We start from the raw sequence: 115,343 nt of genomic DNA on the forward strand, positions 1-115,343 counted from the left end.
ACCGGGATGGACGCACCGCTGGTGTACCAGTTGTCTTGCCAAAGGCATCGCTGGGTAGCCGCTGGTGTACCAGTTGTCTTGCCAAAGGCATCGCTGGGTAGCTATGTGCGGAAGGGATAAGTGCTGAAAGCATCTAAGCATGAAGCCCCCCTCGAGATGAGATTTCCCATCACTTTATGTGAGTAAGATCCCTGAAAGATGATCAGGTAGATAGGTCTGAGGTGGAAGCGTGGCGACACGTGCAGCTGACAGATACTAATCGATCGAGGACTTAACCACAGTAAAAAGCGCAGGCGGCTTGAACAGAGGCGACAGGCATCTGACAGCAAGCAAATGAGGGCGGTATTTGCCCTCGGCTGATTGATGACATATGACCCCGAGCCTCTAGCCGCCGGAGCTGGATTGCAAAATGCAGCGAAACTCGGAATACTTTCTTCTTTCTTCTGAATCTTTATCTAGTTTTGAAAGAACAATGTTCTTTCAATTTCATACAGTCTGGTGACTAAGGCGAAGAGGTCACACCCGTTCCCATGCCGAACACGGAAGTTAAGCTCTTCAGCGCCGATGGTAGTTGGGGGATCTCCCCCTGTGAGAGTAGGACGTCGCCAGGCAAGACAAAGAGTACCCGAAGTGGTGCTCTTTTTTTGTGTTCAAATAATAGGGGGAGATCCCCAAAAATAGACTCTCTTATAACGCAGGAGCGAGGATGGGGAGGAGCAAGAAGGTCGAGGACGAGAGGGAGAGAGCACCGCAGTGGGCAACCGCCCATGAGGATGCGAACGAGCGAAGCGGACGAAGAGATTCGCCGCTCATCGCCGTCCTCGCCTTCAGCGCCGATGGTAGTTGGGTCTCCCCCTGTGAGAGTAGGACGTCGCCAGGCAAGACAAAGAGTACCCGAAGTAGTGCTCTTTTTTTGTATTCCAAAAGAAAAGGAAGAGATCCCTTTTCCTCCGCAAATCCATAAGACGCAGGAGCGAGGATGGGGAGGAGCAAGAAGGTCGAGGACGCGAGGGATTGAACACCGCAGTGGGCAACCGTCCATGAGGATGTGAACGAGCGAAGCGGACGAAGAGATTCGCCGCTCATCGCCGTCCGAGCCTTCAGCGCCGATGGTAGTTGGGTCTCCCCCTGTGAGAGTAGGACGTCGCCAGGCAAATTAAAGAGTACCCAAGGGGTGCTCTTTTTAAAAAAAAAATTTCCCTAATAGATCTTCTCCGGTTACATGAGTGCCCCCTTTTCGGCATAGATATGTAATCACGCTGAGTCTCTGAGTAGTTGAGTGACTTGTTTTGGAATAGATCTTTCTTCACGTTGCCGCTCTGGGTACATGAGTGACTCGTTTTTTGAGTAGATATGTCCTCACGTTGAAACTCTGGATACATGAGTGACTCGTTTTGGTCGTAGATATGTCCTCACGATGCGGCACTGGATACATGAGTGGCCCCTTTTCGGCATAGATATGTCCTCACGTTGCCGCTCTGGGTACATGAGTGACTCGTTTTGGTCGTAGATATGTCCTCACGATGCGGCACTGGATACATGAGTGGCCCCTTTTCGGCATAGATATGTCCTCACGTTGCCGCTCTGGGTACATGAGTGACTTATTTTTGGCATAGATATGTCCTCACATTGCGTCTCTGAGTACATGAGTGACATGTTATCGGAGTAGATATGTCCTCACGTTGCCGCTCTGGGTACATGAGTGACTTGTTTTTGGCATAGATATGTCCTCACATTGCGTCTCTGAGTACATGAGTGACATGTTATCGGAGTAGATATGTCCTCACGTTGCCGCTCTGGATACATGAGTGACTCGTTTTGGTCGTAGATATGTCCTCACATTGCGTCTCTGGATACATAAGTGACTTGTTTTTGCCTTAGATATGTCTTCATGTTAGGCCGCTGGATACATGAGTGCCCCCTTTTCGTAATAAATATATGTCTTCACGTTGTGGAATCCAACGAAAGAGCTAAGGATGGAGAGGAGATGGAATGTCGAGGAAGACAGGGGGGGGGAGCACAGCAGTGGGTGACTGCCCATGAGTATGGGAACGAGCCTAGCAGAAGAAGAGGTCCGCAGCTCATTGGCCAATAATTTGATGAAAAATAAGGGATGACAAATCGCTTTGAAGTTGTCACTGCTTTTTTGATAGTAAAACAGCCGATTCCAGTTGGGAATCGGCTGTCTTCAATTTTACTATTATATATTCTCTTCAAATAATTCTTCAAAGTTAGCTGGTATGGTGTGGCCCATTCCTTCGATAACGATTAATTTACAAGGAACATTGTATTTTTCAAAAATAGGCATTGCTTCCAGGACGTTAGTATAGTAATAATCTTAACACCAGTAATAATTACAAACTTCACCTTTGTTTTTTGATGTGTTTTTATTTTTTCTTCAATAATGTCCAGGTTCGCTAGGGTGGGTACCAGCGCAATTACTGTATCGTAATCTCTAGTCGGTTCAAAATACATTTGAATGGCTGTATCTGCTCCTTGGGAGGCTCCGAATATAATTCTATTTTTGATAACTGATTCAACCTTATCATTGAATTTAACGTCCGAATTCTCAATTTCATTCTTAGCCATATCGTAATCATCCCAATGATAGCAGCCATGACTAAACATTTGAGAAGATTGAATAAAGGAAAATAAATATCTGTCTCTTAGATTGTCAGTAACTATTTGCTGAGAAAAGTCTAAGGCATTTGAATTTTTCCAATGTAAAGCTGTGATGGTAGTTTCAGATTGACTATTTCCTACCGTATGAAGCAGCGAACTTGAGTTTCGTTTATGAAGATTGTATAACTCCTCACTTTTGTGGATGATTTCTGCAAATTCTTCAGAGTCCTGAATTAAGGATAAGTCAGTATCGTTTGTTAATATATTTGGATTCCAGTATAACCCTTTATGCAGTACTTCTTTTAGTTCTTTGAGAGCGTCTTTTTTATTATTTTGGATACAGTAAATACCTGAAAGCCAATGTCCTATTCTGTCCACTTTAGTAGGAAAAATGGTTTTCGCGTCTTCTAAGCTTTTAATTGCGTCTTGATATTTTTCTTCTTTAATTAGATCGATAGCGGATCTTTGTAAAACTCGAAAGTCTAAATATGTATTTTTCATATTCCCACCCCTTTATCTATAGAGTAATTTATATTACGTTCTAATGCAATACCTGTTTTTTCTTTTAAATAAGCAAGGTGTAACGGAAAAACAGGTTAGCGAAGTGCGATTTTTTTTCGAGTGATAAAATAAAGAGGTTATTTCGAAGTAATGAAGAATTCTTAGGGTATTATCAGCTTTTTTTGAAAAGGAGAGAATCTTATGGAGATTAAAGTGGATGATCTAACGGGTGATGCTATCCAGGAGCTGATTATGGACCACCTTCGTAATATGGAAATGCATTCACCGGCAGAAAGCAGGCATGCGTTGGATCTGGAGGGTTTGAGGAAGCCTGAGGTAACTCTTTGGAGTGCGTGGGATGGCGGAGAGTTGGTCGGCTGCGGAGCTCTTAAGGAGTTGGATTCCCGCCACGGAGAGATTAAGTCGATGAAGACCTCTCCTATTCATTTAAGGAAGGGAGTTTCACGTGGGCTTCTGCTATATATAATCGATGAGGCGAAGAAGCGGGGGTATATACGGCTGAGTTTAGAGACGGGTTCCATGATTGCTTTTGAACCTGCAAGGAATCTGTATGAGGGTTTTGGTTTTCACTATTGTGGGCCATTTGGTGATTATATAGAAGACCCGAACAGTTTATTTATGACAAAGGAGTTATGAGGACGTGCTGGCTGGTAAAACTATCTTTTATAAGCCTATTTAAAATTGCTATTCTGCGCAATATATGTTTGACTTTTCTGTCTTTTTAGCATACCTTTAAATTATAATTCACAGTCCGAAATAGTAAGGAATCCCCACTTATCTTCACCGCAGTTTTCCTCTGTATAACTCTTAATTTAAGACTTTGAGTTTGTTATACCGCTCTTTTTTTATCTATCACTTTTAAACTTTTAATATGGAAAGGCGGGAAAGGCATGAATACCCCGACCGATGCAAGTAAGGAAATCCATGCCCTTCTTGCCGCTTTTTATGAAAATACTGATGATGCTGTATTGATTACTCAGTTTGCCTCTGATGGCTCCTGGGATAACGTCTTTATAGGTGCCAATCTGGCTGCTTGTGATCTACTGGGATACGAAATGAAGGATTTATTGAAACTAAATCCTGACCAAACCCTTTTCTCCAATATAAGCAGCATGCTGTTGGACCTTATAAAGAAGCGTCTTATAGAGAAAAAGCGGGCTATGCTGGAAATCGAGCTTTGTATAAAGGATCGAGAATCGGTTGTGGTTGAGGTGAAGTCAGCTTTGGTTGAGGTCAATAGTAAGCAATATGTTCTCCATATAATCCGAAATATCGAGACAAAAAAAGCTGTGCAGGATGAGTGGCTGGCTGAAAGGAACAGAACGATGGAGCTGCTTGATGGGATACAGGCTTACATCATTATCATGGACCGAAGCGGACGCATTATCAGCATGAATACATTTTCTGAGGAGAAGACAGGCTATACGGCGGATGAAGTAAAAGGCAGGGTGATCTGGGAGTTTCTTGTAGATGAGGAGCAGCAGATGTCCTTCAAACGAACCTGCCAGCGAGGCTTGAAGCAGGAGGAGAATCATGAGAGCACCTGGATCTCAAAAAAGGGTAAGAGGCTTTCTGTTCAATGGTCCGTTTCCTTTTTGAAGGAAGGTGAAACCGGAAAAGGGTTTATCATTGGTTCTGGGATTGATATTTCACAGAGGAGGCAATATGAAGAAAATCTGTTGGAGAGTACGCAAAAATATCGCAGCCTAGTAGAAGATAACCCGGATGGCATAGTGGTTTTTTCAGAGGAAAATATGCTGTATTTAAATAAGGAAGCCCAAGAGATTTTAGGCTGCCCTTCTGAAATGGCCAGGAGGGATTCCTTATTCTCGAGAGTGCATCCTTATGACAGGGATAAAGCTCTGGCTTACTACAAAGGCATGATCAGCAAGGAAGATTTTTCACATAACATAATTGATGTTGAGGTCATCAGGCCGGATTCCAGCAGAGTGACGGTGGAAGTGAAGGGGATATCGAGGAAGGTGCAGGGCGAGACGTTCATTCATCTTGTGATTAGAGACGTCAGCCTGCAAAAGAAAGCGGAATCTGACCTGAGGAAGATGAACGGGAGGATGGAAAATATCCTGAGTTCCACAGACGAGATCCTCATTGGATTATGTAAAGAACTGCGGGTGACTTTCGTGAATCATTCTCTGATTAAATTGGTGGGACAGAAAGAGGATCGCTTGGTGGGGATCCCTGGACAGGCCCTGTTCGATCAGCTGTCTGAAACTGGGGGGAATCAGAAGCCAATTCACCTCCTTAAATTGATGAGTGGATCTGATCCGCAGGAAATTTATGTGCTTCAGAACGGAGTAAGAAAATATTTTGAAGTGAAGGTTCTTTCTCTTGGGTTTGATGAAGGTGCATTGGTTACAATGTACGATATTACTGACAGAAAACTGCTTGAGCAGCAGAGGGGAAAATATTATGACGCAATTGCATGCGGCATTACGGTGCAGGATAGCAGCGGCAGGGTGCTTTTTGCCAACCAGAATGCTGAGGAGATTATCGGGCTTCCCAAGGACAAAATCAAGAAGTTAAGCTTGGAAAATCACAAGTGGCTGCTTTTAGATGAGAATGGTGATGAACTCAGCCTCAAAGAGCATCCCTGGAGGAAAGCGGTCAGGACGCAAAAGGAAATCAGAAATTTCATTATGGGCTTTCAACATCCCCAGCATAAAAGCTTGAAGTGGATCCTTGTGAATACGAGGAACGTGCTCATGGAGGAAGAAGATAGGGTTGAAAAGGTGATAGCGACTTTTCAGGACATAACGGCCAAAGTAGAAATGGATAAAATGATTAAAGAGAAGGAAAAACTTGCGCTGGCAGGGCAGCTTGCAGCAGGGGTTGCCCATGAAATCAAAAACCCCCTGACTAGCTCCCTTGGGTTTCTTAAATTAATGCGAGATGCAGACGTAATCAATCATGATTATCTGGACATCGTTTTAGATGAGCTGGAAAGTATCAATCTAGTCACAAGTGAATTCCTGGCTTTGGCTGAGCCAGAAGCAGCTAGAGAAGAAGATATCCTGCTGTTCGAGGATGTCCTCATTCCCCTGGTGTCTTCCTTTAAGCGCCAGCTCAGAGAGTGCGGGGCTGAAATAGATTTCCGCATGACGCCTTCCCGGCAGGAGCTGCGGGGAGTGAAGGAAAAGATCCGCCAGTTGTTCTTGAATATCTTCAGAAACAGCCTGGAAGCTATGCCTGGCGGCGGGACGATAGATGTGTCGGCTATCCGTGAACATAAGCATATAGTGGTACGGATCAAGGATGAGGGAGTAGGGATTCCACCCGAACGATTAAAGCGTCTTGGTGAACCCTTTTATTCCATTAAGGAGAAGGGAACGGGGCTAGGGCTTCTACTTTGCAAGAAGATTGCCCATGAACATAGAGGAACGCTGGTCATTAAAAGTGTTCAGGGCAGAGGAACGATTGTCGAGGTCAGCCTTCCTGTAACTAATAGAAAATAACGTAAGAGGGTGGATTCCACTCTCTTTTTTTATTCGTTTAATGGGGTTCGGCAGGATATTGAGTTGAAGTAGAGGTTTTGCCGATAAAAAGGAAAAAGCGCTGATAAAGTGTCCGTTTTCGCCGATAAATCTGCACTTTCCGCTGATAACCAGTTCGTTTCCGCCGATAAACCCGTTCATACCGCCGATAACCTGCAGTAATTCAATGCCCGTGCAGTCTCCCCTTTTTGCACTTTCATGTAATTTGCGGATTATCTGTTCACAAAAGGGGAAAATTCTAGTAGAGTAGGTAGAAATCCAGGAGCAGCAGGCGGGTTTTCAAGTTTGCGCTGTTCCAATGATCAGAGGAGGAGAACGGATTGCTAGAGAATAGTTATGTCATGGTTGCCATCATTCTGATCATTAATATCGTGTATGTTTCGTTTTTTACGATCCGGATGATTCTCACGCTGAAGGGCTACAGGTATGTTGCCGCGTTTGTCAGTATGTTCGAAGTGGTCATATATGTCGTAGGACTGGGTCTTGTCTTGGATAACCTGAATGAGATCCAAAACCTTGCTGCCTATGCGATTGGTTACGGGCTTGGAGTCATTGTTGGGATGAAAATTGAGGAGAAGCTCGCCCTGGGTTACATCACCGTCAATGTAATAACAGCTGATTATGATAAAGCCCTGCCGGACAGGTTACGGTCAAAGGGGTACGGGGTGACCAATTGGGCCGCCCATGGCCTGGAAGGGGACAGGATGGCCATGCAGATCCTGACTCCTAGAAAGTATGAAATGAAGCTGTATCAGACCATCAAGGAACTGGATCCGAAAGCATTCATCATTGCGTATGAGCCAAAGACAATCCATGGAGGCTTCTGGGTGAAGGCCGTTAGAAAAATCAGAAAGGAAAATTTGCCTGACAATGAGTAAAAATAAAAAGATGTTTGAAGTTGAAGAAAACGAAAGTATTGCTCAATGCCTAGATAGGATGAAACAGGAAGGCTATTCACCTGTAAGACGGATGGAAAAGCCTGTTTTCAACGAAGAGAAGAAGAATGGCAAGGTGGAATATGTCCCTGTCAGACAACAAATAATATTTGAAGGAAGAAAAAACGACTAAAATACGAACATTAATTTTCTGAATTTTATTATCGTTCGATTTTTCGTTGACAGTTACGTTGTGCTGTTGTTATGATGAAAACAACAAGAAAACACCCTCATATAATCTTGGGAATATGGCCCATAAGTATCTACCCGGTTACCGTAAATGACTGGACTATGAGGGAAAGTAGCTGTCTGGTAAACAACCCGGCCATAGGTCTATCCTTTTAGGGGACCGTGCCCAGGCTGTTGGAGCCCGGATTAACTGCTTTCTCTCATGAGAAGCGTTAATCCGGGCTTTTGTGTTTTTTTAAAAGTTCAATATATGAAGTTATTACATTAAAACAAACAGGAAACTTACTTTTTATCACTTAGCATAATTATTACGCTATAAAAGACTGTGGGCTTTATGCTATTTAACCTTTATGCTATTTAATGAGAACGATTGGAGCGGAAATCAACTCCATTTTATAACAGTAACCATGTAACGAAAAGATTGATTGCCATATAAACCAAAATATAAATTCCAGGAGGTAACAAAATGCAGCCAAAAGTAGGAGTTGTCATGGGAAGTACTTCTGATTGGAAAACAATGAAGCAAGCTTGTGATATTCTAGACGAGTATGGCATCATTTACGAAAAAAAAGTTGTCTCTGCTCACAGGACGCCTGACCTGATGTTCGAGTACTCAGAGAGTGCGCGTGAGAGAGGATTGAAAGTGATCATTGCCGGTGCTGGCGGCGCTGCGCATCTTCCAGGTATGATAGCGGCGAAGACGACTCTTCCTGTCATCGGAGTGCCGGTTCAATCGAAGGCGCTTAATGGTCTGGATTCTCTTCTGTCCATCGTTCAGATGCCTGGCGGTGTTCCGGTAGCCACAGTGGCGATCGGCGAAGCGGGGGCGAAGAATGCAGGCCTGCTTGCGGCACAGATTCTTTCCACCCAGGATGAGGAATTAGCCCGCAGCCTGGATGAAAATAGAGAAGCTTTAAGACAAAAAGTGGTGGAGAGCAGTGATGAGCTTGAATAACAAAGTGATCTACCCAGGACAGACGATCGGCATTATCGGCGGGGGACAGCTTGGCAGGATGATGGCTTTGGCAGCAAAGGAAGCGGGTTTTAGAATCGCTGTTTTAGACCCGGGGAGCAATGCTCCTTGCGCACAGGTTGCGGATGAAGTGATCATTGCAGATTTTGAAGATCGTGAAGCGCTTGAAAAACTGGCAGGGATCAGTGATGTGATTACATATGAATTTGAGAATATAGATTATGAAGCACTCAAGGATCTTACGGAAAAAGCGTATGTTCCTCAGGGAGCCGAATTGATCCGGATCACCCAGAACCGGATCGCGGAAAAGGAAGCCCTTGTATACGGAGGGGTGGAAGTTGCTCCTTATGAAATCATCACCAATGAACAGGAAATCGGCGGTAATGCGGAGGAGCTTGGCTACCCGGTTGTCCTGAAGACCGCGAGAGGCGGGTATGACGGGAAGGGTCAGGTCGTCCTCTATGATGAGCAAGATATAGAAAAAGCTGCGGTCCTGCTGGCTAACGGACCTTGTGTTTTGGAAAAGTGGATGTCATTTGAAAAGGAAGTATCTGTAATCGTGACCCGGACACCTTCTGGAAAGCTCAGTGTTTTTCCAGCTGTTGAGAACATCCACAGAGACAATATTCTTCATCAGACGATCGCACCTGCCAGAATAAGCCGCACAGACAATGAGAAGGCTGTAAGTATAGCAAAAAAAGTCGCAGAAACCCTGGATATGGTCGGAACGCTGGCGGTTGAAATGTTTTTAACCGAATCAGGCGGGATTTATGTCAATGAGCTGGCGCCGCGCCCGCATAATTCCGGCCACTTTTCCATCGAGGCTTGCGAGACGTCGCAATTCGCCCAGCATATCAGGGCGATCTGCAACTGGCCATTAAAGCGTACGGATATCATTAAACCAGCGGTCATGGTCAATGTATTGGGAGAGCACCTTGGAGCAGTGGTCGAAAGCATCCCGAATCAGCCGGACTGGAGCATCCATCTCTATGGAAAAGATGAACCGAAGGCGAAGCGCAAAATGGGGCATGTGACCATTCTGACGAGTGATATTGAGGCAGCTTTAAAGGAAGTAAATGAAACAGGCATATGGGACAGTAAAGAGATGATCGGAGGAAAATTATCATGATTGAACGTTATACACGCCCGGAAATGGGAGCGATATGGACAGAGGAGAACCGCTTCCAGGCATGGCTTGAAGTAGAGATTTTGGCGTGTGAGGCATGGGCTGAAATCGGCGACATTCCTAAGGAAGATGTTGCAAAAATCAGGGAGAATGCCGGCTTTGATGTAGAACGGATCAAAGAAATCGAAGAAGAAACGCGCCATGATGTGGTTGCTTTTACAAGAGCGGTTTCTGAAACGCTTGGCGAGGAACGCAAATGGGTTCATTACGGGCTGACTTCGACGGATGTCGTTGATACAGCGCTGTCGTATGTGCTTCGCCAGGCAAATGAGATCATCATGAAGGATTTGGAGAACTTCATCGAAATCCTTAAGAATAAAGCGATCGAGCATAAGGATACCGTAATGATGGGAAGAACACATGGTGTGCATGCGGAACCGACTACGTTTGGCTTAAAGCTTGCCCTTTGGTATGAAGAAATGAAGAGAAATCTGAAGCGTTTTAAAGAAGCGGCTGAGGGTGTGGAATTCGGGAAGATTTCCGGTGCAGTCGGGACTTATGCGAATATTGATCCTTTCGTCGAATCTTATGTGTGCGAAAAGCTCGGATTGACGGCTGCCCCCGTTTCCACGCAAACGCTGCAGCGCGACCGCCACGCCCACTATATGAGTATGATCGCTCTGATTGCGACTTCCATTGAGAAGTTTGCGGTTGAAATCCGCGGTCTTCAAAAAAGTGAAACACGTGAAGTGGAAGAGTTTTTCGCAAAAGGCCAAAAAGGATCTTCTGCCATGCCGCATAAACGCAATCCGATTGGATCGGAGAATATGACAGGAATGGCCCGTGTCATCAGAGGATACATGATGACGGCTTATGAGAATGTACCGCTTTGGCATGAACGCGATATTTCTCACTCTTCAGCGGAACGTGTGATCCTGCCGGATGCGACCATTGCGCTGAACTATATGCTGAACCGTTTTAGCAATATCGTCAAGAACCTGACCGTTTATCCTGAGAATATGCAGCGAAATATGAATGCTTCGCTCGGACTGATTTATTCACAGCGTGTCCTGCTTGCTCTTATCGATAAAGGGATGGCTCGTGAGGAAGCGTATGATACGGTCCAGCCGAAAGCAATGGAAGCATGGGAGAAGCAAGTGCCATTCCGTACGCTTATAGAGGGCGAAGAGAAAATCACCACCAGGCTTTCACCTGCTGAGATTGACGACTGTTTTGATTACCGTCACCACCTGAAGCATGTCGACACGATCTTCGAGCGCTGCGGATTGAAGTAATTTCATAAAAGGAAGAGAGAGGTCTCTTCCTTTTTTTACAAAACATAGACTGAAGATTGCTAATATTTGATTTTGATTTAGTGCTTTAAAGCGTGAAAAGGGACTGTCCCTCTTAGTGCGGTGAAGCGGCAAAGTATTGAAAAGGGGTGCAGGGGATGCAGAAGCAGGGTCTTTTATACGAGGGGAAAGCAAAGAGGATCTACAGTACGGAAAACAACGAAGAGGTTTGGGTGGAATATAAGGATTCGGCGACTGCCTTTAATGGGGAGAAGAAGGCGGAGATCGGCGGCAAAGGGGTCTTGAATAACGAGATTAGCAGTCTGCTGTTTTCAAAGCTGAAAGACAAGGGGATTGGGAGTCATTTTATCAAAAGGATTTCAGAGAATGAACAGCTGGTGAAGCGGGTGGATATTATTCCTCTGGAAGTTGTGGTCAGAAATGTTGCGGCCGGAAGTTTAGCAAGTCGACTTGGATTGAAAGAAGGAACCGCTTTAAGGCACAGTATCGTCGAGTTTTACTATAAAGATGACGAGCTCGGTGATCCGCTGCTGACGGATTCCCATATTGAGCTGCTGGAGCTGGCGAGCCGGGAAGAGGTTGAGTTCCTGAAGATTCAAGCGTTGAAAGTGGATGCGGTGTTAACGGAAATTTTTGAAGAAATTGGTATCAAATTGATCGATTTCAAACTGGAGTTCGGAAAAGACAGTGAGGGGCGGATCGTGCTCGCTGACGAAATCTCGCCTGATACCTGCAGGCTTTGGGACATGGAAACAGACCAGAAGCTTGATAAGGATGTATTCCGCAGGGGATTGGGAAGCTTGACAGAGGTTTATTCTATAATTCTAGAACGATTGGGAGGAAAAGAAGCATGTATAAAGTAAAGGTATTTATCACGTTAAGAGAAAGCGTATTGGATCCACAGGGGAAGGCTGTCCAAAACTCACTTCACAGCATGAATTACAGCGGTGTGGAAGATGTGCGCATCGGTAAATATATGGAACTGACCATCTCTCCTTCTGACAAGAGTGTGGAAGAAACCGTTGAGGAAATGTGCAGCAAGCTGCTGGCCAATCCGGTCATCGAGGATTACCGCTACGAAATTGAGGAGTTGACGGTTCAATGAAGTTTGCTGTAATCGTATTTCCGGGCTCGAACTGTGATATCGATATGTACCATGCCATCAAGGATGAGATCGGTGAAGAAGTCGAATACGTCTGGCATGACGCTGACAATCTGGAAGACTATGATGCTATTCTTCTGCCTGGTGGATTCTCTTATGGAGATTACCTGCGCTGCGGTTCGATTGCCCGTTTTTCCAATGTCATGAGTGAAGTGGTCAAGGCAGCTCAAGCGGGAAAACCTGTTCTTGGGGTCTGCAATGGATTTCAAATTTTGCTGGAAGCAGGCCTGCTGCCGGGAGCGCTTTTACGCAATGACGGCTTGAAGTTCATCTGCCGCACGGTGCCGTTAAAAGTCGAGAACAATGAGACGTTGTTTACAGGAAGCTACGAAAAAGGTGAAGTTCTGCAAGTGCCTGTAGCCCATGGGGAAGGCAATTATTACTGTGATGAAAACACGCTGCAGGAATTGAAAGAGAACAACAGAATCGTATTTTCATATGATGGCGGAAATCCTAATGGAAGCACAGCGGCCATTGCGGGAATCACGAATGCTGCGGGTAATGTCCTTGGAATGATGCCGCACCCTGAAAGAGCGATGGATGATCTGCTGGGAAGCGCGGACGGCCTTAAATTATTTCAATCAATTGTAAAGCACTGGAGGGAAGAACATGCCGTTAATGCTTGAGCCGAATGAAACCAGAATCAAGACTGAGAAAATCTACCGTGAGATGGGACTGACGGATGAAGAGTTCACAATGGTGGAAAACATCCTCGGGAGAACGCCTAACTATACCGAAACAGGGCTCTTCTCTGTTATGTGGTCAGAGCATTGCAGCTACAAAAACTCAAAACCGGTCCTGAAGAAATTCCCTGTGACAGGAGAGAGGGTTCTTCAAGGACCTGGGGAAGGAGCAGGAATTGTCGACATCGGAGACCAGCAAGCAGTTGTTTTCAAGATTGAAAGCCATAACCACCCGTCAGCGATCGAGCCTTATCAGGGCGCGGCAACAGGTGTCGGCGGAATTATTCGAGATGTATTTTCAATGGGTGCGAGGCCTGTCGCATTACTCAACTCTTTACGCTTTGGAGAATTGGATTCTCCTCGTGTTAAGTACCTTTTTGAAGAAGTAGTCGCAGGCATTGCAGGCTACGGAAACTGCATCGGCATCCCGACGGTCGGCGGAGAAGTCCAGTTCGATGCTGCCTATGAAGGAAACCCTCTTGTCAATGCGATGTGTGTCGGGTTAATCAACCATGAGGACATCCAAAAAGGCATCGCCAAGGGAACCGGCAACACTGTGATGTATATAGGTGCGAAAACAGGACGTGACGGTATTCACGGAGCGACATTCGCATCAGAGGAGCTTGGGGAAGAATCCGAAGAAAAGCGCCCGGCAGTCCAGGTCGGGGATCCGTTCATGGAAAAACTTCTATTGGAAGCCTGCCTTGAATTGATCAAGTCGGATGCACTTATCGGAATCCAGGATATGGGCGCAGCAGGGCTTACCAGTTCTTCAGCCGAAATGGCGAGTAAAGCCGGTTCCGGTATTGAAATGAATCTTGATCTTGTGCCTCAGCGTGAAAGAGATATGACGCCTTATGAAATGATGCTCTCTGAATCACAGGAAAGAATGCTGATTGTCGTGGAAAAAGGGCGTGAAGCGGAAATCGAGAGGATCGTTTCCAAGTATGACCTGGATGCAGTGGCCATCGGCCGTGTAACAGAGGACCAGACGCTGAGACTTCTTCACAAAGGCGAAATCGTTGCCGACGTGCCAGTTGATGCTCTCGCTGAAGACGCTCCTGTGTATCATAAGCCTTCGCAGGAACCTGCTTATTTTAAAGAGTTCCAAGAGATGGAGGCGGAAACTCCAGCTGTGATCGATCACCAGGAAACTTTGGTCAAGCTGCTTTCACAGCCGACGATTGCCAGCAAAGAGTGGGTCTATGACCAATACGATCACCAGGTACGCACGAACACGGTTGTAAGCCCGGGATCAGATGCAGCGGTCATCAGGATCAGAGGGACGAAGAAGGCATTGGCGATGACAACGGATTGCAATTCACGTTATCTCTATCTTGATCCGGAAACAGGCGGGAAGATCGCGGTGGCAGAAGCAGCCCGCAATATCGTCTGCTCGGGAGGCGTTCCGCTTGCGATTACGGACTGCCTGAATTTCGGGAACCCGGAGAAACCGGAAATCTTCTGGCAGATCGAGAAAGCGGTTGACGGGATGAGTGAGGCTTGTAACATGCTTTCCACACCTGTCATCGGCGGAAATGTTTCTTTATACAATGAGTCAAAAGGCAAAGCCGTCTATCCAACGCCGGTTGTAGGAATGGTCGGGCTTGTAGAGGACCTTTCCCATATCACGACTCAGGAGTTCAAGGCTGCAGGAGATTTAATATATGTTATCGGCGAGACCGCAAACGAGTTTGGCGGAAGCGAGCTGCAAAAGATGATGTACGGCAAAATCTTTGGTAAGTCGCCGGCCCTTGACTTGGACGTTGAAAAGAGAAGACAAGAGTCCCTATTAAATGCCATCCGCAAAGGATATGCAGCATCGGCTCATGATATCGCTGAAGGCGGACTCTCTGTTGCAATGGCAGAATCGACATTTGGTACTGGTGGACTCGGAGCGACCATCTGCGTCGGAGCGGATTGGACATCAGAATTATTCAGCGAGACTCAGTCCCGCTTCATCGTCTCCGTGAAGAAAGAACACAAAGAAGCGTTTGAAGCAGAAGTGCCTGACGCGAAGATGGCCGGAGAAGTAAATGATTCAGCTTATCTGAAAATCGTTGATCGAGAAGGCAAAGTCGTGCTGTTATCCCCCGTGGAAGAATTGGAATCAGCTTGGAAAGGAGCTATCCCATGCTTGCTGAAATCAAAGGCTTAAATGAAGAGTGCGGTGTGTTTGGCATTTGGGGCAACAGCAATGCTGCCCAAATTGCCTATTATGGACTGCATAGTCTCCAGCATCGCGGCCAGGAAGGTGCAGGAATTGTTGTCTCGGATGGAGAAAAACTTACAGGTGTGAAAGGCGAAGGGCTGGTAACAGAGGTATTCCAGCAGGGAGCGATCGACAACTTGAATGGCAAAGCAGCCATCGGACATGTGAGGTACGCAACAGCAGGAGGCGGAGGATATGAGAATGTCCAGCCTCTCCTTTTCCATTCCGGAAACGGAAGCCTCGCTTTGGCGCATAACGGCAATTTGGTGAATGCCAATGCCTTGAAGCATCAGCTTGAAAGCCAGGGAAGCATTTTTCAAACAAGCTCTGATACAGAAGTGCTCGCTCATTTGATCAAGAGAAGCGGATTCCCCACTTTGAAGGACAGGGTGAAGAATGCTTTGACGATGCTGAAGGGAGCTTACGCCTTTATCATTATGACGGAAACGGAAATGATGGTGGCGCTGGATCCCAATGGGTTAAGGCCTCTGTCTCTTGGGCGCATCGGAGATTCTTACTGTGTGGCATCCGAAACGTGTGCATTCGACATTACAGGGGCAGAATTCGTTCGGGACGTCGAGCCTGGTGAATTATTGATCATCAATGATGAAGGAATTACTTCAGAAAAATTCACGATTTCTTGCAACACGTCTGTTTGTACAATGGAATATGTATATTTTTCAAGGCCGGACAGCAATATCCATGGCATCAATGTTCACAGTGCACGAAAGCGGATGGGCATTCAGCTCGCGAAAGAAGCCCCGATTGAGGCGGATGTTGTCACAGGCGTGCCTGATTCCAGCATTTCCAGCGCCATCGGCTATGCGGAAGCATCAGGCATTCCTTATGAAATGGGCTTGATCAAGAACCGGTATGTCGGCAGGACGTTCATCCAGCCTTCTCAGTCGCTTAGGGAGCAGGGTGTGAAAATGAAGCTTTCCCCAGTAAGAGGTGTTGTGGAAGGAAAACGCGTTGTGATGGTCGATGACTCGATCGTTCGCGGAACGACAAGCCGCAGGATCGTCACGATGCTGAAGGAAGCGGGAGCAACGGAGGTCCATGTGGTCATCAGCTCGCCTCCGATCAAGAATCCATGCTACTACGGAATTGATACCAGCACTCATGAAGAACTGATTGCCAGCACCCGTTCAGTGGAAGAGATCAGGGAAATCATTGGAGCGGATTCGCTCACATTTTTAAGTGCGGAAGGAATGGTGGAAGCAGTCGGCCGGAAGGATTCTTCTGAAAACCGGGGCCACTGTCTTGCCTGCTTCACCGGCAAATATCCGACTGAAATCTATCCGGATACCCTTCATCCTTATGAAAAAGAGCTCGTACGCTAGGAGGAACGGAAATGGCTAATGCATACAAAAATGCTGGTGTCGACATCGATGCCGGTTATGAATCGGTAAACCGGATCAAGAAGCATGTGGAACGGACGAAGCGCAAGGGAATGCTCGGTTCACTTGGGGGCTTTGGCGGGATGTTCGACCTGTCCGAACTTGGATTGAAAAAGCCTGTTTTGGTGTCCGGAACAGATGGTGTAGGGACGAAGCTGAAGCTGGCTTTCATGGCAGACAGGCACGATACAATCGGAATCGACTGCGTGGCGATGTGTGTAAATGATATTATCGTACAAGGCGCCGAGCCCCTCTATTTTCTGGACTATATCGCTTGCGGAAAAGCGGTACCTGAAAAAATCGAAAGCATCGTAAAAGGGATTGCCGATGGCTGTGAAATGGCAGGAGCCGGACTCGTAGGCGGCGAAACGGCAGAAATGCCCGGTTTATATGAAATAGACGAGTATGACATTGCTGGTTTTGCCGTCGGAGCTTGTGAAAAAAGCAGCTTGATCACAGGGGACGAAATTTCTGAAGGAAATATGTTAGTCGGCCTGGCTTCTAGTGGTATACACAGTAATGGATACTCTTTAGTCAGAAAGATCTTTTTCAATGACCATTCATATGAAATGGATACGTATATGCCTCAGTTAGGTTCGACACTGGGCGAGGCGCTGCTCACTCCAACCAAGATTTACGTCAAGCCGGTTTTAGCGGCCATAAAGAAGTTTTCCATCAAGGGGATGTCCCATATCACCGGCGGCGGGTTCATCGAGAACATACCAAGGATGCTGCCTGAAGGCTTGGGGGCCGAAATCAATGCTTCACGCTGGGAGCTTCCAGAGCTGTTTAAAGTGATGGAAGAATTGGGAAGCATTCCTCGTGAGGAAATGTACAATATCTTTAATATGGGGATTGGATTTGTCATGGCTGTCGATGCTTCTGAAGCAGAAGCTGCAGTGGATTCTTTCAAAGAAATCGGGGAAGAGGCTTACCTCATAGGAAAAGTAACTTCCGGCGGTGGAGTCCAGATCATTGAAGGAGAAGGGCAAGAAGATTAAAATGGGAGCAAAGATACTCTATTCAGCTGGATGGCATGCATGGAGGTTCCCATTTTGGCTTTCGCCTTTTATACTAAGCTATAGCAGAAATGGGGACTTAAGATGAAAAGGATAGCAGTATTTGCTTCAGGAAGCGGAACGAACTTTCAATCGATTGTCGACTCGGTACATAGCGGAAGGCTGCAGGCAAAGGTGGAGATCCTTGTCTGCGACCGCCCGGATGCCTTTGTTATAGAAAGGGCAAAAGCGGCAGGGGTCGCGACCTTTGTTTTTAATCCTAAAGAATATAAGTCTAAACCGGATTTCGAAAGAGAGATTGCTGCAGAACTGTTGAACAGGGAAGTTGATTTCCTTGTCCTGGCAGGCTACATGAGGTTGATCGGAAACGTTCTCCTTAAAAGTTTCCCTGGCAGGATCGTCAATATCCATCCATCGCTGCTGCCTTCTTTTCCCGGCAAAGACGCAGTCGGGCAGGCAATTGATGCGGGCGTCAAAGTCACGGGGGTGACCGTCCATTTCGTCGATGAAGGGATGGATACGGGACCCATCATCGCCCAGGAAGTTGTCAGGATATCTCCTTTTGATAACCGGCAGACGCTTCAGCAGAAAATCCAGGATGTGGAGCATCGGCTGTATCCGGAAACATTGACTCATTTATTCATGACATCGATCCACAACGTTTAAGAACGGTACTGCATTACAAGGAGGAATTTCTTTATGAAAAAACGAGCACTGATCAGCGTTTCAGATAAAAGCGGCATTGTCGAATTTGCCAGGAGCCTTCAAGAGCTGGATTATGAACTCATTTCGACTGGCGGGACTAAGAACATCCTGCTGGAAAACGGCATTTCAGTCACCGGCGTTGAAGAAGTGACAGGCTTTCCGGAAATCATGGAAGGCAGAGTGAAAACCCTTCATCCGAAAATCCATGGAGGCCTGCTTGCGAAGAGAGATGTCGAAGGACACCGCAGACAGATGGAAGAACAGGATATCTTCCCGATTGACCTCGTATGTGTTAACCTCTACCCATTTCAGCAAACAATCGCTAAACCGAATGTCTCTGAAGAAGATGCTATTGAAAATATCGATATCGGCGGGCCGACCATGCTTCGCGCGGCTGCCAAGAATCATAAATATGTAACCGTCGTGGTCGATTCCCAGGATTATGATCAGGTCATCAATGAAATCAAGGCAAACGGAGGAGCACCGGAGCTTTTCCGTAAAAAGCTTGCGGCGAAAGTATTCCGCCATACAGCAGCCTATGATGCGTATATCTCCCAGTTCATGACAGATCTTGCAGGGGAAGAAAATCCTGAGGCCTTGACGGTGACATATGAACGGAAACAGACATTGAGATACGGCGAGAACCCCCATCAGAAAGCCGCTTTTTATAAGCAGCCCCTTGGCTCGGAATACTCCGTTGCGATGGCAAGACAGCTGCATGGCAAGGAATTATCGTTTAACAATATCAATGATGCGAATGCGGCCCTTCAGATCATCAAGGAGTTTGATGAACCTGCTGCTGTAGCCGTGAAGCACATGAATCCGTGCGGAGTCGGAACAGGCGAAACGATTGAAACCGCTTTTGCAAAAGCGTATGAAGCTGATTCGACATCCATTTTCGGGGGAATCATTGCCCTGAACCGTGCAGTAGATGAAGAAACAGCGGCACGCCTGCATGAGATTTTCCTAGAGATCATCATTGCACCTGCCTTCACAGACAGAGCAATGGAGATCCTGACAAGCAAAAAAAATATCCGCCTGCTGACGGTTCCTTTCGATACTGCCAGGAAAGTGGAAGACAAATTCGTGTCCATTGAAGGCGGGCTTCTTGTCCAGGAAGACGATACCTTTACACTGGAAGATGCCGATGTAAAAGTCGCAACCAAACGGGAACCGACGGAAGCAGAATGGGACGCTATGAAACTTGGCTGGAAGGTCGTCAAGCACGTGAAATCCAATGCGATCGTCGTGGCCGATAAAGACATGACACTCGGAATCGGAGCCGGCCAGATGAACCGGGTCGGAGCCGCGCAGATTGCCCTTGAGCAGGCAGGAGCGAAGTCCGAAGGTGCCGCAATGGCTTCCGATGCCTTCTTCCCGATGGATGACACCGTGGAAGCAGCCGCAAAAGCGGGCATCACTGCCATTATCCAGCCGGGCGGATCGATCCGTGATGAAGACTCGATCAAAAAAGCGGATGAGTATGGAATCACAATGGTCATGACAGGAGTTCGCCACTTTAAACATTAAGGAATGAAGGATGGGAACCAGTGGTGGCTCCTCTTTAAAAGAATCTTCGAGCGGTGGAATCTGAGTTTCGCCGCCCCTGCTTTATAAGGGGGCCGCTAAGCTCGTCCATTTTAAAATAATTCAAGTGTGTGATGCTGGTTCGCTATTCGTGATTCCTTTCTCATGCGTGAGTCCTGAAATTTGTACGTCACTGAACCGCCGCTTCCGCTTTATAATTCACCGCTCGCCATGTGGAGTCGTGAGCCTGGAGCGGAAATTGATTTTAAACAACAGGTGTCCTCGTGGAAGTCACGAGAGACATTAAAAGGGTGAAAGGGCCCTCCAGGTGTCCCTCGAGGAAGTGACGAGGGACACTAAAAGGAGTAAAAAGCCCTCCAGGTATCCCTCGTGGAAGTCACGAGGGACACTAAAAGGGTGAAAGGGTCCTCCAGGTGTCCCTCGAGAAAGTCACGAGGGACACTAAAAGGAGTAAAAAGTCCTCCAGGTGTCCCTCCAGGAAGTCACGAGGGACACTAAAAGGAGTAAAAAGTCCTCCAGGTGTCCCTCGAGAAAGTCACGAGGGACACTAAAAGGGTGAAAGGGCCCTCCAGGTGTCCCTCGAGGAAGTCACGAGGGACACTAAAAGGAGTAAAAAGCCCTCCAGGTGTCCCTCCAGGAAGTCACGAGAGACACTAAAAGGAGTAAAAAGCCCTCCAGGTGCCCCTCGAGGAAGTCACGAGGGACACTAAAAGGGGAAAAACTTCTCCAGGTGTCCCTCATAGAAGTCATGAGAGACACTAAAAGAAGAATAAAACTTCGTACTTTAGAAGATGATGACTGGAAATAAAGGCTTATACATAAAGGGGTGTCCAAATGAACGTACTTGTTATCGGGCGGGGCGGAAGAGAGCATGCGCTTTGCGATGCCTTGCGAAAAGGTCCCAGCGTGGAAAGAGTATTTTGTGCTCCCGGCAACACCGGGATTGCAGAAATCGTCCAAACAGTCGATATTGCTGAAACAGATTTTGACGGACTGATTTCATTCTCGAAAGAAAACAAGATTGACTTGGCCGTGGTAGGTCCCGAAGTTCCGCTTTTAGAAGGAATAGTCGATGCCTTCAAAAACGAGGGAATCAGGGTTTTTGGTCCTGATAAAAGAGCTGCGGTGATCGAAGGAAGCAAGTCGTTTGCCAAAGAATTGATGAAAAAATACAGAATCCCGACAGCCGCCTACGAAACGTTCACCGATTTTGGGAGCGCTAAAGAGTATGTGTTGAAATCAGGTGCTCCAATTGTCATCAAAGCAGACGGTCTTGCTGCCGGAAAAGGGGTCGTTGTTGCCCAGACAGTGGATGAGGCGCTGGATGCTTTGGAACAGATGCTCCTTCAATCAAAATTTGGGGAGGCATCCGCGAAGGTTGTCATTGAGGAGTTTTTAGAAGGAGAAGAGTTTTCCCTGATGGCCTTTGTGGACGGAGAAAACGTGTATCCAATGGAGGCAGCGCAGGATCATAAGCGAGCTTATGATGGCGATAAAGGCCCAAATACAGGCGGCATGGGTGCTTATTCACCTGTACCGCATATCAGCAGCAGCGTTATTGACGAAGCTGTCCAAACCATATTAATCCCAACGGCTAATGCGATGAAAACTGAAGGCCGGTCATTTAAAGGAATCCTTTATGCCGGGTTGATTTTAACTTCTCAAGGCCCGAAAGTTATTGAATTCAACGCTCGTTTCGGCGATCCCGAAACACAGGTGGTCCTGCCGAGGCTTCGGTCCGATCTTGCCCAGGTGTTTTATAATATCTGCGAAGGCAAAGAAGTCACATTGGAATGGGATGAGTGCAGTGCTGCTGGTGTCGTGCTGGCTGCTGAAGGCTATCCGGAGGCATATAAAAAGTCGGTTCCCATCCACGGATTGGATCTGCTGAATGATGAGACACTTGTATACCATGCGGGAACCTGCCTGGATGAAAATGCCCGATTGGTATCCAATGGCGGAAGGGTTCTGCTGATTGCTGCGAAACAGCCTCAATTAGAGGATGCGCTCAAAAGAGTCTACAGTGAGATTGAAAAACTGGACATTGACGGACTTTTTTACCGTACAGATATCGGCAGAAGGGCTATCGAACGCGCTTCTTCCGCCCTTTCCGAATAAATGCATAAAGAATGGCAATGATGCCGCCAATGACAGAAATCAGCACATAAGCCATATCGGTCACATATTCCAAGAACATCGTGATCACTCCACTTCTATAGATTTGTAAACAACAGGGTGCCCAAAGAGGACACCCTGTTTTATTGTATAAGGGAACTTAATACGTTAAAGCACTGATAGGGACAGTCCCTTTTCGTGCGGTGGAGCACTAAAGCAGATCCCTTATGATGGGTTATACGGCAGGTCTGGCGCATCTGTGTTTCGTTCGTCGCTGTCGATGTCTTGGATTTTTTGGTGGGAATCATTCTCTCCCTTTTTCCCTTTTAACATTGAAGCTATGTTCAGCATGCTTTTTCCTTCTTTTGCTTCGGAATCGCTGTCCATCTGATTTTCAAAAATCGCCGTGATCGGGCAGAAGCGAAGGATTCCTTCTCCCACTTTCATTCCGCCAAGAAGAGCCATCCATAAATAAGAGTCTCTCCAAGGCATTTTCACCAATTTGGCTGTTGCCCAAGATAAAACGGTAAACCCTACCGTTATTCGAATTAAAGCATTCACAATACCTATATTTTGTGTAACCTTCATGACAATTCCTCCTTACAATATATTTACAATTTTTCTGTAAACCTTTAATGCGTTAAAGTCCAAACTATGATAACATTAGTAATTAATACTTTGAGCTAATGCTGAAAGAATTTGTTCATTAGTGATCTCTATCAAGAGGAGTGTTCATAGTTGGTACAACGTTATCGATGGAAAAACAGACAGCTGCGTGAACATATAGATGTTTTAAACGGCGAAGTGCAGCCGACCAAAATTTTAAAAAATGCAGTATACCTGCATTCCGTTTTAAAGAAGTGGGTATCCGCCCATATCTGGATTTATGACGACCGCATCATCTACTGTGGCGATAAACTTCCTGAAAACCTTGAAGGGTGTGAAGTCACGGACTGCAGGGGTTACTTTCTCGTCCCTGGCTACATAGAACCCCATGTTCACCCGTTTCAACTTTATAATCCCCATTCTTTTGCACATTATGCATCCCAGACCGGAACGACGACCTTGATTAATGACAACCTTATGCTGTTTTTATTGATGAATAAAAAGAAAGCGTTTTCTTTTTTGGGGGAGCTGAAGAAACTTCCCTTCTCAATGTTCTGGTGGGCTCGTTTCGATTCTCAGACGGAAATGCAGAGGGAAGAGACAGTATTCTCCCACAGTGAAGTGAAGGCTTGGCTTGGACATCAAGATGTTGTTCAGGGAGGGGAACTGACTTCGTGGCCGAGGCTGCTGGACGGAGATGATATGCTGCTTCATCTTATGCAGGAGGCCAAGAGGCTGAACAAAGTGGTAGAAGGCCATTTGCCTGGAGCTTCTGAGAAAACGCTGGCTAAGCTGGCATTGCTGGGGATAGACGGCGACCATGAAGCCATGACGGGAAAAGATGTATATATGAGGCTTATGCAGGGCCTGGCGGTGACACTGAGAAATTCATCGATCCGGCCGGATTTGGAGAAACTTCTGGAAGAAATAAAGGAATACAATATAGATAACTTTGATGAAATGATGCTTACCACTGACGGATCAACACCTGGTTTTTATGAAAATGGTGTGCTGGATGACCTGATCGCAAAAGCCATTGCCAGCGGAATTCCTGTAATTGATGCCTATCACATGGCCAGCTACAATGTGGCCAGGCATTACCGGATTTCCCACCATCATGGAATGATTGCCGCGGGAAGGGTCGCCAACATCAATTTTCTTGAAAAGAAAGATCAGCCTGCTCCTCTAAGCGTGATGGCGAAGGGGCAATGGGTGAAATCGCTGCAAGGTGAAAAGGAGAATGTCCCGGCACCGGAGTGGGAAAGGTATGGTCTCGCCCCACTTGAAATGGAGTGGGAATTGACTTACGATGACCTGCAGTTTTCCATGCCTTTCGGGATTGAAATGGTCAATGAGGTGATCACAAAGCCTTATTCAGTAAGTATCGATGCTTCCGAAACCTCCCTATCAGAGAATCACGATGAATGCTTCCTGATGCTGGTGGACAAGGAGGGAAAATGGAGGATCAGCACCATGTTGAAGGGCTTTGCCGCCAGTGTGAAAGGCTTCGTTTCATCTTTTTCAAATACAGGCGATATTATCCTGATTGGCAAGGATAAAAGAGATATGATGAATGCTTTTAAAAGGATGAAAGAGATCGGCGGCGGTATTGTCCTGAGCGAAAATGAGGAGATTCTTCATGAAATTCCGCTGAAGGTCGGCGGAATCATGTCAGAAAAAGGCATGGAAGAGTTGATTGATGAGGAGAAGAAAATGAAAGAGCTGTTATTCGCAAGAGGGTACTCTTTCGATGATCCTGTCTATACCCTGCTGTTCCTGCAGTCCACGCATCTCCCTTACATAAGGGTCACTCAGCGCGGGATATATGATGTTATGAAGAAAACGGTACTCTTTCCTACGATAATGCGTTAAAATGTTAAAGTAAGAGATAAAAGACAGGTTTAGGGGTGTAATACTGAGATGTGGAAAAAAACTGCGATAGCGGCAATGGCCGCGTTTCTGCTGACAGCATGCAGTTCAGATAATGAAGCAGCCGATAATAACGATAACATGGCAGACAACAATACAGAACAAACAGATCAAAATCAGGATAAAAGTGATGAAGGGACCGAAGCTCAGTTTCATCACCCGTTGACAGGAGCAGGTTCTGATGAAGAGTCCCAGCAGAGAGCTGTGGCGGTGGTCGTCAATAACCATCCGAAAGCACGCCCGCAGTCCGGCTTGGATCATGCGGATATAGTCTATGAAGTCCTTGCGGAGGGAAATGTGACACGGTTTATCGCACTTTTCCAAAGTGAGCAGCCTGAAACGGTCGGGCCGGTCAGAAGTGCCCGCGACTATTTCATCGAGCTGGCAGAAGGCTATGACAGCTTCTTCGTGGCTCACGGGTACAGCCCTGAAGCGAAAGACTTACTGACGAGCGGTTCTGTCGATAACATCAATGGCATGGAATATGACGGCTCATTATTCAAACGTGCGGATTTCCGAAAAGCGCCGCATAACTCATATATATCATTTGAGAATATAGAAAAAGGTGCTGAGAAAGTAGGAGCCGAAATGGATACTCCGCCGGAACCGCTGAAGTTTATTCAATCAGCAGAAGCTGAAGGAGAAGACGCGGTATCTGTCAAGCTTTCCTACTATGAAAATCCGTCATATTCTCCGGTCTATGAATACGATCAGGCTGAAGGAAAATACACAAGAGTCTCTGATGGTGAAGTGCTTGAGGATTATGATACAGGAAACCCGGTACTGCTGGACAACATCTTTATTGTAGAAGCACCTCATGCAGTCGTCGATGATGCCGGACGCCGGGACATCGACCTGACCTCTGGCGGAAATGCATATCTCCTGCAAAAGGGTAAACTTTTGAAAATAAAATGGGAAAACCAAGATGGAAGAATCGTTCCCGCTGGTGATGCAGGTCTGCTGCCGGGGAAAACATGGATCAATATCATTCCTGACAATCCAGGGCTGGAAGAATTTATCACAGTACAGTAATTGAATAAAGGCTCTTTTCATAAGCTTGTTTCAAAAACAGCGATTTATCCGAAAATAGCCTTCAATAAAAGGAGAAATGAACATGCAGATCAATAAAATCAAAGGTAAAGAATTGGATCAGTTGTTTAATGCGATCTTGTCCCTTCAAGATAAAGATGAGTGCTATCGATTCTTTGACGATCTTGCTACAATCAACGAAATCCAGTCTCTTGCACAGCGCCTGGAAGTAGCGAGAATGCTGGAAGAAGGCAAAACCTATCATAAGATCGAGGCCGAAACCGGCGCCAGCACAGCAACAATTTCCCGTGTGAAGCGCTGCCTCAACTACGGAAACGACGCCTATCATATGGTATTGGAACGTGTCGGCAACCAGAAGGAAGAAGAGTAATAGTATTTAATAATTTAGGAGCGGAACTAGGCTTGAAGTAGAGTCCTTTCCGTGGAAAATAAAAGAGACTGGCACAGAGCAAAAGTGTGCCAGTCTTTTTGTTTTTCTTAGGAATTATAAGCTTATATTCTCCTCGGTCAGTTCAGCGCCCAGCCCCTCGCGGTTAAAAGATGATATCGGTCGGGAGCGGTTGGTTTTTGTGGAGATGTGTATGAAGCTGCGTTGACATCGGTCGGGCCGGGCTGGTTTTTGTGGAGATGTGTATGAAGCAGAGGGAACGTCGGTCRGGAGCGGGTGTTTTTTGTGAAAATGTGTATGAAGCTGCGTTGACATCGGTCGGGAGCAGGCGATTTTTGTGGAGATGTGTATGAAGCAGAGGGAAYGTCGGTCGGGCCGGGCTGGTTTTTGTGAAGATGTGTATGAAGCTGCGTTGACATCGGTCGGGAGCGGTTGGTTTTTGTGGAGATGTGTATGAAGCTGCGTTGACATCGGTCGGGCCGGGCTGGTTTTTGTGAAGATGTGTATGAAGCTGCGTTGACATCGGTCGGGCCGGGCTGGTTTTTGTGGAGATGTGTATGAAGCAGAGGGAACGTCGGTCGGGAGCGGGTGTTTTTTTGTGAAAATGTGTATGAAGCTGCGTTGACATCGGTCGGGCCGGGCTGGTTTTTGTGGAGATGTGTATGAAGCAGCGGGAACGTCGGTCGGGAGCAGGCGATTTTTGTGGAGATGCGTATGAAGTTGGAGCAGGCGATTTTTGTGGAGATGCGTATGAAGCTGAGTTGACATCGGTCGGGCCGGGCTGGTTTTTGTGGAGATGTGTATGAAGCAGAGGGAACGTCGGTCGGGAGCGTGTGTTTTTTTGTGAAAATGTGTATGAAGCTGCGTTGACATCGGTCGGGCCGGGCTGGTTTTTGTGGAGATGTGTATGAAGCAGAGGGAACGTCGGTCAGGAGCGGGCGTTTTTTGTGAAGATGTGTATGAAGTTGAGGAAACGTCGGAAGAGAGGCTGTTCCAAGCATTTAGAAGCTTCTTACAGGAGTAACCATTTGCCTGCTGGAGCTGAGCAAGACGCTTGCGATTTGGGAAAATTCTCCACACCCTCTCTGCACAGCTCCCTCGTTAATTGCAGATAGGAATGGTATAATGTTTTAATGGAAATGAATGAATTGGAGGATGTAAGGATGTACGATGTCAGAGAGTGGCGCCATGTATTTAAGCTCGACCCTGCCAAGGAGATCAGCGACGAAGATTTAGATAGAATCTGTGAATCGGGAACGGATGCGGTAATCATTGGCGGGACCGACGATGTCACCCTTGAAGGGGTTCTGGATCTGATGGCGAGAGTCAGGAGGTACACTGTGCCGTGCGCTCTCGAGGTCAGCAATATGGAATCTCTTACCCCGGGATTCGACTTTTATTTTATCCCGACTGTGTTGAACAGCGATGACCCGATGTGGCTGAAGGGCCTTCATCATCAAGCGGTAAAGGAATACGGGGAAATTATGAACTGGGACGAGATATTCGTAGAAGGATATTGTATCCTGAACAGTGACTGCAAAGCAGCCAAGCTGACAGGCGCCAGCACGGATTTGGCTAAAGAAGATGTGGCAGCCTATGCAATGATGGCAGAAAAAATGTTCCATCTTCCTATCTTTTATCTGGAATACAGCGGCATGTACGGTGATATCGAGTATGTCCGCGAAACAGCGCGGGTGCTTGAAAACACAACCCTGTTTTATGGCGGGGGCATCCAAACGCCGGAGCAGGCGCGGGAAATGGGAGAACACGCAGACGTCATCGTCGTCGGAAATATTATATACGAAGATTTACCCGCAGCATTGAAAACAGTGAAAGCTGTTAAAACAGTATAAATTTATAAAATTTATCCATCTTTGAGAGTTGATCATGATTAATTTTTCAAGAGGGTGCAAAATATTGATTGAAGCAGAAATCAATCAGCAGTTACTGTAATTAATCCTTCATATAAATAGTAGAAATTGATATAATAAGAACAAATGTTCGTTATGGTGGTGGAATAGGAAAATGCAATTTTTAACAGATCGATTACTGAATGGAATGAACCCTCCGCAGGCTGAAGCGGTGAAAGCGACGGAAGGGCCCCTATTGATCATGGCTGGTGCCGGTTCAGGAAAAACCCGCGTCCTGACGCATCGCATCGCCTATTTGATGGTTGAAAAAGGAGTCAATCCTTACAACATCCTGGCGATTACTTTTACAAACAAAGCAGCACGGGAAATGAAGGACAGGATCGGCAAAATCCTTGGAGGAGTGGCGGAAGAAATCTGGATTTCGACCTTTCACTCCATGTGTGTCCGCATCCTGAGACGCGACATCGACCGGATCGGCTTCAACCGGAACTTTACGATCCTTGACTCAACGGATCAGCAGTCCGTCATCAAGTCCATCCTGAAAGATAAGAACATCGACCCGAAAAAATTTGATCCAAGGTCGATCCTTGGTTCGATCTCTTCAGCGAAAAATGAATTGAAAACACCTGAAGATTTTGAAAAGGAAGCAGGCAGCTACTATGATAATGTCGCTTCTGACGTTTACAAAGAATATCAAAAACGTCTCCGGAAAAACCAGGCGCTCGACTTTGACGATCTTATCATGATGACGATTCATTTGTTCGAGCGTGTTCCGGAAGTTCTGGAATATTATCAAAGAAAATTTCAATATATCCATGTGGATGAGTATCAAGATACAAACAGAGCGCAATATATGCTTGTGAAAATGATGGCATCCCGCTTTCAGAATCTCTGCGTAGTCGGTGATTCGGATCAGTCGATTTATCGCTGGCGCGGCGCGGATATCGCAAACATCCTGTCTTTTGAAAAAGACTATCCGAGAGCAAATGTGATTCTGCTTGAACAGAATTATCGTTCGACAAAGACGATTCTGCATGCAGCAAATGATGTCATCCAGAAGAATATGAACCGTAAAGCCAAGAATCTTTGGACTGAAAATGACCAAGGGGAGAAAATCACCTATTACAGAGGGGACAGCGAGCAGTCAGAAGCCCAGTTTGTTGCGGGTAAAATCAAAGAAATGACGGACAGCGGCAAGAGGAAGTTCTCTGAGTTCGCCATCCTGTACCGTACCAATGCACAGTCCCGTGTTATAGAGGAAGTACTTCTGAAATCAAATATCGAGTACAGCATCGTCGGCGGTATCAAGTTCTATGACAGAAAAGAGATCAAGGATATCCTTGCTTACTTAAGGCTGATCGCCAATCCTGATGATGATATCAGTCTGCGCCGGGTCATCAATGTACCGAAACGGGGCATCGGGTCGACATCTCTTGATAAAATCGCTAATTACGCGGCGATGAATGACCTGTCGATGATGCAGGCATTAGAGGAAGCGGACTTTATTGGATTGAGCCCGAAAATCACCAAAGCGGTCATTGAATTCAAGGAACTTTTGAAAGGCTATACCGCAATGCAGGAATACCTTTCTGTCACAGAATTGGTTGAAGAAATCCTTGAAAAATCAGGTTATAGAGAAATGTTGAAAGTGGAGAAATCCATTGAAGCACAGAGCCGTCTGGAGAATATTGATGAGTTCCTGTCTGTTACCAAGAGTTTTGAAGAAAGCAATGATGACAGATCACTGGTTGCTTTCCTTACCGACCTGGCTCTGGTTGCAGACATTGATAAGCTTGACGATGATGAACAGCCCTCTGACGCTGTCATCCTGATGACCCTGCATGCGGCCAAAGGCCTTGAGTTTCCGGTCGTATTCCTGATGGGACTGGAGGAAGGCGTCTTCCCTCACAGCCGGTCGCTTATGGATGAAGAGGAAATGGAAGAAGAGCGCCGCCTTGCCTATGTAGGGATCACAAGGGCAGAAGAGGAATTGTTCATGACCAATGCCCAGATGCGGACGCTGTACGGCCAGACGAAAATGAACCCGGTATCCAGGTTCATTGCGGAAATTCCTGAAGATCTCATCGATAATTTTGAGCCGCAAAAGAAAAGCCCGTTCTCATCTGGTGGTACAGGTGCTGCTTCAGCAAGGCCTCAGCCAAAGAGGAAGCCTGTTACCCGCCCTGTGCCGACTACAACAGGGGGCGAAGCAATTTCCTGGCAGGTGGGCGACAGAGCCGCTCATAAAAAATGGGGCACTGGAACAGTTGTCAGCGTAAAGGGAAGCGGAGATGGCATGGAGCTGGATATCGCATTCCCGAGCCCGACAGGCATCAAGCGCCTCTTAGCTAAATTTGCTCCAGTCGAAAAAGTTTAATTTGTACACGAGAAAGGGCTGTTATTGTGGATATCAAAAGCGCAGAACAAAAAGTTGCAGAACTTCATAATCTCCTGAATCAATATAATTATGAATATCATGTGCTGGACAAGCCGTCGGTGCCGGACGCCGAGTATGACCGTGTCATGAATGAACTGATTGCCATCGAGAACGAATACCCTGAACTGAGGGCACCGGACTCGCCGACTCAGAGGGTGGGCGGCAACACGCTGGAGGCTTTTGAAAAAATAGCCCATAGAACCCCTATGCTCAGTCTGGGGAATGCTTTTAATGAAGAAGATCTGAGGGATTTTGACCGAAAAGTCCGCCAGGCAGCGGGAGATGACTATTCATACGTGTGTGAATTGAAGATCGACGGCCTCGCTGTTTCCCTCCGTTATGAAGACGGCCTCTTCATGCAGGGTGCGACACGGGGAGATGGCACGGTTGGTGAAGACATTACAGCAAACCTTAAAACCATCAAGTCTATCCCCTTGAGAATTTCAGAGCCATTGACGATGGAAGTAAGAGGAGAAGCGTTCATGCCGAAACGTTCTTTCGAAGCATTGAATAAGGCTAAAGAAGAACGAGAAGAAGAACCTTTCGCCAATCCACGCAATGCCGCAGCCGGATCTCTGAGGCAGCTTGATCCGAGGATTGCCGCTTCCCGAAACCTGGATATCTTTCTTTATGCGATTGCAGATGTCGGTGAAACGGGTGTTGTGTCTCACAGCTCCGGCTTGGATCGTTTAGATGAATTCGGCTTCAAAACCAATAAAGAGAGAAGGAAATGCAGTACTATCGATGAAGTTATTGAGTATGTAGAAGGCTGGGTCGAAAGAAGGCCGGATCTTCAGTATGATATCGATGGGATTGTTATCAAGGTAGATTCCCTTGAACTGCAGGAGAGGCTGGGGACCACTGCCAAGAGTCCGCGATGGGCAGTCGCGTACAAATTCCCTGCTGAGGAAGTTGTCACGAGGCTGAAGGATATCGAGTTGAGTGTCGGGAGGACAGGCGTGGTAACACCGACAGCCATCCTGGAACCTGTAAGAGTGGCCGGTACGACGGTTCAGCGGGCATCTTTACACAATGAAGATCTTATCAGGGAAAAGGATATTAAAATCGGCGACTATGTGGTCGTCAAAAAGGCAGGGGACATCATCCCGGAAGTGGTAAATGTCCTTGAGGAACGCCGGACTGGCGAGGAGCAGGATTTCCGTATGCCGGAAGAATGCCCTGAATGCGGGAGCGGTTTGGTCAGGCTGGAGGGAGAAGTTGCCCTTCGATGCATCAACCCTAAATGCCCTGCACAAATCAGGGAAGGGCTGATCCATTTCGTATCCCGGACTGCCATGAACATAGACGGTCTTGGCGAAAAGGTCATCAGCCAGCTGTTTCAAGAGGGATTAATCGAGGATGTAGCTGATATTTACCGGCTGGAAAGAGAACAGCTTCTTCAGCTGGAAAGAATGGGCGAGAAATCGGTCGATAACCTGCTGAATGCCATAGAAGCTTCTAAAACCAACTCTTTGGAAAAACTTCTATTCGGCCTGGGTATCCGCCATGTGGGTGCGAAAGCCGCAAAAACCCTTGCGCAGGAATTTGAAACAATCGACACGCTGATGGATGCCTCGAAGGATGAATTGACGGCCATTAACGAGATTGGCGATAAAATGGCAGATGCTGTTGTCGCTTATTTTGAAAAAGAGGAAGCAATTGAGCTGATCGGTGAGCTGAAAGCGGCGGGCGTGAATACCGAATATAAAGGGCCAAAGCCTGTGAAAGCCGAAGAAATTGATTCCTATTTTGCCGGCAAGACGGTTGTCCTGACAGGAAAGATAGAACAGCTTGGAAGAAATGAAGCGAAACAGAAAATCGAAGAGCTTGGCGGAAAAGTCACAGGGTCGGTCAGCAAGAAAACAGACCTCCTTATTGCCGGGGAAGATGCCGGTTCAAAACTCGCCAAAGCTCAAGAATTAGAGATAGAAATATGGGACGAAGAGAAATTGCTTGAGGAACTTAACCGTTAAAGGTGGAGGAAATGAATGAAAAAGTGGTGGGTGGCAGCCGCAGCCGCTCTTGTTTTGAGCGGCTGTGCTCCCGCGTTTGAAAAACAGGAGCAAGTAGTGGAAGAGGATGCTCAGCAAACGGAAAAGGCGATCATACCGAATTATCAGATTTCAAGTGATTATTTTAAAACACTGCTCCCTTATGAATCGACAGACACAAGGGGGATGGTCGTCAATAACCTGAAATCCCGTTACGATATAGAGGTATTTGAGTCAGGGTTAGTCAGAATGGCGAAAGAAGCTTATTCAACTGACCAATATCTCTTCAAAGAAGGCCAGATATTGGACAAGGAAACAATCCAATCATGGCTGAACAGGAAGTTCACCAGTGAACAATTGAAAGAAAAAGGATTAGAGGAAAAAGATAATGTCGGCCTTAATCCTGTTGAAGATACACCAGGCGAGGGGAAAGACTCCCCGATCTACCTTGCCCACGTGATAGAGCATAATTACTTGGAAAAATTTGAGGAAAATAAAATCCAGCTCTCGGGTGTCGCTGTCGGGCTTGCGCTGAATTCTGTTTCCTATTATCAGGACCAATCGACAGGCGAGACAAGGCAGACAACCATCAGCCATGAAGAAGTCAGGAAGCAAGGGACCGAGATAGCCCAGGAAGTGATCAACAGAATGAGACAAAACCCTGAACTGGATGGAGTTCCGATTATGATTGCCATGTATGAACAATCAAGTAAAGGTTCTGTTACTCCTGGCAGCTATTTCGCTTATGCCAACATTCCAGCGGGAAGTTCGTCGATCAGCGAGTGGATCAATGTGGATGAAGAGCATTATTTCTTTCCGTCTGATGAGGCGGAAGAGTCTTACCCTGAAGACTTGAGCATTTTTAATGAGTTTAAAGAAAAGACAGAAACCTATTTCCCGAATTATGTCGGTGTCGTAGGAAGTGCTTTTTACAAAGACGGATCTATGCAAAAACTGGAGATTGATATTCCGATCCAATTCAATGGAAAAGCTGAAACAATCGGTTTTACTCAGTATGCAGCAGAACTAGCTGCTGAACTTTTTCCAGATGAGATGAATGTAGAGATCGAAATCACTTCCGGAGATGGTGCAGAGGCATTGATCGTCCTCAGCCCGCAGAAGGAACCGTTTGTGCATATCTATGAATAAGTCAAATGAAGGCTGTCCTCTTAAGGGGCGGTCTTTTTTGTTATAATTTTAAACTTCTTGCAGCCTAAAAAGGATTTTTTAAAAATCTCATAACCAAAAAAGTGTTCTTCTGTGTAAACCCCTGCAACCGAAAATCCCGCAAGCGAGCTTTTCTGCAAGCTGCTCAATTATTTGCATAGCTCTAGATAAAGCGGGAAAAATAATGGCGTCACTACTCGCTGGAAACTCAGTAGAAAGTGTATGAAAAATTATTTAGAAATAGTAGTTAGGAAGACTTCTCATGATCAAGGGTGGTCAGAGCAGGAACTAATTTGCAGGTGTTTTTATCTGAAAATGGAGTGGTTTGAGTAAGATCTGCAGAAATGGTGTACTGAAAAATATTAAGCTTCGGGGTCTTGGCTGGGTCTTGCCTGAAGCTAAGTACGGAAAAAATTATTGGAGTAAAAACAGAGGCAGAGAGGAAAATTACCATTACTTTTCGTGTTTGCAATAGGGATTTTTGTACAAATTATGAATTTAATTTTATGAATTTAGCTGAATATATATAATTGTTAAAGCGCTTCCATAGAAACATTTATACAAATATACTGTATATTTAATCAGTTATCGAATTATGTTCAGAATATTAAAAATGATTTAGCGTTTACTTTGTGTTAGGATTATTAATGTTGGAGAGTTATCCCGGGCTCATTGGTCTTATTCATCTCCTCTGCGGGAAGGAGTATGTATGAATAAGTTTACAAGTGTGATGCATAGGGTAAATAAGAGCGTCAAAAGCAAAAAAGCACTACTCATCTTAGAGGTTTAACTTAAAAAAATATCAAGGTATTGAAAGGAGAATGTAGACAACATATGGATACTGCTACTTTAGTCACGTTTATTGTTTATTTAGTTGGTATGTTAGCAATTGGTATTATTTCTTACAGATTAACTAGTAACTTGTCTGATTACGTTTTGGGAGGGCGCAGCTTAGGGCCGGGTGTTGCCGCTCTTAGCGCTGGGGCATCTGATATGAGTTCCTGGCTGCTGCTGGGTCTGCCGGGTGCCGCTTATGCATCAGGTCTTGGATCCATCTGGCTTGCGATTGGCCTGACAATCGGTGCTTACCTTAACTGGAAATTCGTTGCTTCCAGACTTCGCTCTTACACAGAGGTTGCGAACGATTCTATCACAGTTCCCGATTTCTTTGAGAACCGTTTTAAAGACGGATCCCGTATTCTCCGCGTCATTTCAGCATTTGTAATCCTGATTTTCTTTACTTTCTATACTTCGTCAGGTCTTGTCGGCGGAGCGATTTTATTCCAAGAATCATTCGAGATGAGCTATAATACTGCACTTCTTATTGGTGCGATCGTTATCATTTCTTACACATTCCTTGGCGGATTCCTTGCCGTCAGCTGGACTGACTTCATCCAGGGCATCCTGATGTTCCTTGCTTTAGTCGTAGCGCCAATCGTTGCGATCACTGAACTTGGAGGATGGGGAGACACCATGGATCAAGTGACTGCCGTAAATCCGGAAGGCCTTGACTTATTCGCAGGTGCTTCAGCTATCGGTGTCATTTCATTGCTTGCATGGGGGCTTGGCTACTTCGGCCAGCCGCATATCATTACTCGTTTTATGGCATTAAGATCAACAAAAGATGTACCGAAAGCGCGTTTGATCGGTATGAGCTGGATGATCGTTTCTGTAGCTGGTGCAGTATTGGTCGGCCTTGCGGGGATTGCTTACTTTGCGGCTGATCCGCTTATTGCAAACGGAGTCGACAACTCTGAAAAAGTATTCATCCTGTTCACGGATGTACTATTCAACCCTTGGGTATCGGGTATTCTTTTAGCAGCAATCTTGTCTGCGATCATGAGTACAATCGACTCTCAGCTTCTTGTTTCTTCAAGTGCCCTTGCAGAGGATTTCTACAAAGCCATTCTCCGCAAAAATGCTTCTGATCAAGAATTGGTTTGGGTAGGACGTTTCGGAGTTATTCTAATTGCAATTATAGCGGTGCTTCTTGCGCTCGGTGGAAACCCTGCAAATGAGAATGCTTCAAGCATCCTGGATCTTGTAAGTTACGCTTGGGCTGGATTCGGCTCAGCATTTGGACCAGTAATCGTATTAGCTCTATTCTGGAAAGGCATGACACGAAACGGTGCATTGGCAGGTATGATTGTTGGTGCCGTAACAGTTGTTGTATGGCCGATGCTTGAAACTGAACTTTATGAAATGGTTCCTGGTTTCATCCTGGCTACACTCGCTATCATAATCTTCTCCAAGGTTGGACCACAGCCTAGTGAAGAGATTAAAGCAGAATTTGATTCTGCAGTGGCAAATGATATAACAAAATAATATTGAATTTACAATACAGTACCGTCCATCGGATTATCCGATGGACGGTTTTTTGCTGCCTAGGAAATTATAGAGAATAAAGGAAAGCCCGCCTTTTTTCTCTGAGGAACATTTGCCTGTCGGGGCTGAACAAGGTGCTTCCGCTTTTGATACGTCCAGCTCCAGCACCTAGCCCCTCGGGGTCAAATAACCCTCAGAGAATAAAAGGAAAGCCCGCCTTTTTTTCTCTGAGGAACATTTGCCTGTCGGGGCTGAACAAGGTGCTTCTGCTTTTGATACGTCCAGCTCCAGCACCTAGCCCCTCGGGGTCAAATAACCCAAAGCGAATAAAAGGAAAGCCCGCCTTTTTTTCTCTGAGGAACATTTGCCTGTCGGGGCTGAACAAGGTGCTTCCGCTTTTGTTATGTTTTGGGATCGGGGCAAGGGGTATACAAAAATTACTAGAAAGACTAGGAGGAATGGGAATGAAAAAACGTAATATATTTGCAGCTTTTCCGCTGGCGGCCGGTCTTTTCTTGGCAGGGTGTTCTGATGATGGAAACTCAGATAACTTTGAGGAAGTAGAAGAGGAAACAGAACAAGGGGCCGAAGAGCTGGAACAAGAAGCAGAAGAAGGCTTGGATGAAGTGGAAGAAGAGGTAGAAGATATAGAAGAAGATGCAGAGGAAACAGGCAAAGAAATAGAAGGCGGTGCTAATAATGCCGGTGAAGAAATTGAAGAGGCGGTAGAGGAAACAGAAGAAGAAACGAATGAAGAAGAGTAGAAGGATACGACTCGATCATATAGCAGGACCGTTCATCTATAGAACTGATATTCATAATGGAGAATCTTTTCCCTTCAGGTAAAGGTTCTTTTGCGATTTAGGGGATAATGTTTTTTTTCTAATAATAAGGGAATGAGATAAATATAGCAAAAAAAGACTAGGAGGTAATGGAGATGAAAAAACGCAATCTAATAGCAGCAGTTCCAATGGCAGCTGGTCTTTTCTTGGCAGGCTGCGCTCAAGATGATAATGAAGCAGCAGATCTGGAAGAAGTTGAACAGGAAGCGGAAGACAATAGTGTAGACGTAGAAGAAGGTGCCGATAACCTTGAGGAAGAAGCGGAAGATGCAGGAGAGGCAGCTGAAGAAGAGATTGATGATGCCGGGGAAGAAGCAGAAGAAGGAATAGATGAAGCCGGCGATGAAGTTGAGGATGCAGCAGAATCTACAGAAGAAGAACTGGAAGAAGAAGCTGGAGAAGCAATTGATGAAGCAGAGGAAGAATTGGACGAAGATGAATAATAGCTGTTTGAAAATTTGATAATCTTAGCGTCTGTTACCATGCAGGCGCTTTTTTGATGTAGTAAAATCCCAGGGGAGAGTTAAAGCGATGTTATTTTGGCCAGCCCTCTCGAGGTCAAATAACCCTCAGAGAATAAAAGGAAAGAGCGCCTTTTTTTCTCTGAGGAACATTTGCCTGTCGGAGCTGCCCAGGGCGCTTCCGCTTTTGAATCGTCTAGCTTCAGCGCCCAGCTCCTCGGGGTCAAATAACCCTCAGAGAATAAAAGGAAAGAGCGCCTTTTTTTCTCTGAGGAACATTTGCCTGTCGGAGCTGCCCAAGGCGCTTCCGCTTTTGAATCGTCTAGCTTCAGCGCCCAGCTCCTCGGGGTCAAATAACCCTCAGAGAATAAAAGGAAAGAGCGCCTTTTTTTCTCTGAGGAACATTTGCCTGTCGGAGCTGCCCAAGGCGCTTCCGCTTTTGAGTGAATTTATACGTATTAAGCTATGGGGACATGCCGATACTGCTACTGTTAAATGTGCCTTGATGGTGCAATCAGAGAAAAGGACGGAGTCGGCATGAAAAAGGTATTCTTATTTGTATTTCCAGCCGCGGCAATAATGCTTGCACTATTCTATACCTATCCCCCTTCCATCAGTTCCCCGGCTCCATCTTTTGATGATGAAGCCCTCATCGATGAACCCGCTTTTTTTTCAGAAGTGATCGAAGGGGAGAAGAAAGCATTTGCAGAAGAAGAGACTTTTATGGAAAGAGTTGCCTTTCAATATAAAACGCCGGAGATTGAAATACCGCGGAGCGAAATAGATGGTGACAGTTTTGCGATTATCGGAATCGGGGACTCGCTGACTTTAGGAACAGGCAGTGAGCAGCCAGGCGGCTACCTGGACTCTGTGAAAACCTATTATCAGCAGCAAAATGACAAGGTGGTCCTGGTTAATCATAGTGTGTATGGAGCTCAGGCAGACCATTTATTGAAGATGCTGGAAGATCCCAATCTTCAGAGTGATATCGAAAACGCGGATGTCTTATTTATGACTGTCGGCGGCAATGATCTGATCTCTGTGTTTAATCACAATTTCCCTGACTTGAGTATTGGTGATTTTACAAAAGGAGAAGAGAGTTTTAAGTCAGATCTTCGCAAAGTCATGTCAACAATCCGTGTTTTAAATGAAGATGTACCGGTCTATTTTATCGGTATTTTTAATCCTGTCTTTGAATCTTTGGCAGATGTAAAAGAGTTTGATCAGATCATCACCTCCTGGAATGCTTCTACGAAAAACCTTTTGGAAATGTATCCTAATACAACATTTATTTCCATTCAGCATCTTTTTGAGGATGAAACAAATAAGTATTTGGCGGAAGATTTTTTTCATCCCAATGAGGAAGGATATAAAAGAATCGGCAAGGAAATCATTTCGCGGACAGAGGAAATGCTGATGGTACAGAGAAATCCCTTGTGATTGCAATTTTTTTAACGGTAACATATAGTGTAGGGAATCCGAGTATCAATGTGGAGGTGTAAGTAGTGGAAAGATCGAATGTGGATGAATACTTGCAGCAGGGAATGTATGGACAGAAGCAGACGAAACCGGATGAACGGAGGAAGTTCCTCGGTACGATCAGAGAAAGGATCGTGTTTGCTTTGACCCAGCGGCAGGTCAGGAGAAAAGGGACCCTGCCACAGGCTGAATCATTGATGAAAGAGAATGGTGATGCCCATCTGTTTCTCAACGGAAATATGAGTTATACGTATCTGTCCAAATATATTAAGCTCGCTGAAAAATATGGGATCCACTATACCATGGTGACCAACAAGGAGCATAACACAGACATCGGCCTGGTGCTCGCCTATCCGCATGCCATTGATAAAGAAGAAATCTATATCGACGAAAATCAAGAAAGCCAACTGGCTGAGCCACAAGTGAAAATGAAAAAGAAATCATTCTTTGCCAAGTTGTTTCGATGACAGTGTCAATTAAAATAAGCGTGCCGCTTCTATAGCGGCACGCTTTTGTATTTTGTGACAGTCACGCCCCGGAATTTGTCGAATCAGGAGAAAATAGTTTTCTCCTAAAAAGCCATTTGAGGATGATCGGAACCACAAACAGAATGAACAGAATGCGGAACAGATGGTAGCCGGTAATGATGGATAGGTCGGCATGTAACGCCTGTCCCACGATGGCCATTTCTGCCATACCTCCAGGAGCCATGCTGAGGAATGACGTAATGAATGAAATGTGATGCGACGCCATCAATATTGCTCCAAGGCCAAAAGTGAAGGCGACGAGCAGAATCGATGTTGCCACAGTGAGCAAAATGAACTTGGTTAGAGAACCTGAACCCTCGAATTTCATCATTTTACTAAAGTAAATTCCGAGGAAAATCTGGGCGGCGATGATAGCGGCATCAGGCATATGCGGCACAGCGATTCCAGATGCCGATAATAGACCGATTCCGAGGATCGGCCCCAATAAAGTCGGAGTGGGAAGTTTGAGCTTGACCGCAAACAGGGCGGAGACAGCCGCAGCGGCAAAAAAGATCAGCAGCGGGAGGCTTATAGTAAAAGCTGTTGATGCAGGACCCTCCACAAGTCCGTCTTTTGCTCCTTGAAAAACCGGGCTGAACGCCAAGAAGGGAACAATGAAGATCACAGAAAGCAGCCGGACGACCTGGATGATCGTCACGATGGTAACATCAATATCCTCGAGTTCTTCGCCCAGGACCACCATTTGCGACAACCCGCCTGGAATGCAGCCGGTGATGGTGGACTTCAAATTAATTCCCGTCAATTTTGTAATGAAAAGAGCGAGAACACCGCTGAATAACAAAAGAAGAACAGTCAGGAACAGCATCCACGGAAGCTGATGGAAAACTTCAAGTGCTGTATCCCGTGAAAAAGACTGCCCGATCGCATACCCGACGATAATCAAGCCGATATTCCGGAAGATGGGAGGCCAGAACATTTTGAAAGGTGTCAGCTTTTCAGCTGCAAACACCGCTGTCATGGAACCGAGCATCCATGCCAAGGGAATATGAAGCAGACTAAAAACCCATCCCCCGGCAAGGCCGATCAGAAGTGTATAGAAAGATTTTAAAAACATAAGATCCCTTCTTCAACGAGTAGTAATATCGTAATGTTTGTATTGATGTAACCGTGTACTCATGGATTTGCATAAATTTCATCATGCTGTCTACAATTGCGGGCAGCTTTGGCTGTATTTAAAAGTTTGTGATATTAAATCGAATCAACTTTATATTGTTAATGATTTTACAGCCGGAAATCCAGCCTTGATGAGAATAAGCTTACCACATGGATTGTTGAAAGAGAAAACGCTCTGCTTAAGAAGTCGAGCGGCTTTCCTATCGACGAATTCAGACCATCTATCAACGAAAAAGGTGCTGCTATCAACGAAATCAGTCCGTCTATCAACGAAATCGACTCTCCTATCAACGAATCCTGCTTTTCACCAACTTCTATCAACAGGAGGCGGGGCCCTAATGGGTAGCAAAGGTGCTGTTCACAATAAAAAAGCTGCCCTCCGAGTCCATGACTCGCAAGGGCAGTTCCATTTAAAACTGAGTTCAATCAACTACCAGCCATTCTTTCGTAAAGGCTTTTTTCGTAGCGTTAATCTCTGGTTTCAGAACCTATTTCAAATCTAAAAATCTTTCAGGATCGAATTCTTCCCCTTCCGCAACAATGGCGGTCATTCCGGTGTCAGAACCGGATTCGTGGTTCTCGCCAGTATCCCAGAACACGGCAGTCCCTTTTTCAACAGGGATTTTTTCCCCGCCTTCGACCCTTACCCAGCCGCTGCCGTCCGTGACGATGAACAGCTGGGGACACATCGCTTCATGCATCCCGAGAACACTGTTTTGGCTCAGGTACATACAGCCAATCTGGAAAGGTTTTTCTGATTTAACAAGGGGATGAATGACAGCCCCTTTGCTTTGGAAACGGTCAATGATCCTGCCGTCCTGTTGATAGTATGTAAAAATCTTCAATGAAATCACCTCAACCTTCTATTCGCCAAGCCACTCTCATTTCCTTCTATAGTAAGGAGGTTTTCTTATGAATTGCTGCTTTCGGAAAAATCCCAAATGCCGTTTTTTTTTCGCTAAACAGGGGGAGCAGAACTTTTCTTTCACCGCTTGACTAGCGGTCGTTTTCGAAATTTATATCCAATAGCAGCAAAATGGCCGAAAAGAGCTTATATTAATGAAGAAACCCGCCGCCGGCTTATACTTTCCTGAAAAAAAGACCATCATGTTAGAATGGGGTTAGAGACTTTAGTACACTGAAGTACGAAAAGGGACAGTCCCTATTAGCGTATTAACGCGTTAAACCAGAAAGCCCTATCAAAAGAGGTTGAAAAAAACAGCGAAATGACGGGACTTAGTTGCCATTTCGACTGAAATTTTGATATTATCAATAGTATTGCTAGTGTTCGAAATTTTGCGGAGGTGAATAGTATGTCAAGAATCTCAGAAGATCAAGTCAAGCACGTGGCACACCTTGCCCGTCTTGCGATCACAGAAGAAGAAGCCCAAAAATTCACGATTCAACTGGATGCCATCATCGGCTTTGCGGAGCAGTTGAGTGAGCTTAATACAGAGAACGTCGATCCGACAACACATGTGTTGGAGATGAAGAATATTGTGCGTGAAGATAAGCCGGTGAAGGGCTTGCCGCAGGAAGAAGTTTTGAAAAACGCACCAGACCACCAGGATGGACAGGTCCGTGTGCCATCTGTTTTAGAATAGGAGGGAAATTCAATGTCATTATTCGACCATAAATTAAAAGAACTTCATGAATTGATGCAGAAGAAAGAAGTTTCTGTCAGCGATTTAGTGAACGAGTCTTATAAAAGAATCGACGCGGTTGAAGGTAAAGTGAAAGCCTTTTTAACGCTCGATGAAGAAAATGCACGCGCAAAAGCAAAGGAATTGGATAAGAAAATTGGAACGGACGAAGCAAAGGGCTTGCTGTTCGGGATGCCGATCGGTGTTAAAGACAACATCGTGACGAAAGGCCTCCGCACAACCTGTGCAAGTAAAATCCTTGAAAACTTCAATCCGATTTATGATGCGACAGTCGTTCATAAACTTCGTGACGCGGAAACAGTAACAATCGGAAAGCTGAACATGGACGAATTCGCCATGGGCTCTTCTACGGAAAACTCCGGCTTCCAAAAAACCAGCAACCCGTGGAATCTTGATACGGTGCCAGGCGGTTCATCAGGTGGATCAGCGGCTTCCGTTGCAGCAGGAGAAGTACCATTTTCCCTTGGTTCAGATACAGGCGGATCGATCCGCCAGCCGGCAGCCTTTACAGGAACTGTTGGACTAAAGCCTACATATGGACGTGTTTCCCGTTTCGGTCTTGTAGCGTTTGCGTCTTCCCTTGACCAGATCGGCCCGATCACGCGCAATGTTGAAGACAACGCCTACCTTTTACAAGCTATTGCAGGGGTAGATGCGAATGATACAACTTCAGCAGATGTTGAAGTGCCGGACTATGCTGCAGCTCTTACAGGCGATATTAAAGGCTTGAGAATTGCCGTACCGAAAGAATACCTTGGTGAAGGCGTTGGAGAAGAAGCCCGCCAATCGGTCATGGCCGCGTTGAAGCTGCTTGAAAGCATGGGGGCAACAGTGGATGAAGTATCTCTTCCGCACTCTAAATTTGGAGTAGCTACATACTATATCCTTGCTTCATCCGAGGCGTCATCCAACCTGAGCCGTTTTGACGGAATCCGTTACGGCTACCGCACACCAAACGCCGAGAACCTTCTTGATCTTTACAAAAAGACACGCGCAGAAGGTTTCGGTGATGAGGTGAAACGCCGTATCATGCTTGGAACTTTCGCGTTGAGCTCCGGCTATTATGATGCTTATTACAAAAAAGGCCAGCAGGCTCGTACGCTGATTAAAAAAGATTTTGAAGATGTCTTTGAAAACTATGATGTCATCATTGGACCAACAACGCCGACTCCTGCATTTAAAATCGGGGAAAAAATCGATGATCCGCTTACGATGTATGCGAATGATCTTTTAACCATCCCAGTGAATCTTGCAGGCGTTCCGGGAATCTCTGTTCCATGTGGTTTTTCAAAAGACGGGCTTCCACTTGGTCTTCAGATCATCGGAAAGCACTTTGATGAAAGCACTATTTATCGTGTTGCACATGCTTATGAGCAGGCGACAGACTTCCATACACAAAAACCACAATTGTAAGGGGTGAAATCAATGAACTTTGAAACGATTATCGGACTTGAAGTCCATGTTGAGCTAAAAACAGATTCGAAAATGTTTTCTCCTGCCCCGAACCATTTCGGTGCAGAGCCAAACACCAACACAAACGTGATCGATTTAGGTTACCCGGGCGTTCTTCCCGTTGTCAACAAGCGTGCCATCGATTTCGGAATGAAAGCGGCGCTTGCCCTGAACTGTGAAATCGCGTCAGATACCAAGTTCGACCGCAAAAACTATTTCTATCCGGATAACCCGAAAGCTTACCAGATCTCCCAGTTCGATAAGCCAATCGGTGAGAATGGATGGATTGAAATCGAGGTGGACGGCTATAAGAAGCGAATCGGGATCACCCGCCTGCATCTTGAAGAGGATGCTGGAAAACTGAATCACTCTGGCGATGGGTATTCACTCGTTGATTACAACCGCCAAGGGACACCGCTGATTGAAATCGTATCGGAGCCGGATCTTCGTACACCGGCTGAAGCGTATGCTTACTTGGAAAAATTAAAATCAATCATCCAATATACAGGCGTTTCCGATTGTAAAATGGAAGAGGGATCTCTCCGCTGTGATGCCAACATCTCATTGCGCCCGATTGGACAGGAGAAGTTCGGTACAAAGGCCGAGCTGAAGAACCTGAACTCCTTTAACTTCGTGCGCAAAGGTCTTGAGCACGAGCAGATCCGCCAGGAAAAAGTTCTGCTTTCAGGCGGAATCATTGAGCAGGAAACACGCCGTTTCGACGAAGCGACAGGCAAAACGATCCTTATGCGTGTTAAAGAAGGCTCGGATGATTACCGTTACTTCCCTGAGCCGGATCTAGTGCTTCTTCACATTGATGAAGAGTGGAAAGAGCGCGTGCGTGCCGAGATTCCTGAGCTTCCAGATGCCCGCCAAAAACGGTATGTGGAAGACATGGGACTGCCTGCGTATGATGCGATGGTTCTTACACTCACGAAGGAAATGTCCGATTACTTCGAAGCAACAGTCGCTGCTGGAGCCGACATCAAACAGGCATCCAACTGGCTGATGGGTGAAGTATCTGCCTACATGAACGCTGAACAAAAAGAACTGCAGGACCTGCCGATGACACCAGAAGGACTTGCGGGCATGATCAAGCTGATCCAGGACGGAACACTGTCTTCCAAAATGGCGAAGAAAGTCTTCAAGGAGCTTGTTGAAAAAGGTGGAGACCCTTCGCAAATTGTCAAAGAAAAAGGATTAGTCCAAATTTCCGATGAAGGCGAACTTCTGAAAATTGTCTCTTCGACGCTGGATGACAATCCGCAATCCATTGAAGACTTCAAGAACGGAAAAGACCGTGCCCTTGGATTCCTTGTCGGCCAAATCATGAAAAAGACCAAAGGCCAAGCGAACCCGCCAATGGTCAACAAACTATTGATCGAAGAAATGAACAAACGTTAATAAAGCTCTTTTAATGAACCCGACCGGCTGCTTGCCGGCCGGTTTTTTTTATGGGGATTGGGAAGTGGGGGTGCTGGAAAGTGAAATTGATTGATGAGATAGAGTGGGTTTAGTTGGTAATCATTGCTGCCGGTAACGCTCGAACGGATTATAAGAGACACCAGGCATTAAAAATCAGTCCTTAGGTGTCACTCGAGCGAGTCCCGAGAGACACCAGCCGTGGAAAAACAGTCCCCAGGTGTCACTCGAGCGAGTCCTGAGAGACATCAGCCGTGGAAAATCAGCCCCCAGGTGTCACTCGAGCGAGTCCTGAGAGACACCAGCCGTGGAAAATCAGTCCTCTGGTGTCACTCGAGCGAGTCCCGAGAGACACCAGCCGTGGAAAATCAGTCCCCAGGTGTCACTCGAGCGAGTCCTGAGAGACATCAGCCGGAGAAAACCAGCCCCTAGGTGTCACTCGAACAGTACCCGAGAGACAACAACCTGCGAAAACCAGTCCTCAGGTTCCCAGTGGAGCCCCTGACTGCCCAAACTCCCTGACTTAAGGTGAAAAAGGCTATCCAGTACAGCTGTTTGCATTAATTACACTGTCTTCTGTCCCGAAATTTTATAACGTGTGGAATAGTTCGGGGCTGCCCGCGCCTGTGAGCGAAAAAAGGCAGGGAAACTCACCGGCAGTATAGAAGTAGAATAAGTGGCGGGATGTGAAGCAAGAACAGGCAGAATGGCTGTTTACTCCTGCCATTTTGCAAAACGAGGTGAAGCAAGGTGTCGAAGGAAATATACTGTGATTTCTGCCAAAAGCAGATCAAAGTGAGAGATGATCTCATAACTTCAACAATGATGCTAGAGGTGGTCCCATTTCATGAGAAATGCTTTGGAAGCAATATTAAAGGCGCAAGGACGTTATTCCTAAGCAATGAACCCATCAATGGCTTTGCGGGTAATGTCACCGCGGTGATTTCGCTGATCCTGGCGGTGCTTTGGCCTATATTCGCTGAAGGGGTAATGAAATGGGCATTTTTACTGGCGTTAGTCCCAGTTGGATATAGAGTTTATTCTTATGTAAAATTTGAACTCCATCTGGAAAAATAGGAAGGAAATTAGTTGGGGAATAGAGCGAAGATGATGTCGTTCTTAATGGTTTGGGATTTTAGAGTGTCCAGGCCGCATATTTTCCATATAAAAACGCTTGGAAGAAGCTGTTCAACTTTCTTCCGAGCGTTTATGTTTTTTCTACTCGATGAACTGTAAATATTCCAGAGTGTTTCCGGAGGGGTCTTTAAAGCTTATGTATTTACCCGGCGGGCAGTCGGCAGGTTCCGGCATGAGAAGCTCCACTCCCTGATCTCTAAGTTCCTGCGCCGTCTGGTAAATATCCGCTGTCTGAAGTCCGAGGACAATTCCTGAACCTCCTGCAGCTTGCTGCTTCCGCTCTTCCAACACAATCGGCAGTCCTTCATGAACAAGTGAGACAATGGAAGCTCCATACCTTTTGTTCACCTCAAACCCAAGTACATCTCTGTAAAAATCAAGAGCTTCATTCATATCCTTTACATAAATACTGATCACGCAAGCCTGTGCCATCCCCATTCCTCCTCTGAATTCTTTAATGCTTTAAAGTGCGAAGAGGGACAGTCCCTTTTAATGCTTTAAAGCAAATAAAATAAATGATTTCCCTATTCGCCTGGTATTATTATACAGTTTCTGGAGCAGTAACGTAATCTATTTCGAATCCTAAATCCCTGAGCATTTCATGGTCCTTAGTGCTTTCCTGGCCTGCGGTTGTCAGGTAATCGCCGACAAAAATGGAGTTGGCGGCATATAGACCCAGGGGCTGAAGGCTGCGCAGATTAACTTCCCGCCCGCCGGAAATCCGGATTTCTTTAGAAGGGTTGATATAGCGGAACAGGGCCAAAGCTTTCAAGCAATAACGGGGATCAAGCTCATCCGTGCCTTCAAGTGGTGTTCCGTCAATTGCATGCAGGAAATTGACCGGAATCGAATCCGCATCCAGTGCTTTCAGGCTGCGTGCCATATCAATGACATCTTCCTTGGTCTCCTTCATCCCGATGATAACGCCGGAGCAGGGGGAGATGCCCGCTTCTTTTGCAGTGTTTACCGTGGTGACTCTATCGTCATATGTATGAGAAGTGGTAATGCTGTCATGGTGGCCTTTTGAGGTGTTGAGGTTATGGTTGTAGCGGTCAACCCCTGCCTCCTTTAAACGCCTGGCTTGCTCAGGTTTCAGGATCCCAAGGCAGGCACAGATTTTCAAGTCATAGTTTTGTTTGATTTCTTCGACAGCGCTGATGACCGTGTTGACATCGCGGCTGCTCGGTCCTCGTCCGCTCGCTACGATGCAGTATGTGCCGACATTCATTTTATGAGCCTGCTCCGCTCCTTGTAGCAGTGTTTCTTTGTTTACCATTCGATAGGATTCAATTGGGGCATTTGAAATGGAAGACTGTGCACAGTAGCCGCAGTTTTCCTGACATAATCCAGACTTGGCATTCATGATCATATTGAGCTTCACTTTTTTGCCGTAGTAATGCTTGCGTATTTGAAAAGCTCCGTGTAATAAAAGCAGGATTTCGTCATCGGGGCATTCCAAAATGGATAGAGCTTCCGTATCTGTCAGTTCTTCTCCGTTCAGTACACGTCCAGCAAGTTCATTCCAATAGGTCATAGAATTCCGTCTCCTTTTAAAGAATTTAGTTGGCAACATGAAATAACGATTGTTGGATAAAAAAATCCGGAAAAAGTGATTTCCGGATGAGAGTGGTTATGCAGCTTTGTTGGTAAGGGTATTGGTATTCTTGCGGATGGCTGCCAGGAAGCGCGGGGCAACGGCTCCTGCAAAAGCAGATAGAATGATATCTTTCGGCAGCGGAGCAAGCATCCATGCCCAAGCCATTCCGTAAGAGAATCCTTCAGGAGCATCTGCCCAGAAGATGTAAGCGGCGTACATCCAGTTGGTTCCCAGCACGTAGTTCACGGTCATACCGACAAGAGCTGCCGTGATGAACATTTTTTTGCCTGATTTCGCCTCTACCATTTTTCCGACAATGTAGGCTACCAGAATATAAGAAAGAATGAATCCAAAAGTTGGTTTCAATAGAACACCCGGTCCTCCCATGAAACCGGCGAATACCGGGGCACCGACTAGGCCGATCAGCGCGTACACGGTCATGGAGATGGCTCCCAGTCTGCTTCCGAGAATCAATCCGGCCAGAACGCAGAAGAACGTCTGCAGCGTGATGGGAACTCCGCCGATAACCAGCATGGAAGTAAGATTAGCGCCGATAGCCATTAGAGCGGCGAACATGGCAGCCATAGTAATGTCGATAGCTTTGAGTTTCATAGTATGTATCCTCCTATTTGTTTTCTGAAAATAGAATATATTAAAACTGTAATTTGTGTCAACTTATATTATAAAATAAGTTAACATAAATTCAAAGAAGGATTTAGCTCACCTCAGAACGAAATAGAAGAGAGGGAAATTTTATATCAAAAACCAAGAACAAATCATGTGCTTAACAGGAAATCCTCTTTAATAGCACTGTAGAGGCAATAAATTAACAAAACAGGAGTCACAATGAAAATACATATTATTGGTTCGGTCGGCAGCGGCAAATCGACGCTTGGCAGAAGGATGTCCGCAGAAATGGACATTCCTCTCTATGAATTGGACAACGTTGTCTGGCATAGGCATGAAAACGGGGATATCCGAAACAGTCCGGAAGTACGTGACGAGGAATTTACTAGAATCATAAACCAGAAGGACTGGATCATTGAAGGAGTTCATCATACCTGGACCACAAAGGGATTTCAGGAGGCTGACCTCATTATTTACCTGGATACCCCGATCGCCGTGAGGAACTGGCGGATCCTAAAACGTTTCACTGTCCAGAAGCTTGGGTTTCAAAAAGGAAACTACAAGCAGACATGGAGTATGCTTAAAAAGATGTATCAATGGAACTATCATTTTGAGAGGGTCAGCAAACCGGAAATCATGACAATGCTTAACCCCCTTGAAGAAAAAGTTAAAATCATGACAGATACTAACAGCATAAAGGAGATTACTCGATGAAATTTGTATTTGATTTGGATGGAACGATTTGTTTTAAAGGGCAGCCGGTAACAGAACGGATTATGGACGCTCTCGAAAAATTGGAAGATAACGGGCATGAAGTCATTTTTGCATCGGCCAGGCCGATCCGTGATATGCTCCCGGTCCTTCACCCCCGTTTTCATACGAATACGCTGATTGGTGGAAATGGCTCCATGATATACAGGGACGGTGACCTGGTTTTTTCCCAGGCCTTCCCGGAAGCTGACTTGGAACAGATCAAGGAGCTGATAATCAAGTATGAGGCCGCGTATTTAATTGATGGCGACTGGGATTATTGTTATACAGGACCTGCGAATCACCCGATCCTCGGGAATTTGGATCAGGCCAACCTGGCAAACTCTGTGTCGATCGAAAGTCTGTTTACAGTCCTCAAAGTGTTGATCCTGACGGCAAACGATTTTGAAAAAATGGCAGAAGAATTATCAGCGCTGGATGTCACACTGCATACTCACCGGAATGAAAAGGTGATTGATATTTCTCCTCAAAACATTGATAAATGGAGCGCGTTAAAAGCGTTGGGAATCGGGGAGTCAGAATACATAGCGTTTGGCAATGATGCCAACGATATCAGCCTTTTCCAGCATGCAAGCCACACGGTCATGATCGGCCATCATGAAGAGCTGTCCTTGTATGCCGCTGAAACCATTTCACTGCAAGGGGATTATGAGGAAGACATCCTCAGGAAATTGGAGGAGCTCGCGGAGGAGCAGCGTATGAAGGTGGGATAATATGGCATGTGGCAGAGAAGGCTTTAACTTTTTAATAAATCTTATGAAGAAGGTGATCTTTTTTACCGATCGCTTGGTTTTGTTTCAAATAGAAGGTATGGAAAGGCGACTCATTACGTAGAATTGGAGTGTGGTAACGAATGACGGGGGAAGCCCTCATCTTTCTGGTGTTTGCGGTATTGCTGCTGTTTTTCACGCCATTTCTAATCATCAGGGGAATAAGACAGGGTCGTTCATTCACTGACCAGTTCACATCCAATGGAATGTTGATTCTCTTGTTCTTTGCAGCGGTTGGCGAGGTCTTGAAGTCGGTCTGGAACGAGGGAAGAATGGAGCAGTTCAATCAGTTCTTATTTCTCAGTTTTATTCTGATTGGCGCGGTTCCGGCTTTGATTCTGTTCGCTTATCATTTTCCAAGAGAAATGAAAAAATGGAAGGACCCCGGTGAGTATAAGCATCCGCTGGCCTATCGCTTAAGGTATTTTCTTCTGGTTATTTTATTCGCTTTTATGGGGGGCGCCCTTTTTATGCTGTATCAAAGTTACAAGGTTGTTTTCTAGTTTTGTTTCAAATCGCCCTTCTGGATGATTTTTTTTGCTAGGCGAAAATACATGTCAGCTTCTGCCTTGCTTTCCGCCTTTTGCATCAAGACAATGAAATTTTGAAATCGAAGCTTGTCGATTGACGAGACTTTCAGCACAATTTTACGCATGCGGCACCTTCCTCTGTAATGGACAAAATTGCGTCCAAATGTCTATTCAGAAAATTCTGTAAATAATGTATACTATTAGTAAATCAATCCAGAGGGTGGATGAAATGTCCTTAATTGAATTGATACTGTTACCGATGTTAATGGGAGGTATTGGTGGCTTAGGACATATTTTAGTTTTTAAAGGCGGCCGCTTTACATTTCCCCGTATTCTCGTTGATGAAAGTGGAGAGAAGCATTATGTCTTTGGATCCTCAAAAGATATCATTATTGGGGTGTTGGCCGGTTACTTGTCAGTATTGCCTGTTGTGGAAACGGTACCCGTCTGGTATGTGATTTATATCAGTTTATTATCCGGCATTGGCGGAAGTTCGGTGATTACAAGAAAAATCGAGCAAAACCTGGAAAAAACAAAATGGGAATACCTTCAAGAGCTTTCAAATTATCAGCTCGAGACGACCTCTACTATAGGAGGATCTTCAAAACATAATGAGGTGAAACCTGTTGGCGAAGTCCAAGAAAGAGAAGAAAACAACAGTTAAGTTGCCCCCGGAGCAATATTCCAAAGCAGAGAACTATTTGGAAAAAATAAAGGAGGCAGATAGCGTAACCGAGCTGAAGCATTACTATGCTAAATTCAAGAATATCGTTGAGAGCTCCCAGAAATGTTAAATAGCATGAGGCTGTCGCAGAAGCAGCAGTCTCTTTTTTATGCGCGGGTTTCTTTCGCAGATTTATTTATTCCTTGCAAAGTGTATGTATTTAGGTCTTTAATTAATTATATGCCTGTAAGCATATTTTTTTCAAACAATACTTTTACAAAAGTATCAAATTTTAATGAAAAGTCAAAAGAGAATAGGCTGGGAATACTTAGCCCCCAGGTGAAGCTATAAGGAGGATATTATGAATCTTAAACATTGGTTTGAAAAGGGGCAGACGCCTCATGAATATATAGATGGGATGGAAGCTCACAAAGATAACTTGCAAAACATTTATCAAAGCTTTTCCGTGCCCGAAAGTGAAAAAGAAAACTTAAAACAGCTTGCTTCGAAGAATTTGAATGTCATTGTATTGACAGAGGACTGGTGCGGGGACGCAATGGTCAACCTTCCCGTGCTGTTAAGAATTGCGGAAGCAGCCGATATGGATGTGCGTACGCTGAACAGGGATGAAAACCTTGAATTAATGGATCAATACTTGACGAACGGGACATCCCGGGCGATTCCGATTTTCATCTTCGTGGACAGCGATTTCAATGAGCAGGCCGTTTGGGGTCCAAGAGCTCCGGTGGTCCAGCAGCTGGTGGATGAAGAGAAAGCAAAACTTCCTCCGCGTGATCATGAAACCTTCCCAGAAGCACAAAAGGAAATGATCGGCAGGCTGACTGCCCAATATACTGGAAGCGAAGCCATCTGGCACGAAGTCTTCCAAAGTATTAAAACCACCCTCATGAATCAAGTGCAAAAGTAAACAGAAAGGGGACTGTCCTGAATTGGGACAGTCCTCTTTCTTTTGTAAATTGGGCAGCGTTTCTGAATCCAGCTCCAGCGCCTAGCCCCTCGGGGTCAAATAACCCAAAGAGAATAAAAGGGAAGACCGCCTTTTTTTCTCTTTGGAACATTTGCCTGTCGGGGCTGATCAAGGCGCTTGCGCTTTTTTGTGCAATCCAGCTCCAGCGCCTAGCCCCTCGGGGTCAAATAACCCAAAGAGAATAAAAGGGAAGACCGCCTTTTTTTCTCTTTGGAACATTTGCCTGTCGGGGCTGATCAAGGCGCTTGCGCTTTTTTGTGCAATCCAGCTCCAGCGCCTAGCCCCTCGGGGTCAAATAACCCAAAGAGAATAAAAGGGAAGACCGCCTTTTTTTCTCTTTGGAACATTTGCCTGTCCGGGCTGATCAAGGCGCTTGCGCTTTTCGTACTACAGGACTTTAAAGCGGTAAAGCTGGTGTGGAAATGGAACTCTTTCCCTCTTCACGAATTACGGAAATCACGGTATTCTTATAGAGAATACTGTTAGGGGGTAACAGCATGATTCATCAAAAGACAAATGCCATTGTTATTGAAACCCTCGATAAGTTTCCTCATAAAGTCAATATTAAGCTGGGAAAAATCCTTAAAGAACGCGGAATGACACAGGGTGATCTTCACCGTCTTACTGGTCTTCGTGTCGCGACAATCAATGAACTGGTAAACTTTAAAAAGAAATCGTTAACCGTCGCTCATCTGATTTCCATCATGGCGGCCCTTAGAATATGGGACCTCCGGGACTTGATAGAAATTGAGTTTGACGAAGAAGTGGTGAACTACTTCCGCGGGGAACGCCTGCAAATGAAAGACGGCTTAACCTCAGACATGAAAAAGACTTTAGAGACAAACTTCGAGCGTATGAATCAATAACATAATATATTGAAGCGGCTGCTGTGCAGGCCGTTTTTTCTATGTGAAGAAATAAACTGCTGGGGCTGGCACTTCTGCTTTTGTTTTTGCGACTTTCATAGAATCTGATCCACAAGCTGGTGGCCTCCAACCCATCCTCCCTGCAAACTTAAGATAACTGATTCTTCCAAAAATGAAGGAATTCGTCCCAGTCATCCCGAATCCTAAAGCATAGACAATGAATCTCGTAAAAATAAGTGGTAAAATAGCAGGAAAAATACAAGGTTAGGGAAGCAAAGGATTGAACCTCTTCTAAGAAGGGAAACAAGAGCGTGTAACCCCCTTATGGCAATCCGTGAGGAAAATGAGAGAGTGATAATGTGGAAGAAATCAAAAAACAGTATCTTTCGTATTTAAATCTGACACTTGAACGGCCAAGCATCAATTACTTGCAGCGGCTCATCCAGCACCACTTGATCCGCGTACCATATGAGACATTCAGTAAGTTCCATTATTTCAATCACTACGAGGAATTTGTCCCGACCCTGCATCAGTTTGTGCATAACCTGATAAACCGGGGCTGGGGAGGCACCTGTTACACACTGAATATCAACTTTGGCAGGCTGCTCAAAGAAATTGGCTTTGACATCCATTTTGTCAGAGTGAAGCCGGGACACTTAGGACTTATGGCAGTTATAGAAGGCCGGAAGCTCTATGTAGACGTTGGCTATGGGTCACCAATCATGAAACCGGTGGAACTGGAGTCGCGCAGGAAGCATGTACTTCATGGCTTCGGCGAGGAGATTACTTTTACCCAGAAAGATCAGGCGCTGTATGAAATTGACCGAAAATCCAATGGGAAATCATTTGTCAAAAAAGAAATTATCTGGCAGCCCCTTAGTGAAAGGGATCTTGCTGCCGACATAGAAGCCTCTTACCATGATAACGAAGAAAATGTAGTGATGCGGAGAATTACCGCGGTCCGCTTCCATGGTAACACTTGTTATTTCCTCCGCAATGGGACGCTGAAGGCGATGACCTACCGCAATATCAGGGAGTATCAAATGCGGGACATCGACAAGTGGGTGAACACGGTATATGATATCTACCATTTCGATAAAGAATCTATTCAGGAAAGCATTGATTTCCTTGAAAAGCGAAATATAAAAATTTTCACATGAGCTGTCTGAAGGAATTTCCCTTTTGGCAGCTTTTTTGTATGCAGATTAAAACAGGATACAGTTAGGTTCTATCTTGAAAGCTCTTTTCGTAAACTTTGCTGCTAGTTAATCCTAATTCCGAAAAAATAACCATAATAAGAGAGGTGAAAACTGGTAACAGGGAAAAGAAAAGAGCTACTCACCCCCGATAAGAGATAAAACTCTTAGTATCCGGGGGACATCCGGCTTTTGGGATTTTCCGAAAGCAACATTATATGCGAATCTTGAAAGAATCCCCTTGTGCGATTTATTTCGAAAGGCTGTTTTCTTAAAAGGTGTGTCTATTAATTCTTTTTTAGTCACCTCCTCTTATATGTAAGGAGATTGAAGCCGGGAACGGAAATCCCATTACTTTTCAACTGCCACTATCTTTACGCAAGGCTCTTTTCTAAAAGATTGTTGCTTTTGAATGCTATTTATCACCTCCTCATTTTCACGTAGAAGGATTGGAGTGGAAGGCGTGCGACTTCCTGCGGGACTAGCGGGCGTCTAGTTCCAGCGCCTAGCCCCTCTGGGTCAAATAATCTCAAGAGAATAAAAGGAAAGCCCGCCTTTTTTTCTCTTGAGAACATTTGCCTGTCGGGGCTGACCAAGGCGCTTCCACTTTTTATACAGGCGAAGGCGAGGAGGCTCACCGCCCACCCCCGCGGAGTCGCCCGCCAAGAGCGGAAATTCATTACTTTTAAAATCGCCACAATCTTTGCGAAAACAGTCTTACGCAAAGAGGGTTTGAAAAAATTTAAAAAAAGTGAAGGGGAAACAGGGAGTTCGATCGTCTATTAGTATGGAGCGGTCGGAAAGGGGGGAGAGAGTATTGGAGGAAGAGCTGATTGACAAAGTGAGGAACGGAAGCGACCATGCATTACGGCTCCTTATTGAAAGATATAAAGACCAGGTCTTCCGAACGGTCTATGCAGTCCTCAGGAATCAAAAAGATGCGGAAGATGCTTCCCAGGAAGTATTTGTGAAAATCTATACTTCTCTCTCCCAGTACGAGAATCAAGGGTTCAAAACATGGATTACAAGGATTGCGGTGAACCATGCGATTGATTGCAAACGAAAGGCAGCCCGCCGAAATGAAGAAATAACCGGGAGCTCCGTTCAACCGCCTAAAGAAGATATCCTGCTGGAAAGGCTGGATTCAGTGGAAGCCAAGTTCGAGGAAAAACAGCTGCGGCTGCTGGTCAGGCGGAGGATCGGAGAAATGCCGGAGAATTACCGCAGAGTGATTCATGATTACTACATAGAGGAGAAGTCCTATAAAAAGATTGCAGAGGAACAGGAAGTAGAAGTAAAGACGATTGAGACCAAACTCTATCGGGCGAGACTCTGGATGAGAAAGCACTGGAAGGAGGAGGATTTCCAATGAAGCACATACCTTATGAAGATTGGTTGAAATATGTTGAAGATGGACTGAGCGAACCGGTCCGGGAGCAATACGAAGAGCATTTATATTCTTGTGATTATTGCATGGAAATCTATCTAGCGGCACTCCAGTCCAATGAAACTTCCTTGCCTGCTCTCCCGGATGCATTGCGTTTTGCCGATCATGTCATGGCGGATGTTTTGGCCGGAAAACAGGTTGAAACCCCTGCTGCAGGAAAAGAGGAGAAGTTTTATCAGATGGCAGCCTTCCATTATATAGTGGCGGCGGCAATGACTATTTTACTGATGACTACTGGGGTATTTCAGCAGATGATTGGTTTTGCAGAGGAGTTCCAGCGCAGCTCCGGCCCGTCTGTAACTACTGAACTGATGAACAAAACGACCAATTTTATAAATGATGTCGAAAACGAAACCAGGAAGGAGAGAAACGAATGAAAAAAAATCCGCTTATTGCATTTTTGTTAGCGTTTTTCCCGGGAGGCGGCTTGATTTATCTTGGAAAGCTGCTGCGAGGGTTGTTTTATACAGGAAGTGTGTTTGGCGCTGCGGTGGTGACCATCTATCTGGCATTTTCTTATTGGTCTGTGTCAGGAATAGAATTTGTCTTTTTTATAGGAGGATTTCTTCTATATGTAGTGAACTTGATCGATACAGCAATAACGGCTTCCAAGCTTTATAAGCGGACCACGGCAGCAGGTGATGGCGAAAAAGAAGAGAGTACACCTGAATCCGAACGCTTCTTCACGATAATTTTATCGCTTGTGCCTGGGCTCGGCCACTTTCAGCTTGGCCTGATGAACAGAGGAGTGACGCTGCTGGCTGCGTTTCTTGGCTTGGCCGTGATGGTCATTTTCGTCACTGTCCTTTCATCTCGCGGGGAATTCTTAGTGTTCCTCGCTCTCCTGCCTGTTCTATGGGTGTACAGCTTTTTTGACAGCATGCAGCAGCTCGCAAAGAAACAGCGTGGTGAAGAGCTTGTCGACCAGTCGATCCTGGAAGAATTCGAGAATCGAAGGGAAGAGGGGAAAAAGTCTAAATCACTGGCAACCATGCTTTCGATTTTTCCCGGTGCAGGGCATCTGTATCTTGGCTATCAACGCAGAGGCATCCAGTTAATGGCCGCCTTCCTATTTTCTATCTATATTATGGATGTCATGCGCTTGGGCATCTTTCTTTTCCTAGTGCCGATCATCTGGTTTTACAGCTTTTTCGATGGGTTGCAAAAGGCATCGCGATATGGAAAGGAACCGATTGAAGATATTCCGGTCATTTCCTATCTGGTGAATCATCAGAAATGGGTCGGCATCGGCCTGGTCACACTCGGTGTCTACTATTTGCTGACAAATATTGCTTTGCCTGTCCTTCAACCATTTATTTATGAGTATATGAGGGTTGATGCTTACTTCTGGTTTGAACGGTATATACAGACAGCCATTGTCTGTCTAGTCTTAATCGGCGGAGGCATCAAGCTTCTGGCAGGAAGCAAAAAGAAGGGGGAGACGTTACAATGAGGGTATGGCGTGTAGGATCGGTTTCTATGGGTGCGGCATTGGTTTTCTTAGGTATCTTGCTGCTTCTCACTCAGATTTTAAATTGGGATAAGGCTTACGTTATGACAGGGTGGTGGCCTTTCATCCTGATTATCCTTGGCGGGGAAATTCTGTTCTATTTATTTTTTGCCAATCAGGTGAATCCCAAAGTGAAATATGATGTAGTAAGCATTTTGTTTGCTGTGATAATCGGTACTGCGGGAATCAGCTTCAGCCTTCTTCAGGCATCCGGTGTGATCGGGGCGGTGCAAAGCTGGGTGTCAGCTGAAGAAAAGACGCTGGAGATTCCAGTCTTCAATCACCCTCTTACCGATGAAATCAAACGCGTAATAGTGGACACTGGTCCACATGATGTGACGATAGAAGGCGGGATCGGAGACGAGGTCAGCGTTTTTGGAACCTATCGATCTACTACTTATGACGGTAAAGGCAAACTGAACTCTCCAAAAGATTACCTTCAGTATGAAAAGAAGGGCGACAGTCTGTATATTTCCCTAATGGGCCTTCCATCAGAATCCGGTCCATTTGAGAGGTACAGCCAGATGGATGCCACCTTGGTTGTGCCGACGAAGGCGGGGCTTGAGGTTTCAGGGCAGGATACTTCGATTACAATGAAACCCCGCCATTTGCTCAGCAACTGGTCTGTGACGAAGAGTTCCCAGGTGAATGTTTTGTTATCTGAACAAAGTGATATCAACCTGTTGGCAGATAAGGTTACAGACATCAGAGATGATGAGAAGTGGAAAATGGAAGAGAACAAGAATGAAGTGGAAGAGCTTCAAGATGAGGTCATTTACAAAGATGACACAGAAAGCGGTACGTATACCACAGGGAAAGGGACTTACGAACTGCTCATAAGCGACAGCTACAGCCTGGCAGTCCGGCTGGGTAATTAACGCAAGAAAACACCGGGGAAGGCTGCCCTGGTGTTTTCTTTATGAGAATTCTATGGCTGACATAAAAACGTTAATAAATCCATAACGGGCAAGTGCCAGCGATAGACAAATTTCCCCGGAAATAAACAGAATAAATACCGGGAAATGTCTCTATTCGACAATCACTTTAATGCGTTAAAGCACAAAGAGGGACTGTCCCTGCCAGTCCTTAAAGCGTCTCACGGTTTCAGTATCATAAAGATGAATAGTAGTACGCCAAGGGTGGAGGCGAGATAGAAGTAGCCATTCATTTTGTTCAGGTAATTCTGTGCTTCCCCGGGCAGTTCCCCGGTTACCTCAGAGTTTTCGGGAGCATCGAGCCACTTTCTTAAATGGCTGCTGTTGGGGGTTACGAAACCGATGACAATAATTTGAATAAGGACATAAAGAATCAGTGAACCGAGTATCCAGACTTGGGTGAATGCACCGTATTCACCTGCAAAGAAGAGAATAAGACCGGTAATGACGGCAAGAGTCCCGCCGATTTTCGGGAACTTTTCCAGATGGGCGCCAAGCACAAGCGTATGCCGCAGCTGATCGGCGGTTTGTTTTTTCCTCGCTAAAACATGGGCAAAGAAAGTCGGCCCTACTCCCATAATGGCGGAAAGGACATGCAGCAAAACTAGAAACTTCATTGAAAAACCTCCTTAGGAACTATTGGCATATGACATTTTATTCATAAGCGTGAGGAGGTATGTTACAAAAGAATGGGTATTCTTCACTAATAGCTTTTTTTGTAAAAAAGAGGTATGATATTTTCGGTAGATGAGTTAATATGTTGTGGCAAGTAGATAAATGATTGAGGATTGGTTTGTAACATGTCCTCCGGGGTAGTAATATAGGTACCAAATTGGGGTTTGTAAAGCTGTCGCAGGCTTTTGAAATATCAAGATAGGATGATGGGGAAATGAAAAGAGCAAGAATCATTTATAATCCGACTTCGGGACGCGAGCTTTTTAAAAAGCACCTGGCTGAAGTATTAATTAAATTGGAACAGGCCGGATATGAAGCCTCCTGCCATGCAACCATCTGTGAAGGGGATGCAACCGAAGCTGCCCGTACAGCTGTTGAACGCAAGTATGACTTGGTAGTGGCAGCCGGCGGCGATGGAACATTGAATGAAGTGGTCAATGGTCTGGCTGAACAGGATTATCGTCCGCGATTAGGAATTGTTCCAATGGGGACAACCAATGACTTTGCACGCGCTTTAAATATTCCACGAGATATCGGGGCGGCGGTGGATGTCATCATCAAAGGCGACACCATACCAGTAGATATCGGCAGAATGAACAGCAGCCGCTATTTTATCAACATTGCCGGTGGAGGGCGCCTCACCGAACTGACATACGAAGTGCCAAGCAAGCTGAAGACGGTATTGGGCCAGCTGGCGTACTATCTTAAAGGAGTAGAGATGCTTCCTTCCATCAAAGCAACCGATTTAACGATTGAATATGATGGAAAGCTGTTTGAAGGCGAAGCGATGTTATTCCTGATCGGCCTCACCAATTCGGTCGGAGGCTTTGAAAAGCTCGCTCCTGATGCATCCATCAACGACGGAATGTTCTCTTTGCTGATTTTAAAGAAAACGAACCTGGCTGAATTCATCCGGATTGCGAGTCTTGCTGTCAGAGGAGACCATGTCAAAGATCCGAACGTGATCTATACAAAAGCAAACAGAATCAAAGTGTACTCCAAAGACAAAGTCCAGCTGAATATCGATGGAGAATTCGGCGGCCTGCTTCCAGTAGAGTTCGAAAATCTTTATCGCCACCTTGAAGTGTTTGTTCCTCTTGATAAAATCCGTGAACAGGATCGAGCGGACAGAGGCTGAATAGTAGAATGAAGGCCCCTTTTTAGGGGTTTTTTTGTTGGGAATTATAAATCTGCCCGCAGCAGCGCTAACATTATACATATCTCCACGGAGATGGATCGCTCCCCGCCGAAGCGGTCTCAATATTGTACATATCTCGTTGGAAATGGACCTTTCCCGACCGAAGCCGCGCCAACATCGTACATATCTCCCTTTAAATCCACAGCTCCCGACCGAAGCCGCCCAAACATCGTACATATCTCCGTGGAAATCCACAGCTCCCGACCGAAGCCACCCAAACATCGTACATATCTTGCTTGAAATCCGCAGCTCCCGACCGAAGCCGCACCAACATCGTACATATCTCCCTTGAAATCCACAGCTCCCGACCGAAGCAGCCTCAACATCGTACATATCTTGCTTGAAATCCACAGCTCCCGACCGAAGCAGCCTCAACATCGTACATATCTTGCTTGAAATCTGCAGCTCCCGACCGAAGCAGCCCAAACATCGTACATATCTCCGTGGAAATCCACAGCTCCCGACCGAAGCCACCCAAACATCGTACATATCTTGCTTGAAATCCGCAGCTCCCGACCGAAGCCGCCTCAACATCGTACATATCTTGCTTAAAATCCACAGCTCCCGACCGAAGCCGCCTCAACATCGTACATATCTTGCTTGAAATCCGCAGCTCCCGACCGAAGCACGCCCAACATCATACATATCTCAAAGAAAAAACATCCCTACCGGCCGAAGCAGCATGATCAGATAAAGGGCCTCACTTTGACACTTCAAGCACGAAGAGAGACAGTTCCTCTTTGTGCTTGAAGGCTAAGAAGTACCCGTCTTACATTCACCCTAACTCGACAAATTCCTGCCATAAAAACAAAAGTTTCTACAAAATCCTACATACCTGAAAACATCTGGAAAAACCCAGTGAATCCCTATCTCCTTGCTGAAACCCCAAAGTTCACCTTCGAAGACCTATACACTTATTAAAAAAAACCAATACACTCCGTAGTTTACTCTATAAACCTAATGGGAATAGGAGGGTTAGAAAAAGTCAAAGGAGTTGAAGGAATGAATAATATGAACATGTATAACTTTGAGGGATTTTTAGGGAAGATACCCGACTTTCTTCTTGCATTAGTTGTTCTTCTTATCGGGTGGCTTGTTGCCAAAGGTATTGAGAAGGCAGTGTATAAGCTGCTGAACAAGACCGGCATGGATGACAAGCTATTCTCTCACATCCCTAACAAGAAATATTCTTCAGAAAAGATCATCAGTAAAATTGTCTATTGGATTCTGCTTCTGATCGTATTCATTATTGTTCTTAATATCTTGAATTTGAATCTGATAGCTGAACCTTTAGTAAACCTGATGAATTCCATTTTCGGTGCGATTGACAATATCCTGAAAGCGGCCCTGATCCTGCTGGTAGCCTACGCATTGGCTATGCTGGTCAGCATGGGAGTTCGCAAGCTGGGTAAAGCCACGCATTTTGATCATCTGCTTGTGAAGTGGAATATGGCAGACACTGAAAAAGATGCTCATTCAGGAATTGATAAAGCCGCCAAGGTATTGTTCTACCTGGTTCTGTTATTATTCTTGCCTGCAGTTCTTTCAGCATTGAATATTACAGGAGTTTCTGAACCATTTACGGAAATGCTGAACAGCATGCTCGCATTCATTCCAAAACTGCTTGCAGCCGCATTGATTGTCCTGGTCGGATACTTCGTGGCCAAGCTGGTTCGTACGATTGTAACGAACTTCCTGCATTCAATCGGTCTCGAAAGGTTAGGGGAACGCCTTGGATTATCCAAGACGCTTGGCGGAACGTCCCTATCTTCCATTATCGGGAACATTGTTTTCATTCTGATTTTGATTCCAACTGTCATTGCAGCACTTGAAAAGCTTGATATCGAAGGGGTATCAGGACCGGCAATCGAGATGCTCAATGATGTTCTGACTATGCTGCCGAATATTGCTGTAGCAATTGCCTTGATCCTGGTTGGTCTGTGGGCTGGCCGTATGGCTGGCAGATGGACAACGGACTTCCTGAATAAATTGAGCATCAACTCCCTGATGAGGAATATGAAACTTGGAAGCTGGAAGCCTGGTGAATCAGCGAATTCACTTACGATCACAAAGATCCTTGGCTACGTTGTCCATTTCGTAATTGCCCTGCTGTTCATTGTCGAAGCACTTCAAATCGTAGAGCTTGACTTCCTTGTAACGCTTGCAACGGGTGTCTTTGCCTACATTCCAAGCGTCATTGCTGCCATCATCATCTTGGTTGTTGGCCTTTATCTTGGAAACATTGCCAAGAAAGTATTGGTCAGCATCCTAAATGGCAACAGCAAAACGGTACTTGCGACAATTGCCAAATATGCGATCATCATCATGGCGTTCTTTATGGCGCTGGATCAGCTTGGCATTGCACAATCCATCGTCAACTCTGCCTTTATCCTGGTGCTTGGCGGACTTGCTTTAGCATTTGGCCTTGCTTTCGGGCTTGGAGGAAGAGAGTTTGCATCGAACTACCTCAGCAAGATGGAAAACAACCTTTCCGACATTTCAGTCGATAAGGAAAAAGCAAAAAGAAAAGCAGAGGGAAATTCTAAGGATGACTGGACTTCTTCCATGAATGAAGACGGTACCATTGATAACCAGCCGAACCGTCCGGATGATGGATTCCCTAGAGGATAATTCACACTATAAGGCCCAGGTTCATTCCTGGGCCTTGTTTTATGATGGCTCTTTTCGCAAACTTTATTGCTATTTCAGACTAAAAAAATAACCATAATTCCCCGGAATAACCTCATAACCAGGAAAAGAAAAGAGCTGCTCTCTCAGATTTGAGAGAAAACCCTTAGTATATGGGGGAAAATCTGGCTCTTGAGGTTTTTCCGAAAGCAACAATGTATGCGAATACAGCCTTTACGATAGGAGTGAGCATGTTGTTTTAGTTGCGGGATCGCTATATAGGTTTACATTTTTAAAATCAAGCGGGGTTTGTTAATATAGAAATACATGCAGGAAGTTTGCATTCAATGTAATATTATTCATTATTCTTTAAGAAGTACATACGCCTAAAGAGGTTAATTGCGGGAATAATACGGGATGGCAGCAGCAGTAATCCATGAGTATTATTTAGGAAGACTGCATAAAAACCACTACTAATTAATATCCGAAAAGTTAAATAATTAACAATATTATTACAATTTATGTTAAACTATCTGTGTTATTAAAAAAATTATAGGGGTGAATGACATGAAAAAGAGAAAATTATCATTCAGTGCTGTTCTTCTCCTGGCTGCGGCAATGATTTTGGCTGCATGCGGCGGAGGAAGCGGCGGGGGTTCTGATGATGGCGGAGAAGTAGACTTCATCGGAATTGCAACTGGCGGTACTGGTGGTACATATTATCCACTTGGCGGTACTTTCGCGGACATCATTGGCGATGAAACAGATTATGACTCCACTGCGTCTACATCTGGAGCATCTGCAGAAAATATGGCAAGCATCAAATCTGGAGATATCGAGGTTGCCTTCACGCAGACGGACATCGCGTCTTATGCAACAGAAGGAACGGAAATGTTCTCTGATAATAAAGTTGAAAATGCACGCGGTATCGGTACCCTGTATCCTGAAACCATCCAGATTGTTACAACAACGGGATCTGGTATAGAGTCTGTTGAAGACTTAGAAGGCAAAGTAGTATCTGTCGGGGAAGCGGGATCTGGTACATTGCTGAATGCTACACAGATTCTTGAAGTTCACGGCCTTACTCTTGATGATTTAAGTGCCCGTAACCTATCTTTCGATGATTCCACTACTGGTATCCAGGATGGCACGATCGATGCAGCGTTCATCACTTCCGGTACTCCAACCGGAGCTGTTGAAGGCCTTGCAGCCACTCAAGACGTAAATATCATTCCGGTATCTGCCGATAAAGCAGATGAACTGATTGAGAAGTATCCTTACTATGCGAAAGATACAATCAGCGGCGGTACTTACAGCAAGCTGGACAGCGACATTGAAACAGTAGCTGTTCGTGCAATGCTAGTCACAAGCTCTGAGATCTCAGAGGATGTTATCTACGAAGTGACAAAAGCCATTTTCGAAAACACAGACAGAATCAGCCATGCTAAAGGTGAGCTGATCAGCGCTGAAAATGCGCTTGAAGGTATGGGGATTGATCTTCATCCTGGAGCTGCAAAATACTTTGAAGAAAAAGGTATTTCCCAAGACTAAATAAACTTTCTTCAGGCAAGATGGAATAGGCCGATCTGATCGGTCTATTCTTTTGTTGTAAAAGGTTCTTTTCGTAAACTTTGTGGCTATTTGATACTAATTCCAGAAAAAAACAACTTTAATTCACCGGGATAACCAAGTTGACATGAAAAGAAAAGAGCTGCTATCCCAGATTGAAGTGAAGACTCTTAGTATCCGAGGGAAAATCCGGCTCTTGGAATTTTTCCGAAAGCAACAATATATGCGAATATAGCCTTGTAAAAAGAAGCTGCGTGGAAATCCGTTCAGTATGAAAAGAGTGTTAGTTCATGAAATGGAAAAGAATAGCTGCGGCAGTGTCTGTATGTGCTTTGTTCCTTCTGATCTTCGTTCCTTTTAAAACCTGTATTGTCCTGGAGTCCATTAAACAAGAAAGCAAGGACGTTCTGGTTCCATTGCCGTCCAGTGAGGAGAGGGAGTTTTCAATCCTCTATACGCATTCCATCCACCTTTCTGATGTGTTAGAAACATATAAGGCGGATGAAGAGTCCAATATTATACAGACGACATTGGTGTATGAAGACACAGCGATCGGGATGCCAGGAGGTGCAGCAGGGGAAGAGGTTTTTGAAAGGACAGAAGGTGGAAAGTACAAAATCAGCAATATGAACCGGACTTTTCCGCATATTGATATTTCTATCGGACAAGTAGCGGCAAATCACAGATTCATATACAATGAGAAAGTGTACAGACTGGCTGACTACTTTGGTGAAGGGGCACTCATCCGCATGAGTGTTCAAAAGCAATCGTTATTTCAACTTTGGAAAGGAGTGATCCTCAATGGATAAAAACTCAAAACAATTCGAATCACTGACAGCTGAACAGCAGCAGGAACTGTTAGAAAAATATGATCCCGATTCCTCGACACGGAAATTCACATCTGGAATAGTTAGATGGATCGTATTCTATGGATTGCTGGCATTTTCTTTATTCCAGCTGACAGCCTCAATTTTTCAATTCATTCCCAGACAACTACTTCTATCTATTCACTTAGGTTTCGCATTATCGTTAATCTTCTTATTATTTCCAGCAAGCAAAACCAGATCGCGAAAGGATAAAGTCGCCTGGTATGATATCATTCTTGCGCTGTTGTCGATAGTAGTGGGGAGCTACTGGCCGATCATGCAGGAAGAAATCGTAAGCAGAATCGGAATCATGACCACCCTTGATTTCACGGTCGGAATCATAGCGGTCCTTCTTGTGCTGGAGGCTACACGCCGAGCGGTAGGATTGCCGATTACCATTATTGCCGGTGCCTTCCTGTTATATATGTATTATGGAAGATCCATGCCGGGGTTCCTTGCTCACCGCGGCTATGATATCGATGCAATCGTTAAGACGATGTTTTTTACAAGTGAAGGAATCCTGGGTACGCCGCTTTATGTATCCGCGACCTTCATCTTCCTGTTCCTGTTGTTCGGTGCCTTCTTGGTCAAGACCGGGGTAGGCCAGTACTTTAACGACCTGGCCGTTTCCATCGCTGGAAAAAGAACTGGGGGACCAGCCAAAGTGGCCATCTTCTCCAGTGCGCTGCAAGGAACAATCAGCGGAAGTTCCGTTGCAAACGTAGTAACATCAGGTTCATTCACGATTCCAATGATGAAAAAGCTTGGCTATCGTAAAGAATTCGCTGGGGGAGTAGAGGCGGCCGCATCCACAGGCGGACAGCTGATGCCTCCTATCATGGGGGCTGCGGCTTTCCTTATGGTTGAGTTCATTGGCGGGGTTTCGTATTGGGAGATTGCGAAAGCAGCTGCCATTCCTGCTCTTTTATATTTTACAGGTATATGGATCATGACCCACTTTGAGGCAAAACGAATCGGTCTGAGAGGCTTGACTGATGAGGAAATGCCGGACAGAAAAGAAGTTCTTAAGAAAATTTATCTCTTGCTGCCGATCCTGGTGGTTATTGTCCTATTGTTCTCCGGAATGAGCGTCATGCGTGCAGCACTATGGTCCATTGTTGCCACAATCGCCATCAGTGCCATCAGGAGGGACACACGCATCAATTTCAAAGATGCGGTGGATGCCTTGGTTGACGGTGCCAGAACAGCTCTGTCAGTAGCTGCTGCAACAGCTGCGGCTGGTATCATTGTAGGTGTAGTGACGAAGACAGGCCTTGGACTGACAATGGCAAACGGTCTTGTTGACCTTGCTGCAGACATGACGAATTCTGCTCAAGCAAAGCTGTTATTAACATTGTTCTTCACGATGGTGGCTTCCATCATCCTGGGAATGGGTTCACCTACAACAGCTAACTATGTCATCACGTCCACCATTGCCGCACCAGCCATCATCTTGCTTGGTGCACCAGAGCTTTCGGCTCATCTATTCGTGTTCTATTTCGGAATCATCGCGGATATTACGCCGCCGGTTGCTCTTGCGGCCTTTGCCGCCGCGGGGGTCTCTGGAGGAGAACCAATACGGACCGGGTTCAACTCGGCTAAACTGGCCATTGCCGCCTTTATTATTCCGTATATGTTTGTTCTGTCACCAGAGCTCTTAATGATCGACACTACGATTCCTTATCTCATCTGGGTCGTGTTCACAGCCATCACTGGTATGATGGCCATCGGAGCGGCAATGATCGGCTTCTGGTACCGCAAAGTGACGGCTATCGAGCGCGTACTTTGTTTGGCAGCTGGACTTATGCTGATTTATCCTGAGGGTATGACGGATATCTTTGGATTAATCTTGTTTGTCATCATGCTTGCCCTGCAATTCATCATCAAAGGCAAGGGTGGGGAAGATAGCAAGCCGGCTACTGCTTAACCTTATAAAAAGGGCCTCCCGTCATGGTCGGCCGCTGAAATAGTCCAATAAAGATCTAAAAGGCAGAATCGTTCATTTCAATAAACGATTCTGCCTTTTTCTCTTCGTGTTCGTGTGTTATTAAAAAGTGTTGGTTTCCGTTTAAGATACACGGCTCTACTGGGCTGGCGCACGGTGGAGTTGACTTAATAGCGAAAGCTGCTTGTCACTTTCTTAATAGGTATCCAGCAGGGGAAAAATAAAGGGAGTTTTTCCCGTTAATTATAATTTCTAAGCTCATATTGAGTAAATAGAGGGAATTTTTCCCCTTATTCGAAGAAGTTGCACCTATTTTCTAGTGTTTGAAGTCAAATAAGGGGAAATTCTCCCGCTATTTAAGCTGTTTTTACATGCTTTTTAGTAAATGAGGGTAATTTATCCATCGATATTACTAGCGAAAGTGCTGAAATTGGATGGTCGGTACCGTGGATCACTTTTTCAGATCCTTGAATCGACATCTTTCCAGGCTTGGCTAGTGAATGTTCCAAAAATCATTAAAAGATTCTAAAGCTAATAGGATAAAAAGAGCAACTCATTTGATGGATTCAAAAAAGTCAACCCTTCTTCCGATCTAAGGAAGGTGGGTTGACTTTTTTGAATTAGACACTAAACTTTGGTATATTTTCTGTGCGCTCCGTCATGGGTGGCCCTTTTCATTCCGGTTTTAAAATCGTCCTCTGTAACGGAACACTGCCCATACTGACGTTTCTCTCTAAGAAGATGTATTTCTTTCCGTCGATGATAAATCGTCCATCTCCTTCATACTTAACATCCCGTCCCTTACTCTTCAAATCGAGCTGTATGGCTTGAATATATTCATCATAATCAATATAACGCTCATCAAGGTCGATTGTAATATTTCCTTTTTTATAGCCCATCAGCGTGTTAAAGAGAAAGAGGCCTCCTGCTAAAACCACTACAATAATTCCTATGCTGATTAATACCTCCATTAAACTTCGCCTCCTTTATATGAAATACGGATGGCAGAGTAAAAGGTTTCAATTTTATGACAATAAAATCCTGCAACTGCATAATAAAAAAGCTATCGATTACAGAAAGGTTGATAGCTTTAATGAGTCATTTAAAGGATCGTTACTGAGAACGCGATGGGAAAACCAAGCAGGAACATCCAGCCAATCTCCTGTTTATGGCGGAGCGGCAGCGAACGGACCATCCAGGACAGCACTTGAGCAATGAAGACAAAAAGGAATGTCCAAAAGATCTGCCCTATCACGAAAACGAATAAATAACCGATCGTCGATTCATTATTAAATAGAATAGAATAGCCGAACCCGCCGGCCAATATCCAGATTGTCACGATGATATGTATATAGGGGAGCCAAAAGCGTCGTGATTTCAAAGTCATAAGAACACCAAGAACAACGCAGCCAATCAAAATGAAGTCAACTAGAGAACTATCTTCCAACACGTACCCCTCCTATTAATTATCCTAAATGCTATATAACACTAAAAAAGACTACCTAAACGTGGTGAAATCTTCCATGCTTCAAGCCGACACCACACTTCCAGGGACGGTTCTTTAATCCGATACTCAATTAACGACAAAAAGGGACAGTCCCCACCAACACATTAACGCATTAACGCGCGAAGAGGGACTGTCCCTGGCAGTGCTTTAAAGAGGTAAAGCAGAAGCTTATGCAAAAGGGCAGCCATTGAAGGCTGCCCTTGGTAGTGATTGTTTTCTATTTCCTAAATGAAAAATTCGTATATCTATATTCAATAATGTATGAGATTCAGGGATTGGTTGTTTAAAAGATGAATTTAGCTTGTTTGCTGATAGTGCTCCAAAAATCCTGGCGGATAGAAGTATAGTGGCAGAGGGCGTAAAGAGACAATTATCGTGGAAGGCATAATTAAGTCGTGCTGCGCTTGTTTCAGTGATTTATACATTCCTTTTCCGCGAACTGAGTTGGCGGAATGAATGGTGATGCGGTTAGCGAAAAGTTTTTCGTGAACCATCATCTCAACCAGCATAGTGCCATTTCGTGTTTTGTTTAAAAGATCGTGATCCAATGACAGATGTTCGATGTGATAGTTTTTCAATAGATTCAAACATTCGTCAATAGTCTCAGTTAGTACAAACCCATCGGGGGCCTTGCGAATGTCATCTAGGAAAACACTGATTTTCTCCATTTCTTCATGCTCCTTCCCATAAATAGGGATGACTCAGAAAAGTCGAAAGGACCCTAGATAAAATTTAACTATCTTTATCGTAACATAGATTCTAGTATGTGTCAGGAAAAATAAGAATCTTTTATAATACAATTTTGTAAAGATTGTTGTCAAATGATAATGTGCGATTTCGTGACTTTTTTCATAGGGTGTTACAAGAATATAGAATAGCCTTAAATGAAGTAGTTGTAATTTAAAAAGTCTGACAATATCCAGATGAAATATGATAATCTTAAGAACAAGGGCAATGCATTCGCCAAAATCTGCGCAGGGATTTTGAACCATCTGTATGCATCTCTTGCATGCTCTAAAAGGAAAGTGCCCCTTTAAAACCCTGAAATACCGAACGAAGGAGAAGTTTTAATGAAAACACAACAATTTATATATAAGCTGAACTTGCTTGAGAGATGGACCACAGAGGAAAACTGGACCGATAAAGAAAATGATATAGTCGCACGCCACTTCCGGTATCTGACCAAACCGCTCGAGGATAAAATACTTATTTTTGCAGGAAAAACCAAAGGACTGGATTCATCCACGTTCGGAATCGTCATCTTCCAGGCTGAGACAGAAGACGAGGCAGTGTCCATCATGAATCAGGATCCTGCTGTCAAAGAAGGAATCATGACAGCCGAGTTATTTCCATTCCAAGTCGCTCTGATGCAGGACCTAAGGCCATGATGAAGCCGGGACGATTAAAAGAAGGGGATACGATAGGGATCATCACGCCATCTTCACCGGCTCCGGTCCTTTTTACTGAACGATATCAAAGAGGGCTCACTCAGTTAAAAAATATGGGTTTCAACGTCCTTGAAGGAAAGTGCTCCAAAACATCCCAAGGCTACCGGTCAGCAACCATCAAGGAGAGGGCAGAGGAAATAAATGAATTCATCCGGGATGAGAAAGTGAAAGCCATCATAAGCACAATCGGCGGCACCAATTCCAATTCGCTGCTTCCATACCTTGACTATCAAACGCTGAAAGCACAGCCGAAAATCATTATGGGCTACAGCGACGTGACGGCACTTCTGCTGGGGATTTATGCCAGAACAGGAATGACAACCTTTTATGGGCCGGCGATTGTGCCTTCCTTCGGTGAATTTCCGGAGATGCTTCCAAAAGGCAGAGAATATTTTGAGCAGGCCGTGATGAAGCCTGAGAAGGTTCCTTATACTCTTGACATTCCAGCAGAGTGGACAGAGGAAATGCTGGATTGGAGAACTCAGACAAGGGAGAAAGAAATGAACTCCAATACCGGCTGGAAGTCCTTGAGAGAAGGAAAAGCGAGAGGCAAACTGATTGGAGGAAATCTTAACACATTGTCGGGAATCATAGCTTCTGACTATTTCCCGGAATTAACAGGCGCGATTCTTTTCATAGAAGATTCATTCAAGGACATGGCCGTTCAGGAAAGGTCCTTGAGTATGTTGAAATTGGCAGGGTTTTTTGATGTCATAGAAGGCTTGATTGTAGGAAAGCATGAACATTTTGATGACTGCAAAGCTCCGTTCACTTTTGAAGACCTGCTGCTGGAAGTCTTGGACGGCCGGGAGATGCCGATCCTGACGAATGTAGATATCGGGCACACCTTTCCATCTCATGTCTTCCCAATCGGTATCGAAGCCGAATTGGACGCAGGAGCCGGCCGCTTTACGTTCCTTGAAAGCGGCGTGAAATAGTCCGGTACGGCTTGGTTTTTTTAAAGGGAATTGGCCGTTCCTTCTCGAATTACAATTCATTATGATAAAAATGTGAGGACTGATAAACATGATAAGCTATCCAACTTTAAAAAAAGACGCAGTGATTGGCGTGACGGCTCCATCTTCCGGAGTGCCGGCCGAGCTTCATGATATGTTCAGGCTGGCCATTGACCGGATGAGTTCTCGGGGATTCCGCGTAGTGACGGGGGAAACGGCATGGACACAGGATAAAGCGAAGTCTGCTCCGGCGCGGAACAGGGCAGAAGAATTCAATGAAATGATGCGGAACGACGAAATCGATATCATCATTCCTCCTTGGGGCGGCGAACTCCTGATCGAAGTCCTGCAGGATATCGATTTTTCTTCCGTGAAAAATAAATGGCTTCTGGGGTACTCCGATACCAGCGCGCTGCTGCTGGCCATCACACTGAAAACGGGAATTGCCACAGCTCATGGAACCAATTTTGTTGATTTGAGAGGAGAGTATTGGGACGACACGACCGCAAAGTGGCAGGAAGTCTTATCCACTGAACCTGGTGGCACCGTTATTCAGCATTCATCCCCTCAATACCAGAAAGAGTGGGCCCATGAAAATCCATCTCCCTGTGTTTTTCATCTAACCGAAGATACCGGGTGGAAAACAGTTGGGGAAACTCCGGTAAAAGTCGAAGGGCGCCTGCTTGGAGGATGCATTGATATTTTGCGGCACCTTGTCGGAACAGAATTCGGTGATGTGAAGGCCTTCCGGGAAAAACATCTTGAGGGAGAGCCTGTGCTGTGGTACTTGGAAAACTGTGAGATGAAAGCGACCGAATTGCGCCGGTCACTGGTTCAAATGAAGTATGCAGGCTGGTTTGACAACTGCTCGGGCATCCTGTTCGGCCGCAGTCCTGCCAATCATCCTGTCGGCAACTACACGGTTGAAGATGTCTATAAGGAAGTGGCCGATGAACTGGGAATCCCGGTTGTTTATGACATTGACTGCGGCCATATGCCTCCGCAGGTTACCTTCATCAATGGCGCTTACGCTGTGATAGAAGTGGCGGATGGAAAAGGAACGGTTGAGCAGAGGCTGGTATGATGGGGCGCTATGCAGCTATATTTGGGCTGATTTTAATGATGGACGCAGCCCTATCAGGCGATAATGAAGTGCTCACCAGCCTTGCCCTCCTGCTGGTACTGCTTGCTTCCTTTATCATCACACAACTTTTTTACATGATTGATCTTTTAAAAGAAAGCAGGATTTTTAAAGTGACCTGTGAATCCTTCTACTAGAAACTAACCAAGAGACATGAGCAAAAAGAGGTGACAAACGATCAACCAGCGAATACCCATCAACAACACTTACCTTGAAGTACGGTACAAAGGCAGCGATGGTCCCCTGGTCGTAATACTGACAGGGATGGGCTGCTCTTTTGATGAGTGGCATGACATTATAGAAACCCTGCGGCCGGCGAATAGAATCCTGACCTTTCACAGACAGGGACTGGGACAGAGTGATATTGGTGAAGGGGTGTGCAGCACGGAAACAGCTGTTAGAGATTTAAATGAACTCCTCGCCTATTTTGAGATTGAAGAACCAATTTATTTAGTGGGCCATTCTTATGGCGGACTGTGTGCCCAGCATTTTGCCAAAGTGTTTCCAGAGCGGGTAGCGGGTGTGATATTAGTGGACTCCACATCCGTAAATCTTAAGGAATTGGATGAGCTGGATACCCCGGTCATGAATGAAGAGTCTGATGAAGCCTGGATTGAAAAGTGCTTGGATTATGCAGGAAAAGACAAGCAAGAATTACAGGAAATCATCAAGCCTGCCCTGTCAGAACAGCACCTTCAATTCCCGAAGGTTGTTAAAGAGAGGTTACTAGACTTTCAAATTACCCCGACCCTTTATAAAGCGATGGCTTCTGAGATCCAGCAATGGAAGAAGGACGCGGAGATCATCAAGCGTTTAGGGGGATTTCCCAATGTCCCTCTAATTGTCATTGGCCGGGATTCAGAGTTTACCATAAATGCTGAGGTGGATTCGGGGATACCCTTAGAGGAATTAAGAAGATTTGAGGAAAAATGGAGAGAGCTTATTAGAAACCAAGGGCGTCTTTCCAAAAAGAATGAAGTCATATTTGCGGATAAAGCAGGACATTCTGTTTACTTAGATCGCCCGGACCTCATAGTGGATTGCATACATAGAATGATTTCCTGTTGAAAGCCAAGTAAATAAACCTTCAATACATGGAGGGGTAAAATGTTCGTAAAAGTATATCAATATCACATTCAACCTGAAAAAGAAGACGCATATCTCAAAATCCAAGAAAAAGCCTCAGAAATCTACAGCCGCTATGTGGACGCTGAAACATTTTATCTACAAAGCATCGGCGATAATTCGAAATGGATGGAGATTACAAGATACAAAAGTGAAGTAGAGTATCAGAGAAGTATAAACCTCATTAATGAAGAGGAAGAGATACAAGAGTTGTTTAAAGAGTTTCAAGGTCTTCTATTCAGTGGGAAAGAGGAGATAACGGAAGAGGATTTTATTGAGAAGAAAGTTAAGTAGTTAGGAAGCACAATAGTGGATGCAAAAAGACTGGTTAATTCGGCTAGTCTTTTTACTTTGGGTAAAATTAACTTTTTTTAATTTTATGATAATATTGGTGAGGGAAGGGGGACGTAATTTGAATCCAAAGTGGCTGGAATGGGCTCAGAAAATTCAATCGCTGTCGCAGGCCGGTTTGGCATTTTCAAAAAATGCTTACGATTTGGAGCGGTATGAAGAATTGAGGAGCCTCAGTATAGAAATTATGTCAGAGTATACAAATGTTGAAAAAGAAAAGATCAAAGACTTGTTCACACATGAAAAGGGCTATCAGACTCCMAAGGCAGATGTAAGGGGAGCGGTGTTCGAGGATAATAAAATCCTTCTCGTTAAAGAAAAAATCAATAACAAGTGGTCCTTGCCGGGAGGGTTTTGTGATGTAGGATTGTCTCCCGCAGAAAATGTCATCAAGGAAATCAAGGAGGAGTCGGGTTACGAGGTTACATATAAGAAACTGCTTGCTCTGCTGGATTACCATAAGCACCCTCATCCGCCTCAGCCTTTCCACTATTATAAAATTTTCATTCAGTGCGACATCATCGGGGGCAACCCGGTAAGCGGCCTCGAAACGAGTGATGTCGGATTTTTTGAAGAAAATCACCTGCCAGAATTATCACAAGGGCGCAACACAGAGTCCCAGATCCGCCTTCTATTTGAATTCCTCAGAAATCCGGAAAAGGAAACGGTGTGTGACTAATAAAGGGTGTTCGACAAAAACCGAGGCGTGACTGTCACGCCCCGAATCCAAAGGAGAAGAAAACGATGCTGGATATGTTTCAATACAATTGGCAGGTAAGACAGGACTGGTTTGAGTGGTGCAGAGAACTGCCGCAAGAGGAGCTGGCGAAAGAGCGGACCGGCGGAATGGGCAGCATTCTCGCTACACTTTTTCATGTCGCAAATGGTGAACAGATTTGGATTAATTCGATGCAGGGAACACCGGTCATTATCAAAGAAGGCGTAACCTCACTGGAAGAAGCCGTAGAGTTTACGGAATTGACCAAGCCGATTACAGAGCAGTTCCTTCAATCTTGGAACAATGAACTTGCCATGAAGACACTGACCAAGAAGCGCAGAGATGGCAGCGAGATTACCTTCACCTATGAAAAAATCATTAAGCATCTGATTGCACATGAGATTCATCATATCGGCCAGCTTTCCATTTGGTCCCGGGAAATCGGCCGCAAACCGGTATCGAGCGACTTGATTTTCAGGGACTATTAATTTCTTGTTTGGAAATTTATACCGGGTAAATCTGTAAGGGGGCAGATAGACACTTAGAGCTAATAAATAGAGGAAAAAACTTCCCTTATTTCATAAATAGCAGGAAAAATAGCTTGAATAAGGGAAAAATATTCCCTTATTCGACTCAAAACCCTAGTGAAGAGGTGCTTTTTCTTTATATAAGGGAAAAAACTTCCCCTATTTACCCTGAAACAAGCTTCAATCTGAAAATAAGAGAAAAAACTTCCCTTATTTTTCCGCTAGTATTTCTGGCCTGCCATCGCCCCCGGGCACAAAGATCATTCGACATATCTCGGGGCGTGACTGTCACCACCCGAAACGAAGGGAGAACACAAACGTGAAGCGTTATTTTATTGAAAGCGGCACGATGCCCATACATATTACAGAATGGGGCAGTGAGAATGACCCGGTTATTTTCTGCCTGCATGGCCTTGGAAGCACGAGCCTCAGTTTCATAGATGCAGCCGAGGAACTGAAGGATGGATACCGGATCATTTCCGTGGATGCACCCGGTCACGGCAAGACACCGCCTTTTGACAATCGGGAAGATTACGAGATGCCGAGGATAGCTGAGTGGATCAATGATATTATCGATCTGCTTAATATCGAGCAATTCTATTTTCTATCCCATTCCTGGGGAAGCTTCGTCCATCTTTTTTACCTGAAGAACTATAGCCATAGAGTCAAAGGATCGATTCTTATAGACGGAGGCTATCAGAGCAAGAGGCACGGAAATCAAACCGTTGAAGAGGAAATGGCTTACTATGAAAAAGATTTCGAAGAGTACCTGGAAACGTGGGATGAATTTCTGGCTTTGGTGAAGAGTGAAACACAGACATGGACACCCCACAAGGAGCTGGCAGCGGAGGACCTTTCATTGAAAAAGGACAACCGCTATTACTGGCATGCGTGGGGAACGACTGGAGCGAATATCATCAGAGCGATGCACAAAGATGACGTGGAAGACATTTTTGACAACATGCCGCCGGGTATCCTCCTCCTAAGGGCAACGCTCCCGGAAACGATGGAAGAGGACCGCAAATACAAGGCAGAGCGATTTCAGGAAAAAACAGGCGCCGAGGTGATCTCGGTTTTCGGAGCCAGCCACCTTCTTCATTGGGATAAGCCGGAAGTTGTTATAGAAGAAGTGAAAAAACGGTGGCCGACAGAAAAATAAGGAGCTTCGTTCATCAGCTGGATGCTGAAAATAAGCGAATGTACTTGTCTTAAATCAATAGTTTTAATGAAACTTAAAGGCATCCTGCCTCGTCTATACATTAGAAACAGAGAGGGGAACAAAAATGAAGCGATTCACACTTATACTGATATTTTCTATTGTTTATCTCCTGGCAGGCTGTTCTGCAGAGGAGGCCACTGGCAAAAAGAAAGAGGACGGCTCCCAGCAGTCCACGGAAGCTGCCGGGACAAAGAGTGCCAATATGGGCGCTCAGAAAGCATCCCCCGTCGAGTTCTCAGAAAATGGCCAGACATTCCGCATTCTTTCTCTTTATGATGAAATTTTCGAGTACACGGAGACTGTCTTGGAGGATTCTTCTTTAGTGAAAAAAGACGTCTACACGGATAAAGTTGTCATACCGCTCCAACAAAAACTTTCAGAAGTGGATGCCGACCTCTACACGGATTACTATACGTTTTTATCACCCAACACCAACCTCGAAAAGCTGCAGGCATCGGCTGCCGAGATGAAGGAGCAGCAAGAAAAAATCAATGAATTGGTTAAGGAAGCGGCAGGGGCTGCAACGGACCTATTGGCAGGAACAGATAAAACAATCATTGTAATGCCGGCAGATCCGACGAATGTTTTTGTGGTGGAAAAGATGGAGGGGGTCACAGGCGGAGCCCTAAGTGAAAACCTGATCCTGCTTCAAATCGATCCTTCCTTCGATGAAGAGATTCTTAAATACACCGTGGCTCAGACGTATTACTATGCAACGCAAATGGAGTACGGAACTCACTTCAGTGAGAATCTTTTACAAACATTTGTGGTGGATGGTAAGGGAGATGCCTTCGCCTCAATGGTCTATCCCGGCTTATCACCAGCGTGGACGGAACCTTTATCAGACAGGATGAAAGATAAAGTGTTCGAAGAGTTAAAAGAGAGTGAAAATGAATTTACGGATGGGCTGTATACGGAATTTAACGGATTTGCCAAAAGAGGTATCCCGTTATGGACCAACTTCAAGCTCGGTCTTGAAATCACACAGAGTTACCTGGAAAATCATCAGGATATGTCCATCGAGGAATGGATACAGCTGCCGCCGGGAGACATCATTGCAGGCAGTGATTTTGCGGAGAAATATAAGGTTCTGCAGAGCATTACAGATTAGTGTTTCAGCGAGTTGGAGGTGGCAGCATGAAGACATCCAGTTCCAGCGCCCAGTCCCTCGGGGTCAAATAACCCTAAGAGAATAAAAGGAAAGATCACCTTTTTTTCTCTTAGGAACATTTGCCTGTCGGGCCTGATCAGGCCGCTTCCACTTTTGCAGCAACAAAACTGGTCAAACAGAATGATACGCTCATTGAGCAGAATAAGGAAATCATCTCTCGATTGGATGACATCAAAAACAAGTAACCGTTCTTAAACAACCGTTTGATTAAAGAGATTGAGAGGGGAGTCCTGCAATGGCGATTCAATCAGAAAGGCTGGTATTCCGTCCCTATACAGATAAGGATTTCAATTTTCTGGTCACGTTATTGTCCGACCCTGAAATGATGAGATTCATCGGGAACGGAAGTACAAGGGACGACCAGGGGAGCAAGGAATTTCTCGCATGGATTTATCGTACATACGAAGCGGGAGAGAATCTGGGCTTACAGATTTTATTAAGGAAAGAAGACGGACTGCCAATTGGTCATGCCGGACTGGTTCCGCAGAAGATTGAAGGAGTGAACGAGCTTGAAATCGGCTACTGGATCGCGAGGAAATACTGGGGAAATGGCTATGCCACAGAAGCCGCAGCGGCTCTTCTCGAACACGGCCGCAGTACCCTTGGAATTCAGCGCTTCATCTCCTTAATCCAGCCTGGCAATACAACTTCTGCGCAAGTTGCGCAGAAAATCGGCATGCTTGTGGAAAAAGAGATTGTGCTTGGTGGAAAAGATGTGAATGTTTTCTCAACAATTTCAAACAGGAAGGCAGCCAATCATACTTAAACGCTTTCCTTTTCGCATGCTTTATTGTTCACAACTGACCTATGGATTGGCATGGGTCAGTTTCTTTTTATATCAAGGTTTTTGGCGCATTATCCGTGAAAAAGGCAGTCCGGTTTTCGAGGCGGATAGCTGGTGCCCTTGAAAACTTCTTAAGTCAGGAATTTATCTTATGGTAAAATAAGGTTATATGATTATGTGAAAGGTCTGCAAAAGGGGCAGGATATCTGAACAGAGGAAGGAATTGAAACAGGGCGATATGAGACTATTTAAAAGGATCGTTACTCTCTTAAATAGATTCAAGGAAGTGTTTTATCAATATGAAGATGAAGATTTTTCGACGTCTGAGAAAGAGTATATTGATAGGATCAAGAAAGTAAACCCTTATGGAGTATTTGTGTTGATATTTGGTGGGATTTCGTTCGCATTAGGACCGCAATATGTCATTTTACCTGTAGTAACATTGACAGCAGCCATACTTACAATCGGGACATTTGATAAAGAAAAAGAAGACAATCCTTGGACATTTATCTTGGGGTCTATTCTATCTCTCACAGGATTATATATGTATATAGTTGGGGCATCCCATATACTAAATTAACAGATAGCAGGTGGAATCTATGAGGCTGGCTACATTTAATCTATGGAATAATAAAGACACCTGGTCAATTAGAAAAAGCCTGATCATTGAGGAGATTATTAACCTAAAGGCTGATATTATAGCTCTTCAAGAGGTGCCAAATCAACTTGAATTAATTTCTATAGTAAAAGAGGCTGGAATACCCAACTACTCTTTCATGGAATATTTGGATGATACAGAAGGGTTGGCCATTATATCAAAATTTCCATTAAAATCGGTAAGAGTACATAGTGAGTTATTTAATCAATGTGCAATGAGAGTGAATGTTCATATAGATGGGCTGATTTTAGGTATAACAAATGTTCATCTAACTTGGAGAAGTGCGGCTGAGAGAGAAAAGGAAATCCTCGAAGTAGTAAGCTTGATATCAGAAGATACTGGTACAGATTATGAGTTGCTAGGTGGGGATTTTAACAGCAGACCTTATTTTTCCAGTATTTACAACTACTTAACAGGAGAAACATCAATCAATTCCTGTGATACTAGCTGGGTTGATTTAGGACAATCTTTAAATGATCCAACTTTAGACTTTCAAAAAAATAATTGGTTACATACTAAAGATAACTTGAATACAATACGCAATCCCTTTCGTTATGATTGGATCTTATTAAAGTCTTGTTATCCTAAGAAAGAACCTAAAATAGCTAGTCACGGTTTATTTGCGAATAGAGGTAAGGGTCTGAATGATATATTTGCCAGCGACCATTTTGGCTTCTTTGTTGATTTGTGTTTTTCTAAATAAGGATTCTTCACAAATCAGAATCCGAGCTCAAGGACCGGGCGAGTTTATAGTATGTAATTGACTCTGAATTAATTTTAGTAGAGGGAGCATGAAGATGAATAAAAATAATTTGATTATCCTGCGAACAGTATTTCTGTTTACTATATTTTTATCTGCCTGTGGGAGTTCGTCTGTTCAAAATGATGCAATTAGCAGTAATGAAGATGAAGTTGCTGAAGAAGAAATGATCAATGAAGATGATTCAAATAAAGACCATGTCAATGAAGGAAGTAATAATGCTGGATTAGATGAAAGCACGAACGTCGATTCTCCAGAAGGTCAGGAAAGTGATGCATTATCCGAGTATTCTGCTGAAGAGATTGAATACGCCCGCGTTTGGTTGCAAGTTACCGGGAATAAAGATACAGAGGAATTAAATGTTGAACATATTTCAGCAGGAGAACCAATCAATCCTTATGATGATCAGAGCGCCAATTATCCAGAAGATGTTATCTCATTGGGAGGCAAGATTATGGCAGATGGAGCAGTAATCTATAGCGGTAATGGGGACGGTACGATTAATTTATATAATATTCCTTCACATTGGCCGAGCTATCAACAGATAGATAAGTCTATGGAAGAATATACAAAAGATATTATTAATAATACAAAGCAGATTTACATAGAGCCACGTGCCGATGAAGAGATTAGCAGGTTAATTGAAAAGATTGATTATAAGACTCACAGCGTTCCTGAGGATACCGCCCTTAAAACGGATACCTCTGAAGAAGATCAGGAAAAAGCTATTTCCTTAGTAAGAGACTATATGCGTAATACTTATGCTGATTTTATAGAAGATGAAGACCACTTTCTAGCATATGATGGCGAGGTGAAGGGCTGGGTCATTGTAAGATATGCTACTTTATTTTCTGGGCATACCTCTACAAATGGGAGGTATGCAGTAAATATTAATAGTGGTGAAATCCAAGATTTTTTTGGTGACCCACAGGATATGGATTTGTAAGAAAAGCAGTGACTGCTCAACTAACGTGAGCTTCAGTGGGAAATTGGTCAACAACGCCCTTATTTATTTATGGAAAAAGACTCGTCAGCTGACGAGTCCTTTTTAGCTTCATTCCATTACTCAATAATCCGTTTCCAACAGTATTTCTCGATCCTTACTATAAATCACAATTTTATAAGAATCATCCTTGACCGCTGCCTTCGCTTCTTCTGATTGAATGAATTCATTAACCGTTTTCTCGGTTCTCTCAGCCAGTTCTTTTGCATCGCTATCAGAGGCGGGTACTTGGAGAGTGACGAAGACTGTCATTGGCGATGGATGGATGGAGTAGCCGGTTCCCTTCACCTTGTAGTCTTTTCTTGCCATCATCCTTTCACTGATAGTTGAGATGATGGGGTGCCATCTGCCTTCCTGCTCCTGTTTTTCCATGTCACTCTTAGTAATAGTAAGTTCTACAGGTTCCAGTCCTGCCTCTTGAATCAGGTTATCCACAATGGATTTCAACTCTTCTGTTCTGGTTTCTGTTTTGGGGATCTGGAGTTCGATAGCTTTTCGCTCCTCTGTATAGGAGCCCCCGACTGAGAGGATGTTAAAATCGTATTCTTTCAAGCCGTCATGCATAATGTTCAGCAGATTCCTTGTCATCGTTTCATCCTGTTCCTGTTCGGGTGTGTTCACATAAAGTTCTTGATGGTACACATCGATTGTAAAGGCATCGTATCCGTGAGCGGCTAGTAAGTCTTCCACCCTTTCTTCGATTTTGCCTTTTACACTTTTGTAGTACTCTTCAGACCCTGTAACACCTACTGTGAACTCTTTCTTCGGGTGATAACTCATTCCTGTGCTGTCTACTTTGTATTCCTTCCTCAGTTCTTCACTAATAGTGAGGATGGCCGGTAGCAGAAGTGTCTTTATGAGAACACTTCTCCATTTTTAGAAAAAAGCGACATAAAGCTAATTTAGTAACAAGCAGTATGAAATAAGGGAATGTTTTTCCGTTAATTGCAAATTGAAGCTTATTTCCGGGTGAATAGGGGAAGTTTTTTCCCTTAAATAGAGAAAATGCCCCTATTTCTATAATTTTAAGTTAAATAAGGGAATTTTTTTCCGCTATTTATACTATTTCTATTACTTTGAGTTAGATAAAGGAACTTTTTTCCTCTATAAGAGTGTAAGCAATCCATTGAGTCTCGCCAGAATAATGTAATCTGATCAACCCGGATCTCTTTGGTTCCGAGGACTTGGAATGGAATTAGACGATCGTTACTCCGCAATAGGTTACAGCTCCACAAAGGGAAATAGCATACTAGAGCAAAAACTTTTAGAAAAAGAGTCTACTGAAAAAGGCAAATCAGTGCCAAAGCTCGAATAGTATTATTAGCTCTATTTTACATTGTGAGGAAACTTTTTCCCGACCTTATTGATAATGCTGGCATAATTAACAGGTATGGTTTGGTTTAAAGACATTCAATTTAACCGACTAATAAGGAGAAATAAATATGAATTCAAATACCTTACCAAAAATAAACCTAAGAGAATTAACAAAAGAAGACGTGGAGGACCGCTACCAGTGGTGTCTTGACGTGGATGTCACTCGGCACTTGAACATGCCGAACAAGTATCCGCCGTTTACCAGGGAGGAAACCCGGCAGTGGATCGATATGTGCATCAGCCGCAGCAACGGCTATGAACAAATGGCGATTGAGACCGGGGACGGGGTTCATATTGGGTGGATTGATTTAAAAAACATCGATAAGCTCAATAAGCATGGAGAACTGGGAATTGCGATCGGTGATAAAAACTATTGGGGAAAAGGATATGGACTGGCAGCGATGAGAGCCATGCTGGATTATGGTTTTACCAAGCTGGTGCTCAACAAAATCTGGCTGCGTGTGGAAGTCGATAATGAAAAGGCGATAAAGTCCTACAGGAGAATGGGCTTTGTCGAGGAAGGCATTCTGCGGGAGGACCGCCTTCGGAATGACGGCTATGTGGACAGGCTCAGGCTGAGTATCCTGAAGTCAGAGTTCCAATCATAACAGATTCTAATGCCCGGTCATTAGAATTCGGTCATTACCTCTCTTTCCGGCAACCGTTAGAATAGTAGGAGAGGGGAGATTTCGATGAATCTTACATTTAGAGAAGCCAGGGAACAGGACGTGGATACGATTGTAAAAATGCTGTCTGATGACATCCTCGGCAGCACGAGGGAGCGTTATGAACATCCGCTTCCGGACTCTTACATACAAGCTTTTAGAGCGATTGACAAGGATCCTAATAATGAATTGATCGTGGCATGCCTTGAGGGGGAAGTCATTGGTGTCCTGCAAATTACTTTTACACCATACCTGACTCACCAGGGTGGCTGGCGGGCAACGATTGAAGGAGTAAGAACTTCATCGAGGGTCCGCGGTCTTGGAGCAGGGACGGAAATGATGGAGTGGGCAATTCAGAGGGCAGAAGAAAGAAACTGCCACCTGCTCCAGCTGACTACAGACAAGCAGCGTCCCGAAGCACTTCGCTTTTATGAAAAAATTGGATTTGAAGCAACGCATGAAGGGATGAAATTGAAACTTAAATAAAGGGGAAAAGTGAATGATACATATTTTAAAAGCAGAGCCGGAGCATGTGGAGGGAATTGTAAAAGTCTGTTCAGATGCAAACCGCGCTACCTATAAGCATATTTATAGTGAAGAATACATTGAGCGGGTGATCAAACAGTATTACACCCCTGAGAGAATCCTGGAGGAAGTTAGTGCTTCAAGCAGAAATTGGGGAGGCTATTTTGTTGCTCTTGATGAGGGTAAAGTGGTCGGTGCTGGTGGCGGCGGAATGACCGATAAAACGACAGGTGAGATTTATGTGCTGTATATGGATCCCAACAGAAGGGGTGAAGGCATTGGAACTCAGCTGTTAGACGCTATAACGAGGCAGCAGAAGGAAGAATTCCAAGCCGGGGAACAATGGGTTTCCGTCCAGCAGGGAAACACGAAAGGAATCCCTTTCTATGAGGCAAAAGGCTTTACTTTTAAGCATGAGGAGCCCGGACATGGGAATGAAGAAGCAGAAAACTATATTTCCTTGAGGTTCAGCCGGAAGATTTAAAGGGGTGAAGAGCTAGATGGAATTGTTAAAGAAGACCCATCGGGCATTTGGTGTTTATGGCATTTGTACTGAAGATGATAAGTTATTGGTCATCAACAAAAGCAGAGGTCCCTATATCCATCGGTTTGATCTTCCGGGTGGAAGCCTGGAAGAGTCGGAAGGGCTGACTGAAGCGATGAAGCGTGAGTTTACAGAGGAAACAGGGCTTACTGCAGAAATTAAGGAGCAGATAGGCGTGCAGGATTTTATTTTTCCTTGTGAATGGAAGGATTTTACCCATATTCATCATATTGCGGTTTTCTATTTGGTTGAGAGGACCGGAGGCGAGTTGGCAGAGCCCGAGCAGTTTGACGGGCAGGATTCAGCAGGAGCTGAATGGATCTCAATGGAAGAGGCGACTGCTGACAATTCCTCGCCGTTAGTCTTAAAAGCTATGGAATGGCTGCGGAACAGGGGATTAGACTTGGAGACACAGCGCTTTGAAAACTGGGTAATTAGAGAAACTAAGTCAGAATGAAAAAGCAAGCTCAGGAAAGTCTGAGCTTGCTTTTTCTATTCATTTTCAGCCTAGCCCAACCGCCTGACAAAAGCAGGAGTCGTTGGACCTGTTGGAGTAGTGCTTGCGGAGGGTAAGTACTCGCCGACTATATAGGGACCGGGAGGAAGTTGGTAATAGGGATATTTTTGTTTGATTTTATCGATATCCAGGAATTTCTGCAAAAAGTAGTATTTATAGATATGAGGAGGGATATATGGAGGGAAATAGGGCGGGTAGAAAAACACTCTCATGCGCCTCGCTCCCTTCTTTTTTACCAGTATATTTCAATGATTTAAAAAGGCATAGACGGATGTCTGTGCTCAGTGAATAGCCTTTCTGCCCTTTAGACAAAATAAGGGGAAAAGGAGTGGATGATTTGAGACATTTAAAAGCTATTTTTGTAAAATTCACAGCATGTTTTGCCCTTCTTGCACTCATTCTAGGTGGAATTTATGGTGTTACTCTTGGCGAGGTGTTTTTAATTTCATTAGTGCTTGGTGCGATCAGTTATGCAGCGGGAGATTTATTTCTGCTTCCGAGATCTAATAATACGACAGCCTCACTGGCCGACTTTGGTCTTGCATTTGTAGTGATTTGGGCCATGCTGGCCAACATGACACCAGTTGAAAATGTACTGGTTCCGTCACTGATTGCGGCTGCAGGTGTGGCAGTTTTTGAATTTTTTTACCACAAGTATTTGTATCGAACTGTGCTGCTGGGGGAACGTGAAGCGACTCGTGAACAGGTTCAAGGAAATCTTCAATTTCAGACAGAGGCTTCTGAAGAACTGACACCGGCCAGGCCGGATGTCCGTAATGATGAAGGAGATAAGTGAGCCGAACACTCACTGAAAAACATTTCATAACAAATAATGGAAACTGTAAAACGGCGTTTGAAAAAACAAAATACTGGGAACATATCTTTCAAAGCAGAAGCACTTTTCAAAAAAAGAGTGCAGAGCTTGAAATTTTAGAAGCAATCCGACTGTCAGATAGAGTTCACGTTGTTAAATGGCCAAGGCCACACTAAAGAACAGAAAGGGTGAAAAGTCATGAAGGAAAGAAACCCGGTCAGCAGCACGGAGGTACCGCAAAATCGCGATGAGCTATTCGGACTTGATAAACAGGAAAGCCTGCAATCCACCAACTTTGCCACCAACGAGAATTCCTACCTGAATGAGAACTATCAGGACGAAATTGAGGAATAACCTTTACGTAAGAAGGACGATTCTTTTCCGAGGGTCGTCCTTTTTTAAAAGGGTACAGAGAGCAGGGACAGTCCCTTTTTGTACGGTGAAGCAGTAAAGCGATGAAATGGGTGAGAGTATGGATGAGAGAAAGAAGAGACGAAAGAATCTGATCAAGGCCAATTCGCTCCGCCGGAAGAGTGCCTGCGACTGGTCGCCGCTCCTGGAGAAAGCCAAGCCGGCCGCTGCTGCACAAAGCCGGAAAGAAATGGAGGTACGCATTTCCCGGCACTGACTCTCTATGTTAAAGTAAAGCTAGAATCAGAGAGAGTGTGAAAGGGATGAGGCATACATGTATATCATACACTCAACATTTGTGGTACCGGATGAAAAAGCGGATGAAGTGATATCAATCTATCATTCTCGGTCCCGTTTAGTAGATGAAGCGGACGGATTCCAGCGTTTTCTGCTGCTGCAGAATGAAAAAAAACCGGGCGAAATCACTGTCCACATGGAATGGGATTCCAAAGAGCAGTTCATGACCTGGATTCAGAGTGAGGATTACAAGCGGATTCATGACCTCGAAAAAAAATACCCGGACCAGGAGCTCGCCTCCATCATTCCGTCCATCCACAAATTCAAGGTGGTGGCCGTATGATTGATATCGGGAAGAAATACGAAGAGGCCATTGGCCGCTCCGTGAAAGAAATCTATATGAAGTACCCTGAACTCGATGGAAAATTTGGTGAGCGGGGCCGCCAAAAGTGCTATGAAGACAACGTGTATCATTTTCAGTACTTGGAAACCTCGGCCGGATTCGATTCCGCAAAAGTATTTACGGATTATGCCCTGTGGCTCAACAGCATCCTTGTCAGCCGCGGCATGTCCACGGCCCACCTCATCGATAACTTCCGCAGCATCATCACTGCGCTTGAAGCCCATCCCGAAGTGGAGAATGGCGGCAAGTTCACCGACCACCTGCACCAGGCTATCTACGCACTGGAAAAAAGTGATGGAACGGAAGAAGTGGAGCGTCCCAGTTTATAAAACTACATAAATTAAAACAACACTGAATCCCTTTTTGGATTTAGTGTTTTTTGTTGTGCTTAACCTGCGGCGGGCCGGCGGGTTAAAAACGTTTCGGTTTCGCCGATAAAAGTTCGTGTAGCGCCGGTAAATACTGAGTTTTCGCTGATAAAAACGTAAGAACCGCCGATAAATACTCACTTTCCGCCGATAAATCACACGAAACCGCCGATAAACTCAGGTGATCCCGCATGCTAGTTCGTCCCTGCAGCCCATACGGGCGGGGCACCTGCTAAAAGGTCAAACTTTCAGCTTTGAAAATGGGGGTTCCGGATAAAGCCGTTTCGCCGATAAAAGTCCGAGCAGCGCCGATAAAAAGCAAATTCCGCCGATAAAATGGTTGGAACCGCCGATAAATACTCATTTTCCGCCGATAAATCACACGAAACCGCCGATAAACTCAGGTGATCCCTCATGCTAATTCGTCCCTGCATCCCATACGGGCGGGGCACCTGCTAAAAGGACAAACTTTCATCTTTGAAAGTGGGGGTTCCGGATAAAGCCGTTTCGCCGATAAAAGTCCGAGCAGCTCCGATAAAAAGCAAATTCCGCCGATAAAATCGCTGGAACCGCCGATAAATACTCATTTTCCGCCGATAAATCACACGAAACCGCCGATAAACTCAGGTGATCCCTCATGCTAATTCGTCCCTGCATCCCATACGGACGGGGCACCTGCTAAAAGGACAAACTTTCATCTTTGAAAGTGGGGGTTCCGGATAAAGCCGTTTCGCCGATAAAAGTCCGAGCAGCGCCGATAAAAAGCAAATTCCGCCGATAAAATCGCTGGAACCGCCGATAAATACTCATTTTCCGCCGATAAATCACACGAAACCGCCGATAAACTCAGGTGATCCCTCATGCTAATTCGTCCCTGCATCCCATATGGGCGAGGCACCTGCTAAAAGGACAAACTCTCAGCTTTGATAGTGGGGGTTCCGGATAAAGCCGTTTCGCCGATAAAAGTCCGAGCAGCGCCGATAAAAAGCAAATTCCGCCGATAAAATGGTTGGACCCGCCGATAAATACTCACTTTCCGCCGATAAATCAGACAAAGCCGCCGATAAACCTGCTGCCACACTCCCCAACTCCGCCCGCAGCACCCCCCCAACCTGCAATCCCGCCAAAATAACAAACTTTTACCAAAATACCCCTTGCCAAATCCTGTGAAATGACATATAGTACATTACATCAGTAATGCACTAATGAACATGAGAAAGAGGAGGTGCGCGTTTGATCCTGAATTCGGATAGCATCAAACCAATCTACATCCAGATTGCCGAGTGGCTGGAGACGGAAATACTGGGCGGAAGTCTTGGCGTGGATGCGAAAGTTCACTCTCAGTATCAATTGGCAGAAATGCTTAACATTAATCCGGCGACGGCGGCCAAGGGCCTGAACCTGCTCGCGGATGATGGAATCCTATATAAGAAGCGGGGGCTTGGCATGTTTGTATCGACAGAGGCGAAAAGTATTATTCTTTCGAAACGGAAAAATCAAACATTGGCGAGATTGGTGGAGGAAGTGGTCAAAGAGGCTGAGCACCTGCATGTCGGTGAGGACGAACTGGTCGCGATGATTATGAGCGCCAAGAGCAAATTGAAGGGGGAAGGAAAATGAATGTAGTAGAGTGCCGGGGGCTCGAGAAGCAGTATGGACGGAAAAACGCGTTAAAGAATGTCTCTTTTATATTGGAAAAAGAAAAAATCACCGGGCTGATCGGACGCAACGGAGCAGGAAAAACCACGCTGCTGAAACTGATTGCAGGCTACATCAGGCAATCATCGGGAGAAGTCCTTGTGTTTGAAGAGAAACCGTTTAATAACCTTAAAGTGTCGGCCAACATGATTTTTGTTGATGATGAAATGAATCTTCCCCCGACCATGAACCTCGAGGAACTCCTGCAGACGGCAGAAGACTTCTATCCAAACTGGGACAGGGAACTGGCCAACCGGCTGTTTGACTATTTTTCCTTCAAGCCCTATCAGTACCATAATGATCTTTCAAAGGGAATGAGGAGCACGTTCAATATGATTCTTGGACTCTCGGCCCGAACACCCCTCACCATTTTCGATGAGCCGACGACTGGGATGGATGCTGGTGTCCGGAAGGATTTTTACCGTGCCCTTCTCAAGGATTATCTTGCTCATCCAAGGACGATCATCCTGTCGAGCCATCTCCTGAATGAAATGGAGGACATCCTTGAAGACATCCTGCTAATAAAAGATGGAGAGAAATTTCTGCATATGCCGGTCGAAGAGCTAAGGGAATACGCAATTGGCGTCAAAGGAAAAGAATCTGCTATGCGGGAATGGCTGCAGAACAAAGAAATCATCCATGAAACGAGCCAGAGCATGGCCGGGACCTTTGCGGTGGTCCGCAACAACTTTTCAGCCAGTGAATTTGAAACAGCGAGACATGCGGGCCTTGAGTTTTCGCCAGTCACGGCAGATGAAATTTGTACATTCCTTACCAACAGGACAAAAGGGGGAATCGATGATGTATTTAACTGAGGTAAGTATGTGGGATGTTGTGAAAAAACAGTTTCGTTTTAAGCTGAAGTCATTTCGCGGGATGTTCACCTCGCTGATCGTACTGCAAATTATCGGGATTCTTCTATCCCTGAATGGTGACGGGATGAGTGGGGGAGGGTCAAGTTCTAATTTCTTCTCTCACACCTTAACTTACTATAGCGGCAACGTTATTTTTGGTTTCGTGATGATATGGGCGTTCATCTCTGCCATCTTGATGACCACACGAGGATACCGTTATGATGATTATTCTTTCGTGACCGACAAAATGACCAGCCATTTCTCTAACATCTTATTTTTGCTGGCAGCGAGTTTTATTTCCGGTATTACGGTACTGCTGGCCAACCGGGTCGTGATCCTGATTGTCTATCTTTTTCAGGAAAACGTCAGCATGACTGGCCAGCCATTGACCTTCAAAGGAGCTGTTTTTGGGATGATTGGTATCACGCTCTACATTTTTTTACTAGCATCCTTTGGGTATCTGGCAGGCAGCCTGGTTCAGATCAGCAAAATATTTATTATGATTTTGCCCGTTGTGGTTATAGGGGGAATATTCTATGACGCCCGGCTTACCGGGGACCCCTCCCTGGTGCCAAATGTTTTCAGCTTCTTCGGAATGGAAGATTCAATTATTTTGTTTATGCTGAAAGTTCTGCTCGTCTCCGTACTCAGTTGGGTTGCTGCCATACTATCCTCCATGAAATTGGAGGTGAAGTAGGATGTTATGGGCCTCCATTTTTTCCATCTTATTGATCGCCGGCATCCTTGTTTTGGTTTTCTTTTTGGCTAAACCTGCTTCGAAGATATTTCTTAAGGGCAGAAGAGGCAATTGGGTGTTTGGCAGTTATTTAGCTTTACTATCTGCCGGGGCTGTTATTTCCTACTTGGTTCCTAAAGATTCTTTTGAATTTGAACCTTTAACTGCGGAAGAGATGAAAGTCCAGGAGAACATTAATGAACAATTCTATAATCTGGCATGGAAAGGCAGAATAGATGAAGCGGAAGGAGTAGTTGCTCAAAAAAGCTGGGAGCTGAAGTATGAGGGGGAGGAGTTAATGGTTCCGTATGAAAATGGAGATTATTATATTAGTGTGCTTGTTGAAAAAACGGAAACCAATGACGACACTATTAATGCTGGATATTATACAGGCACAGCATACATTGATAATTTAGATGTCACATCGAAGGTGCCTTCCCCCGAACTGAGAATAGAGGATGGTACCCTGCAAATCATTCCTCCTTTTCCGGTAGAAGTGAAGGTTGCCAAGACAGCTTATCCTCACCCGTTCCATCAGTTTACAGACGGTTATAAAATGTTTGATGAAAACCGAGGCTCCTTTTTCGGAATGGAAATGATTTACTTGCGTGTTCCTTCAAATGTGAAGGTGAATGGGAATGTGGAGTATATAGAGAGGTAGTCAGTCGGAGAGCATAAGTTCTTTTTGAGTTGTTGAAAAGGAATGGCCTTCCGCTCCAATCCTCATATGTAATAGGCTGGAGGGTAAAATAGCAGATGATCCTCTAGGAAAAAATCAAGTCATCCATGAGAAAATCTAGATGTCCAAAAAAAGAATGGTTCCTGCCTCTTAAAGAAGAGGGGGAACCATTCTTTTTTAGTATGATTAAGATAGTCTCAAAACAGGTGCAACTTTTGCCGGTCTGCAACCGTTATTTAAGTGAAAGGAGGGGAGATATGGACATTCAACAACTGTATAAGCTGTATATTCAGGATGTGTACCGATATCTTCTCTCCTTGTGCAAGGACAAGAGCCTGGCTGAAGATCTTACTCAGGATACATTCGTAAAAGCGTATACTGCCTTGGAAAATATTGAGCCGGAAGCTATGAAGTCCTGGCTGCTAAAAATTGCGTATCATACGTTCATCGACTACGCCCGGAGGAGCAAGAAAGTGACCTTTGAAGAGCCGGACTATTTTTCAGGATTTTCAGAAGGAGGTTCGGCTGAAGATGAGTTCCAGAAGCTAGCTGACAAAGAGGATCTTTATCAAAAGCTGGACCGCCTGAAGCCGCTGCAAAAGAGAGCCATCATCCTCTGCGATATACAAGGATATTCATATAAAGAGGCAGCTGCGGCGCTCTTCATAAAAGAGAATACATTGAAATCCCACATCTTCCGCGGAAGAAGCCGGTTGAAGCTGTTTTATAAGAAGGGAAGTGACGAAGAGAATGAGTGAAGAATGGAAGAAGAAACTGAAAGCTTATTATGATGGAAATTTATCAGAAGAAGAAGCCGATGAGATGGAAAAAGAATTAGAGAAATTGGATATATATCAGGAAGTCATTTTAGAAGAGGTAGGCGACGAAACGGAGAAGGAGGGCCTGCCTCCCGAGAAGGTCAGCGAAATCCTGAAAGAAAGCGTCCGGAATGCCCGGTTCTCTCTCATCTCTTATGTGACCATGATCATTCTTCTGATTCTCCCGATTATGACGATGGCAAGCTACATCTATTATGGATGGGGAAATCGAGCGAATGAGTTGATCGATGTCGCTGCCCAAACCATCTATATAACAGAGCCTAATGTCAGTCTTGAAGAAATGGACATTGAGGAAAAAGTGGGATTATTTACCTTGGATGTCTACATGGACCTTTATAAAAGAGTAGGAAAAAATGATATAAGGCTTGGTGACTGGGTTGTTTCCTACGATATGGATGAGGTGGATGAGTTTCCTGAGAGAAATTACATTATTGAAAATCCGCCGGAAGAAATTCCTTATTTTGATGATAAAAAACTGTATCACCCTGATACAGTAGTGACTAACAGTGAAAATGATCCTTGGGGGACTCTGGAAAAGCTGCCTGAAGGGACAGTGGCGGAAGTATATGTATCATTACGACAGCTTAGGGAGCCTGAACAAATGGGAGATCTAACAGAGGACCTGGATGTGGAATGGAGATGGTATGCCATTGATACAGGCCTTGAAGCGGAAGGCAAAAGTCTCGAAGGCGGATACCTGCCTCCCATCGGATATCCTGCGCAGACAGACCCTGATGCCTGGTCGCCTTATCATAACCAGCAGCCGAATGAAGAACAATTCATGCAAAGTCTGAAATTCCTCGAAAAATATGAGGAGCAGGCGGTAAGGATCTCCCATGCCAAGTGGCTGGATCTCGGATACCGCATTAATCACATTGAAAAAGAAGGCCTCTATTCCTATGGAGGTGTCCTCACTGGACCGGTTAAGGAAATCTTAAAAATGAAAGACAATGAATCTGTCCGACAGATACAAATAGGAGAGGTGAGCTTATGGAACTGGTAAAAAAGAGAACGTCTAAGACGAAAGAAACCAGGCTCGGTGTCTATTCATTTATCTGTGCGTTAATGTCCCTTGCCTACCTGAACATATTCCTCATAAGAATGGATGAAATAGGAGCGCTGTTTAACTTCTTCTTCATGTACCTTCCTGTAATCGGAGTAGGGCTTGCCCTGTTCAGCTTTATCAGGGTTCGTTATAAAAAAACATTTGCATTGTGGGCGCTCGGATTGTATGCCTTCATATTCATCTGCATTGTGGTGATTTTCTTTTTCGGCTTCACCATCAATACCAAACCATAAAAACTCGCTGGAGAGGCGAGTTTTTACTCATTTTTGTCCGTATGATCCTTTAATTTAGCAAGATTGGCGATCAAGCCGACCAGCCCAGTAACCGCGAAAATCAGCGGCAGTGCCGTAAACTCCTCGTCCCGTTCCTCAAATCTCAGGTGGTAAACTCCATAAGAGAAGATGAGGAAGCTCCCGATTAACGCTATGCTGATTTTCTTCTTGGTGTTCAAAATTATCACTCCTGAAAGTAATTCTGGTTCATTATATTGGATGGGGGCAGATTCGGGGGTTTGCCGATAAATCAAACATTTGGTTAACTGTGGAAGGATGCATTGCTGCGTGAGGATCGAGTGGGGTGGGGCTTACCCGGCCGATTTATGTACCCAACCGGTAAGAGTGGATACATATCTAAGGAGAAACCAGCCCGCTCATGTATCCACCCCGGAAGAGTAGATACATATCTAAGGAGAAACGGGCCCACTCATGTATCCAMCCAGAAAGAGTAGATACATATCTAAGGAGAAACGGSCCCACTCATGTATCCACCGGGTAAGAGTAGATACATATCTAAGGAAAAACGGTCCCACTCATGTATCCACCCCGGAAGAGTAGGTACATATCTAAGGAGAAACGGCCCCACTCATGTATCCACCGGGTAAGAGTAGATACATATCTAAGGAGAAACGGGCCCACTCATGTATCCACCCTGGAAGAGTAGATACATATCTAAGGAGAAACCGGCCTACTCATGTATCCACCGGGTAAGAGTAGATACATATCTAAGGAGAAACGGGCCCACTCATGTATCCACCCCGGAAGAGTAGATACATATCTAAGAAGAAACGGGCGCACTCATGTATCCACCGCCGAAGAGTAGATACATATCTAAGGAGAAACGGCCCCACTCATGTATCCACCGGGTAAGAGTAGATACATATCTAAGGAGAAACCGGCCTACTCATGTATCCACCGGGTAAGAGTAGATACATATCTAAGGAGAAACGGCCCCACTCGTGTATCCACCGGGTAAGAGTAGATACATATCTAAGGAGAAACGGCCCCACTCATGTATCCACCCAGTAAGAGTAGGTACATATCTAAGGAGAAGCGGGCCCACTTATGTATCCCCACCTTGAAGCAGAACACAGCCAACCAGAAACCTACTTCCTAAAAATAAAGTAAAAGCTGTGTCATATACAAATTCCAAAGAGAATGGGCAGCGATAGCCGGTATCAGTGATTTAGTTTTATAAACTGTATAGGTTAAAAGAAATCCTCCGAGTAAAATGAAAAGCCAAGTAGCGGAAAAATGAATGAAGGCAAATAAGATGGCTGTGATGCAGATGGCCCAAATTGGCTTCAGCTTTTTTAACAAAATCGTCAGCAAAACTGCCCTGAACAGAATTTCTTCCCATATAGGAGTCAGCAATGTGGTATAAAGGGTGGACCCTAAACTGAAGGCTTCAACCCTCGGATTGTTGAGGTAATCAATAATCGTTCTGTCCAGCATCACCTCATAGTGAATGCAAAACTTCAAAAGGAGATAGGGGATCAAAAAGGTAAGCAAAATAAAAAGATAGCTCCTAGGCTCTTTCATCACTCTGAAATTAACCAATGGAGCAATGAGCAAGCGTACTGATTTAATAGATAATGTAACAGCCATGAAACAGGCGAACCAAATGAATCCTTTAGCTCCGCTGAAAAGACTGCTTGGCAATGACAGCTGGCTGATGAAATAGCCCGCAGCTGCAAGGATGATGAGATAAAGAACCAAGGTCAAAGGCTTCAAAGATGACTCTTGTTTCATTACGGCACTTGTCTGTAGTGGCAAAGACATAAGCATCCTCCTTCGTGGAAAAATAATACAATTTAAGTTTACCATAAATTTAGGAGGTGATAGGTGTTTCATAGAGATCCTGACGGGAAAACAGATAAAAAGTCAGGAGGGATGTTCAATGTCAGGTAAAGAAGAAAAGAATGAAAACCTACGAGATGTAGAACGTGACTTTCAAGAAGAGAAGAAGAATGAGAGCATAGAGGACCAGAGCAGGAAGCCGGACCAGCAGAATCGTTTGAAGGATCAGGAGAACTTAAGGAAATAAGTGTATCTGGACAAGCTTGATTTAAACAAAAAATAGATGATAGAAGAAAGGGTGAAACCAATGTGTTTCACCCTTTTTCGCGTTAGATCCAAAAATAGAAAATGGAGTTTCTATAAGTATTAATGAAACTTTTTTACCCTAGAATCAGTAGTGTAGGTAACGGGAGGGGAAAATAATGACGGAAACTTTTGTTTATGAAAAATGCGGCCATACGGAAAGCAAAACGGGAAGAATCGGAAACTCGAATTATGACAGTGTGAAAAAACCTGGGAAAATCATTTCCGGGACGGCCATGCTGATAAGGTGCTGTGCGTCATGTGGGAATGTTGATTCATTGACTATTGAGGATCCTGATAAGTTGTAACGTCTTCTTAGAGAGAGTGGAATTGGTGTTCGAAGAGAGAAAACTTCAATATTTTCATTTGGATCGGTATGTTCATTACAATATTCGGGGGTTAATTTTTGCAGGAAGGCCGGATCAGCAGAATTGTTTGAAGGATCAGGAGAACTTGAGGAAATAAGAGAATCAATTAGAAAACCGGCTTCTGACTAGCAGAAAGCCGGTTCTTTTACTATCATTTCGCTTGATTTATAGCAGTAACAATTTGTTTTAATCCTTCATTTAACGGTGTCACGGGATGCCCAAGAACTTTTTCAAAATCGCTGCTTTCCACTGCTAATGATCCATTACGGATACTTTCTTGGATTCCCACTACAATAGGAAGCACAAAGTCAGGTAAACCAAGGCCTTTCATGATTTCAGCATATTTTTCGTCAGTGACTTGTTCGATGTGCACGTCTTTGCCTAATACGTCTCCAAGAGCCGAAACCAGTTCCTCTAGGGTGTGAAGCGGGCCGGAGAGCTCATAAACGGTATTTTCATGTCCCTCTCCTGCAAGGACAGCTGCTGCGGCTTCGGCATAATCCTGCTGCAATGCCCAGCCCGTTTTGCCGGATCCTGCTGAAGTAACCCATGGAGCTCCAGCCAAAACAGCTTCTATGCTTCCTGCTTCATTTTCCAAGTACCAATTGTTTCGTAAAAACGAATAAGGAATGCCTGTTTCCTTGATAGCAGCTTCCGTGGCAACATGAGGAGGGGCCATTAAGTTCTCGCTGTTCGTAGCATTTGCAATGCTTGTATAAGCAATGAATTTCACTCCGGCATGTTCGGCAGCCTTGACAGCATTGCTATGCTGGCGGATTCTTGTATCATTGTCACCATCTGCAGAAATAATCAATAGGCGGTCTATACCGGTAAATGCTGTATCCAATGTTTCGGGATGATCGAAATCTCCTTGTCGGACGTCCACCCCTTGGGAACGGAGGCTTTCTGCTTTTTCCGGGTCACGGACACTGACAGCCAGCTGGTCGGCTGGAACAGTCTTCAATAAGAATTCCATAACTTTTGAGCCTAATTTTCCTGTTGCTCCAGTCACTAATAATTTCATGAAATAACCTCCAGTTTATTAAGGTTGTAACTATAACGTTTACATGTAATTATTATAGTTACAGGTTTATTCTCTGTCAACAGCTGACACTTTCGGTTTTTATTTTGAAACGGAGATGAGTATAATAAACTTGTAACCAAATGAATTACATGATAAAAATATGATCCTGTACGTTAGGGAGGTAACAACAATGTCAATTAGCAGCCGATTTGCTGTAGGAATTCATATATTAAGCCTGCTGGAATTCAATAAGGACGGAGTATGTTCATCGGAATATCTAGCGGGAAGTGTCGGGACGAATCCCGCTTTTATCAGAAAGATCATGGGGATGCTTAAAAGTTCAGGATTAATACAGGTAAGGCCGGGTGTGGCAGGTGCTGTGCCGGCCAGGGAGTTAACGGACATTACCCTGCTGGATGTCTATAAGGCAGTAAATGTTGTCGAGGACCAGGAACTATTCAATATTCATGAAAATCCCAATCCTAAATGTCCGGTCGGAAGGAATATTCAGGATGCGATTGTCCCGCTTTTCACTGTAGCTCAGAAAGCATTAGAAAAAGCACTGGGGCACGTAACGATCGATGACGTAGTAAGGGATATTGTTGAAAAGGAAAAAGTGAATATTCCTAAGTAATGAGTGAGCGGCATTTTTCCAGTAATGCCGCTTTTGTATGTATCCGTCATAATAAAAATCATGGTATGATGAACTAGCCTGATCATCAGGCAATCTTTGTTAAGGGAGGCGTTCAATATGAGAAGAAAATCTAATATTAACAGCGGTAAATATAAGGGGATTACGCCTCATTAACAAAGGTTAGCAGGTCCCCAAATTCGAAAGGGGAAAACAGAATGAATGTAAGAATAGAAGAGATCAATGAGGAGAACTGGTACGACTGCTGCCAGCTCGAACTGACAGAGAAACAATCAACATACATGGAATCCAATGCGATTTCCATCGCCCAGACAAAATTTGAACCATCATTGAAAGCCTATGCCATTTTTTATGACGAGAGAGCTGCTGGTTTTCTCATGTTCAACTCTGCCAAAGAAGAACTCGGCGGATATTGGATCTATAGAATCATGGTCGATAACGCATACCAAGGCAAAGGGATAGGGAAAAAAGCTACCGGGCTTATACTGGATGAAATGGCGAAGCTGCCGGACGCAGATAAGGTTGTTGTCGGCTATCATCCGGATAACGAAGGAGCCCATAACCTCTATAGAAGTCTTGGCTTTGTAGATAACGGAGATCGATTTGGCAGGGAAATGGCTGTAATCAAATATTTGTAAATAGTGAATGAAGGACGGCCTTTAACATCAGGGCCGTCCTTTTTTCTTTAGAAACGGATGGTTGATCACATCCGCTTTGTAATCCACGCGCGTATCCCTATCTACTTCAATGACCTCCAGAAAATCACTCGCCTTTAGAGTGTTCAGCATTCGTTTGCTTCCGCCAAATAAGGAAAAGTCCAAATCATGATCTGTATACAGGCACCAGTCCCTGTTTTCATTCCACCAATAACTTGGGGAGCCGATATGTTCCCTGTTCTCATATAAATTCAATACGCCATCCAGGTCACCATAAAATAGATAGCCATCTCCATGAGGCTCGTTATAAAAGGCAGCTGCAAGCAAGCTGTACTGAAAGTAGCAGGAATCCATTGTAAAAGATTTTATCACGGGAAGAATCTCTTCTAAGGTTTCCTTATCCATGGTCCCTTCATGAGGAAAGAGTAAATACTGAGGTCCGCTGCCGCCATGAAGGTGAACAATAGAATGAGAGCTGATCTCTTTGGTGTACTGTAAATTGTATTTTAAGGCTAGATCTTTAAACCATATCCTTTCCCCGGTCTCAACTTCAATATCTTCACCGGGAACACATTCACTCCATAAGAGTTTTTCGTCTAGTACTTTCAGGTTTCGGTAAAAAGGATGCATAATTTTACAATAATAACTGAATCTATTTGGAATGAAATTCAGGATCCGGCTGCCATTCCAATTGTCAAAGTCTACAGGTTCAGTCTCAGCGGCTATCCATTGAAACGGAGCAAAATCAGTCAGCTTTTTCATTGAAACCTTCCTCCTCTGCAGTGGAATTTCTTATTTTTACCTTACCATAAAATTTACCAGATAGGCGGAACTTACAGCTTTTCGCAATCACCGGTTCAATTATGGTACAATCAGTTACGACAAAATGAGCGAAGGAAGTAATACGATGAGCAAAAGAGCACCCGTTAACAAAAACGATTATATAGAGGATGCCTATTTCGAGGACCTGACCCACGACGGGAACGGAGTCACGAAAGTCGACGGCTATCCATTGTTTGTACCCAATGCCCTTCCTGGCGAGCGAGGAAAAGTGAAAGTCGTCAAGGCGAGCAAAAACTATGGCTTCGGCAAATTAGTCGAGCTTCATGAGGAAAGCCAGTACCGGCAGGAGCCGCCATGCCCGATCTATCATCAATGCGGAGGCTGCCAGGTTCAGCATATCTCCTATGAAGGCCAGTTGAAGGCAAAAGAAAAACACGTCCGCGACGTCATGGCGCGTATCGGCAAGCTTCCGGAAGTGCCGGTCCACCCGACCCTCGGAATGGAAGATCCTTGGAGGTACCGCAACAAAGCAGCCGTTCCGGTAGGTGAAAGAGAAGGCGGCTTGGTTGCCGGTTTCTATCAGCAGCGCAGCCACGAAATCATCGACATGGACCGCTGCATCATCCAGCATGAAAAAAATGACGAGATCGTCCAAAAGGTAAAAGAAATCTGCCAGAAATACGGAATCCGTCCATATAATGAAGAAAAGCATCGCGGAACGCTAAGACACATCATGTCCCGTTACGGATACCAGACAGGCGAAGTCATGGTGGTCCTGGTGACACGCACTGCAGACCTTCCGAATAAAGATAGAATCGTCGAAGAAATCGTAGGCTCCATTGAAGGAGTAAAGTCGGTCATCCAAAACGTGAATTCCAAGAAAACAAACGTCATCATGGGAGACCAAACCAATGTCCTTTGGGGAGAAGAAGTCATCTATGATTACATCGGCGACGTCAAGTTCGCCATTTCAGCACGCTCCTTCTATCAGGTGAACCCTGATCAGACAAAGGTACTCTATGAAAAAGCACTGGAATATGCCGACTTGAGCGGAGATGAAAATGTCATCGACGCCTACTGTGGAATCGGAACCATCTCTCTGTTCCTTGCCCAAAAAGCAAAGAAGGTATACGGAGTCGAAATCGTCCCCCAGGCAATTGAAGACGCGAAGAAAAACGCCGAACTAAACGGCTTCACCAACACAGAATTCGAAGCAGGACCGGCAGAAGTCGTCATCCCTAGATGGTACGAAGAAGGAATCAAAGCAGACGTCCTCGTCGTCGATCCGCCTCGGAAAGGCTGCGATGAAGCCCTTCTGAATACGATTTTGGAAATGAAGCCGCGTAAGGTTGTGTATGTATCCTGTAACCCGGCGACTCTCGCGCGTGATTTGCGCGTGCTGGAAGACGGTGGATACAAGACGCTGGAAGTGCAGCCGGTGGATATGTTTCCGCAGACTATGCATGTTGAGTGTGTGGCGGTAATAGAGTTGATTTAAAAAAGTTAAAAGTAATAGTTCCCCCAGACCAATTGGTTTGGGGGATTTTTTTTCGTGGACATGCAGATTAATTTTCCAAATTTAAACAAAATAGAGCTAGGTTTTAAGATATAATTATACTTAATTTTATCATCGGTTTTAACCATACATAGGATTGAAGGTGATTTTGTGGAGTCGAAAAGGATGGACTTTATTATTAAAAATGGAATAAGCGAAATTACCTCTGTTAAGATTGGTGGAATTGATCAATCCATTCTTATTCAGGGAGAAGATGTTACTAAACCAGTCATCTTATTTTTACATGGTGGACCTTCGCTGCCATTACCAGGTCTATCAAGCAGAGGGAGTAACTATACGATTGTTACGAATACAAAGGACCTGGTGAAGCACTTTATTGTTGTGTTCTGGGATCAGAGGGGGACGGGGAAATCTTTTCATAATTCTATTCCACAGGAATCCATGACAGTTAATCAATTTGTTTCAGACACAGTTGAGGTAACGGACTATTTAAGAAAGCGGTTTGATAAGGAAAAGATCTTCCTGGCCGGCCACTCATGGGGATCGCTCATAGGATTAAAGACTGTGAGTGAGAATGCCGAGAAATATTACTCGTATATTGGCTTATCGCAGATAGTAAGCTGGACAGAAAATGATCGATTAGGATTATCCTGGGCCAAAAAGGAAGCGAAAAGACGTAATAACAAAAGAGCCATAGAGGAATTGAATTCTGTCGGTGAGCCGCCATTTCTGGAAAGCTTTAAACAGTGGGGAGTTTTACGCAAATGGCAGCAAAGATTTGGAACCATTGTCCACAGCGATGAAATCATAAAAGGACCGAGTTTATTTTCGATTACCATTTCCATGTTAAAATCCAAAGACTACTCATTAAGAGATATGTATCATACCTTTTATAGAGGGTTTAAGCTTGTCTATTCCGATGAGTTTATCACTGACATACAAGAGATTAATTTTAGTGAAACAATAAAAAAGATCGATATTCCCGTTACATTTATTCATGGTAAAAAAGATATCCATGTATTTGGTGAGTTGCTTGAGACGTACTATGAACAATTGGATGCCGTTATGGGGAAGCGGATGATATGGATGGATAAGTCCGGTCATATTTTTCATGAGGAAGACACGGCGCGTATTGAACAACATTTAATAGAAGAATTGAAACATAGTTAATATATACATAAGAAAATAAAGCTGAGGAGCTCTACAAGCACGGGGTACATCTTCAAGTTTTGTTCGTTTCGGTAGTATTATGATTATAGAAGAACCCATTTGGAAGCCGTTGATGGAATGGAATGGAATGGAGTGATGGGGAATGCCAGATATTTTTCGGAGTCAACTTATAATAGAGTGGTCTGTTTTTAATTATGCTGAATTGTTCGGAATTAAACGCGCATTATGTGTAGAAGACATCGAGAACCCTGTCTCTCTGATCGTCCGGGCTAATTACCATGTGAGATGAACCTGTATCAATAATTATATCATTGACTTGTAACGTTCTTCCTTGAAAAGTAACTCTTTGTGACATTGTAATAAGTTGTCCATCAAACGATATTTTCACTAAATTCGCTTCACCTTCATCAACGGATCTTTACGAATATGGACGGTACATTCCTCGTTCGATGTATGGTACACAATATTTCCAGGGGCGGCATTGAAAAACTCCATGTTTGCATCTTCTTCTGGTATGGACCGAAAGGGTGCGACTTCATGGATTATTTTTTTATCCTCTTCTTCATGGAAATCTAGAATCGATACTAATACAAACTGATTTGGGAATAATTCTCTAACTTCCTGCCACTTCATATCCATCTCTCCTTTTTCTTATTATAAGCTATAGCTCAATTCATATCTCTTTTAATGAGTGTTTTTTTCTGATGATTAGCAAGGGACAGGTGCTTCGAGAATTTTTATGGAATAGCAACAAAGTTGACGAAAAGAGCCTTGTAAAAAGAAGGGAGTATGAGTAGTAATATTATTATGTTGAGGATCAGGAACAAACCTAATGCTGGGCCTTTTTTTATCATGAAATGTAAGAAGTTTTCTGCGGAAAAATCAACCGAATCAGGGTGGCAACATACGTAACGGGATTTGAACAAAACTACATTTTACCTCGCATTAAATCACGTTGTCAAGAATGAATTTGTGTTTTTCCCTAAAAAATGTTATAATTGGCTTTAAGTAGTTTTTTTAAAACGTGCGTTCTTAAATATCTTATAAAAACCGAAGGAAATTCAAACAGTTTTGTGAGCTTTTAAGGTAATAGGACCCGAGTTATTACACAAGGAGGACTAGTATATTGAATTTAATTGATAAGAAAGTTACACATAAGCGGTTTGGCATGGGGAGTATCGTTAAACATAATGATACGGTCATTGAAATACATTTCGCATCGGAAAATAAAAAGTTTGTTTACCCTGATGTATTTGGAGAGCATCTGGAAATACATGATAAAAATGCGGCTCATTCACTTGAAGAAATTATTCAACAGAAGGAACTGGAACAAAAAGAGGAAGAACTGAAGAAGGAAGAAGAGAAAAAACTTCAGCGGAAATATCAGGAGCTGAGATTGGGACATGAAAAGCTCATGAGAAATCATAAGCTTCATCCCGAATCCCAAATGGTGACCTGGTGTGACGCAGAAGAACAGAACACTGTTTTTTCTGAGTGGAAGGTTTCCTCAGGGGCAATCAAAAGCGGTGCCAACAAGGGTAAGCCCAACAAACCGATCCGCTTGCACCAAAACAGTGCTGTCCTGCTGACGGAGATAGATTCCAGTAAGCCTGAACAAGACAGACGGATTTTGGGTGTCTTCATGGTGAAAGATGGTTTTATCGGTAAGTTGTGTGAAGACGGATCGATTCCTGCTCATGAGGAATACAGACTGCAGCTGACAGAACAAGAAGCGGATCAGATGCTTTTCTGGAAATACTATGTCAATGAGAAATCTCCAGATAAAATGACATGGAATACTGGGAAGTACCGTTATTTTGATAATGTGTGGATGGCTCAAATCCTGCAGGATATCGTTTCATTGAAAAGTGACCCTGAGGAACAAAAACAGGCACAGCAGTTCCTTGACCATTTCTGTAGAATGAATCAAATTATAGAGCAGGATCTGCCGAAGCCTAATGGGGCATTGATGCGGTCTTAATGAAAGGCTGTATTCGTATACATTGTTGCTTTCGGAAAAAATCCCAAGATCCGGATTTTTCCCCGTATACCAAGGATTTTTCTCAAATCTGAGAGAGCAGCTCTTTTCTTTTCCTGGATACGAGGATATTCCGGTGAATTATGGTTATTTTTTCGGAATTAGCTTGAAATAGCAGCAAAGTTTACGAAAAGAGCCTAATGAAAATAACAAAAGGATACCGCTCAGTTGGAGCGGTATCCTTTTGTTTACATTTATTTTTCCTCGTTCTCGATCTCTTGCATCTCCTCATGTGTAATGCTAAAAGGAGCGCCGCCCTCGGATAACCCGCGACAAAAGCAAATGCTTCATCAGACTCAATTAAATTCCGCAGTTCTCGTGCTTCCTTTTTCCTCTTTTTGTTTTCTCTTTGTTGTTTTTGAATACCTATTAATCTCTTTATTTCTGCCCTCTCTTCACTGCTTATGGTAAAACCAAAACTCGTCAGTTCCTTCATCGAGTTCTTCAGGTTAAGACGGAACTTTTTAGAATAGGTCTTTACAATATTGTCTCCTTCATACTCGCTCACCCAGGTGCTCGCTGCCTGTTTCCGTTCTGCCCTCGTTAGTCCCCAAAATTGTTGTTTCTTACTTTTGCGTTTCTTTTTTAGCCAAATCTTATCCCTTTCTTTAAAGGATTTTCCCCACTTAGAGCTAACTATTACTATAGGAATGGGAGGGTGTTTAATGGTTAATTATAAATTGAAATCTCACCTTTTGGAAGTGATTAACAGAACAAGCCTCCTCAGATTTGAGGGCGATTTATGAATATATTGCTTTTACTCTGCTCGAACCTGAGGTTGCTGCCAGGCAGTTAGAGCGGTTTGAAAATGCCATAATGAGTCTGGATGAATTACCATTTATATTTCATTCATTTGAAGCTGAGCCGTGGCATAGCCGAGGGCTCTGCCAGATGCCTATGGATAATTTTTCTTATTTCTATATCCCCAGAGAGAAAGAAAAAACGGTGACCATTATCCGAGTCATGTATGGAGAAAGAAATATAGACGAACAGCTGAACAAGACTGATTATTGAAACCAGAATTTTTCAACCTGACAGCAAAGACATACTCGCCGGACTGGCTCTCCCATAGCTGCCGGCGGCTATTTTTCCGTGATCGACTTCCTCGTTATCCTCAATCAAATCATAGCCCCATTAATTTTAAAACTCATACAATTTTATCAAAGCGATATTACTATCACTACTGACAAGTTTTTTTAGGCATTATTTTAAGATGTTAAAGAAGACAATTGAACACCTCATAGAAAGTAACATAGACTTCCTATTAGGCCGCTGGACTTTTCGTTTTATAAGCTTTGTTATCTTTTTCTGTCAACGAGAAAGAGTATATAATAGTGAAAAGGGAACGCGAAGTAAAATTAAGGGCTGAATGGGAATTGGCGTGATCAACTGATTATTGAGATTGACGGTTATTTTCACCAATTATTACTTACGGGAAAAAAGTGTACGATTCCACAGCTTAAAAAAATGTATATAGAAGCGAATGAGTGGCCAATTGAAATAACAGACTTTCCAGATGTGTTCTGCCGATTATATAAGTTTGAACAAATTCCCTATGACAAGAATCTAAAAGTTGATTTTGTGATAGATACTGATACGGGCAGGATTTATGTACCCGCTTATTAGAGGAACGGATAGGTTAAAGGGATAATCGAAAAATAGAAGAAGAAAGTGTGTATAGGATGACATTAATCTCATTAGAAAATGTAATGAAACAAGAAGAAAATCGTACGGTTTTAAAGAATATAACGTTAGTAATAGAAAGAACCTCGCAAATTGGGATCAAAATGTCCAGCGAAGAAAGCGTGGAGCTGTTTAAGTTGTTATCAGGAGAAACTCCTCCTACCAGCGGTGACATCCGCAGGGGAAGGGTAAAAGTAGTATCGGAGAACAGAGATGATGGCTTATATGATACTTTATCCGTTCAAGGGTATTTGAAGTTCTTCAAAGAAATTGCGGGTTCTTCCCTTGCTTTGGAAAAATACATTGCTGCGTTTTCTCTTTTAGATATTTGGAAAACTAAGATCAGCAAATTGACAGCAGATCAGAAGAAAAGAGTCAGTTTATTCCGTATGGCTTTATTTTCCCCAGACGTGATGTTAATCGAAAATCCATTACATAATTTAACGAGTGAAGGAATTGAACTTTATTTAAAAGCATTAAAACATCTTCGTTCAACTACTATTGCCACATTATTTACTTCCAACTCTATAGAAGATCTGCTGCTTTTAAGCGATGATATCTACCGCTATAACCGGTTAACTGGGCTGGAAAGAACCGATCTGGCTAACGAAACGGAATCGGTTTCGGAGGAAAATCATGAAATTAATGAGATCAAGCCTAACAAGGTCTTCAAAGTGACGTGTAAGTTGGCGGATAAGACGATTTTCTTCAGTCCTAATGACATTGATTTTGTGGAAAGTATCAACAGTGTGAGTAATATACGTATAAATGATGAGTTCTTTCCTAGTGATTTAACGATGAATGAACTGGAAGAGAAATTAAGTAAATTTGGATTCTTCCGCTGTCATCGGTCGTACCTGGTGAATTTACAGCGTGTGTCTGAATTGATTAGTTATTCGAAAAATAGTTATACCTTAATTTTGAAAGGGCATCCTGACGTTAAGCTCCCTCTTTCCCGAAATCGGTTGGAGGAAATGAAGCAATTAATTGAATTCTAAAGTACAGTTGAGGTTGAAATGAGTCCATTTCAACCTCATTTTGTTACATTTGGGCTTATTTCGTGTACGGTTCACCGGATATTGACGACTTTTTCAATGCTTTTTCCTAAACTGAAGAACAGAAGGGCACCATAAAGAGATAGCGGCAATGACATTGAGGCTAAGCTTTTGGAGCCCAATTCTTTAAAAAGGAGAGAATGGCAATTGGAAAAAGACATAGTGATACAGGTTGAACATTTATCCAAGAGCTTCAAAAACGAAGCTGCTTTAAGAGAACTCAATTTTTCAGTTCGTTCGGGTGAAATCTTTGGATTTCTTGGCCCCTCTGGTTCCGGAAAAACAACAACAATAAAAATATTAACCGGACAGTTAGCCCAAACTTCGGGAAAAGCTATGGTTTTAGGGAAACCCGTTGAACAAATTAATGAGAGTATCTATGAACAAGTGGGGATTGTCACTGACAATAGCGGAATATATGAAAGAATGACCGTTTACAGTAATATGAAGTTTTTCGCAAATATTTTAGGTGTTGAGAAGGAACGTATAGATACTCTGCTAACAAGAGTGGGTTTGCTGGAGCATAAAGACAAAGTTGCAAGTAATTTATCAAAGGGGATGGCACAGCGATTAGTCCTTGCAAGAGCCCTCCTGCACCAGCCGAAGGTGCTTTTCCTTGATGAGCCTACTAGCGGATTAGATCCCAGTACAGCTATAGCCATTCATGAACTGCTGTCTGAACTAAGTGAGAGTGGAACAGCCATTTTTCTTACTACCCATAATATGGACGAGGCAACGAAGCTTTGTGATCACGTAGCCCTTTTAAATGAGGGCGTCATTGTGGAGCATGGAGCTCCTAAAGCTTTAACCCTAAAGTACAATCAGAATAAAAGCTATCAGATATTGTTAAAGAATGAAAAGGAGTTCACACTGCCCCACTGTGAAGAAACAGGGAAAAAAATTAACCAGTGGATAGAGAATGATGAACTTGTAACGATTCATTCGAATGAACCGACATTAGAAAAAGTCTTTATAGAATTGACGGGGAGGGAGCTGCAATGAGAATTTCGTTAAGAAAGGTACGAGCCATCACAAGCATGAAATTTCATACATTACTGAGTAATATCAGTGTCATGTTAGGGCCCATCCTTGCAATCGGAATCGCGTTTGCAATGAGGAATTTAATGCCTGATCTGGATGTAAGCAAAGCCGGAATGAGTTTCTCCACAAATGCATTTGTACTGAGCTTCGGAATTATTTTTAATATTGCAATCGCCGGAATTTCCATGACCAGCGGCCCTTTAGCGGAAGAAAAGGAAAAAAACACCTTGAGGGTCCTGATGACATCTTCTGTCAACGGCTTAGAGTACTTAATAGGGACTTTGCTGCCGCCTTTATTGATTCTTGTTATCGTCAACATGATCATGATTCCTGTTAGCGGTCTTTCTTTTGGAGAGGTTCAATTTGGAAGCTATTTTGTCATGACTACGGTTGCCAGCATAATTAGTTTGATCATTGGCTACATTGTTGGAATTCTTACAAATAATCAAATGCAGGCATCGATATATACAACGCCTATTACATTGCTTTTGACTTCAGTGCCTGCAATAAAACTCTTCAAAGAAGACTTGTCGGAAATTCTGGACTACACGTATACAGGTGTGCTGACAAACTTTGCAAACAGTCTATTTTCTGAGAGTGGATATCAATGGAATTTGACGGATATCAGTGTTCTCTTCGGTTGGTTGCTTATTTCCTTAATCATCTTTATTTACGCATACAAGAAAAATGGATTGGATAGCTAACGACTGGAAATCTTATTCAGCAGAGTAGTATGGAGTGTACTGTAGTCTGCCTGACAATAATGAATTTAATAGGGAGTGATATAGAATGTTTGGCAAAAAAGATGAAAAACGATTTCATGAAAAATTAATACAGCATTCTCAGCAAGGTCTTATATTTATCTGGGTTGACCGTCAAACAGGTGTTAATTATTTGTACACCTGGACTGCGCAAGGGTGCGCTCTAACGTCTTTATTAGGAGAAAATGGGGAAGTAATCGTCGATCCGGCAGAGTGATTTGACGAAGGTATAGGTGCTTTTCCATTGTTCATTGCATTAAGATATTTTTTAATTGTACTCAAGAACATATCCAAATGATACACAAAAAAGGACAAGGCGCCGCCTTGTCCTTTTTAATAAGATAAGAAAGTGAATTTCAGATCGGAAACCAAGCAGCAATTCTGAATCCAGCCCTCGGGGTCAAATAACCTCTGGAGAATAAAGGTCTCCAAGAAACATTTGCCTGCCGGTGCTAAAAGGTGAGCTTGCGCTTTATTAATTCACCTGGTCCTCCGCCCCGCTTATAAACCGGCAATCACTTTTCAGAAAAATACTGTGAGATAAACTCCCGGTAAGAATTAAGGCTTGGGTACCCTGAGAAATTAGACAACATCCCATGGAGGACCGGCCATCTCGGCTTTTCCCTTGCCACTTCCTCTTTCAGCACTTGAAAGGTAACGGCCAGTTCATCTGATCCCAATTTTTCAATTTCTTCTTCAAGGTTTTTCATCACAGTGGGAAGCTTCAGCTGTTCAGAAAAAAGGATATTGGATAAAACGGTTTCGGCTTTTTCTTTTGTAAAGAAGGGCTGGTCTTTATGAATGTCTTTGACGATGCTGTCTAGTCTGTTCAGCATGTACTCTGATAAGCTTCTCAAATCAAATTCTTGTTTGGAAAATAGTAAAATGCCCATATACGATTTAATGATCCCTTCAAGGATAATCGTTATATCCCATGAAAACGGTTCAATTTCAGGACCGTAAATCTCGATGATGTGTTTCCTGTAATTTTGATGTGTTTCCATTTGTTTCTCGAAAATCAGCTGCTTTGTCGTCTCATTTCGTGGAATCGCTTGTTCTTTGGCCAGCATGACAAGAAGGTCCCGATGGGTAATAAAGTGCGAATACAACGCAATTTGTTCCCTTATTAAACGTTCCCGTGGATTCTGAATATCTTTTGTTTCTTCGCTGACTGTTCTGTTAATCATGTCAAAGTGATATTGTAAAATGCCTAGTAATAGATCATCTTTTGATTTGAAGTGCAAGTAAAAAGCGCCTTTTGAAATCCCGCTTTCTGTGGCGATTTCCTGGACCGAGGTGGTTGAAAATCCCTTGCTGGCAAAAAGCCTCATTCCTACTTCGATTATCTGCATCTCTTTTTCCTTCATAAAATCCCCCCGGAAGGCCAAGTTCGAATTTATAGTATATCCCAAATGTGAAACTTTTGTTAACGGCATTCGTATATAATTGTGTAAATAGTAACAAAGTCATTGACGAGTGACTGGGCGGTCAGTTATATTTATTCTGTAACAAAAATGGTTATGACTAACCGGTCATTTACATTATATCAAATCTGTCAATCTTATTCAAAAGGGAAGAGGAAGGTGTCTTTTATTGAAAAGTTTAGTGAATTTTGTCCTGAAAAATAAACTGGCTGTATGGTTATTGACGATCATTATTACCGTGTCAGGATTATATTCAGGAACGCAAATGAAAATGGAAAGTATACCGGATGTATCAATCCCGTACTTAATCGTGATGGACGTTTATCCAGGAGCCACGGCTGAGCAGGTCATGGATGAGGTCTCCATGCCGATGGAGCGGTCGATAGATGGCCTTGAAGATGTTAAAGCTGTTTATTCGAACTCTTCAGCGAACGTGGCACAGGTTCAAATCGAATATGAATATGGCGTCGATATGGACGAGAAAAAACGTGAGCTGGAATCAGCCATAGATAATATTTCATTGCCGGAAGGGGCCGAGGAGCCATCCATCATGGCGCTCAGCATGAACATGATGCCGGTTGTGGCGTTATCTGTCAGCAGTACGGAAGGAGATATTGTTGACCTTTCAGCAACTGTTGAAGATACCCTTTTACCGGAAATCGCGAAAATTGATGGAGTTGGTTCCACAACGATTACCGGCCAGCATCTGGAAGAAGTAGAGTTTACCTATGACCAAGAGAAGATGGCATCTTTGGGGTTAACCGAAGATACTGTTAAACAAATGGTGCAGGCAAGCGATATGGCTCTGTCTCTAGGTCTTCAGGAATTTGAAGACGGAGAAGAGGCTCTTGCGATTGATGGTGACATTAAAACCATCGATCAACTGAGAGAACTGCAGATCCCCGTTGAACCATCTGAGGCAAACCCGAATCCTTTCGTCAGATTAGGGGAGATCGCCACAATTGAAACAGTTGGGAATGTCCAATCGATTTCCCGCACAAACGGGGAAGAAGCGATCGCTGTCCAAGTAACTAAGGGTCAGGAAGCTAACACTGTTGATGTTGTAAATGCTGTTAAAGATGCAGCAGCCCAGCAAGAAGAGGAAATTGACGGCTTGGTCATTGATGTTACCTTGGATCAGGCAGAACCGATTGAAGACTCTGTTTTCACCATGGTGGAAAAAGCATTATTTGGCGGCTTGTTCGCAGTCATCATCATTCTGTTATTCCTTCGTGACTTCAAGTCAACGATCATTTCCATTGTATCCATCCCAGTTTCAATCTTCATGGCATTCCTGCTGTTGAACTGGCTTGATATAACGTTGAACATTATGACACTGGGTGCGATAACGGTCGCGATCGGGCGTGTTATCGATGACTCGATCGTTGTAGTGGAAAATATATATAGACGGATGCACCTGCAGGAAGAGAAACTACGCGGCCGTGCCTTAATCCGTGAAGCAACCATTGAAATGTTTAAGCCGATTTTATCTTCAACACTTGTAACGGTTGCCGTGTTTGCGCCGCTTATGTTTGTCGGCGGGATGGTTGGCGAGTTGTTCAGGCCATTCGCTTTGACAATGGCATTTGCTCTAGGTGCCTCACTGCTTGTTGCCATTACAATTGTTCCAGCGCTTTCGCATTTCTTATTCCGCAAGTCATTATATGGAGAAAAGAAAGAAGCGAAGCATGAAGAGGTTGGCAGGCTTGCCATGTGGTATAGAGGTATGCTGGTAAAAGCACTGAACCACAAAATCATCACATCCGTCATTGCTGTCGTGCTGCTGGCTGGTTCATTGGCTTTGACACCTCTCATTGGTTTCAGCTTTATGGGATCTGAAGAGGAAAAAACGATTTATCTAACGTATACACCAGCTACAGGTGAGCTGGAGGAAGAAACATTAGAAAACCTTGAAGTAGTTGAACAGGAATTAATGAAGCGTGAAGATCTGAAGACGGTTCAGTTATCCTTCAACAACAGCAATAGCACAGATGCTTCCTCAATGATGATGGGTGGAAGCAACGGTGCCCTGATGTATCTTTTCTTTGAAGATGATACAGAGAACTTCTCTGAAGTAAAAGAAGAAGTCGAAGAGTATGTCTTTAACATTGGCCAATCTGGTGAATGGAAATCGCAGGACATGATGGGCGGCGGAGGCATGGCCTCTAATGAAGTAAGCTATACATTGTATAGTGAAAACCTAGATGACTTGAATGCCGCTGTTACTCAGGTAGAAGATGCTTTAAAAGAAGTAGATGACCTGGAAGATGTGACATCTGATATGGAAAATCCATATGTTGAGCATGTACTGAATGTGGATCACGAAGAAATATTGCAATATGGCCTGACAACAGGACAAATTGTAGGTGCCCTAACCGCTTCAGGATCTGAAGAAGTACTGACAACAGTGGAAAATGACGGAGAAGAAATCGATGTGATCGTCCAAAGAGAAGAGAAAACGGACGCAGCATCCATCGAGGAACTTCTGGAAACGGAAATCCCTACTGCAACTGGTACGACTCTGCCGCTATCCGAACTGGTAACGACAGAAGAGGGTACGACCTATAACACACTTTCCCGCAGTGAAGGTGAATATTACGCAACTGTCTCAGGTACGGTAACGACAGATGACGTATCTGCTGCAACCACTCAAGCTGAAGAAGGAGTCGATGAGCTCGAGCTTCCGGATACGGTAGAAGTTGGGGTAGCCGGTGTTGCTGCCGATATGCAGGAAACCTTCACTCAGCTGGGAATCGCCATGCTTGCGGCCATCCTGATTGTCTACTTCATCCTGGTAGTAACCTTCGGTGAAGGATTGGCGCCATTCGCGATCTTGTTCTCCTTGCCATTTGCTGTGATCGGTTCTTTTGTGGGACTGTGGATTGCAGGAGAAACCATCTCTGTATCCGTTATGATGGGGCTTCTGATGCTGATCGGAATCGTCGTGACAAACGCCATTGTCCTTGTGGACCGCATCATCCATATGGAACGCGATGGCATGCCGCTGCGTGAGGCCATTGTGGAAGCAGGAACAACAAGGCTTCGTCCAATCCTGATGACGGCCATTGCCACAATTGGCGCGATGTCTCCAATGGTGCTTGGCGGTGCCGGATCTGCTCTGATCTCTAAAGGGCTGGCCATCACGGTCATCGGCGGTTTGACATCGTCCACGATCTTAACATTGCTGATTGTACCAATTGTGTATGAGGTGCTTTCGAAATTGTTGAAGAAAAACCGTAAAGAAATCGAAGAGAATTAAGGATAGAGAAGATTGAAGAACCCCCTTGGCACTTGTGGCTGAGGGGGTTTTTTGCGAGGTGCAGAATGGTAAATTGCAGACCGAGTCACATGAATTTTATTGGGAAAGGCTAGAAGGCGCGATTATCAATAAGCCTTTTTCAGTAAACAGGTAAGCAGAAAAAAATAAGGGAAGAAAATGCCCTTATTTAGGGATTAGCATGAAAAATAGTGAAAATAGAGGAATGAATTTCCCTTATTTGCTTTAAAAGTGTGAAAATAGTGGATTTTTCATTGAATAAGGGAAAGTTTTTCCCTTATTTGTCCAGAATCGAGTTGTTATTTAAGTTTAAGGGAACAAATTTCCCTTATTTTGAAATGTAATTATTGGTTACCTCAGCTAAGGGAGTTTCTAAATAGTTCAAGTCATTATAAATGGCAGGGAAGGTATCTCAAGGAAACATTTAAAGATAACAGAGAGCCGGCCATTTAAGGAGGACTGGTGAATGGTGCGGGGCTGCTCAGTCTCCTTTTCGTGATTATTATAGGAAATAAACTGTCCTTCAATTCTATTCAGCGTTTAACTCCTTTGAAAAAAGAAATAGCTACCATATAACAGAAAAAAGGAGCAATGGTGTGTATTATTACATTGAAAGCGATACCAACAACTGTGTATCCGTATAGAGGCGCGAAAATACCTATTTATCGTAATTTACTAATAATTCAATCTATAGTATTATTTTTATATAACTTATGACATCTTGGTATTATACGAAGGCACCTCAAACTCCTTCCTAATCCCTCAAAGGAACATACCAAACCATATTTGTAAAAAGTCTGTAATTGTCTTTTTTTCAAAAGGAGTCCTAAGATTATTATTTTAAAATAAAAAGGAGTGGTTGGTTGGACACCGATAATATTAAAACACCATCTTTCATGTATGCAATGATAATGTTGATCTCAGCGATTGCGATCATTTCGGTCGGAATCCTCGTTTTCGATGCACCTATTCAAATTCTGATGTTTATTAGTATGCTTGTGCTGATTCCTTTCATGATGAGATTGGGATTCAGTTATAAACAAGTGGAAAAATCGATGATAAGATCGATGAGCAGGGCTTTGCAGCCGGGCTTGATTCTATTGACCGTCGGGATTTTAATAGGTGCATGGATCGCTTCAGGGACCGTACCTACCTTGATTTATTATGGAATTGAATCCGTTTCGCCAAAGTACTTTTTAGTGACGACACTGCTTTTCTGTTCTCTTGTGTCATTGGCGACCGGTACCTCATGGGGAACAATCGGTACGGCCGGAATTGCGATGATGGGGGTTGGCGCGAGTCTTGGCGTACCCGCTGGCTTAACGGCTGGGGCCATCATCAGTGGAGCTTATTTTGGGGATAAAATGTCTCCTCTTTCCGATTCGACTAACCTGGCTCCGACTGTTACAGGAGGAGACTTATTTTCCCATATTAAACATATGCTGTGGACCACGGTTCCTGCCTATGTGATCACAGCGATTATATTCACTGTAGTCGGCTTGCAATACAATGCCGCTTCTACGGAGGAACAAAGTGTGGCGGCACTGACTTCTTATTTAGCTGAAACGTTTAATCTTGGTTTGGTTCCAATGATTCCGATTGCCGTTCTAGTGACGTTATTGATGTTGAAAAAGCCGGCTATTCCATCTATCTTTCTTGCTTCAGCTGCCGGGGGCCTGGTGGCGGTCTTTTTCCAGGGATTCGGATTTGGAGAGACGATCGGAATTTTCTATAACGGCTATGCAGTGGAATCCGGGATTGAAGTCGTGGATAGTTTACTGCAGCGCGGCGGTTTGACAAGTATGCTTGCCCTCATTGCGTTGTTCCTGTTTGCCCTCGGACTTGGCGGGATGCTTGCTGATTCCAAAGTGCTGGAAGCATTGATTGCTTCATTTGCTGACAAGATTCAACATACAGGGCTCCTTGTATTTGTCACAGTGATTGTCAGTTATTTTACCCTTGCCATTGGCGGAGCGATTTACTTTTCAACCGTGATGGGCGGTACTTTGATGAGACCGATTTTCGAAAGGCTGAACTTAAAACCTGAAAATCTTTCAAGGATCTTGGAGGATACCGGGACACAGGGAGGTGCTCTGGTTCCATGGACAGGGAGCGGTATTTACACAGCCGGAGTCCTTGGAGTCGCAACCCTGACTTACCTTCCATTCTGTTTCCTTGCACTCATCACACCGCTGGTTACCCTTTTCTACGGTATCACCGGGCTGACGATGACAGAATATGAAAAACCGAGGAAAGATAGAAGAAACTCAGGTAAATTTGAAACGGTGGGAGCTTAACGGAAGAGAAAGTATCTAGTCAAAAAACAGTTAATTTAAAATATTCACAGTTGACAATTTATTGATCCGGGTTTATAGTGATTCTAATAACTTAATAGTATCCAATTTTTTCTTATCCAGAGAGGTGGAGGGACTGGCCCTTTGATACCTCGGCAGCGGACTTTTTAGTACTGTGCCAATTCCAGTAGCGTAATGCTAGCAGATAAGAAGAGAAGGTCTTTTAAATTCGTTTATTGCCCCCTCTTCTTATTTTGAGAAGAGGGGGTTTTTGTATTACATAAATAGCACCGTAATTTTAACGGGACACCGGATGCAACGAAAAAAATGAAAAGGATGGGATTTATATGACAAAAACATTGATTCGAGCACCATTCAGAGCTGATCACGTAGGGAGCCTGCTGCGCCCGGACAGGATTCACCGCGCAAGGAAGGAGTTTCAGGGCGGAACCCTTTCTTCAGAAGAACTTCATGCAATTGAAACAGAAGAGATCAAAAGAATTGTAGATAAGCAGATTGAAGTGGGCTTGAAAGCCGTGACAGATGGGGAATTCCGCCGCAGGTTCTGGCATACTGATTTCCTTGAGCATTTAAACGGAGTGGAGGGATATGTTCCCGAGCAGGGCTTCCAGTTTAAAGGCGAGGAAACGGAACGATACGACGTTCGTGTGATCGGGAAAATTTCTTTTAATCAAGAGCACCCGCATATAAAGGACTTCGTTGAATTCAAGGAAATCGTCGGAGACCGGGCCGTTGCTAAGCAGACGATACCGAGTCCGAACCAGTTGTTCAATGCCGGCATTCGAAATCCAGAGATATATCCCGACTTAGAAGATTATACGAAAGATGTGATCCAAACTTACCGTGAGGCCCTCCAAGCCTTTTATGATGCTGGGTGCCGCTACTTGCAGTTTGACGATGTCTACATTGCCGGCCTGAATGCTCCGGAAATTCCATTCAATGACAGCGGTTATTCCCGGCAGGAGCTGATCGACTTAGCGCTGCATGTGGTGAACAGCGTATTGGAGGATAAACCGGAAGATCTAATAATTACGACCCATCTCTGCAGGGGGAACTATCGCTCCAAGTGGGCATTCGAAGGCAGTTACGCTAAAATTGCTCCGACCCTTTTTGCCAAAGAGAACGTGAACGGATTCTTTCTGGAATATGATGATGACCGTTCCGGCGATTTCCAGCCGTTGGAGCATATTCCGAGTGGCGGCCCGCAGGTTGTGCTGGGCGTATTCACATCCAAGCACGGTACCTTGGAAGATAAGGAAAATATCAAGGCGCGAGTGGAAGAAGCCACACAATTTGTACCACTGGAACAGCTGTGTATCAGCCCGCAATGCGGCTTTGCTTCCACGCATCACGGCAATATTTTGACTGAGGAAGAGCAGTGGGCGAAGCTGAAGTATATTGTGG

At 44.4% G+C, this 115,343-nt stretch carries 115 protein-coding genes, 2 rRNA genes, 1 pseudogene and 2 riboswitches (1 of these 120 running past the window's edge); of the genes and pseudogenes, 95 read left to right on the forward strand and 23 right to left on the reverse strand.

Features of this window, described 5'->3' with window-relative positions:
- Positions 1–279, forward strand: a 23S ribosomal RNA gene (locus tag FZC78_RS09780); the annotation flags it as partial.
- Positions 280–494: 215 nt separating this feature from the next.
- Positions 495–611: ribosomal RNA gene (gene rrf / locus FZC78_RS09785) — 5S ribosomal RNA — on the forward strand.
- 1,657 nt (positions 612–2,268) lie between these two features.
- Here rrf and FZC78_RS09790 read toward each other — a convergent pair.
- A complete protein-coding gene (locus FZC78_RS09790) occupies positions 2,269–3,123 on the reverse strand; it encodes a hypothetical protein (RefSeq protein ID WP_148939532.1) in 855 nt (284 codons plus the stop codon).
- Between the two features lie 201 nt (positions 3,124–3,324).
- Here FZC78_RS09790 and FZC78_RS09795 point away from each other — a divergent pair, with 201 nt between their 5' ends.
- From FZC78_RS09795 to purD, 16 genes are all read left to right on the forward strand, one after another.
- Positions 3,325–3,780: a GNAT family N-acetyltransferase gene (locus FZC78_RS09795; RefSeq protein ID WP_148939533.1), complete on the forward strand. Its 456-nt coding sequence runs from the start codon at positions 3,325–3,327 to the stop codon at positions 3,778–3,780.
- Positions 3,781–4,034: 254 nt separating this feature from the next.
- A complete protein-coding gene (locus tag FZC78_RS09800) occupies positions 4,035–6,617 on the forward strand; it encodes a PAS domain S-box protein (protein ID WP_148939534.1) in 2,583 nt (860 codons plus the stop codon).
- Positions 6,618–6,976: 359 nt separating this feature from the next.
- A complete protein-coding gene (locus FZC78_RS09805) occupies positions 6,977–7,534 on the forward strand; it encodes a DUF2179 domain-containing protein (protein ID WP_148939535.1) in 558 nt (185 codons plus the stop codon).
- A complete protein-coding gene (locus tag FZC78_RS09810; RefSeq protein WP_148939536.1) occupies positions 7,527–7,724 on the forward strand; it encodes an NETI motif-containing protein in 198 nt (65 codons plus the stop codon). Before FZC78_RS09805 ends, FZC78_RS09810 begins: the two co-directional genes overlap by 8 nt.
- Positions 7,725–7,801: 77 nt before the next feature.
- Positions 7,802–7,903, forward strand: a riboswitch (purine riboswitch).
- A gap of 343 nt (positions 7,904–8,246) precedes the next feature.
- Entirely contained in the window at positions 8,247–8,735 is a 489-nt protein-coding gene (gene purE / locus FZC78_RS09815; protein WP_148939537.1) for a 5-(carboxyamino)imidazole ribonucleotide mutase, read from the forward strand.
- The gene (purK, locus tag FZC78_RS09820) at positions 8,722–9,882 is read left to right on the forward strand and encodes a 5-(carboxyamino)imidazole ribonucleotide synthase (protein ID WP_187444878.1); all 1,161 of its coding nucleotides are present in this window, start codon (positions 8,722–8,724) and stop codon (positions 9,880–9,882) included. Before purE ends, purK begins: the two co-directional genes overlap by 14 nt.
- Entirely contained in the window at positions 9,879–11,174 is a 1,296-nt protein-coding gene (gene purB, locus FZC78_RS09825) for an adenylosuccinate lyase (RefSeq protein ID WP_148939538.1), read from the forward strand. Before purK ends, purB begins: the two co-directional genes overlap by 4 nt.
- 155 nt (positions 11,175–11,329) lie before the next feature.
- Positions 11,330–12,055 (forward strand): phosphoribosylaminoimidazolesuccinocarboxamide synthase, encoded by a 726-nt coding sequence (gene purC, locus FZC78_RS09830; RefSeq protein WP_148939539.1) that lies wholly within the window; start codon positions 11,330–11,332, stop codon positions 12,053–12,055.
- Positions 12,043–12,297, forward strand: coding sequence for a phosphoribosylformylglycinamidine synthase subunit PurS (gene purS / locus FZC78_RS09835; protein ID WP_148939540.1), 255 nt, complete (start codon positions 12,043–12,045; stop codon positions 12,295–12,297). Before purC ends, purS begins: the two co-directional genes overlap by 13 nt.
- On the forward strand, positions 12,294–12,980 hold the full coding sequence (gene purQ, locus FZC78_RS09840) for a phosphoribosylformylglycinamidine synthase subunit PurQ (protein ID WP_148939541.1): 687 nt from the start codon (positions 12,294–12,296) through the stop codon (positions 12,978–12,980). The genes purS and purQ overlap by 4 nt, the downstream gene beginning before the upstream one ends.
- Complete coding sequence (gene purL, locus FZC78_RS09845; protein ID WP_148939542.1) at positions 12,964–15,195, forward strand: phosphoribosylformylglycinamidine synthase subunit PurL; 2,232 nt, start codon at positions 12,964–12,966, stop codon at positions 15,193–15,195. Before purQ ends, purL begins: the two co-directional genes overlap by 17 nt.
- The gene (purF, locus tag FZC78_RS09850; protein ID WP_148939543.1) at positions 15,171–16,592 is read left to right on the forward strand and encodes an amidophosphoribosyltransferase; all 1,422 of its coding nucleotides are present in this window, start codon (positions 15,171–15,173) and stop codon (positions 16,590–16,592) included. The genes purL and purF overlap by 25 nt, the downstream gene beginning before the upstream one ends.
- An 11-nt stretch (positions 16,593–16,603) precedes the next feature.
- The gene (gene purM, locus FZC78_RS09855) at positions 16,604–17,650 is read left to right on the forward strand and encodes a phosphoribosylformylglycinamidine cyclo-ligase (protein WP_148939544.1); all 1,047 of its coding nucleotides are present in this window, start codon (positions 16,604–16,606) and stop codon (positions 17,648–17,650) included.
- Between the two features lie 102 nt (positions 17,651–17,752).
- Positions 17,753–18,334, forward strand: coding sequence for a phosphoribosylglycinamide formyltransferase (purN, locus tag FZC78_RS09860; RefSeq protein WP_148939545.1), 582 nt, complete (start codon positions 17,753–17,755; stop codon positions 18,332–18,334).
- A 33-nt stretch (positions 18,335–18,367) separates the two neighbouring features.
- A complete protein-coding gene (gene purH / locus FZC78_RS09865) occupies positions 18,368–19,903 on the forward strand; it encodes a bifunctional phosphoribosylaminoimidazolecarboxamide formyltransferase/IMP cyclohydrolase (RefSeq protein ID WP_148939546.1) in 1,536 nt (511 codons plus the stop codon).
- A gap of 852 nt (positions 19,904–20,755) precedes the next feature.
- Entirely contained in the window at positions 20,756–22,039 is a 1,284-nt protein-coding gene (purD, locus tag FZC78_RS09870) for a phosphoribosylamine--glycine ligase (protein WP_148939547.1), read from the forward strand.
- Here the strand turns inward: purD and FZC78_RS24745 are convergent.
- Positions 22,005–22,118 (reverse strand): EYxxD motif small membrane protein, encoded by a 114-nt coding sequence (locus FZC78_RS24745; protein ID WP_353733569.1) that lies wholly within the window; start codon positions 22,116–22,118, stop codon positions 22,005–22,007. The genes purD and FZC78_RS24745 overlap by 35 nt on opposite strands.
- Before the next feature lie 143 nt (positions 22,119–22,261).
- Entirely contained in the window at positions 22,262–22,624 is a 363-nt protein-coding gene (locus tag FZC78_RS09875; protein WP_148939548.1) for a YgaP family membrane protein, read from the reverse strand.
- A 150-nt stretch (positions 22,625–22,774) separates the two neighbouring features.
- Here FZC78_RS09875 and FZC78_RS09880 point away from each other — a divergent pair, with 150 nt between their 5' ends.
- The 8 genes from FZC78_RS09880 (at position 22,775) to putP (ending at position 35,800) form a co-directional block, all read left to right on the forward strand.
- Entirely contained in the window at positions 22,775–24,514 is a 1,740-nt protein-coding gene (locus tag FZC78_RS09880) for an adenine deaminase C-terminal domain-containing protein (protein WP_148939549.1), read from the forward strand.
- 48 nt (positions 24,515–24,562) lie between these two features.
- Positions 24,563–25,603, forward strand: a complete 1,041-nt coding sequence (locus FZC78_RS09885; protein WP_148939550.1) for a DUF3048 domain-containing protein — start codon at positions 24,563–24,565, stop codon at positions 25,601–25,603.
- 82 nt (positions 25,604–25,685) lie between these two features.
- The gene (locus FZC78_RS09890) at positions 25,686–25,991 is read left to right on the forward strand and encodes a YerC/YecD family TrpR-related protein (RefSeq protein WP_113926517.1); all 306 of its coding nucleotides are present in this window, start codon (positions 25,686–25,688) and stop codon (positions 25,989–25,991) included.
- Positions 25,992–27,172: 1,181 nt separating this feature from the next.
- Positions 27,173–27,862, forward strand: a complete 690-nt coding sequence (locus tag FZC78_RS09895) for a heptaprenylglyceryl phosphate synthase (RefSeq protein WP_148939551.1) — start codon at positions 27,173–27,175, stop codon at positions 27,860–27,862.
- A gap of 172 nt (positions 27,863–28,034) precedes the next feature.
- Positions 28,035–30,257, forward strand: a complete 2,223-nt coding sequence (pcrA, locus tag FZC78_RS09900) for a DNA helicase PcrA (RefSeq protein ID WP_148939552.1) — start codon at positions 28,035–28,037, stop codon at positions 30,255–30,257.
- Between the two features lie 26 nt (positions 30,258–30,283).
- On the forward strand, positions 30,284–32,290 hold the full coding sequence (gene ligA / locus FZC78_RS09905) for an NAD-dependent DNA ligase LigA (RefSeq protein WP_148939553.1): 2,007 nt from the start codon (positions 30,284–30,286) through the stop codon (positions 32,288–32,290).
- A gap of 15 nt (positions 32,291–32,305) precedes the next feature.
- On the forward strand, positions 32,306–33,457 hold the full coding sequence (locus FZC78_RS09910) for a CamS family sex pheromone protein (RefSeq protein ID WP_148939554.1): 1,152 nt from the start codon (positions 32,306–32,308) through the stop codon (positions 33,455–33,457).
- An 852-nt stretch (positions 33,458–34,309) separates the two neighbouring features.
- Positions 34,310–35,800, forward strand: a complete 1,491-nt coding sequence (putP, locus tag FZC78_RS09915) for a sodium/proline symporter PutP (protein WP_148939555.1) — start codon at positions 34,310–34,312, stop codon at positions 35,798–35,800.
- A gap of 193 nt (positions 35,801–35,993) precedes the next feature.
- Here the strand turns inward: putP and FZC78_RS23605 are convergent, their stop codons facing one another.
- Positions 35,994–36,185 carry a hypothetical protein gene (locus tag FZC78_RS23605; RefSeq protein WP_187444907.1) on the reverse strand — a complete coding sequence of 64 codons (192 nt, stop codon included), beginning with the start codon at positions 36,183–36,185 and terminating at the stop codon, positions 35,994–35,996.
- Between the two features lie 79 nt (positions 36,186–36,264).
- Between FZC78_RS23605 and FZC78_RS23610 the strand changes: the two genes are divergently transcribed.
- The 4 genes from FZC78_RS23610 to FZC78_RS09940 all read left to right on the forward strand — a co-directional run bounded on the left by FZC78_RS23610 (position 36,265) and on the right by FZC78_RS09940 (position 39,049).
- Positions 36,265–36,564, forward strand: coding sequence for a hypothetical protein (locus FZC78_RS23610; RefSeq protein ID WP_187444879.1), 300 nt, complete (start codon positions 36,265–36,267; stop codon positions 36,562–36,564).
- Positions 36,565–36,737: 173 nt separating this feature from the next.
- The gene (locus FZC78_RS09925; RefSeq protein WP_148939557.1) at positions 36,738–37,085 is read left to right on the forward strand and encodes a hypothetical protein; all 348 of its coding nucleotides are present in this window, start codon (positions 36,738–36,740) and stop codon (positions 37,083–37,085) included.
- 555 nt (positions 37,086–37,640) lie between these two features.
- A complete protein-coding gene (locus tag FZC78_RS09935) occupies positions 37,641–38,543 on the forward strand; it encodes a GDSL-type esterase/lipase family protein (protein ID WP_187444880.1) in 903 nt (300 codons plus the stop codon).
- Between the two features lie 65 nt (positions 38,544–38,608).
- Entirely contained in the window at positions 38,609–39,049 is a 441-nt protein-coding gene (locus tag FZC78_RS09940; RefSeq protein ID WP_148939559.1) for a YueI family protein, read from the forward strand.
- 61 nt (positions 39,050–39,110) lie between these two features.
- Here the strand turns inward: FZC78_RS09940 and FZC78_RS09945 are convergent, their stop codons facing one another.
- From FZC78_RS09945 to FZC78_RS09955, 3 genes are all read right to left on the reverse strand, one after another.
- Positions 39,111–40,184 (reverse strand): AbrB family transcriptional regulator, encoded by a 1,074-nt coding sequence (locus FZC78_RS09945; protein ID WP_148939560.1) that lies wholly within the window; start codon positions 40,182–40,184, stop codon positions 39,111–39,113.
- Positions 40,185–40,351: 167 nt separating this feature from the next.
- Complete coding sequence (locus FZC78_RS09950; protein ID WP_148939561.1) at positions 40,352–40,669, reverse strand: hypothetical protein; 318 nt, start codon at positions 40,667–40,669, stop codon at positions 40,352–40,354.
- A gap of 62 nt (positions 40,670–40,731) precedes the next feature.
- Positions 40,732–41,097, reverse strand: a complete 366-nt coding sequence (locus FZC78_RS09955; protein WP_353733570.1) for a cupin domain-containing protein — start codon at positions 41,095–41,097, stop codon at positions 40,732–40,734.
- Between the two features lie 459 nt (positions 41,098–41,556).
- Here FZC78_RS09955 and gatC point away from each other — a divergent pair, with 459 nt between their 5' ends.
- The 4 genes from gatC (at position 41,557) to FZC78_RS09975 (ending at position 45,858) form a co-directional block, all read left to right on the forward strand.
- A complete protein-coding gene (gene gatC, locus FZC78_RS09960) occupies positions 41,557–41,847 on the forward strand; it encodes an Asp-tRNA(Asn)/Glu-tRNA(Gln) amidotransferase subunit GatC (RefSeq protein WP_148939563.1) in 291 nt (96 codons plus the stop codon).
- Positions 41,848–41,859: 12 nt separating this feature from the next.
- A complete protein-coding gene (gene gatA / locus FZC78_RS09965) occupies positions 41,860–43,320 on the forward strand; it encodes an Asp-tRNA(Asn)/Glu-tRNA(Gln) amidotransferase subunit GatA (protein WP_148939564.1) in 1,461 nt (486 codons plus the stop codon).
- A 12-nt stretch (positions 43,321–43,332) separates the two neighbouring features.
- Positions 43,333–44,763 (forward strand): Asp-tRNA(Asn)/Glu-tRNA(Gln) amidotransferase subunit GatB, encoded by a 1,431-nt coding sequence (gatB, locus tag FZC78_RS09970; protein ID WP_148939565.1) that lies wholly within the window; start codon positions 43,333–43,335, stop codon positions 44,761–44,763.
- A gap of 768 nt (positions 44,764–45,531) precedes the next feature.
- Entirely contained in the window at positions 45,532–45,858 is a 327-nt protein-coding gene (locus tag FZC78_RS09975) for a hypothetical protein (protein WP_148939566.1), read from the forward strand.
- Positions 45,859–45,999: 141 nt separating this feature from the next.
- Here the strand turns inward: FZC78_RS09975 and FZC78_RS09980 are convergent, their stop codons facing one another.
- The 3 genes from FZC78_RS09980 to FZC78_RS09990 all read right to left on the reverse strand — a co-directional run bounded on the left by FZC78_RS09980 (position 46,000) and on the right by FZC78_RS09990 (position 48,127).
- Positions 46,000–46,350 (reverse strand): VOC family protein, encoded by a 351-nt coding sequence (locus FZC78_RS09980; protein ID WP_148939567.1) that lies wholly within the window; start codon positions 46,348–46,350, stop codon positions 46,000–46,002.
- A gap of 109 nt (positions 46,351–46,459) precedes the next feature.
- A complete protein-coding gene (bioB, locus tag FZC78_RS09985; protein ID WP_148939568.1) occupies positions 46,460–47,452 on the reverse strand; it encodes a biotin synthase BioB in 993 nt (330 codons plus the stop codon).
- A gap of 96 nt (positions 47,453–47,548) precedes the next feature.
- The gene (locus FZC78_RS09990; RefSeq protein WP_148939569.1) at positions 47,549–48,127 is read right to left on the reverse strand and encodes a biotin transporter BioY; all 579 of its coding nucleotides are present in this window, start codon (positions 48,125–48,127) and stop codon (positions 47,549–47,551) included.
- A 234-nt stretch (positions 48,128–48,361) separates the two neighbouring features.
- On the opposite strand from FZC78_RS09990, the gene FZC78_RS09995 reads away from it, so the two are divergent.
- From FZC78_RS09995 to FZC78_RS10005, 3 genes are all read left to right on the forward strand, one after another.
- The gene (locus FZC78_RS09995) at positions 48,362–48,856 is read left to right on the forward strand and encodes a DNA topology modulation protein FlaR (RefSeq protein WP_187444881.1); all 495 of its coding nucleotides are present in this window, start codon (positions 48,362–48,364) and stop codon (positions 48,854–48,856) included.
- Entirely contained in the window at positions 48,853–49,626 is a 774-nt protein-coding gene (locus FZC78_RS10000) for an HAD-IIB family hydrolase (protein ID WP_148939570.1), read from the forward strand. The genes FZC78_RS09995 and FZC78_RS10000 overlap by 4 nt, the downstream gene beginning before the upstream one ends.
- A 140-nt stretch (positions 49,627–49,766) precedes the next feature.
- Complete coding sequence (locus FZC78_RS10005) at positions 49,767–50,186, forward strand: hypothetical protein (protein ID WP_148939571.1); 420 nt, start codon at positions 49,767–49,769, stop codon at positions 50,184–50,186.
- Here FZC78_RS10005 and FZC78_RS23615 read toward each other — a convergent pair.
- Complete coding sequence (locus FZC78_RS23615) at positions 50,183–50,338, reverse strand: hypothetical protein (RefSeq protein ID WP_187444882.1); 156 nt, start codon at positions 50,336–50,338, stop codon at positions 50,183–50,185. The genes FZC78_RS10005 and FZC78_RS23615 overlap by 4 nt on opposite strands.
- A gap of 104 nt (positions 50,339–50,442) precedes the next feature.
- Between FZC78_RS23615 and FZC78_RS10010 the strand changes: the two genes are divergently transcribed.
- The 8 genes from FZC78_RS10010 (at position 50,443) to FZC78_RS10055 (ending at position 57,762) form a co-directional block, all read left to right on the forward strand.
- Positions 50,443–50,877 carry a hypothetical protein gene (locus FZC78_RS10010; RefSeq protein WP_148939572.1) on the forward strand — a complete coding sequence of 145 codons (435 nt, stop codon included), beginning with the start codon at positions 50,443–50,445 and terminating at the stop codon, positions 50,875–50,877.
- 361 nt (positions 50,878–51,238) lie between these two features.
- Entirely contained in the window at positions 51,239–51,805 is a 567-nt protein-coding gene (locus tag FZC78_RS10015; protein WP_148939573.1) for a thioredoxin family protein, read from the forward strand.
- A 557-nt stretch (positions 51,806–52,362) separates the two neighbouring features.
- Positions 52,363–52,731, forward strand: coding sequence for a helix-turn-helix domain-containing protein (locus FZC78_RS10025; protein WP_148939574.1), 369 nt, complete (start codon positions 52,363–52,365; stop codon positions 52,729–52,731).
- A 359-nt stretch (positions 52,732–53,090) separates the two neighbouring features.
- Entirely contained in the window at positions 53,091–53,891 is an 801-nt protein-coding gene (locus tag FZC78_RS10030) for an arylamine N-acetyltransferase (protein ID WP_148939575.1), read from the forward strand.
- Positions 53,892–54,714: 823 nt separating this feature from the next.
- On the forward strand, positions 54,715–55,299 hold the full coding sequence (locus tag FZC78_RS10040) for a sigma-70 family RNA polymerase sigma factor (RefSeq protein WP_187444904.1): 585 nt from the start codon (positions 54,715–54,717) through the stop codon (positions 55,297–55,299).
- Positions 55,296–55,751: a hypothetical protein gene (locus FZC78_RS10045; RefSeq protein WP_148939577.1), complete on the forward strand. Its 456-nt coding sequence runs from the start codon at positions 55,296–55,298 to the stop codon at positions 55,749–55,751. The genes FZC78_RS10040 and FZC78_RS10045 overlap by 4 nt, the downstream gene beginning before the upstream one ends.
- Positions 55,748–56,827 carry a hypothetical protein gene (locus FZC78_RS10050; protein WP_148939578.1) on the forward strand — a complete coding sequence of 360 codons (1,080 nt, stop codon included), beginning with the start codon at positions 55,748–55,750 and terminating at the stop codon, positions 56,825–56,827. The genes FZC78_RS10045 and FZC78_RS10050 overlap by 4 nt, the downstream gene beginning before the upstream one ends.
- Positions 56,824–57,762: a hypothetical protein gene (locus FZC78_RS10055; RefSeq protein WP_148939579.1), complete on the forward strand. Its 939-nt coding sequence runs from the start codon at positions 56,824–56,826 to the stop codon at positions 57,760–57,762. Before FZC78_RS10050 ends, FZC78_RS10055 begins: the two co-directional genes overlap by 4 nt.
- Positions 57,763–57,980: 218 nt before the next feature.
- Here the strand turns inward: FZC78_RS10055 and FZC78_RS10060 are convergent, their stop codons facing one another.
- Complete coding sequence (locus tag FZC78_RS10060) at positions 57,981–58,436, reverse strand: DUF2269 family protein (protein WP_148939580.1); 456 nt, start codon at positions 58,434–58,436, stop codon at positions 57,981–57,983.
- A gap of 272 nt (positions 58,437–58,708) precedes the next feature.
- Here FZC78_RS10060 and FZC78_RS10065 point away from each other — a divergent pair, with 272 nt between their 5' ends.
- From FZC78_RS10065 to FZC78_RS10085, 5 genes are all read left to right on the forward strand, one after another.
- Complete coding sequence (locus FZC78_RS10065) at positions 58,709–59,632, forward strand: diacylglycerol kinase (protein ID WP_148939581.1); 924 nt, start codon at positions 58,709–58,711, stop codon at positions 59,630–59,632.
- A 1,062-nt stretch (positions 59,633–60,694) separates the two neighbouring features.
- A complete protein-coding gene (locus FZC78_RS10070; RefSeq protein WP_252183578.1) occupies positions 60,695–62,323 on the forward strand; it encodes a mechanosensitive ion channel in 1,629 nt (542 codons plus the stop codon).
- A 564-nt stretch (positions 62,324–62,887) separates the two neighbouring features.
- The gene (locus FZC78_RS10075; RefSeq protein ID WP_148939583.1) at positions 62,888–63,871 is read left to right on the forward strand and encodes a TAXI family TRAP transporter solute-binding subunit; all 984 of its coding nucleotides are present in this window, start codon (positions 62,888–62,890) and stop codon (positions 63,869–63,871) included.
- A 308-nt stretch (positions 63,872–64,179) separates the two neighbouring features.
- Positions 64,180–64,698, forward strand: coding sequence for a DUF1850 domain-containing protein (locus tag FZC78_RS10080; RefSeq protein WP_148939584.1), 519 nt, complete (start codon positions 64,180–64,182; stop codon positions 64,696–64,698).
- Entirely contained in the window at positions 64,691–66,682 is a 1,992-nt protein-coding gene (locus FZC78_RS10085) for a TRAP transporter permease (protein WP_148939585.1), read from the forward strand. Before FZC78_RS10080 ends, FZC78_RS10085 begins: the two co-directional genes overlap by 8 nt.
- A gap of 692 nt (positions 66,683–67,374) precedes the next feature.
- On the opposite strand, the gene FZC78_RS10090 is transcribed toward FZC78_RS10085, so the two are convergent.
- The 3 genes from FZC78_RS10090 to FZC78_RS10100 form a co-directional block, all read right to left on the reverse strand.
- Positions 67,375–67,671 (reverse strand): hypothetical protein, encoded by a 297-nt coding sequence (locus FZC78_RS10090; protein ID WP_148939586.1) that lies wholly within the window; start codon positions 67,669–67,671, stop codon positions 67,375–67,377.
- A gap of 131 nt (positions 67,672–67,802) precedes the next feature.
- Positions 67,803–68,147, reverse strand: coding sequence for a hypothetical protein (locus FZC78_RS10095; RefSeq protein WP_148939587.1), 345 nt, complete (start codon positions 68,145–68,147; stop codon positions 67,803–67,805).
- Between the two features lie 356 nt (positions 68,148–68,503).
- Positions 68,504–68,875 carry a cyclic-phosphate processing receiver domain-containing protein gene (locus FZC78_RS10100; RefSeq protein WP_148939588.1) on the reverse strand — a complete coding sequence of 124 codons (372 nt, stop codon included), beginning with the start codon at positions 68,873–68,875 and terminating at the stop codon, positions 68,504–68,506.
- A gap of 402 nt (positions 68,876–69,277) precedes the next feature.
- Here FZC78_RS10100 and FZC78_RS10105 point away from each other — a divergent pair, with 402 nt between their 5' ends.
- The 14 genes from FZC78_RS10105 (at position 69,278) to FZC78_RS10170 (ending at position 80,011) form a co-directional block, all read left to right on the forward strand.
- A complete protein-coding gene (locus FZC78_RS10105) occupies positions 69,278–69,595 on the forward strand; it encodes a YciI family protein (RefSeq protein WP_148939589.1) in 318 nt (105 codons plus the stop codon).
- Positions 69,592–70,593 carry a S66 family peptidase gene (locus tag FZC78_RS10110; RefSeq protein WP_148939590.1) on the forward strand — a complete coding sequence of 334 codons (1,002 nt, stop codon included), beginning with the start codon at positions 69,592–69,594 and terminating at the stop codon, positions 70,591–70,593. The genes FZC78_RS10105 and FZC78_RS10110 overlap by 4 nt, the downstream gene beginning before the upstream one ends.
- Before the next feature lie 88 nt (positions 70,594–70,681).
- Positions 70,682–71,695: a S66 family peptidase gene (locus FZC78_RS10115; RefSeq protein WP_148939591.1), complete on the forward strand. Its 1,014-nt coding sequence runs from the start codon at positions 70,682–70,684 to the stop codon at positions 71,693–71,695.
- A complete protein-coding gene (locus FZC78_RS10120; RefSeq protein ID WP_148939592.1) occupies positions 71,692–71,889 on the forward strand; it encodes a hypothetical protein in 198 nt (65 codons plus the stop codon). The genes FZC78_RS10115 and FZC78_RS10120 overlap by 4 nt, the downstream gene beginning before the upstream one ends.
- Positions 71,890–72,004: 115 nt before the next feature.
- The gene (locus FZC78_RS10125; RefSeq protein ID WP_286365491.1) at positions 72,005–72,820 is read left to right on the forward strand and encodes an alpha/beta fold hydrolase; all 816 of its coding nucleotides are present in this window, start codon (positions 72,005–72,007) and stop codon (positions 72,818–72,820) included.
- A 39-nt stretch (positions 72,821–72,859) separates the two neighbouring features.
- Positions 72,860–73,171 carry a hypothetical protein gene (locus FZC78_RS10130; RefSeq protein ID WP_148939594.1) on the forward strand — a complete coding sequence of 104 codons (312 nt, stop codon included), beginning with the start codon at positions 72,860–72,862 and terminating at the stop codon, positions 73,169–73,171.
- 118 nt (positions 73,172–73,289) lie between these two features.
- The gene (locus tag FZC78_RS10135; protein WP_148939595.1) at positions 73,290–73,907 is read left to right on the forward strand and encodes an NUDIX hydrolase; all 618 of its coding nucleotides are present in this window, start codon (positions 73,290–73,292) and stop codon (positions 73,905–73,907) included.
- Between the two features lie 65 nt (positions 73,908–73,972).
- Positions 73,973–74,434: a DinB family protein gene (locus tag FZC78_RS10140; RefSeq protein WP_148939596.1), complete on the forward strand. Its 462-nt coding sequence runs from the start codon at positions 73,973–73,975 to the stop codon at positions 74,432–74,434.
- Between the two features lie 358 nt (positions 74,435–74,792).
- Positions 74,793–75,632: an alpha/beta fold hydrolase gene (locus FZC78_RS10145; protein WP_148939597.1), complete on the forward strand. Its 840-nt coding sequence runs from the start codon at positions 74,793–74,795 to the stop codon at positions 75,630–75,632.
- 124 nt (positions 75,633–75,756) lie between these two features.
- A complete protein-coding gene (locus FZC78_RS10150) occupies positions 75,757–76,803 on the forward strand; it encodes a DUF2268 domain-containing protein (RefSeq protein ID WP_148939598.1) in 1,047 nt (348 codons plus the stop codon).
- Between the two features lie 295 nt (positions 76,804–77,098).
- Positions 77,099–77,629, forward strand: a complete 531-nt coding sequence (locus FZC78_RS10155) for a GNAT family N-acetyltransferase (RefSeq protein WP_148939599.1) — start codon at positions 77,099–77,101, stop codon at positions 77,627–77,629.
- A gap of 241 nt (positions 77,630–77,870) precedes the next feature.
- Positions 77,871–78,227, forward strand: coding sequence for a cell division protein FtsK (locus FZC78_RS10160; protein WP_252183579.1), 357 nt, complete (start codon positions 77,871–77,873; stop codon positions 78,225–78,227).
- A 19-nt stretch (positions 78,228–78,246) separates the two neighbouring features.
- Entirely contained in the window at positions 78,247–79,008 is a 762-nt protein-coding gene (locus FZC78_RS10165) for an endonuclease/exonuclease/phosphatase family protein (RefSeq protein WP_148939600.1), read from the forward strand.
- Positions 79,009–79,102: 94 nt separating this feature from the next.
- Positions 79,103–80,011 (forward strand): hypothetical protein, encoded by a 909-nt coding sequence (locus FZC78_RS10170; protein ID WP_148939601.1) that lies wholly within the window; start codon positions 79,103–79,105, stop codon positions 80,009–80,011.
- A 120-nt stretch (positions 80,012–80,131) separates the two neighbouring features.
- Here the strand turns inward: FZC78_RS10170 and FZC78_RS10175 are convergent, their stop codons facing one another.
- Positions 80,132–80,848 (reverse strand): DUF4030 domain-containing protein, encoded by a 717-nt coding sequence (locus FZC78_RS10175; protein WP_148939602.1) that lies wholly within the window; start codon positions 80,846–80,848, stop codon positions 80,132–80,134.
- A 662-nt stretch (positions 80,849–81,510) separates the two neighbouring features.
- Between FZC78_RS10175 and FZC78_RS10180 the strand changes: the two genes are divergently transcribed.
- From FZC78_RS10180 to FZC78_RS10245, 16 genes are all read left to right on the forward strand, one after another.
- The gene (locus FZC78_RS10180) at positions 81,511–82,050 is read left to right on the forward strand and encodes a GNAT family N-acetyltransferase (RefSeq protein ID WP_148939603.1); all 540 of its coding nucleotides are present in this window, start codon (positions 81,511–81,513) and stop codon (positions 82,048–82,050) included.
- A gap of 84 nt (positions 82,051–82,134) precedes the next feature.
- Positions 82,135–82,593, forward strand: a complete 459-nt coding sequence (locus FZC78_RS10185; protein ID WP_148939604.1) for a GNAT family N-acetyltransferase — start codon at positions 82,135–82,137, stop codon at positions 82,591–82,593.
- A 13-nt stretch (positions 82,594–82,606) separates the two neighbouring features.
- Positions 82,607–83,116 carry a GNAT family N-acetyltransferase gene (locus FZC78_RS10190; protein WP_148939605.1) on the forward strand — a complete coding sequence of 170 codons (510 nt, stop codon included), beginning with the start codon at positions 82,607–82,609 and terminating at the stop codon, positions 83,114–83,116.
- 16 nt (positions 83,117–83,132) lie between these two features.
- Positions 83,133–83,633 carry an NUDIX hydrolase gene (locus FZC78_RS10195; protein ID WP_148939606.1) on the forward strand — a complete coding sequence of 167 codons (501 nt, stop codon included), beginning with the start codon at positions 83,133–83,135 and terminating at the stop codon, positions 83,631–83,633.
- A 397-nt stretch (positions 83,634–84,030) separates the two neighbouring features.
- Complete coding sequence (locus tag FZC78_RS10200) at positions 84,031–84,489, forward strand: YndM family protein (RefSeq protein ID WP_148939607.1); 459 nt, start codon at positions 84,031–84,033, stop codon at positions 84,487–84,489.
- A 216-nt stretch (positions 84,490–84,705) separates the two neighbouring features.
- Positions 84,706–84,861 carry a hypothetical protein gene (locus FZC78_RS23620; protein WP_187442860.1) on the forward strand — a complete coding sequence of 52 codons (156 nt, stop codon included), beginning with the start codon at positions 84,706–84,708 and terminating at the stop codon, positions 84,859–84,861.
- 106 nt (positions 84,862–84,967) lie between these two features.
- Complete coding sequence (locus tag FZC78_RS23625) at positions 84,968–85,135, forward strand: hypothetical protein (protein ID WP_187444883.1); 168 nt, start codon at positions 84,968–84,970, stop codon at positions 85,133–85,135.
- Between the two features lie 57 nt (positions 85,136–85,192).
- On the forward strand, positions 85,193–85,498 hold the full coding sequence (locus FZC78_RS10205; protein WP_148939608.1) for an antibiotic biosynthesis monooxygenase family protein: 306 nt from the start codon (positions 85,193–85,195) through the stop codon (positions 85,496–85,498).
- Complete coding sequence (locus FZC78_RS10210) at positions 85,495–85,887, forward strand: hypothetical protein (protein WP_148939609.1); 393 nt, start codon at positions 85,495–85,497, stop codon at positions 85,885–85,887. Before FZC78_RS10205 ends, FZC78_RS10210 begins: the two co-directional genes overlap by 4 nt.
- A 1,272-nt stretch (positions 85,888–87,159) precedes the next feature.
- On the forward strand, positions 87,160–87,546 hold the full coding sequence (locus tag FZC78_RS10215) for a GntR family transcriptional regulator (protein WP_148939610.1): 387 nt from the start codon (positions 87,160–87,162) through the stop codon (positions 87,544–87,546).
- The gene (locus FZC78_RS10220; RefSeq protein ID WP_148939611.1) at positions 87,543–88,439 is read left to right on the forward strand and encodes an ABC transporter ATP-binding protein; all 897 of its coding nucleotides are present in this window, start codon (positions 87,543–87,545) and stop codon (positions 88,437–88,439) included. Before FZC78_RS10215 ends, FZC78_RS10220 begins: the two co-directional genes overlap by 4 nt.
- A complete protein-coding gene (locus FZC78_RS10225; protein WP_148939612.1) occupies positions 88,423–89,175 on the forward strand; it encodes a hypothetical protein in 753 nt (250 codons plus the stop codon). The genes FZC78_RS10220 and FZC78_RS10225 overlap by 17 nt, the downstream gene beginning before the upstream one ends.
- A gap of 1 nt (position 89,176) precedes the next feature.
- The gene (locus FZC78_RS10230) at positions 89,177–89,875 is read left to right on the forward strand and encodes a hypothetical protein (RefSeq protein ID WP_148939613.1); all 699 of its coding nucleotides are present in this window, start codon (positions 89,177–89,179) and stop codon (positions 89,873–89,875) included.
- Between the two features lie 275 nt (positions 89,876–90,150).
- Positions 90,151–90,651, forward strand: a complete 501-nt coding sequence (locus tag FZC78_RS10235) for a sigma-70 family RNA polymerase sigma factor (protein WP_187444884.1) — start codon at positions 90,151–90,153, stop codon at positions 90,649–90,651.
- Positions 90,644–91,735 (forward strand): anti-sigma factor, encoded by a 1,092-nt coding sequence (locus FZC78_RS10240; RefSeq protein WP_148939615.1) that lies wholly within the window; start codon positions 90,644–90,646, stop codon positions 91,733–91,735. The genes FZC78_RS10235 and FZC78_RS10240 overlap by 8 nt, the downstream gene beginning before the upstream one ends.
- A complete protein-coding gene (locus tag FZC78_RS10245) occupies positions 91,723–92,031 on the forward strand; it encodes a hypothetical protein (RefSeq protein ID WP_148939616.1) in 309 nt (102 codons plus the stop codon). The genes FZC78_RS10240 and FZC78_RS10245 overlap by 13 nt, the downstream gene beginning before the upstream one ends.
- A gap of 23 nt (positions 92,032–92,054) precedes the next feature.
- Here the strand turns inward: FZC78_RS10245 and FZC78_RS10250 are convergent, their stop codons facing one another.
- Both FZC78_RS10250 and FZC78_RS10255 read right to left on the reverse strand, forming a co-directional pair.
- The gene (locus FZC78_RS10250) at positions 92,055–92,249 is read right to left on the reverse strand and encodes a hypothetical protein (protein ID WP_148939617.1); all 195 of its coding nucleotides are present in this window, start codon (positions 92,247–92,249) and stop codon (positions 92,055–92,057) included.
- A gap of 937 nt (positions 92,250–93,186) precedes the next feature.
- Positions 93,187–93,855, reverse strand: a complete 669-nt coding sequence (locus FZC78_RS10255) for a CPBP family intramembrane glutamic endopeptidase (RefSeq protein ID WP_187444885.1) — start codon at positions 93,853–93,855, stop codon at positions 93,187–93,189.
- Between the two features lie 118 nt (positions 93,856–93,973).
- On the opposite strand from FZC78_RS10255, the gene FZC78_RS23630 reads away from it, so the two are divergent.
- Positions 93,974–94,120 (forward strand): hypothetical protein, encoded by a 147-nt coding sequence (locus FZC78_RS23630; protein ID WP_187442862.1) that lies wholly within the window; start codon positions 93,974–93,976, stop codon positions 94,118–94,120.
- A 175-nt stretch (positions 94,121–94,295) separates the two neighbouring features.
- Entirely contained in the window at positions 94,296–94,484 is a 189-nt protein-coding gene (locus tag FZC78_RS10260; RefSeq protein WP_148939619.1) for a hypothetical protein, read from the forward strand.
- A gap of 211 nt (positions 94,485–94,695) precedes the next feature.
- On the opposite strand, the gene FZC78_RS10265 is transcribed toward FZC78_RS10260, so the two are convergent.
- Entirely contained in the window at positions 94,696–95,568 is an 873-nt protein-coding gene (locus FZC78_RS10265; protein WP_148939620.1) for an SDR family oxidoreductase, read from the reverse strand.
- A 190-nt stretch (positions 95,569–95,758) separates the two neighbouring features.
- On the opposite strand from FZC78_RS10265, the gene FZC78_RS10270 reads away from it, so the two are divergent.
- A complete protein-coding gene (locus FZC78_RS10270; RefSeq protein ID WP_148939621.1) occupies positions 95,759–96,202 on the forward strand; it encodes an Rrf2 family transcriptional regulator in 444 nt (147 codons plus the stop codon).
- A 215-nt stretch (positions 96,203–96,417) separates the two neighbouring features.
- Complete coding sequence (locus FZC78_RS10275) at positions 96,418–96,858, forward strand: GNAT family N-acetyltransferase (RefSeq protein WP_148939622.1); 441 nt, start codon at positions 96,418–96,420, stop codon at positions 96,856–96,858.
- 27 nt (positions 96,859–96,885) lie between these two features.
- On the opposite strand, the gene FZC78_RS10280 is transcribed toward FZC78_RS10275, so the two are convergent.
- On the reverse strand, positions 96,886–97,638 hold the full coding sequence (locus FZC78_RS10280) for a hypothetical protein (protein ID WP_148939623.1): 753 nt from the start codon (positions 97,636–97,638) through the stop codon (positions 96,886–96,888).
- 145 nt (positions 97,639–97,783) lie between these two features.
- Between FZC78_RS10280 and rlmD the strand changes: the two genes are divergently transcribed.
- Both rlmD and FZC78_RS10290 read left to right on the forward strand, forming a co-directional pair.
- Positions 97,784–99,157 (forward strand): 23S rRNA (uracil(1939)-C(5))-methyltransferase RlmD, encoded by a 1,374-nt coding sequence (gene rlmD, locus FZC78_RS10285; protein WP_148939624.1) that lies wholly within the window; start codon positions 97,784–97,786, stop codon positions 99,155–99,157.
- 183 nt (positions 99,158–99,340) lie between these two features.
- Entirely contained in the window at positions 99,341–100,345 is a 1,005-nt protein-coding gene (locus FZC78_RS10290; RefSeq protein ID WP_148939625.1) for an alpha/beta fold hydrolase, read from the forward strand.
- A gap of 387 nt (positions 100,346–100,732) precedes the next feature.
- Here the strand turns inward: FZC78_RS10290 and FZC78_RS10295 are convergent, their stop codons facing one another.
- On the reverse strand, positions 100,733–100,978 hold the full coding sequence (locus FZC78_RS10295; RefSeq protein WP_148939626.1) for a hypothetical protein: 246 nt from the start codon (positions 100,976–100,978) through the stop codon (positions 100,733–100,735).
- Between the two features lie 493 nt (positions 100,979–101,471).
- Between FZC78_RS10295 and FZC78_RS10300 the strand changes: the two genes are divergently transcribed.
- Positions 101,472–102,326, forward strand: coding sequence for a malate synthase (locus tag FZC78_RS10300; RefSeq protein ID WP_148939627.1), 855 nt, complete (start codon positions 101,472–101,474; stop codon positions 102,324–102,326).
- Positions 102,327–102,507: 181 nt separating this feature from the next.
- On the opposite strand, the gene FZC78_RS10305 is transcribed toward FZC78_RS10300, so the two are convergent.
- Positions 102,508–102,891: a hypothetical protein gene (locus FZC78_RS10305; RefSeq protein WP_148939628.1), complete on the reverse strand. Its 384-nt coding sequence runs from the start codon at positions 102,889–102,891 to the stop codon at positions 102,508–102,510.
- A gap of 209 nt (positions 102,892–103,100) precedes the next feature.
- On the opposite strand from FZC78_RS10305, the pseudogene FZC78_RS24750 reads away from it, so the two are divergent.
- The 5 genes and pseudogenes from FZC78_RS24750 to FZC78_RS10335 form a co-directional block, all read left to right on the forward strand.
- Positions 103,101–103,397, forward strand: a pseudogene (locus FZC78_RS24750) (type II toxin-antitoxin system RelE/ParE family toxin); the annotation flags it as partial.
- A 668-nt stretch (positions 103,398–104,065) separates the two neighbouring features.
- Positions 104,066–105,064 carry a LytTR family transcriptional regulator DNA-binding domain-containing protein gene (locus FZC78_RS10320; protein WP_148939630.1) on the forward strand — a complete coding sequence of 333 codons (999 nt, stop codon included), beginning with the start codon at positions 104,066–104,068 and terminating at the stop codon, positions 105,062–105,064.
- A 204-nt stretch (positions 105,065–105,268) separates the two neighbouring features.
- The gene (locus tag FZC78_RS10325) at positions 105,269–106,123 is read left to right on the forward strand and encodes an ABC transporter ATP-binding protein (RefSeq protein WP_148939631.1); all 855 of its coding nucleotides are present in this window, start codon (positions 105,269–105,271) and stop codon (positions 106,121–106,123) included.
- Positions 106,120–106,866, forward strand: coding sequence for an ABC transporter permease (locus FZC78_RS10330; RefSeq protein ID WP_148939632.1), 747 nt, complete (start codon positions 106,120–106,122; stop codon positions 106,864–106,866). The genes FZC78_RS10325 and FZC78_RS10330 overlap by 4 nt, the downstream gene beginning before the upstream one ends.
- An 85-nt stretch (positions 106,867–106,951) precedes the next feature.
- Positions 106,952–107,140, forward strand: a complete 189-nt coding sequence (locus tag FZC78_RS10335) for a DUF6440 family protein (RefSeq protein ID WP_148939633.1) — start codon at positions 106,952–106,954, stop codon at positions 107,138–107,140.
- 298 nt (positions 107,141–107,438) lie between these two features.
- Here the strand turns inward: FZC78_RS10335 and FZC78_RS10340 are convergent, their stop codons facing one another.
- Positions 107,439–108,290, reverse strand: coding sequence for a TetR/AcrR family transcriptional regulator (locus FZC78_RS10340; RefSeq protein ID WP_187444886.1), 852 nt, complete (start codon positions 108,288–108,290; stop codon positions 107,439–107,441).
- Positions 108,291–108,516: 226 nt separating this feature from the next.
- Here FZC78_RS10340 and FZC78_RS10345 point away from each other — a divergent pair, with 226 nt between their 5' ends.
- The 3 genes from FZC78_RS10345 to FZC78_RS10355 all read left to right on the forward strand — a co-directional run.
- Entirely contained in the window at positions 108,517–111,606 is a 3,090-nt protein-coding gene (locus FZC78_RS10345) for an efflux RND transporter permease subunit (RefSeq protein WP_148939635.1), read from the forward strand.
- A gap of 881 nt (positions 111,607–112,487) precedes the next feature.
- Positions 112,488–113,921 (forward strand): Na+/H+ antiporter NhaC, encoded by a 1,434-nt coding sequence (nhaC, locus tag FZC78_RS10350; RefSeq protein WP_252183580.1) that lies wholly within the window; start codon positions 112,488–112,490, stop codon positions 113,919–113,921.
- A gap of 109 nt (positions 113,922–114,030) precedes the next feature.
- Positions 114,031–114,130: riboswitch (SAM riboswitch) on the forward strand.
- 135 nt (positions 114,131–114,265) lie between these two features.
- Positions 114,266–115,343: the 5' portion of a 5-methyltetrahydropteroyltriglutamate--homocysteine S-methyltransferase gene (locus FZC78_RS10355; protein ID WP_148939636.1), read on the forward strand. The gene runs 26 nt beyond the window's last position; the window shows 1,078 of its 1,104 coding nt (coding positions 1–1,078); it begins with the start codon at positions 114,266–114,268; its stop codon lies beyond the right edge, outside the window.

Source organism: Rossellomorea vietnamensis, assembly GCF_008180415.1.
Taxonomy (GTDB): domain Bacteria; phylum Bacillota; class Bacilli; order Bacillales; family Bacillaceae_B; genus Rossellomorea; species Rossellomorea vietnamensis_C.

Bases quoted from the DNA above. Each gene is read 5' to 3' on its own strand.
- FZC78_RS09790 (WP_148939532.1), bottom strand. From the start codon at position 3,123: ATGAAAAATACATATTTAGACTTTCGAGTTTTACAAAGATCCGCTATC.
- FZC78_RS09795 (WP_148939533.1), top strand. From the start codon at position 3,325: ATGGAGATTAAAGTGGATGATCTAACGGGTGATGCTATCCAGGAGCTG.
- FZC78_RS09800 (WP_148939534.1), top strand. From the start codon at position 4,035: ATGAATACCCCGACCGATGCAAGTAAGGAAATCCATGCCCTTCTTGCC.
- FZC78_RS09810 (WP_148939536.1), top strand. From the start codon at position 7,527: ATGAGTAAAAATAAAAAGATGTTTGAAGTTGAAGAAAACGAAAGTATT.
- purE (WP_148939537.1), top strand. From the start codon at position 8,247: ATGCAGCCAAAAGTAGGAGTTGTCATGGGAAGTACTTCTGATTGGAAA.
- purK (WP_187444878.1), top strand. From the start codon at position 8,722: ATGAGCTTGAATAACAAAGTGATCTACCCAGGACAGACGATCGGCATT.
- purB (WP_148939538.1), top strand. From the start codon at position 9,879: ATGATTGAACGTTATACACGCCCGGAAATGGGAGCGATATGGACAGAG.
- purC (WP_148939539.1), top strand. From the start codon at position 11,330: ATGCAGAAGCAGGGTCTTTTATACGAGGGGAAAGCAAAGAGGATCTAC.
- purS (WP_148939540.1), top strand. From the start codon at position 12,043: ATGTATAAAGTAAAGGTATTTATCACGTTAAGAGAAAGCGTATTGGAT.
- purQ (WP_148939541.1), top strand. From the start codon at position 12,294: ATGAAGTTTGCTGTAATCGTATTTCCGGGCTCGAACTGTGATATCGAT.
- purL (WP_148939542.1), top strand. From the start codon at position 12,964: ATGCCGTTAATGCTTGAGCCGAATGAAACCAGAATCAAGACTGAGAAA.
- purF (WP_148939543.1), top strand. From the start codon at position 15,171: ATGCTTGCTGAAATCAAAGGCTTAAATGAAGAGTGCGGTGTGTTTGGC.
- purM (WP_148939544.1), top strand. From the start codon at position 16,604: ATGGCTAATGCATACAAAAATGCTGGTGTCGACATCGATGCCGGTTAT.
- purN (WP_148939545.1), top strand. From the start codon at position 17,753: ATGAAAAGGATAGCAGTATTTGCTTCAGGAAGCGGAACGAACTTTCAA.
- purH (WP_148939546.1), top strand. From the start codon at position 18,368: ATGAAAAAACGAGCACTGATCAGCGTTTCAGATAAAAGCGGCATTGTC.
- purD (WP_148939547.1), top strand. From the start codon at position 20,756: ATGAACGTACTTGTTATCGGGCGGGGCGGAAGAGAGCATGCGCTTTGC.
- FZC78_RS24745 (WP_353733569.1), bottom strand. From the start codon at position 22,118: ATGTTCTTGGAATATGTGACCGATATGGCTTATGTGCTGATTTCTGTC.
- FZC78_RS09875 (WP_148939548.1), bottom strand. From the start codon at position 22,624: ATGAAGGTTACACAAAATATAGGTATTGTGAATGCTTTAATTCGAATA.
- FZC78_RS09885 (WP_148939550.1), top strand. From the start codon at position 24,563: ATGTGGAAAAAAACTGCGATAGCGGCAATGGCCGCGTTTCTGCTGACA.
- FZC78_RS09890 (WP_113926517.1), top strand. From the start codon at position 25,686: ATGCAGATCAATAAAATCAAAGGTAAAGAATTGGATCAGTTGTTTAAT.
- FZC78_RS09895 (WP_148939551.1), top strand. From the start codon at position 27,173: ATGTACGATGTCAGAGAGTGGCGCCATGTATTTAAGCTCGACCCTGCC.
- pcrA (WP_148939552.1), top strand. From the start codon at position 28,035: ATGCAATTTTTAACAGATCGATTACTGAATGGAATGAACCCTCCGCAG.
- FZC78_RS09910 (WP_148939554.1), top strand. From the start codon at position 32,306: ATGAAAAAGTGGTGGGTGGCAGCCGCAGCCGCTCTTGTTTTGAGCGGC.
- putP (WP_148939555.1), top strand. From the start codon at position 34,310: ATGGATACTGCTACTTTAGTCACGTTTATTGTTTATTTAGTTGGTATG.
- FZC78_RS23610 (WP_187444879.1), top strand. From the start codon at position 36,265: ATGAAAAAACGTAATATATTTGCAGCTTTTCCGCTGGCGGCCGGTCTT.
- FZC78_RS09925 (WP_148939557.1), top strand. From the start codon at position 36,738: ATGAAAAAACGCAATCTAATAGCAGCAGTTCCAATGGCAGCTGGTCTT.
- FZC78_RS09935 (WP_187444880.1), top strand. From the start codon at position 37,641: ATGAAAAAGGTATTCTTATTTGTATTTCCAGCCGCGGCAATAATGCTT.
- FZC78_RS09945 (WP_148939560.1), bottom strand. From the start codon at position 40,184: ATGTTTTTAAAATCTTTCTATACACTTCTGATCGGCCTTGCCGGGGGA.
- gatC (WP_148939563.1), top strand. From the start codon at position 41,557: ATGTCAAGAATCTCAGAAGATCAAGTCAAGCACGTGGCACACCTTGCC.
- gatA (WP_148939564.1), top strand. From the start codon at position 41,860: ATGTCATTATTCGACCATAAATTAAAAGAACTTCATGAATTGATGCAG.
- gatB (WP_148939565.1), top strand. From the start codon at position 43,333: ATGAACTTTGAAACGATTATCGGACTTGAAGTCCATGTTGAGCTAAAA.
- FZC78_RS09980 (WP_148939567.1), bottom strand. From the start codon at position 46,350: ATGGCACAGGCTTGCGTGATCAGTATTTATGTAAAGGATATGAATGAA.
- bioB (WP_148939568.1), bottom strand. From the start codon at position 47,452: ATGACCTATTGGAATGAACTTGCTGGACGTGTACTGAACGGAGAAGAA.
- FZC78_RS09990 (WP_148939569.1), bottom strand. From the start codon at position 48,127: ATGAAACTCAAAGCTATCGACATTACTATGGCTGCCATGTTCGCCGCT.
- FZC78_RS09995 (WP_187444881.1), top strand. From the start codon at position 48,362: ATGAAAATACATATTATTGGTTCGGTCGGCAGCGGCAAATCGACGCTT.
- FZC78_RS10000 (WP_148939570.1), top strand. From the start codon at position 48,853: ATGAAATTTGTATTTGATTTGGATGGAACGATTTGTTTTAAAGGGCAG.
- FZC78_RS10005 (WP_148939571.1), top strand. From the start codon at position 49,767: ATGACGGGGGAAGCCCTCATCTTTCTGGTGTTTGCGGTATTGCTGCTG.
- FZC78_RS23615 (WP_187444882.1), bottom strand. From the start codon at position 50,338: ATGCGTAAAATTGTGCTGAAAGTCTCGTCAATCGACAAGCTTCGATTT.
- FZC78_RS10010 (WP_148939572.1), top strand. From the start codon at position 50,443: ATGTCCTTAATTGAATTGATACTGTTACCGATGTTAATGGGAGGTATT.
- FZC78_RS10015 (WP_148939573.1), top strand. From the start codon at position 51,239: ATGAATCTTAAACATTGGTTTGAAAAGGGGCAGACGCCTCATGAATAT.
- FZC78_RS10025 (WP_148939574.1), top strand. From the start codon at position 52,363: ATGATTCATCAAAAGACAAATGCCATTGTTATTGAAACCCTCGATAAG.
- FZC78_RS10040 (WP_187444904.1), top strand. From the start codon at position 54,715: ATGGAGCGGTCGGAAAGGGGGGAGAGAGTATTGGAGGAAGAGCTGATT.
- FZC78_RS10045 (WP_148939577.1), top strand. From the start codon at position 55,296: ATGAAGCACATACCTTATGAAGATTGGTTGAAATATGTTGAAGATGGA.
- FZC78_RS10050 (WP_148939578.1), top strand. From the start codon at position 55,748: ATGAAAAAAAATCCGCTTATTGCATTTTTGTTAGCGTTTTTCCCGGGA.
- FZC78_RS10055 (WP_148939579.1), top strand. From the start codon at position 56,824: ATGAGGGTATGGCGTGTAGGATCGGTTTCTATGGGTGCGGCATTGGTT.
- FZC78_RS10060 (WP_148939580.1), bottom strand. From the start codon at position 58,436: ATGAAGTTTCTAGTTTTGCTGCATGTCCTTTCCGCCATTATGGGAGTA.
- FZC78_RS10065 (WP_148939581.1), top strand. From the start codon at position 58,709: ATGAAAAGAGCAAGAATCATTTATAATCCGACTTCGGGACGCGAGCTT.
- FZC78_RS10070 (WP_252183578.1), top strand. From the start codon at position 60,695: ATGAATAATATGAACATGTATAACTTTGAGGGATTTTTAGGGAAGATA.
- FZC78_RS10075 (WP_148939583.1), top strand. From the start codon at position 62,888: ATGAAAAAGAGAAAATTATCATTCAGTGCTGTTCTTCTCCTGGCTGCG.
- FZC78_RS10080 (WP_148939584.1), top strand. From the start codon at position 64,180: ATGAAATGGAAAAGAATAGCTGCGGCAGTGTCTGTATGTGCTTTGTTC.
- FZC78_RS10085 (WP_148939585.1), top strand. From the start codon at position 64,691: ATGGATAAAAACTCAAAACAATTCGAATCACTGACAGCTGAACAGCAG.
- FZC78_RS10090 (WP_148939586.1), bottom strand. From the start codon at position 67,671: ATGGAGGTATTAATCAGCATAGGAATTATTGTAGTGGTTTTAGCAGGA.
- FZC78_RS10100 (WP_148939588.1), bottom strand. From the start codon at position 68,875: ATGGAGAAAATCAGTGTTTTCCTAGATGACATTCGCAAGGCCCCCGAT.
- FZC78_RS10105 (WP_148939589.1), top strand. From the start codon at position 69,278: ATGAAAACACAACAATTTATATATAAGCTGAACTTGCTTGAGAGATGG.
- FZC78_RS10110 (WP_148939590.1), top strand. From the start codon at position 69,592: ATGATGAAGCCGGGACGATTAAAAGAAGGGGATACGATAGGGATCATC.
- FZC78_RS10115 (WP_148939591.1), top strand. From the start codon at position 70,682: ATGATAAGCTATCCAACTTTAAAAAAAGACGCAGTGATTGGCGTGACG.
- FZC78_RS10120 (WP_148939592.1), top strand. From the start codon at position 71,692: ATGATGGGGCGCTATGCAGCTATATTTGGGCTGATTTTAATGATGGAC.
- FZC78_RS10130 (WP_148939594.1), top strand. From the start codon at position 72,860: ATGTTCGTAAAAGTATATCAATATCACATTCAACCTGAAAAAGAAGAC.
- FZC78_RS10140 (WP_148939596.1), top strand. From the start codon at position 73,973: ATGCTGGATATGTTTCAATACAATTGGCAGGTAAGACAGGACTGGTTT.
- FZC78_RS10150 (WP_148939598.1), top strand. From the start codon at position 75,757: ATGAAGCGATTCACACTTATACTGATATTTTCTATTGTTTATCTCCTG.
- FZC78_RS10155 (WP_148939599.1), top strand. From the start codon at position 77,099: ATGGCGATTCAATCAGAAAGGCTGGTATTCCGTCCCTATACAGATAAG.
- FZC78_RS10165 (WP_148939600.1), top strand. From the start codon at position 78,247: ATGAGGCTGGCTACATTTAATCTATGGAATAATAAAGACACCTGGTCA.
- FZC78_RS10170 (WP_148939601.1), top strand. From the start codon at position 79,103: ATGAATAAAAATAATTTGATTATCCTGCGAACAGTATTTCTGTTTACT.
- FZC78_RS10175 (WP_148939602.1), bottom strand. From the start codon at position 80,848: ATGAGTTATCACCCGAAGAAAGAGTTCACAGTAGGTGTTACAGGGTCT.
- FZC78_RS10180 (WP_148939603.1), top strand. From the start codon at position 81,511: ATGAATTCAAATACCTTACCAAAAATAAACCTAAGAGAATTAACAAAA.
- FZC78_RS10185 (WP_148939604.1), top strand. From the start codon at position 82,135: ATGAATCTTACATTTAGAGAAGCCAGGGAACAGGACGTGGATACGATT.
- FZC78_RS10190 (WP_148939605.1), top strand. From the start codon at position 82,607: ATGATACATATTTTAAAAGCAGAGCCGGAGCATGTGGAGGGAATTGTA.
- FZC78_RS10195 (WP_148939606.1), top strand. From the start codon at position 83,133: ATGGAATTGTTAAAGAAGACCCATCGGGCATTTGGTGTTTATGGCATT.
- FZC78_RS23620 (WP_187442860.1), top strand. From the start codon at position 84,706: ATGAAGGAAAGAAACCCGGTCAGCAGCACGGAGGTACCGCAAAATCGC.
- FZC78_RS23625 (WP_187444883.1), top strand. From the start codon at position 84,968: ATGGGTGAGAGTATGGATGAGAGAAAGAAGAGACGAAAGAATCTGATC.
- FZC78_RS10205 (WP_148939608.1), top strand. From the start codon at position 85,193: ATGTATATCATACACTCAACATTTGTGGTACCGGATGAAAAAGCGGAT.
- FZC78_RS10210 (WP_148939609.1), top strand. From the start codon at position 85,495: ATGATTGATATCGGGAAGAAATACGAAGAGGCCATTGGCCGCTCCGTG.
- FZC78_RS10220 (WP_148939611.1), top strand. From the start codon at position 87,543: ATGAATGTAGTAGAGTGCCGGGGGCTCGAGAAGCAGTATGGACGGAAA.
- FZC78_RS10225 (WP_148939612.1), top strand. From the start codon at position 88,423: ATGATGTATTTAACTGAGGTAAGTATGTGGGATGTTGTGAAAAAACAG.
- FZC78_RS10230 (WP_148939613.1), top strand. From the start codon at position 89,177: ATGTTATGGGCCTCCATTTTTTCCATCTTATTGATCGCCGGCATCCTT.
- FZC78_RS10235 (WP_187444884.1), top strand. From the start codon at position 90,151: ATGGACATTCAACAACTGTATAAGCTGTATATTCAGGATGTGTACCGA.
- FZC78_RS10240 (WP_148939615.1), top strand. From the start codon at position 90,644: ATGAGTGAAGAATGGAAGAAGAAACTGAAAGCTTATTATGATGGAAAT.
- FZC78_RS10245 (WP_148939616.1), top strand. From the start codon at position 91,723: ATGGAACTGGTAAAAAAGAGAACGTCTAAGACGAAAGAAACCAGGCTC.
- FZC78_RS10255 (WP_187444885.1), bottom strand. From the start codon at position 93,855: ATGTCTTTGCCACTACAGACAAGTGCCGTAATGAAACAAGAGTCATCT.
- FZC78_RS23630 (WP_187442862.1), top strand. From the start codon at position 93,974: ATGTCAGGTAAAGAAGAAAAGAATGAAAACCTACGAGATGTAGAACGT.
- FZC78_RS10260 (WP_148939619.1), top strand. From the start codon at position 94,296: ATGACGGAAACTTTTGTTTATGAAAAATGCGGCCATACGGAAAGCAAA.
- FZC78_RS10265 (WP_148939620.1), bottom strand. From the start codon at position 95,568: ATGAAATTATTAGTGACTGGAGCAACAGGAAAATTAGGCTCAAAAGTT.
- FZC78_RS10270 (WP_148939621.1), top strand. From the start codon at position 95,759: ATGTCAATTAGCAGCCGATTTGCTGTAGGAATTCATATATTAAGCCTG.
- FZC78_RS10275 (WP_148939622.1), top strand. From the start codon at position 96,418: ATGAATGTAAGAATAGAAGAGATCAATGAGGAGAACTGGTACGACTGC.
- FZC78_RS10280 (WP_148939623.1), bottom strand. From the start codon at position 97,638: ATGAAAAAGCTGACTGATTTTGCTCCGTTTCAATGGATAGCCGCTGAG.
- rlmD (WP_148939624.1), top strand. From the start codon at position 97,784: ATGAGCAAAAGAGCACCCGTTAACAAAAACGATTATATAGAGGATGCC.
- FZC78_RS10290 (WP_148939625.1), top strand. From the start codon at position 99,341: ATGGACTTTATTATTAAAAATGGAATAAGCGAAATTACCTCTGTTAAG.
- FZC78_RS10295 (WP_148939626.1), bottom strand. From the start codon at position 100,978: ATGAAGTGGCAGGAAGTTAGAGAATTATTCCCAAATCAGTTTGTATTA.
- FZC78_RS10320 (WP_148939630.1), top strand. From the start codon at position 104,066: ATGACATTAATCTCATTAGAAAATGTAATGAAACAAGAAGAAAATCGT.
- FZC78_RS10330 (WP_148939632.1), top strand. From the start codon at position 106,120: ATGAGAATTTCGTTAAGAAAGGTACGAGCCATCACAAGCATGAAATTT.
- FZC78_RS10335 (WP_148939633.1), top strand. From the start codon at position 106,952: ATGTTTGGCAAAAAAGATGAAAAACGATTTCATGAAAAATTAATACAG.
- FZC78_RS10340 (WP_187444886.1), bottom strand. From the start codon at position 108,290: ATGAAGGAAAAAGAGATGCAGATAATCGAAGTAGGAATGAGGCTTTTT.